Origin of the sequence: Parabacteroides goldsteinii (genome assembly GCF_020091425.1) — a bacterium.
Taxonomy (GTDB): Bacteria; Bacteroidota; Bacteroidia; order Bacteroidales; family Tannerellaceae; genus Parabacteroides; species Parabacteroides goldsteinii.
Genome location: NZ_CP081906.1, coordinates 2,537,543 through 2,652,885, shown reverse-complemented (window position 1 = coordinate 2,652,885; position 115,343 = coordinate 2,537,543). Strand labels below are relative to the sequence as shown.

At 44.3% G+C, this 115,343-nt stretch carries 98 protein-coding genes, 2 tRNA genes and 1 pseudogene (2 of these 101 running past the window's edge); 68 read left to right on the top strand and 33 right to left on the bottom strand.

Annotation, left to right across the window (positions count from 1 at the left end):
- The 25 genes from K6V26_RS12125 to K6V26_RS12000 form a co-directional block, all read left to right on the top strand.
- Positions 1-1,012, top strand: the 3' portion of a protein-coding gene (locus K6V26_RS12125; protein ID WP_010802781.1) for an MFS transporter. The gene continues 134 nt to the left of window position 1, outside the view; the window shows 1,012 of its 1,146 coding nt (coding positions 135-1,146); its start codon lies off the left edge, out of view; it ends in the stop codon at positions 1,010-1,012.
- 6 nt (positions 1,013-1,018) lie between these two features.
- Positions 1,019-3,916, top strand: a complete 2,898-nt coding sequence (locus tag K6V26_RS12120; RefSeq protein WP_224265445.1) for a glycoside hydrolase family 38 N-terminal domain-containing protein — start codon at positions 1,019-1,021, stop codon at positions 3,914-3,916.
- Between the two features lie 473 nt (positions 3,917-4,389).
- Positions 4,390-6,705, top strand: a complete 2,316-nt coding sequence (locus tag K6V26_RS12115; protein ID WP_129698728.1) for a GH92 family glycosyl hydrolase — start codon at positions 4,390-4,392, stop codon at positions 6,703-6,705.
- 20 nt (positions 6,706-6,725) lie between these two features.
- Complete coding sequence (locus tag K6V26_RS12110; RefSeq protein ID WP_224265444.1) at positions 6,726-9,008, top strand: GH92 family glycosyl hydrolase; 2,283 nt, start codon at positions 6,726-6,728, stop codon at positions 9,006-9,008.
- A gap of 190 nt (positions 9,009-9,198) precedes the next feature.
- Entirely contained in the window at positions 9,199-10,785 is a 1,587-nt protein-coding gene (locus K6V26_RS12105; protein WP_224265443.1) for an ATP-binding protein, read from the top strand.
- 362 nt (positions 10,786-11,147) lie between these two features.
- Complete coding sequence (locus tag K6V26_RS12100; protein WP_195586730.1) at positions 11,148-13,082, top strand: UDP-N-acetylglucosamine 4,6-dehydratase family protein; 1,935 nt, start codon at positions 11,148-11,150, stop codon at positions 13,080-13,082.
- An 84-nt stretch (positions 13,083-13,166) separates the two neighbouring features.
- A complete protein-coding gene (locus K6V26_RS12095; RefSeq protein ID WP_048317970.1) occupies positions 13,167-14,600 on the top strand; it encodes a lipopolysaccharide biosynthesis protein in 1,434 nt (477 codons plus the stop codon).
- A gap of 2 nt (positions 14,601-14,602) precedes the next feature.
- Complete coding sequence (locus tag K6V26_RS12090; protein WP_224265442.1) at positions 14,603-16,480, top strand: protein kinase domain-containing protein; 1,878 nt, start codon at positions 14,603-14,605, stop codon at positions 16,478-16,480.
- Between the two features lie 6 nt (positions 16,481-16,486).
- Positions 16,487-17,281, top strand: a complete 795-nt coding sequence (locus K6V26_RS12085; RefSeq protein ID WP_195586728.1) for a glycosyltransferase family 2 protein — start codon at positions 16,487-16,489, stop codon at positions 17,279-17,281.
- Positions 17,282-17,301: 20 nt separating this feature from the next.
- On the top strand, positions 17,302-18,462 hold the full coding sequence (locus tag K6V26_RS12080) for a hypothetical protein (RefSeq protein WP_152683199.1): 1,161 nt from the start codon (positions 17,302-17,304) through the stop codon (positions 18,460-18,462).
- 14 nt (positions 18,463-18,476) lie between these two features.
- The gene (locus K6V26_RS12075) at positions 18,477-19,208 is read left to right on the top strand and encodes a glycosyltransferase (RefSeq protein WP_262905168.1); all 732 of its coding nucleotides are present in this window, start codon (positions 18,477-18,479) and stop codon (positions 19,206-19,208) included.
- A 2-nt stretch (positions 19,209-19,210) separates the two neighbouring features.
- The gene (locus K6V26_RS12070; protein WP_224265440.1) at positions 19,211-20,377 is read left to right on the top strand and encodes an N-acetyl sugar amidotransferase; all 1,167 of its coding nucleotides are present in this window, start codon (positions 19,211-19,213) and stop codon (positions 20,375-20,377) included.
- 29 nt (positions 20,378-20,406) lie between these two features.
- Positions 20,407-21,498, top strand: coding sequence for a polysaccharide biosynthesis protein (locus tag K6V26_RS12065; RefSeq protein ID WP_224265439.1), 1,092 nt, complete (start codon positions 20,407-20,409; stop codon positions 21,496-21,498).
- 25 nt (positions 21,499-21,523) lie between these two features.
- Positions 21,524-22,726, top strand: a complete 1,203-nt coding sequence (locus K6V26_RS12060; RefSeq protein ID WP_048317739.1) for a capsular polysaccharide biosynthesis protein CapF — start codon at positions 21,524-21,526, stop codon at positions 22,724-22,726.
- Positions 22,727-22,734: 8 nt separating this feature from the next.
- A complete protein-coding gene (gene wecB, locus K6V26_RS12055) occupies positions 22,735-23,895 on the top strand; it encodes a non-hydrolyzing UDP-N-acetylglucosamine 2-epimerase (protein ID WP_048317737.1) in 1,161 nt (386 codons plus the stop codon).
- Between the two features lie 2 nt (positions 23,896-23,897).
- Positions 23,898-25,118 (top strand): glycosyltransferase family 4 protein, encoded by a 1,221-nt coding sequence (locus K6V26_RS12050; protein WP_224265438.1) that lies wholly within the window; start codon positions 23,898-23,900, stop codon positions 25,116-25,118.
- An 87-nt stretch (positions 25,119-25,205) separates the two neighbouring features.
- Complete coding sequence (locus K6V26_RS12045; RefSeq protein WP_053078092.1) at positions 25,206-26,114, top strand: LicD family protein; 909 nt, start codon at positions 25,206-25,208, stop codon at positions 26,112-26,114.
- A 21-nt stretch (positions 26,115-26,135) separates the two neighbouring features.
- Positions 26,136-26,882 carry an IspD/TarI family cytidylyltransferase gene (locus tag K6V26_RS12040; protein ID WP_048317734.1) on the top strand — a complete coding sequence of 249 codons (747 nt, stop codon included), beginning with the start codon at positions 26,136-26,138 and terminating at the stop codon, positions 26,880-26,882.
- Positions 26,882-28,714 carry a phosphotransferase gene (locus K6V26_RS12035; RefSeq protein WP_195586727.1) on the top strand — a complete coding sequence of 611 codons (1,833 nt, stop codon included), beginning with the start codon at positions 26,882-26,884 and terminating at the stop codon, positions 28,712-28,714. Before K6V26_RS12040 ends, K6V26_RS12035 begins: the two co-directional genes overlap by 1 nt.
- A 181-nt stretch (positions 28,715-28,895) precedes the next feature.
- Positions 28,896-29,504: a sugar transferase gene (locus K6V26_RS12025; protein WP_048317730.1), complete on the top strand. Its 609-nt coding sequence runs from the start codon at positions 28,896-28,898 to the stop codon at positions 29,502-29,504.
- Positions 29,505-29,535: 31 nt separating this feature from the next.
- On the top strand, positions 29,536-30,828 hold the full coding sequence (locus K6V26_RS12020) for an ATP-binding protein (RefSeq protein ID WP_048317750.1): 1,293 nt from the start codon (positions 29,536-29,538) through the stop codon (positions 30,826-30,828).
- A gap of 13 nt (positions 30,829-30,841) precedes the next feature.
- Positions 30,842-31,615 (top strand): SDR family NAD(P)-dependent oxidoreductase, encoded by a 774-nt coding sequence (locus K6V26_RS12015; RefSeq protein ID WP_048317727.1) that lies wholly within the window; start codon positions 30,842-30,844, stop codon positions 31,613-31,615.
- A 4-nt stretch (positions 31,616-31,619) separates the two neighbouring features.
- Positions 31,620-32,774: a DegT/DnrJ/EryC1/StrS family aminotransferase gene (locus K6V26_RS12010; RefSeq protein WP_224265437.1), complete on the top strand. Its 1,155-nt coding sequence runs from the start codon at positions 31,620-31,622 to the stop codon at positions 32,772-32,774.
- 106 nt (positions 32,775-32,880) lie between these two features.
- A complete protein-coding gene (locus K6V26_RS12005; RefSeq protein WP_048317725.1) occupies positions 32,881-33,138 on the top strand; it encodes a hypothetical protein in 258 nt (85 codons plus the stop codon).
- Positions 33,138-33,452 carry a type II toxin-antitoxin system RelE/ParE family toxin gene (locus tag K6V26_RS12000; protein ID WP_048317723.1) on the top strand — a complete coding sequence of 105 codons (315 nt, stop codon included), beginning with the start codon at positions 33,138-33,140 and terminating at the stop codon, positions 33,450-33,452. Before K6V26_RS12005 ends, K6V26_RS12000 begins: the two co-directional genes overlap by 1 nt.
- Before the next feature lie 58 nt (positions 33,453-33,510).
- Here the strand turns inward: K6V26_RS12000 and K6V26_RS28735 are convergent, their stop codons facing one another.
- From K6V26_RS28735 to K6V26_RS11985, 3 genes are read right to left on the bottom strand one after another with little or no spacing between them, the layout of a single operon-like run.
- The gene (locus tag K6V26_RS28735; protein WP_082150479.1) at positions 33,511-33,807 is read right to left on the bottom strand and encodes a hypothetical protein; all 297 of its coding nucleotides are present in this window, start codon (positions 33,805-33,807) and stop codon (positions 33,511-33,513) included.
- Between the two features lie 51 nt (positions 33,808-33,858).
- On the bottom strand, positions 33,859-34,320 hold the full coding sequence (locus K6V26_RS11990) for a glucosaminidase domain-containing protein (protein ID WP_224265436.1): 462 nt from the start codon (positions 34,318-34,320) through the stop codon (positions 33,859-33,861).
- Between the two features lie 38 nt (positions 34,321-34,358).
- Complete coding sequence (locus K6V26_RS11985) at positions 34,359-34,814, bottom strand: HU family DNA-binding protein (RefSeq protein WP_224265390.1); 456 nt, start codon at positions 34,812-34,814, stop codon at positions 34,359-34,361.
- Between the two features lie 483 nt (positions 34,815-35,297).
- Between K6V26_RS11985 and K6V26_RS11980 the strand changes: the two genes are divergently transcribed.
- From K6V26_RS11980 to K6V26_RS11935, 10 genes are all read left to right on the top strand, one after another.
- Positions 35,298-35,678 carry a hypothetical protein gene (locus tag K6V26_RS11980; protein ID WP_007656110.1) on the top strand — a complete coding sequence of 127 codons (381 nt, stop codon included), beginning with the start codon at positions 35,298-35,300 and terminating at the stop codon, positions 35,676-35,678.
- Between the two features lie 312 nt (positions 35,679-35,990).
- Complete coding sequence (locus tag K6V26_RS11975) at positions 35,991-36,491, top strand: hypothetical protein (RefSeq protein ID WP_224265435.1); 501 nt, start codon at positions 35,991-35,993, stop codon at positions 36,489-36,491.
- Positions 36,488-37,843 carry a replicative DNA helicase gene (locus K6V26_RS11970; protein ID WP_195586357.1) on the top strand — a complete coding sequence of 452 codons (1,356 nt, stop codon included), beginning with the start codon at positions 36,488-36,490 and terminating at the stop codon, positions 37,841-37,843. Before K6V26_RS11975 ends, K6V26_RS11970 begins: the two co-directional genes overlap by 4 nt.
- A 13-nt stretch (positions 37,844-37,856) precedes the next feature.
- Positions 37,857-39,035 (top strand): DNA primase, encoded by a 1,179-nt coding sequence (locus tag K6V26_RS11965; protein WP_048316190.1) that lies wholly within the window; start codon positions 37,857-37,859, stop codon positions 39,033-39,035.
- Positions 39,032-39,295 (top strand): DUF4248 domain-containing protein, encoded by a 264-nt coding sequence (locus K6V26_RS11960; protein WP_195586355.1) that lies wholly within the window; start codon positions 39,032-39,034, stop codon positions 39,293-39,295. Before K6V26_RS11965 ends, K6V26_RS11960 begins: the two co-directional genes overlap by 4 nt.
- A 331-nt stretch (positions 39,296-39,626) precedes the next feature.
- Positions 39,627-41,090 carry a capsule assembly Wzi family protein gene (locus K6V26_RS11955; RefSeq protein WP_224265434.1) on the top strand — a complete coding sequence of 488 codons (1,464 nt, stop codon included), beginning with the start codon at positions 39,627-39,629 and terminating at the stop codon, positions 41,088-41,090.
- Entirely contained in the window at positions 41,087-41,476 is a 390-nt protein-coding gene (locus K6V26_RS11950) for a lipocalin-like domain-containing protein (RefSeq protein ID WP_048316232.1), read from the top strand. The genes K6V26_RS11955 and K6V26_RS11950 overlap by 4 nt, the downstream gene beginning before the upstream one ends.
- 22 nt (positions 41,477-41,498) lie before the next feature.
- Positions 41,499-43,895: an SLBB domain-containing protein gene (locus tag K6V26_RS11945; RefSeq protein WP_224265432.1), complete on the top strand. Its 2,397-nt coding sequence runs from the start codon at positions 41,499-41,501 to the stop codon at positions 43,893-43,895.
- A gap of 42 nt (positions 43,896-43,937) precedes the next feature.
- Entirely contained in the window at positions 43,938-45,047 is a 1,110-nt protein-coding gene (locus K6V26_RS11940; protein WP_082150427.1) for a Wzz/FepE/Etk N-terminal domain-containing protein, read from the top strand.
- 25 nt (positions 45,048-45,072) lie between these two features.
- A complete protein-coding gene (locus K6V26_RS11935) occupies positions 45,073-47,334 on the top strand; it encodes a Helicase associated domain protein (RefSeq protein WP_224265431.1) in 2,262 nt (753 codons plus the stop codon).
- 14 nt (positions 47,335-47,348) lie between these two features.
- Here the strand turns inward: K6V26_RS11935 and K6V26_RS11930 are convergent, their stop codons facing one another.
- Positions 47,349-49,508, bottom strand: a complete 2,160-nt coding sequence (locus K6V26_RS11930; protein ID WP_224265430.1) for a sensor histidine kinase — start codon at positions 49,506-49,508, stop codon at positions 47,349-47,351.
- Between the two features lie 105 nt (positions 49,509-49,613).
- The gene (locus K6V26_RS11925) at positions 49,614-50,936 is read right to left on the bottom strand and encodes a Gfo/Idh/MocA family protein (RefSeq protein WP_048316203.1); all 1,323 of its coding nucleotides are present in this window, start codon (positions 50,934-50,936) and stop codon (positions 49,614-49,616) included.
- A gap of 83 nt (positions 50,937-51,019) precedes the next feature.
- Here K6V26_RS11925 and K6V26_RS11920 point away from each other — a divergent pair, with 83 nt between their 5' ends.
- Both K6V26_RS11920 and K6V26_RS11915 read left to right on the top strand, forming a co-directional pair.
- Positions 51,020-51,514 (top strand): UpxY family transcription antiterminator, encoded by a 495-nt coding sequence (locus K6V26_RS11920; protein WP_007655929.1) that lies wholly within the window; start codon positions 51,020-51,022, stop codon positions 51,512-51,514.
- 38 nt (positions 51,515-51,552) lie between these two features.
- Positions 51,553-52,278, top strand: a complete 726-nt coding sequence (locus tag K6V26_RS11915) for a tyrosine-protein phosphatase (protein WP_082150428.1) — start codon at positions 51,553-51,555, stop codon at positions 52,276-52,278.
- On the opposite strand, the gene K6V26_RS11910 is transcribed toward K6V26_RS11915, so the two are convergent.
- Positions 52,279-53,760: a cobyric acid synthase gene (locus K6V26_RS11910; RefSeq protein WP_224265429.1), complete on the bottom strand. Its 1,482-nt coding sequence runs from the start codon at positions 53,758-53,760 to the stop codon at positions 52,279-52,281.
- 103 nt (positions 53,761-53,863) lie between these two features.
- On the opposite strand from K6V26_RS11910, the gene K6V26_RS11905 reads away from it, so the two are divergent.
- From K6V26_RS11905 to K6V26_RS11795, 23 genes are all read left to right on the top strand, one after another.
- Entirely contained in the window at positions 53,864-54,979 is a 1,116-nt protein-coding gene (locus K6V26_RS11905) for an acyltransferase family protein (protein ID WP_224265428.1), read from the top strand.
- 11 nt (positions 54,980-54,990) lie between these two features.
- Complete coding sequence (locus K6V26_RS11900) at positions 54,991-56,124, top strand: acyltransferase family protein (RefSeq protein WP_122329177.1); 1,134 nt, start codon at positions 54,991-54,993, stop codon at positions 56,122-56,124.
- 27 nt (positions 56,125-56,151) lie between these two features.
- Complete coding sequence (locus tag K6V26_RS11895; protein ID WP_007655951.1) at positions 56,152-57,354, top strand: L-serine ammonia-lyase; 1,203 nt, start codon at positions 56,152-56,154, stop codon at positions 57,352-57,354.
- A gap of 162 nt (positions 57,355-57,516) precedes the next feature.
- On the top strand, positions 57,517-58,155 hold the full coding sequence (locus K6V26_RS11890) for a TetR/AcrR family transcriptional regulator (protein WP_007655952.1): 639 nt from the start codon (positions 57,517-57,519) through the stop codon (positions 58,153-58,155).
- A gap of 11 nt (positions 58,156-58,166) precedes the next feature.
- The gene (locus K6V26_RS11885; RefSeq protein ID WP_048316208.1) at positions 58,167-59,459 is read left to right on the top strand and encodes a TolC family protein; all 1,293 of its coding nucleotides are present in this window, start codon (positions 58,167-58,169) and stop codon (positions 59,457-59,459) included.
- A 24-nt stretch (positions 59,460-59,483) separates the two neighbouring features.
- Positions 59,484-60,386 carry an HlyD family secretion protein gene (locus tag K6V26_RS11880; protein ID WP_048316241.1) on the top strand — a complete coding sequence of 301 codons (903 nt, stop codon included), beginning with the start codon at positions 59,484-59,486 and terminating at the stop codon, positions 60,384-60,386.
- Positions 60,387-60,416: 30 nt separating this feature from the next.
- A complete protein-coding gene (locus K6V26_RS11875) occupies positions 60,417-61,316 on the top strand; it encodes an ABC transporter ATP-binding protein (RefSeq protein ID WP_010802808.1) in 900 nt (299 codons plus the stop codon).
- A gap of 134 nt (positions 61,317-61,450) precedes the next feature.
- On the top strand, positions 61,451-62,185 hold the full coding sequence (locus K6V26_RS11870; RefSeq protein ID WP_010802809.1) for an ABC transporter ATP-binding protein: 735 nt from the start codon (positions 61,451-61,453) through the stop codon (positions 62,183-62,185).
- A 2-nt stretch (positions 62,186-62,187) separates the two neighbouring features.
- Positions 62,188-63,303, top strand: a complete 1,116-nt coding sequence (locus tag K6V26_RS11865) for an ABC transporter permease (protein WP_048316211.1) — start codon at positions 62,188-62,190, stop codon at positions 63,301-63,303.
- Positions 63,304-63,314: 11 nt separating this feature from the next.
- A complete protein-coding gene (locus K6V26_RS11860) occupies positions 63,315-64,409 on the top strand; it encodes an ABC transporter permease (protein ID WP_224265427.1) in 1,095 nt (364 codons plus the stop codon).
- Positions 64,410-64,582: 173 nt separating this feature from the next.
- Positions 64,583-65,392 carry an IclR family transcriptional regulator gene (locus K6V26_RS11855; protein ID WP_007655969.1) on the top strand — a complete coding sequence of 270 codons (810 nt, stop codon included), beginning with the start codon at positions 64,583-64,585 and terminating at the stop codon, positions 65,390-65,392.
- Between the two features lie 8 nt (positions 65,393-65,400).
- Positions 65,401-67,173 carry a YncE family protein gene (locus K6V26_RS11850; RefSeq protein ID WP_007655970.1) on the top strand — a complete coding sequence of 591 codons (1,773 nt, stop codon included), beginning with the start codon at positions 65,401-65,403 and terminating at the stop codon, positions 67,171-67,173.
- Positions 67,174-67,185: 12 nt separating this feature from the next.
- Positions 67,186-68,280, top strand: coding sequence for a chorismate transformation enzyme, FkbO/Hyg5 family (locus K6V26_RS11845; RefSeq protein ID WP_224265426.1), 1,095 nt, complete (start codon positions 67,186-67,188; stop codon positions 68,278-68,280).
- Between the two features lie 68 nt (positions 68,281-68,348).
- On the top strand, positions 68,349-69,086 hold the full coding sequence (locus K6V26_RS11840; protein WP_007655974.1) for a cupin domain-containing protein: 738 nt from the start codon (positions 68,349-68,351) through the stop codon (positions 69,084-69,086).
- Between the two features lie 43 nt (positions 69,087-69,129).
- Positions 69,130-73,140 (top strand): SUMF1/EgtB/PvdO family nonheme iron enzyme, encoded by a 4,011-nt coding sequence (locus K6V26_RS11835; RefSeq protein ID WP_224265425.1) that lies wholly within the window; start codon positions 69,130-69,132, stop codon positions 73,138-73,140.
- A 112-nt stretch (positions 73,141-73,252) separates the two neighbouring features.
- Complete coding sequence (ccsA, locus tag K6V26_RS11830) at positions 73,253-75,703, top strand: cytochrome c biogenesis protein CcsA (protein ID WP_224265424.1); 2,451 nt, start codon at positions 73,253-73,255, stop codon at positions 75,701-75,703.
- A gap of 161 nt (positions 75,704-75,864) precedes the next feature.
- On the top strand, positions 75,865-76,185 hold the full coding sequence (locus K6V26_RS11825; protein WP_007655979.1) for a hypothetical protein: 321 nt from the start codon (positions 75,865-75,867) through the stop codon (positions 76,183-76,185).
- A 36-nt stretch (positions 76,186-76,221) separates the two neighbouring features.
- On the top strand, positions 76,222-77,238 hold the full coding sequence (locus K6V26_RS11820; protein WP_195586337.1) for a dihydroxyacetone kinase subunit DhaK: 1,017 nt from the start codon (positions 76,222-76,224) through the stop codon (positions 77,236-77,238).
- 10 nt (positions 77,239-77,248) lie between these two features.
- Positions 77,249-77,863 (top strand): DAK2 domain-containing protein, encoded by a 615-nt coding sequence (locus K6V26_RS11815; RefSeq protein WP_224265423.1) that lies wholly within the window; start codon positions 77,249-77,251, stop codon positions 77,861-77,863.
- Positions 77,864-77,901: 38 nt separating this feature from the next.
- Positions 77,902-78,774 (top strand): 3-hydroxy-5-phosphonooxypentane-2,4-dione thiolase, encoded by an 873-nt coding sequence (lsrF, locus tag K6V26_RS11810; protein ID WP_007655985.1) that lies wholly within the window; start codon positions 77,902-77,904, stop codon positions 78,772-78,774.
- 84 nt (positions 78,775-78,858) lie between these two features.
- Complete coding sequence (locus K6V26_RS11805; protein ID WP_010802815.1) at positions 78,859-79,746, top strand: beta-propeller domain-containing protein; 888 nt, start codon at positions 78,859-78,861, stop codon at positions 79,744-79,746.
- A 214-nt stretch (positions 79,747-79,960) separates the two neighbouring features.
- Positions 79,961-81,907 carry a sodium:solute symporter family protein gene (locus K6V26_RS11800; RefSeq protein ID WP_224265422.1) on the top strand — a complete coding sequence of 649 codons (1,947 nt, stop codon included), beginning with the start codon at positions 79,961-79,963 and terminating at the stop codon, positions 81,905-81,907.
- 34 nt (positions 81,908-81,941) lie between these two features.
- The gene (locus tag K6V26_RS11795; RefSeq protein WP_224265421.1) at positions 81,942-82,940 is read left to right on the top strand and encodes a glycoside hydrolase family 130 protein; all 999 of its coding nucleotides are present in this window, start codon (positions 81,942-81,944) and stop codon (positions 82,938-82,940) included.
- Between the two features lie 599 nt (positions 82,941-83,539).
- Here K6V26_RS11795 and K6V26_RS11790 read toward each other — a convergent pair.
- Positions 83,540-83,622, bottom strand: a tRNA-Tyr gene (locus tag K6V26_RS11790).
- Positions 83,623-83,666: 44 nt separating this feature from the next.
- Positions 83,667-83,740, bottom strand: a tRNA-Thr gene (locus K6V26_RS11785).
- A gap of 229 nt (positions 83,741-83,969) precedes the next feature.
- On the opposite strand from K6V26_RS11785, the gene K6V26_RS11780 reads away from it, so the two are divergent.
- The gene (locus K6V26_RS11780; protein ID WP_007655993.1) at positions 83,970-85,376 is read left to right on the top strand and encodes a Gfo/Idh/MocA family protein; all 1,407 of its coding nucleotides are present in this window, start codon (positions 83,970-83,972) and stop codon (positions 85,374-85,376) included.
- A gap of 89 nt (positions 85,377-85,465) precedes the next feature.
- Here the strand turns inward: K6V26_RS11780 and trxA are convergent, their stop codons facing one another.
- Together trxA and K6V26_RS11770 are read right to left on the bottom strand one after the other, a co-directional pair.
- Entirely contained in the window at positions 85,466-85,828 is a 363-nt protein-coding gene (gene trxA, locus K6V26_RS11775; protein ID WP_007655995.1) for a thioredoxin, read from the bottom strand.
- Positions 85,829-86,030: 202 nt separating this feature from the next.
- Positions 86,031-86,696: a superoxide dismutase gene (locus K6V26_RS11770; protein ID WP_284705610.1), complete on the bottom strand. Its 666-nt coding sequence runs from the start codon at positions 86,694-86,696 to the stop codon at positions 86,031-86,033.
- Between the two features lie 294 nt (positions 86,697-86,990).
- Here K6V26_RS11770 and K6V26_RS11765 point away from each other — a divergent pair, with 294 nt between their 5' ends.
- The 6 genes from K6V26_RS11765 to K6V26_RS11740 all read left to right on the top strand — a co-directional run bounded on the left by K6V26_RS11765 (position 86,991) and on the right by K6V26_RS11740 (position 92,720).
- Positions 86,991-87,530: a pyruvoyl-dependent arginine decarboxylase gene (locus K6V26_RS11765; protein ID WP_007655998.1), complete on the top strand. Its 540-nt coding sequence runs from the start codon at positions 86,991-86,993 to the stop codon at positions 87,528-87,530.
- 171 nt (positions 87,531-87,701) lie between these two features.
- On the top strand, positions 87,702-88,178 hold the full coding sequence (locus K6V26_RS11760; RefSeq protein WP_046147331.1) for a PaaI family thioesterase: 477 nt from the start codon (positions 87,702-87,704) through the stop codon (positions 88,176-88,178).
- A gap of 38 nt (positions 88,179-88,216) precedes the next feature.
- Positions 88,217-89,053 carry a deoxyribonuclease IV gene (gene nfo / locus K6V26_RS11755; RefSeq protein WP_048317689.1) on the top strand — a complete coding sequence of 279 codons (837 nt, stop codon included), beginning with the start codon at positions 88,217-88,219 and terminating at the stop codon, positions 89,051-89,053.
- 59 nt (positions 89,054-89,112) lie between these two features.
- Positions 89,113-90,522 carry a sodium:proton antiporter NhaD gene (nhaD, locus tag K6V26_RS11750; RefSeq protein ID WP_007656003.1) on the top strand — a complete coding sequence of 470 codons (1,410 nt, stop codon included), beginning with the start codon at positions 89,113-89,115 and terminating at the stop codon, positions 90,520-90,522.
- 10 nt (positions 90,523-90,532) lie between these two features.
- Positions 90,533-92,173: a dipeptidase gene (locus K6V26_RS11745; protein ID WP_007656005.1), complete on the top strand. Its 1,641-nt coding sequence runs from the start codon at positions 90,533-90,535 to the stop codon at positions 92,171-92,173.
- A gap of 40 nt (positions 92,174-92,213) precedes the next feature.
- Positions 92,214-92,720 carry a porin family protein gene (locus K6V26_RS11740; protein WP_224265420.1) on the top strand — a complete coding sequence of 169 codons (507 nt, stop codon included), beginning with the start codon at positions 92,214-92,216 and terminating at the stop codon, positions 92,718-92,720.
- Between the two features lie 189 nt (positions 92,721-92,909).
- Here K6V26_RS11740 and K6V26_RS11735 read toward each other — a convergent pair whose 3' ends face one another.
- Positions 92,910-93,545 carry an HAD family hydrolase gene (locus K6V26_RS11735; RefSeq protein WP_224265419.1) on the bottom strand — a complete coding sequence of 212 codons (636 nt, stop codon included), beginning with the start codon at positions 93,543-93,545 and terminating at the stop codon, positions 92,910-92,912.
- A 195-nt stretch (positions 93,546-93,740) separates the two neighbouring features.
- On the opposite strand from K6V26_RS11735, the gene K6V26_RS11730 reads away from it, so the two are divergent.
- The gene (locus K6V26_RS11730) at positions 93,741-95,117 is read left to right on the top strand and encodes a 3-keto-disaccharide hydrolase (RefSeq protein ID WP_224265418.1); all 1,377 of its coding nucleotides are present in this window, start codon (positions 93,741-93,743) and stop codon (positions 95,115-95,117) included.
- 2 nt (positions 95,118-95,119) lie between these two features.
- Here the strand turns inward: K6V26_RS11730 and K6V26_RS11725 are convergent, their stop codons facing one another.
- The 22 genes and pseudogenes from K6V26_RS11725 to K6V26_RS11620 all read right to left on the bottom strand — a co-directional run.
- The gene (locus K6V26_RS11725) at positions 95,120-96,886 is read right to left on the bottom strand and encodes an ArnT family glycosyltransferase (RefSeq protein WP_224265417.1); all 1,767 of its coding nucleotides are present in this window, start codon (positions 96,884-96,886) and stop codon (positions 95,120-95,122) included.
- Positions 96,887-96,982: 96 nt separating this feature from the next.
- Positions 96,983-98,539 carry a DUF4435 domain-containing protein gene (locus K6V26_RS11720; RefSeq protein ID WP_224265416.1) on the bottom strand — a complete coding sequence of 519 codons (1,557 nt, stop codon included), beginning with the start codon at positions 98,537-98,539 and terminating at the stop codon, positions 96,983-96,985.
- Positions 98,540-98,692: 153 nt separating this feature from the next.
- Positions 98,693-101,404, bottom strand: a complete 2,712-nt coding sequence (locus tag K6V26_RS11715) for an alpha-L-rhamnosidase (RefSeq protein ID WP_224265415.1) — start codon at positions 101,402-101,404, stop codon at positions 98,693-98,695.
- A 245-nt stretch (positions 101,405-101,649) separates the two neighbouring features.
- Positions 101,650-102,741 (bottom strand): zinc-ribbon domain-containing protein, encoded by a 1,092-nt coding sequence (locus tag K6V26_RS11710; protein WP_122329151.1) that lies wholly within the window; start codon positions 102,739-102,741, stop codon positions 101,650-101,652.
- A gap of 18 nt (positions 102,742-102,759) precedes the next feature.
- Positions 102,760-103,713, bottom strand: coding sequence for a T9SS type A sorting domain-containing protein (locus K6V26_RS11705; protein ID WP_122329150.1), 954 nt, complete (start codon positions 103,711-103,713; stop codon positions 102,760-102,762).
- 25 nt (positions 103,714-103,738) lie between these two features.
- Entirely contained in the window at positions 103,739-104,323 is a 585-nt protein-coding gene (locus K6V26_RS11700; protein WP_224265414.1) for a zinc-ribbon domain-containing protein, read from the bottom strand.
- A gap of 45 nt (positions 104,324-104,368) precedes the next feature.
- The gene (locus K6V26_RS11695; RefSeq protein WP_122329187.1) at positions 104,369-104,869 is read right to left on the bottom strand and encodes a zinc-ribbon domain-containing protein; all 501 of its coding nucleotides are present in this window, start codon (positions 104,867-104,869) and stop codon (positions 104,369-104,371) included.
- Positions 104,870-104,905: 36 nt separating this feature from the next.
- Positions 104,906-105,406: a zinc ribbon domain-containing protein gene (locus K6V26_RS11690; RefSeq protein WP_158599477.1), complete on the bottom strand. Its 501-nt coding sequence runs from the start codon at positions 105,404-105,406 to the stop codon at positions 104,906-104,908.
- Positions 105,407-105,425: 19 nt separating this feature from the next.
- Positions 105,426-105,800: a hypothetical protein gene (locus K6V26_RS11685; protein WP_224265413.1), complete on the bottom strand. Its 375-nt coding sequence runs from the start codon at positions 105,798-105,800 to the stop codon at positions 105,426-105,428.
- A 21-nt stretch (positions 105,801-105,821) separates the two neighbouring features.
- Entirely contained in the window at positions 105,822-106,184 is a 363-nt protein-coding gene (locus K6V26_RS11680) for a TapB family protein (RefSeq protein ID WP_224265412.1), read from the bottom strand.
- Positions 106,185-106,218: 34 nt separating this feature from the next.
- Positions 106,219-107,205 (bottom strand): hypothetical protein, encoded by a 987-nt coding sequence (locus tag K6V26_RS11675; protein ID WP_224265411.1) that lies wholly within the window; start codon positions 107,203-107,205, stop codon positions 106,219-106,221.
- A gap of 150 nt (positions 107,206-107,355) precedes the next feature.
- Positions 107,356-107,856 (bottom strand): hypothetical protein, encoded by a 501-nt coding sequence (locus K6V26_RS11670; RefSeq protein ID WP_122329145.1) that lies wholly within the window; start codon positions 107,854-107,856, stop codon positions 107,356-107,358.
- A gap of 6 nt (positions 107,857-107,862) precedes the next feature.
- Positions 107,863-108,114 carry a hypothetical protein gene (locus K6V26_RS11665; protein WP_122329144.1) on the bottom strand — a complete coding sequence of 84 codons (252 nt, stop codon included), beginning with the start codon at positions 108,112-108,114 and terminating at the stop codon, positions 107,863-107,865.
- A gap of 176 nt (positions 108,115-108,290) precedes the next feature.
- Positions 108,291-108,779 carry an HU family DNA-binding protein gene (locus K6V26_RS11660; RefSeq protein ID WP_122329143.1) on the bottom strand — a complete coding sequence of 163 codons (489 nt, stop codon included), beginning with the start codon at positions 108,777-108,779 and terminating at the stop codon, positions 108,291-108,293.
- Positions 108,780-109,028: 249 nt separating this feature from the next.
- Positions 109,029-109,751: a hypothetical protein gene (locus K6V26_RS11655; protein WP_224265410.1), complete on the bottom strand. Its 723-nt coding sequence runs from the start codon at positions 109,749-109,751 to the stop codon at positions 109,029-109,031.
- The gene (locus K6V26_RS11650) at positions 109,733-111,325 is read right to left on the bottom strand and encodes a hypothetical protein (protein ID WP_147426565.1); all 1,593 of its coding nucleotides are present in this window, start codon (positions 111,323-111,325) and stop codon (positions 109,733-109,735) included. Before K6V26_RS11650 ends, K6V26_RS11655 begins: the two co-directional genes overlap by 19 nt.
- 139 nt (positions 111,326-111,464) lie before the next feature.
- Positions 111,465-111,797, bottom strand: a complete 333-nt coding sequence (locus K6V26_RS11645) for a type II toxin-antitoxin system RelE/ParE family toxin (protein WP_122329141.1) — start codon at positions 111,795-111,797, stop codon at positions 111,465-111,467.
- Positions 111,787-112,041, bottom strand: a complete 255-nt coding sequence (locus K6V26_RS11640) for an MscL family protein (protein ID WP_147426564.1) — start codon at positions 112,039-112,041, stop codon at positions 111,787-111,789. The genes K6V26_RS11645 and K6V26_RS11640 overlap by 11 nt, the downstream gene beginning before the upstream one ends.
- A gap of 256 nt (positions 112,042-112,297) precedes the next feature.
- Positions 112,298-112,513, bottom strand: a pseudogene (locus K6V26_RS11635) (hypothetical protein); the annotation flags it as partial.
- A gap of 232 nt (positions 112,514-112,745) precedes the next feature.
- On the bottom strand, positions 112,746-114,083 hold the full coding sequence (locus K6V26_RS11630) for an OmpA family protein (RefSeq protein WP_122329139.1): 1,338 nt from the start codon (positions 114,081-114,083) through the stop codon (positions 112,746-112,748).
- Positions 114,084-114,118: 35 nt separating this feature from the next.
- A complete protein-coding gene (locus tag K6V26_RS11625) occupies positions 114,119-114,568 on the bottom strand; it encodes a helix-turn-helix domain-containing protein (RefSeq protein WP_046147315.1) in 450 nt (149 codons plus the stop codon).
- Between the two features lie 560 nt (positions 114,569-115,128).
- Positions 115,129-115,343, bottom strand: partial view of a porin family protein gene (locus K6V26_RS11620; protein WP_224265409.1) — the end only. 307 nt of this gene lie beyond the right edge of the window; only the last 215 of its 522 coding nucleotides appear in the window; its start codon lies beyond the right edge, outside the window — the gene reads right to left on this strand; it ends in the stop codon at positions 115,129-115,131.

Genomic DNA, 115,343 nt, shown 5'->3' with positions numbered 1-115,343 from the left:
GATTCCGATGATGGTTTTCCTTTGGTTCGCCCTGTTTTCTATTCCGACAGGAGTTATGATGGGAAAGCTCGGACGACGTAACACGGTGGTCATCGCGTTGGCTGTTACAGCTCTGGCGATGTTGCTGCCTCTGTTCTTTTATGACTTTGCCTGCATCCTGTTGGCCTTTGCCTTATTGGGGATCGGTAATACTATTTTACAGGTTTCCCTGAATCCGATGGTGGCTAATGTAGTTAGTCCGGACCGTATTACGAGTGTCCTGACTCTGGGGCAATTTATCAAGTCGATTTCCTCTTTCCTCGGCCCGATCATTGCCGGGGCGGCTGCCTCTTTCTGGGGTGACTGGAAATTGATATTCCTTGTTTACGCAGTAACGACACTGATCTCTACGATCTGGCTGATCTCCACGATCCCGGGAAAGGAAAAGCTGGAAGAGGCCGGGGCTACCTTTGCTACCACCTTATCCCTGTTCAAGGATAAATATATCGTATCCCTGTTCCTGGGGATCCTTTTTATTGTCGGTATAGATGTCGGCTTGAACACTACTATCCCCAAGTTGCTGATGGAACGGACAGGCATGCCTGTTTCCGAAGCCGGACTGGGTACCAGCCTTTATTTTGCCGCCCGTACGATCGGTTCGTTTGCCGGAGCTTTCCTGCTGGCGAAACTTTCCGGTGCCCGCTTCCTGAAATATAGTATGTTTGTTGCGATAGCAGCATTTGTCTTGTTGTTGCTGGTTCCGGATATGTGGAGCATGTTTGTTATGATCGTTATTGTAGGGTTGGCGTGTGCGAATGTCTTTTCGATCATCTTCTCGTACGCCCTTCAGCACAAGCCGGAACGGGCAAATGAAATATCCGCCCTGATGATTATGGGAGTATCCGGTGGTGCCCTGATAACGCCGTTGATGGGAATTGTAGCCGATGGTTTCGGGCAGGTTGCCGGATTGTCCATCCTCCTGCTTTGCATCCTTTATATTTGTATAATCTCTTTTAGAATCGATAAAAAATAGATGCTTATGAAAACGCTTAAAACCTTATTCCTGACAGGGCTGGCATTGTTTGTCCTGTCATCCTTTGCCTGGAGCGCTTCGACCGCTCCGCCGGGGATCGAGACGCATCTCTTTCCCGCTTTGTATAAAACAGCAAAAGGCCCGGTACAGAAAGTACGGGTTACGGTAAAACACGAAGGAGCCTCCGCCAATGCAACGATTACCCTGGGCGATCAGTCCCGGAAAGTGAAATTGAATGACGGGCCGAATCCCTTCTTTTTTGAGATACCGCAGGTACAGTCTACCGTGCAGTTGCCTCTGACAGTAACTGTCGGTAAGGAACAAGAATCTGCCCGGGTGGAAGTAAAACCTGTCCGTCACTGGCAGATGAATATGGTGCAGCATACGCATACCGATATCGGTTACACCCGTTCGCAAACCGAAATCCTGGCAGAACATCTCCGTTACATCGACTATGCGCTCGACTATTGCGACGCCACCGATAATTACCCCGACTTTGCCAAGTTTCGCTGGACCTGCGAAATCGCCTGGGCCGTCAGCGAATACCTGAAATGCCGCCCTGCCGAACAGATCGCCCGCCTGAAAAAGCGGGTAGCCGAAGGACGCATCGAACTGGCTGCCATGTATCTGAACTTCGACGAATTGCCCGACGAACAGACATTGGCCGCCTCCCTCTACCCGTTGAAGGCTTTCCGTGAAGCTGGAATGAAAGCGGAAGTCGCTATGCAGAACGATGTGAACGGTATCGGTTGGTGCTTCACTGAATTTTTTGCCGATGCAGGTGTGAAATATGTAAATATGGGAACACACGGTCATCGTGCCTTGATCTGTTTCGACATACCGACCGTATTCTGGTGGCAGTCTCCTTCCGGGAAAAAGGTGTTGACTTATCGTGCCGAACATTACAACCAGGGAAACTTCTTCGGTATCCACACCGATAACTTCGAGCAGTTCGAAGAACGCGTCCTGAATTATCTGGGTGAAATGGAAGCCAAGAACTATCCGTACGATATCGTTGCCGCCCAGCACTCCGGTTATTTTACCGATAATTCGCCCCCTTCGACAAAGAGTTGCGAGATGCTGATGAAGTGGAATGAGAAATACGAATGGCCCAAACTCCGCACGGCAGTTGCCAGCGAGTTTATCAAAGATGTAGAGACGAACTATGCCGATAAGATACAGACCATCCGTGGCGCATGGCCTGACTGGTGGACAGACGGTTTTGCTTCCGGTGCCCGTGAAGCGGCTATTTCCCGTATCACTCATTCGGACATTATCGCTAACCAGGCTGGTCTGTCTTTTGCCGGTATGCTGGGAGCCAAACTTCCTGCCCAGATCGGTAACCAGATAGACGACATCAACAAGGCCCTGCTGTTTTATGATGAACATACATTCGGTTACAGCGAAAGCGTCCGTAATGCCTATTGCAAGGAAACCTGGGAGCAGCGTTCCCTGAAACAATCGTATGCCTGGGAGGCTTACCGTCATTCCGGTTTGCTGGGAGAAGTGACGATGGGATTGTTGCAGTCTTTCGTGCCGAAAGCCGAATATCCCTCGGTGGCTGTCTTCAATACGTTGAACTGGACATATAGCGGTATAGCCAAAGTGTATATCGATCACCAGATATTACCTCGCGAAAAAGCCTTTGAAATAGTGGATGCTTTCGGGAATATCATTCCTGCGCAACCGGCGGAAAGCCGTTCGGACGGTACTTACTGGTCGCTTTACGTGAAAGACGTACCTGCTTTCGGGTATGCCCAATATTATATAAAGGTAAAAGACGAGCCTCGTCCTGCCGTGCAATTGGCAGATAAATTGGAGAATGCTCATGTCGAGAATCCCTGGTATGCCATCGACTTCAATACTCGCAAGGGAACCATCAGTAAACTGTTCGACAAGGAACTGAACAAGGAGCTGACTACCCCGAATGCCGAGTGGGAACTGGGCGAATTTATCTACGAGATCATCGACAGCCGTCATCCGATGGAACAGTACCGTGCACCGCAATTCCTTCGCCGCCGTCCCGAACGGATCCGTTTCGAGCGTTACGAAAAGGGAGCGATCTGGGATACGTATCGTTTCCGTGGCGAGACCGTTGCCGGTCGTGAACCGAACAACCTGATGGTCGAGTTCCGTGTATTCAATGTGACAAAGAAGATCGATATTGTTTACCGTCTGCGTAAAAAAGCCATTACCGATCCCGAAGCTGTCTATATCTCGTTCCCGTTTGAGGTGAATCAGGGAAAGATATTCCTGGATGTTCCCGGCGGAACGATCGAAGCGGGTGTAGACCAGATTCCCGGTTCATCGAACGACTGGTATACCGTCCAGAACTTTGCTACGGCGCGTAACAGCGAATCGCAGGTCGTGATGGGCAGTCCTGAAATACCGTTGATGCAGTTCGGGGCAATCAACACCGGACGCTATAAAGCCGGTGCCGTTCCCCAATCCACCAATATGTATTCCTGGCCGATGAACAACTATTGGGTAACCAATTTCAATGCCGACCAGATGGGTGAACTGCAATGGAGTTACTTTATCAATTCAAGCAAAGACAACTCGATTGGTTATGCCACCCGTTTTGCCTGGGAGAACCGCATCCCGTTCCTGACCCGCGTATTGCCGGCGGGAGCGAAGGGAAGCAAAGTCGTATCTCCTGCTTCCGTGTTCAATATCTCATCCGACAACCTGTTGCTGGTGAATATGAAACCTGTTGAAGGAGAAAACGCCGTGATGCTTCAGTTGCGCGAGATTGCAGGAAAACCGGCTGAATTTGCCGTTACTTCCGATAAGGTCAACTTTACGAAAGTCACTGTTTGTGATGTAGTGGGAGACCCGGTTGCCGGAAATGCAACAACAGATTTTGTCCCCTGGGAGAATAAGTTTATAAAACTTTCCTGGTAATCTATCTGTAAGATAAAGCGATGCCACTTATGAAACTATCCTTCTGTGATAAAGGATTTTCATAAGTGGCATCGCTTTATTATTATGACCCGGTAAATAAATGGTTGAAATGCCGGAAACAATGTTTCCGGGGACCTGACCCACCGTCGAAATGGAATTTACAATGTTTCCGGGGACTTGACCCACCGACGAAATGGAATTTACAATGTTTCTGAGGACCTGACCCACCGACGAAGTGGAATTTACAATGTTTCCGGGAGGTCGACAGTGGGTTATCTCCCCGGAAACATTGTTTCTCGTAAAGGCACTCACTTCCCGGATTATTATGTAAAGAGCCCCTTTATGTGATTTTGTATGTGAATTAAAGATATTTGTATTCTTTCTCTTCCGGATTGTCTTTATCTTTGTGTGATTAATGAATTTGATGATTTGGCTTCATTTAAACATATAAATTCAACCCAAAATAAGAAAACATGAATAAGAAAAATGTATTGGCTATTGCTTTGGTCGCGATGACGGCCTGGATTGGAAAGCCAGCTATGGCAGCTCCCGGTAACGACGCCTTTGACCCGGTAGAGTATGCAATGCCGTTGATGGGAACTCAATCGAGCTTTGAACTATCGACAGGAAACACTTATCCCGCCATTGCCCGTCCCTGGGGGATGAACTTCTGGACTCCCCAGACAGGAAAGATGGGAGACGGATGGCAGTATGTATATACCGCAAATAAGATAAGAGGATTCAAACAAACCCACCAGCCAAGTCCGTGGATCAACGATTACGGACAGTTTGCCATTATGCCCGTAGTGGGCGCTCCTGAATTTGACCAGGATAAACGTGCCAGCTGGTTCTCCCATAAGAGTGAAGTGGTGAAACCTTATTATTATAAAGCCTATCTGGCCGATCACGATGTGATAACGGAGCTGACTCCGACCGACCGTGCCGCTCTGTTCCGTTTCACCTTCCCGGAAAACGACCATTCTTATATTGTGGTAGATGCGTTGGATAACGGTTCTTATATCAAAGTCATTCCGGAAGAAAACAAAATTATCGGTTACTCTACCAAGAATAGCGGCGGTGTTCCCGAGAACTTCAAGAACTACTTTATTATCGAATTCGATAAACCTTTTACCTACGAAGCGACGTTTGCCGACAACACGCTGAAGGAAGGTTCGAAAGAACAGACTTCCAGTCATGTGGGTGCCGTGATCGGTTTCAAGACGAAGAAAGGCGAGATCGTTCAGGCCAAGGTGGCTTCTTCCTTCATCAGCTTCGACCAGGCTGCCATCAATATGAAAGAATTGGGTAATGATAATTTCGATACCCTGGTTTCTAAAGGCAAACAAGTCTGGAACGATGTCTTGGGTAAGATCGAGGTAGAAGGAGGAACATTGGACCAGTACCGTACATTCTATTCCTGCATGTACCGTTCACTGCTTTTCCCGCGTAAGTTCTACGAAATAGATGCAGCCGGAAACGTAGTTCATTACAGTCCGTATAACGGTGAAGTGCTGCCGGGATATATGTTTACCGATACCGGTTTCTGGGATACGTTCCGTGCCCTGTTCCCGTTCCTGAACCTGATGTATCCGTCTATGAACAAGGAAATGCAGGAAGGTCTGATCAATACCTATAAGGAAAGCGGCTTCTTCCCCGAATGGGCAAGTCCGGGACACCGTGGTTGCATGGTGGGTAACAACTCGGCTTCCATCCTGGTAGATGCTTATATGAAGGGCGTAAAGGTCGATGACCTGGAAACGATGTACAAAGGCCTGATCCACGGAACGGAAAACGTACACCCGACAGTGTCTTCCACCGGCCGTCTGGGACATGAGTATTACAACAAACTGGGATATGTGCCTTACGATGTCAAGATCAATGAAAACGCAGCCCGTACGCTGGAATATGCTTATAACGACTGGTGTATTTATCAGATCGCCAAAGAACTGGGCCGCCCGAAGAAAGAACTCGACCTGTATGCTAAACGTGCCATGAATTATAAAAATCTGTACGACAAGGAAAGTAAACTGATGCGCGGAAAGAATGCCGACGGTACTTTTCAGTCACCGTTCTCTCCGTTGAAGTGGGGGGATGCTTTCACCGAAGGCAATAGTTGGCATTATACCTGGTCTGTCTTCCACGATCCGCAGGGACTGATCGACCTGATGGGTGGCAAAGACTCTTTTGTGATGATGCTTGATTCCGTATTTGCCGTTCCGCCATTGTTCGACGACAGTTACTACGGACAGGTAATCCATGAGATCCGCGAAATGCAGATCATGAACATGGGTAACTATGCACATGGCAACCAGCCGATCCAGCATATGATCTACCTGTATAACTACGCCGGACAACCCTGGAAAGCGCAGTACTGGGTACGTGACGTAATGAATAAGATGTACACTCCGACACCTGACGGTTATTGCGGTGACGAAGACAACGGCCAGACTTCCGCCTGGTATGTATTCTCAGCCCTGGGATTCTATCCGGTGGCTCCGGGTACTACGCAGTATGTGTTGGGCGCCCCGTTGTTCAAGAAGGCAACACTGCATTTCGAGAATGGAAAGAACCTGGTGATCAACGCTCCCGAAAACAGCGACAAGAATATCTATATCGAGTCGATGTCATTCAACGGCGTGAATTATACCAAGAACTATCTCGACCACAACGAACTGCTGAAAGGCGGTGTCCTCGATATTAAGATGGGCGACAAACCCAACCTGAACAGAGGTGTTAACCCGGAAGACTTCCCTTATTCATTCTCAGTGGATGAAAAGAAGAAAAAATAAATACAGAATTGAATACTAAGATGAAATTAAACAAAAAAATCAAGACATCTGTTGCCTTGCTGGCTTCAGCTTTTTTACTGGCCTCCTGCGCTGCCGGAGGAGGTCTCCCGTCGGAGCAGAAAAGCCCGGTAGACTATGTCAATCCCTATATGGGAAACATCAGTCACTTGCTGGTGCCTACCTATCCGACCGTACATTTACCTAACAGTATGCTCCGTGTCTATCCGGAGCGTGCCGACTTTACAGGTGATATGTTGAGCGGACTGCCGGTTATCGTAACCAGCCACCGCGGAAGTTCTGCTTTTAATCTGAGCCCGTATCAGGGAGAAGAATCCGGATTGAAGCCGGTTATCAATTACAGCTATGACCATGAGAAGATCTATCCGTATCGTTACCAGGTATATCTGGACGATAATAATATAGATGTAGACTTTGCCCCTTCGCATCAGAGTGCCGTCTATGGCATCACTTTTGAAGGAGAAGGGCCTGCCTATCTGATCTTCAACAGCCGTAACGGGCAGTTGAAGAGCGATGGAAAGAGCGTCAGCGGTTACCAGTTCGTAGACCGGAAGACGAAAGTCTATCTCTATGCCGAAACAGACAAAGCTCCGCAACAATGTGGCGTATTGGGAGATAACACCGTGAAATACGGTGAAACGTCGGTAGAAGGTAAAGACGCTGCCCTTGTCCTTTCTTACGGGAATGACGTGAAGAAACTCGGTGTGCGTTACGGTATCTCCTTCATCAGCGAAGACCAGGCAAAGAAGAACCTCGAACGTGAGATCGCCGCCTACGATGTGGACGTTGTAGCCAAGATCGCCCGCAACGACTGGAACGATGCCCTCGGCAAAATCCAGACGCAAGGCGGAACCAACGACGACAAGACCGTATTCTATACCTCTTTATACCGTTGCTACGAACGTCCGGTCAACCTGAGCGAAGACGGCCGTTACTACAGTGCCTTCGACGGTCAGATCCATGAAGACGGCGGTCGTCCGTTCTATACCGACGACTGGATCTGGGATACCTACCGTGCAACCCATCCGTTGCGTATCCTGATCGACAATGAACGTGAAAGCGATATCATCAACTCTTTCCTGCTGATGGCGGAACAGATGGGTACGAACTGGATGCCGACCTTCCCGGAAGTGACCGGCGACTCCCGTCGTATGAACTCCAACCATGCCGTTGCCACCGTGATCGATGCCTGGAAGAAAGGTTTACGCGGCTTCGACCTGGAAAAGGCTTATATTGCTTCAAAGAAAGGTATCGAAGAGAAAACACTGATCCCCTGGTCGGCTGCCCCTGCCGGATGGTTGGATGATTTCTATAAGGAACACGGTTATATCCCTGCATTGAAACCCGGTGAAAAGGAAACGGTAGCCAACGTCTCTATCTGGGAAAAACGCCAGCCGGTAGCCGTTACGCTGGGAACAGCCTACGACCAATGGTGTCTCTCACAGATAGCAGCCGAACTGGGTAAGACTGACGAAGCCAAACATTACCTGCGCGAATCCTACAACTACCGCAACCTGTTCAACCCCGCAACCCGTTTCTTCCATCCGAAGGATAAAGACGGCAAGTTCATCGAACCGATGGATTACCGTTATGACGGTGGCCTGGGTGCCCGCGATTATTACGATGAGAACAATGCCTATGTGTATCGTTGGGACGTACAGCATAACATCGGCGACCTGATCTCTATGATCGGTGGTGACAAAGCATTCGTTTTGGATCTCGATTCCATGTTCAACGAACCGCTCGGTATGTCCAAATGGAGTTTTTATTCCTTCCTTCCCGACCATACCGGCAATGTAGGTATGTTCTCGATGGCCAACGAGCCGAGTCTGCATATCCCGTATCTGTATAACTATGCCGGTCAGCCCTGGAAGACTCAGAAACGTATCCGTACGCTGTTGAACCAGTGGTTCCGTAACGACGTGATGGGTGTCCCCGGTGATGAAGACGGTGGTGGCATGTCTGCTTTCGTAGTGTTCAGCCAGATGGGATTCTATCCGGTTACTCCTGGTTCGCCTACCTATAATATAGGTAGCCCGGTATTTACCGATGTGAAGATCGACCTGGGAAACGGCAATGCGTTTGAGATCAAAGCAAACAACGCTTCCGAAGAAAACAAATATGTGCAGTCGGCCCGCTTGAACGGGGAAGTCTTGAACCAGCCTTGGTTCCAGCACAGCGACATCGCCCAAGGCGGCCTGCTTGAACTTGAAATGGGTCCGAGAGCCAATAAAGAGTGGGGGACAAAGACACCTCCGCCTTCAGCAGCTCCGATGCCTCAATAATGATTTTCTTTCCTGATTTGATCTGGAATTCTTAAAATAAAATCAGCCAGGTAGTATATGGGTTTGCTACTTGGCTGATTTTTTTTGGATATTCTGTTGTGGTTGATATTAATTGGTTGGTTGTTTCCGCTTTATACGGATAAATGTTTATCTTTGTTCAACAACTAGATATAAGTTAAAATAGCGTATAATGATGAGTCGTAAATTACCGATAGGAATACAAGATTTTGAAGATATTCGGAATGGGAACTATTTGTATGTCGATAAAACAGCATTGATTTATGAATTGGTGATGAAGGGAAAGCCTTATTTTCTCAGTCGTCCCCGTCGTTTCGGAAAGAGTTTACTGATTTCTACATTGGAGGCCTATTTTCAAGGAAAAAAAGAACTATTTGAAGGTTTGGCCATTGAAAAATTAGAACAGGAGTGGAATACTTATCCGGTGTTGCATCTTGATTTGAATGCCCGTAAATATGAAACGGAAGCAGATCTGGTAGCTATTTTAAATCAATATCTGGAAATGTGGGAAGCTGTTTATGGAGATGAAATGAAATTGCGTGTTCCGGAAGAACGTTTTTTCTATGTCATTCGTCGTGCCTGGGAACAAACCGGGCGTCAGGTAGTTGTTTTGATCGACGAATACGATAAACCTCTTTTGCAGGCGATTAATAATGAATCTTTGATGGAAGCCTATCGGCGTACGATGAAAGCGTTCTATGGCGTTCTCAAAAGTGCTGACCGTTACTTGCGTTTTGTATTCCTGACCGGTGTCACTAAATTTGCACAAGTAAGCGTTTTTAGTGATTTGAACCAACTTAATGATATAAGCCTCGACTATAATTATGCAACTCTTTGCGGTATAACACATCAAGAGTTAACTGCGAACTTGCGTCCCGAATTGGAACAGCTAGGTCAAATGCAGTCACTGACATGGGAAGAAACAGTTGAAATGATGGTGAAGCAATACGACGGCTACCACTTTCATCCGAACCGGGAGGGAGTGTTTAATCCTTTCAGTACGTTAAGTGCATTAGACAAAAGAGAGTTTGGCGATTATTGGTTCCAGACCGGAACTCCCACCTTTTTGGTAGAGTTATTGAAGAAAAGTGAATACGACCTTCGTCTTTTGATCGATGGTGTAGAGACACAAGCATCGGCTTTTACCGAATACCGTGCTGAACGGAACAACCCGATCCCGTTAATCTATCAAAGCGGATATCTGACAATCAAAGAATACGATGCTCGTTTTAAACTCTATAAACTGGAATTTCCAAACGAAGAAGTGCGTTACGGATTCCTAAACTTTATCACTCCTTTCTATTCTTCCATCACTGAAGAAGCAAGAGGCTTCTATATCGGTAAATTTGTCCATGAACTGGAGTCCGGCGATGTCGATGCTTTTATGCGACGTATGCGTGCTTTTTTTGCGGATTTCCCTTATGAATTGAATGACAAGACAGAGCGTCATTACCAGGTTGTCTTTTATCTGATCTTTAAATTGATGGGGCAGTTCTGTGATGCAGAGGTCCGTAGTGCCAAAGGCCGTGCGGATGCAGTTGTCAAAACTGGAGAATATATTTACGTTTTCGAATTTAAGTTGGACGGAAGTATAGAAGATGCTTTACAACAAATAAACGATAAAGGATACCTGTTACCTTATCAAATAGATCATCGTAAACTTATAAAAGTCGGTGTTTCGTTCGATCGGAAAGAACGGAATATCGGAGAATGGGGAATCGTTGAGGAGAACCCTTCTGCAACTTCGATGCCGAAATAAATGCATAATTAAAAACGTTTATCCATATATAAATTAAAAAATAAGATCAAATAATTAATGGGATAAAAGTGAAATGACTAGAAAAAACGATCGTTTTTTCTAGTCATTTATTCGTGTGCAAAAGTATTCTTTATAATCCAATAATCAAAGCCTTTTCTAAATTATTATTCCCCTAAGTATCAATATTATGCCTCTGATTCATACGAAATATCTGTTAATCAGTGATTAACGATTTTAAACAGAAAAAGGGTGACTAGAAAAAACGATCGTTTTTTCTAGTCACCCTTTTCTTTGTACAGGCTTTGAAAAACAAGCAATAATCGTTATTTCCGTTATGGGACTGACGAACATTTTTATGATATATGACTAGTATTAATGTGTTGAAAATCAGCGATTTTATCATTCTCTTCTCGAAGCAAAAATACTTTAATCGGTGGATAATCTTTTTTATAGACCTGTTTTTCTCGGTTTTATCCACTTTTTTAGTTTTTGCGACCCTTGGCAATATTTTGAAAATAAGTCTGCCGGTACATGAGTTTATTTATATAAATCTCTTTTCCATCCTATGCAGTACAATCTGTTTTCTCTCCTGCCAGACCTATAAAGGTGTCATTCGTCATTCTACTTTTACAGAGACGGGGCGTATTGCTATTGCCTCCTTTGTGAAAGCTGCTTTGATGATTGTAGTCCTTTCCTGTTTTATCCACTCGTTATCTTTTCTTCAAGTCTTTTTAGGAGGTCTGCTTGATTTATTCCTGACCTTCTTCATCCTGACAATATTTCGTGCTTTATTAATAATAATGTATAGCATGATAGTTAGAAGTGTGGCTTCCAATAATGAGAGGCTGTTGATTTACAGGGAGGAAGACGCTGTATCTAATTCGCCTGCCACTTCCCTTTGGAAACAATCGGATAATTATCAGATTGAAGGGTATATACGAATAGGAAAAAGAAGTAAGATCCGTATAGGAGGATGTCCGGTCTATTCGGTAAAAGATCAGTTGGAATTTAATGGTTTGGTAAACCGAAAAGGTATCAAGGCTATTTTGTTTACCGACTATCATGCAGTAAAAGCAGAAAGTGAACGCCTGGTTCGTTATTGTGAGCGGAAAAAGGTTCGTATGTTGATGCTTCCTACTGTGGATGAGTTAAAAGGAGGGACAGTCAATTTACGAAATCTACCGGAGGTTCGTATCGAAGATCTGTTAGGACGTGATGAAATAAATATCAACCTGAAAGAAATAGCAGATGAATTAGGGGGTAAAGTTGTTATGGTTACAGGCGCTGCCGGATCTATCGGTAGTGAACTTTGTCGACAACTTTGTACATTTGGTTTGAAGCAACTGATCTTGTTTGATAGTGCCGAGACACCTATGCATACCATCCGTTTGGAGTTGGCAGATCGTTTTCCCGATGTTGTCTTCACTCCGATCATGGGAGATGTCAGGATGCTTGCCCGTGTAGAAAGTGTTTTTAAAACTTTCCATCCCCAATATGTCTTCCATGCAGCAGCCTATAAGCATGTCCCTCTGATGGAAGAAAACCCTTGTGAAGCTGTACATACCAACGTCCAGGGAACCCGTAATATGGCCGACATGTCCGTAAAATATGGTGCCGACAAATTTATTATGATCTCTACCGATAAGGCAGTCAATCCTACCAATGTGATGGGAGCCTCCAAACGCCTGGCCGAGATCTATGTGCAGAGTCTGAGTATAGCGATAAGTAAAGGGTTACATCCGGGAAAAACCCGTTTTATCACTACCCGCTTTGGTAATGTGTTAGGCAGTAACGGTTCTGTCATTCCCCGTTTCCGTGAACAGTTGGCTAAAGGAGGTCCTTTAACAGTCACCCATCCCGATATTATCCGTTATTTCATGACAATCCCTGAAGCCTGCCGCCTTGTTTTGGAAGCTGCTTTTATGGGTAAAGGAAATGAGATTTTCGTATTTGATATGGGTACCCCGGTAAAGATTGCCGACCTGGCACGTCGAATGATAGAATTGGCCGGTCTTATCCCCGAAAAAGATATCGAAATAAAATATACCGGCCTTCGTCCGGGTGAGAAGTTGTATGAAGAGTTGCTGGCAACCAAAGAAAATACTCTCCCCACTAACAATGCTAAAATCTTTCGTGCAAAAGTGAGAAAATATGATTTTATGGATATATCAATACTTATTACACGCTTGGTAGATCTATCTATTCGAGTAGAAAAGTTGGAAGCTGTGAAAGTGATGAAATCAATTGTGCCGGAGTTCGTAAGTAAGAATTCTGAGTATGAAAAATTGGATAAATAATCTAAATAGATAAATTATGCAAGCTTGTTTTATGGAACGACTTCTACGGGAAATGGTTAATACATACTCCTTAATATATTTTTTGTGGGAGGATTAAGGAGTAAAGCCATAAGTGCTGTAAAATGGACTGCTTTGGAAAGAGTAGGAATACAAATTCTTCAATTTGCTATAGGTATTATTGTTGCTCGTTTAATTTCTCCGTCGGAATATGGAATAATGGGGATGTTAACCATTTTTATCTCTTTGGGTTCTGCAATGCTAGATAGTGGATTTGGAACAGCTTTAATACAACTCAAAGAAAAAACAAATATAGATTATTCTACGGCTTTTTATTTTAATGTTGTTGTAGGTTTGTTTGTATATTTACTTTTATATATTTGTGCTCCATTTATTGCCAGTTTTTATAATTTGCCGGCTTTAGTAAATATCACTCGAGTTTACGGGATAACTCTATTTATAAACTCGTTGACTATTGCTCAAACATCTAAATTGACGTCTGAATTATGTTTTAAGCTTCAATTTTATGCTAATTCAATTTCACTGGCGTTGTCTGGAATAGTAGGTATAGTAATGGCATATTATGGCTTAGGCGTATGGGCCTTGGTGGTTCAAAATGTTCTTTGTGCTTTTATTCGGATGATATTATTGTGGTGCGTATCCAAATGGAGGCCCTTATTTCGTTTTTCTATACAATCTTTTAAATCTCTTTTTTCATTTGGTTCAAAAATGCTATTGATTTCATTTATAGATATTATATATGATAATATTTATGCATTGATTATAGGGAAATATTATAAAACATTAGATGTCGGTTATTATGTGAGGAGTCAACAGTTTGTGTTTGTTCCTCAATCTGTTCTTCAACAGGTTGTTTTGAAAGTCAGTCTGCCAGTATTATCTCCTTTACAGGATGATAATATTAAATTGTTAGGTGCTTATGAAAAAATATTTGCTTTTTCGTTGTTCTTTATATATCCATTTCTGATATCGATTATAGTATTGTCTTCCTCAATAATATATGTATTACTAGGTGAAAAATGGATGTCATGTGTGCCTTATTTACAGATATTATCTTTTGGAATGTTGTGGATACCTTTAACACTAATTAATTTGAATCTTATTATTGTAAAAGGACGTTCTGATATTATTTTGAAAACAGGTATTTTGAAAAAAATGATAGGTTTTATAATTGTGTTTATTACAGTGCAATTAGGTATGTATTGGATTTGTTGGGGAACAACTGTATATGCACTTGTCGCTTTTTTAATTAATGCTAATCAAACAGATAAATTATTGGGCTATGGATTAATTAAACAGCTTAAAGTTATCTATCCCATATTTATTAAGTCATTATTAATGGGAGGAATTATGTTTATTACTATATTTTTTATTGTATCTCCATTACTGAAAATTTTAGTGGGTGTTAGTGTCGGTATATTAAGTTATACTCTATTAGCCATAGTAACAAAGGATATTTCTTTTGTAGAAGTATATAATATTATATTAAATAGAAAATGAATATGAAGGGAGAACTTCATTTGTTGATTATTTGGGAAAAAGCAAGATATCTGCAGGATAATATATTAAATGATATTAAACAGAATCTTAAAATATTGGAATGTTTTGAGATAGAGTGGTCACGTGATTATGTTGCAAAGAATTTTACTCGTTTTTATGGTGTGAAATTACCTAATCGTTCTTTCAAAGAGAAAGAATGTGGCTGCGGTAAGTTTCTTCTTATTTTAGTGTGGGACGATACTCCTCATTATGAAATGAGAAAAACAAGTCATGGTGAAGAAAATGTCAATATAAAAATGTTTGATTTAAAAACGAAATATCGTAAATTGACAGGCGGAGGACATAAAATTCATGCTACAAATAATACTCAAGAAACAAATCATGATATAACATTACTATTAGGTATAAATTATAATGATTATTTGAGTATTGCTATTCGTTCTTGGGATAATGAAATTAAGCAGGTAAAAAGAAATCTATCAGGAACAGAAACATGGAAAAATTTGGAAGAGTTATTTTACGTACTCAATAATACAGTAGATTATGTAATATTAAGGGGATTTGAGAATTTATTCACAGATAATGTTTTAGAAAAACATTTAGATATTGACTTGTTGATAGAAGATTATAAAAATGTAGTTTATTTATTGAATGGTTCTCAAATTTGTTTTTTCCCTATTCGTCCTAAAGTAAAGGTGATGATTAATGGGAAAGTCTATATATTTGATTTATGGGAAACAAAGTTACCATATCATACATATTTGTGGCATAAAAGAATGTTACAATATAGAATTATGAAGAGAGGAGTGTATTGTTTAGATATTGAGAATGATTTTTATGCACTAATTTATCATTGTCTGATTCATAAAAGTCATATATCATCTGATTATTTGCCATATTTAGAAAAAGAATTTTATCAATTGAAGTTAGATAATATCTATGATATAGATAATTATACATATCCTATGGATTTGTATTATGACTTATTGATTAAATTCATGAGTAAAAATAAATATGAATTTTCGAGAGTAGAAGAAGATTGGCATTGTTTTTATTCAAAGAAGGTAGTTGGATTAGAATGTGCTTGTAATTATTTGAAGAATAATACTCCAATTCAGGACATTCAACCTTGTTTAATAGGTAATTATACTGATAGTGGGTATGTTTATTTTAAAGGATATTTAGATGGGTTAAAAACTTTTATCAAATATGGAGGAGTGAAGGGATCTTGTGAGAATGAATATTTTTATTCAAAAAAGATATCTACTTATAATTCAAAGTATTTTTTATCTCCACTATTTTATTTGAATGATGGAGAACATTCTTTAGTTGTATTTGAATATTTGGATGGGATTAAGTTATCTGATTATCTAAAATACGCAAGTATAAGAGAAAAATTAGAAATTCAGAAACAAATGGGAGAGATTTATCAGTCTTTATATGAATCGCATATTGTTCACAGAGATATACGACCTGATAACTTTCTGGTGGTTGATGGAGTATTGAAATTGTTAGATTTTCAATTTTCGGTAGATGCTTTGAATTATAAAGAAGTACAGTCTTTGATTGACAATCCGGAGATGGCTGTGGCTCTTGGAACTAAAGAGTTTAAATATAAAAAATATGGATGGAATGATTCTTGTTCTTTGAAAAAAACATGTTTGTCAATAGGGCTCAATATCGATGCTAGAATAGATAAATCAAATGTGAAAATTAATATGCCAATTACTCTTGTTATAAAATATTTTATTTGTAAGATGGAATCTTTTATTATGCGTAGATTATATTATTTTTTTGTTAGAGTATTTGTTTTTTTTGATATTTGGGGTGATATACCCAAGATACAAAAATATTTGTATAATAAACTTTGTAAAATGTAAATCTGTATGGTGGCAATTTTACTTGCAACATATAATGGTGAAAAGTTTCTTATAGAACAACTTAATTCTATAATTAATCAATCATATGAAGATTGGACTTTATATATTCATGATGATGGATCTTCAGATGGAACAATAGCTATTATTAATCAATATTGTGACCAATATGAAAATATAATATATTTACCAGATCTTATTGTTCACAGAGGAGCAGCTCAAAGCTTTATGTGGCTTCTAGAACAAGTGAATGCTGATTATTATATGTTTTGTGATCAAGATGACGTATGGTTACCTTATAAGATAGAAAAAACATATATAGCGATGCAAGAGAAGCCTGTAGATAGTCCTGTGCTAATCTTTTCCGACTTAGTTGTTGTAGATTCCGATTTGAATATTATAAATAAATCATTTTGGTTTTATTCTAAACTTGAAAAGTTAGTTAACAACTCAAATTATTTGAAAGTCTTGAATTACGTTACAGGATGTACTATGATGATAAATGAAAAGGCTAAGCTTGTCTCTTTAAGGAATAAATGTATGTGTATGCATGATTCATGGATTGCAATGTGTGTCTTAGCTAATAAAGGAGTTATTTATCCTATTAATGAAAAAATGACTTTATATAGGCAGCATGAAAAAAATGTCTTAGGTGCTGCTGAATATCATTTTCCAATACTGAATATGCTACATTCAATGAAGGAAAATATAAATAGGTATTCTGTTGTAAATAAAATTATTAATATGAATTTATTTGTTTACTTATATTATCGTATTTGTGTGATTTTGAAACGATTGAGATAATATTGTTTTGATTTGTTTATATGAGATCTTTGTTTTTAATAGTGTTATTACTTTCTCTCTCTGTTGGATTTTCAACAAATGCTGGTTATATGTTTTTCTTTATTCTTCTTTTTTTATCTTCAATTAGAATTGTTAGATTGAAAATGAAATTTTATTTTTCAAATAAAATTGAAGATTATATTGCTTTGTTTTTCTTTTTGGTTTGGTTGTATGGCTTTATTAGAGGAATTATTTTAGATAATAATATTACTTATATTGTTGCTAATTTTGCTGGAATGATTTGTTATTTATTTTATTTTATGTTGTCTTTATTTAGGATATCAAAAAATGAAATTGAATTAATAATTTTGAATGCAAGTTTATTTATATGTTTATATTCTATTTTAGGTTTTATTTCTTTTATTGGAGGGCTCAATATTCCTTTTTATGAAAATAATGCATATGTGACTCCTGATGGACAATTGAGAGTGATGTATTTTACTACAGCTACTATTGTATATCCATTATTAGGTTATTCTTACTATTCTTTTATTTCAAATTTGAAAAAAACAAACTGGATGAGTAGTTATTCTTTTCTCTTTCTATTACTATCTATATTTTCATTATGTATTATTACTGCATCCAAAGGTTTTATTTTAGGTTGTTTGATCATTTTAGGAGGAATAACAATAATTGTACTATTTCGCGCTATTGTTCGGCTTAAAATGAATGCCTCTATTCTTATCTCTTCTTTTATTTTGATATTTTTTTCTGTATTACTATATTTTTTAGATTATTGGCTATTAGTAGAGAACTTATTTTCTTCGGAAGCAAGTGGAAATAGTGTTAGATATGATCAATTATATTATATGTTAGATGATTTAAGTTTTTGGGGTAAAGGATTGGGAGCAACTATTTCTGGAATTGTACGTTCACAAGATGCTCCTTATGGTTTCGAATTGACATATATTAATTTAATTCATAAGTTTGGTGTTTTTTCACTTTTTTTGTTTGGGGGGTGGGCATACATGTTTTTTAGATCCATATGTATACTCTGGAAGAGTAAAAATATTGAATCTGTTATAGTTTTTTCATCTTTAGGATATATGTTTCCTTCTATTGGAAATCCTTTATTAATGCATCCAACTTTGGTTTTGTTGAATTGTCTTACTTTATATTTAATAAAAATTTATCCGAGATGAAAATCAGTGTGTGTATGGCGACATATAATGGAGCTAGATTTGTTTGTGAACAATTGGATTCTATATTGTATCAAATTTCACATAATGATGAAATTGTGATTGTAGATGATTGCTCTAAAGATAACACAGTAGATTTAATTCGAGCTTATAGTGATACACGAATAAGGATTTTTTGTAATTCAGAGAATCTAGGAGTGAATAAGACTTTTGAGAAAGCTATATCGTTAGCTTGTGGAGAGTATATTTTTTTATCAGATCAAGATGATATTTGGTGTCCGGGACGTATGAAAACTATGAAAGATGCTTTAGATATATCTAATGTATTACTAGTTTCTACACTCTTTTCTTGTATAGATGGAGATGGTAATACTTGTAGTACATTATCTCCTATGCTACATTCGTTAGATTCTAATAGGTATATCAGGAATATTTTTGGAATATTCTTGAAAAAACGTTCATATTATGGTTGTGCTATGGCTTTTAGATATGAATTGAAAAATATCATACTTCCTTTTCCTTTTTATATAGAATCTCATGATTTATGGATTGCTTTTGCTGCTAATATTTGTTGTTCTAATTTGCATTTAGAATATTGTTCTTTATTGCATAAAGTGCATGGTGAAAATGCTAGTATTGTTAAAAGAAATATTATAAGAAAAATTAATTCTAGAATTATCTTTTTGATTTCAATTATTCATCTTTATCTAAGAAAGTATATGTGGAAATTTATTACTAGAAATAAATAGCTATGGTAAATAAGACTGAAAAAACGTATCAGATTTGCACTCATTGTGTTATGGACACAAAGTCAGATCCATCCATGATAATTGAGTCTAATGGAAAGTGTGAGCGTTGTAATATGTATGAAAAAACGGTTGCGGCTCATTGGAACCATGGTCGAGGGCATGAGAAAGAACTTGAGGTACTATTGACAAAAATCAAAAAGGCGGGAAAAGGGAAACAATATGATTGCCTTATTGGTCTGTCCGGTGGTTTTGATTCTAGCTATGTTCTACATATGGCCGTTAAGGAATGGGGGCTACGTCCTCTTGTTTTTCACGTGGATTCGGGTTTTGATTTACCGCTTGGTGTTCAAAATATTAATGCTATATGCAATAAGTTAGAGGTTGATTTAAAGATTGCGAAGATTGATCGGGAAGATATGCGTAATTTCCAACTTGCCATGTTCCGTACTGGCTTGACTTGTTTGGATATACCTCAGGATCATGCTTTTGTGCAAATGGTTGAGCAGTATGCTGTAGATAATGGTATTAAGTATATTCTCAATGGTGAAAACATATCAACCGAGGTATATACTAATCCTGCGTATTGGGGAGCTGTATATGGGGGGAGTACGACAGATACTGTATTTCTGAATGATATTTTGGAAAAACATTCACCCTCACCATTGAAAAATTATACGTTTACGAATACCTATCGCAGAAAGATTTGGCTACCCTATATAAAAGGAATTAAGGTGGTAAAACCTTTGAATCTTATACCATATAACTATGAAGTTATCAAGAGGACTCTTTTTGATGAATATGGATATATTGCGTACCCACAAAAGCATTTTGAGAGTTTGATAACAAAATTTTTGGAGGCTTGGTGGTACCCTAAACGTTTTGGCTATGATGTACGTAATCATCAGTTATCCTCCCTTGTTGTGACGGGGCAGATGACTCGTGAACAGGCATTGGAAAGATTATCCAATCCCTCAGTAACGGAAGAGGAAGGCTGTGAGATGTTTAAACAGGTAGCTGAATTCTTACGTATATCGGAGTCAGAGTTACAATCCTATCTCAATATGCCTTTTATGAGAGGTTGTGAATATAAGCATGGGAGTCGCTGGCTGATTAATCTTGGCGTGAAAATAATGTTTGCGTTAGGAAAAGAAAAACGAGTAAGGAAATAGATTTGTATTGTCCTAAGCTAAATACAATCATGTCAATTTTTAAAGACAAAGTCCTGTTGATCACAGGCGGTACCGGCTCTTTCGGGAATGCCGTACTTCGTCGTTTCTTGGATAGCGACATCAAGGAGGTTCGTATCTTCTCTCGTGATGAGAAGAAGCAAGATGATATGCGTCATTTCTTGCAGGCACAACGCCCGGAGGTGGCTCATAAGGTGAAGTTTTTTATTGGGAATGTGCGCCAGCGGGAGGCGGTGGATTTTGTGATGGATGGAGTGGACTATGTGTTCGCTGCTGCAGCCTTGAAACAGGTTCCAAGCTGTGAGTTTTTCCCAATGGAGGCTGTTCGTACAAATGTGGAGGGAACGAACAACGTACTGCTTTCCGCTATCGCTCATGGGGTTAGTAATGTGGTGGTGCTCTCCACGGATAAAGCGGCTTATCCAATAAACGCCATGGGGATCTCCAAGGCGCTTATGGAAAAGGTTGCGATTGCTCAGGGGCGTGCCTTGGGTAAGGATGCCAAGACTACGATTTGCTGTACTCGCTATGGGAATGTGATGGCATCTCGTGGTTCCGTGATCCCTTTGTGGGTGGAACAGATGATGGATGGTAAGCCTATAACCATCACTGATCCGGAGATGACGCGCTTTATGATGACACTGGATGATGCGGTGGATTTGGTGGTTTATGCTTTTACCCATGGAGAAAATGGAGATCTTTTTGTGCAGAAAGCTCCTGCGGCTACACTTTCTACCTTGGCCATGGCTTTGAAGGAGATCTATACTAAGGTAAATCCTAGGTATGGGGAGACCGAGGTGAAAGTGATCGGAACCCGTCATGGCGAAAAACTGTATGAGACGTTGGTGACTCGTGAGGAGATGGCAAAGTCGATTGATATGGGGAATTATTATCGTATCCCTTGTGATAACCGTGACTTGAATTATGATAAGTTCTTTACCGAGGGTAACGAGGAAGTTTCTACTATTGAGGATTATCATAGTCATAATACCGTTCGTCTGGATGTGGAGGGCATGAAAGAGCAGTTGATGCGCTTGCGTTTTATCCAAGAGGATCTGGGGTTAGTGTCTGGCTCCAAAGGTCGTGAAATCCGTAGTGAGTAAGTAATACAAAAGAACAGATATTGTAATGAAAATTCTTGTTACCGGTTCCCAAGGATTCGTGGGGCGGAATCTAGTATCCCAATTGAGGAATATTCAGGAGGGGAAGGCGAGATGTTATGGCGACTTGACAGTGAGTGCTGTCTATGAATATGATATAGATTCTACTTCGGAAGAGTTAGAGGTTTATTGTCGTGATTGTGACTTTGTGTTCAATTTGGCGGGAGTGAACCGTCCGCAAAGCCAAGAGGAGTTTATGCGAGGCAACTTTGGTTTTGCATCTACGCTGCTCGATACCTTGAAGATACATCATAATAACTGCCCAGTGATGATTTCCAGCTCTATCCAGGCTACGTTGGCAGGACGTTTCGGTACTTCCGAATATGGTAAGAGTAAGAAGGCGGGTGAGGAGTTGATGTTCGAATATGGCAAGGAGACTGGTGCTAAGGTATTAGTGTACCGCTTTCCGAACCTTTTCGGTAAATGGTGTCGCCCGAACTATAACAGTGCAGTGGTTACCTTCTGTCATAATATAGCGAACGACTTGCCTATCATGGTGAACGATCCTATGGTAGAATTGGAACTGCTTTATATCGATGACTTGGTGGAGGAGATGATCGCTGCCTTGAGGGGGAAGGAGCATCGTTGCGAGTTTGATGGAGTAGAGACTGTATTGACCGAGGGGGGACGTTATTGCGCTGTCCCGATCACGCATAAGGTGAAACTGGGTGAGATTGTGCGTTTGCTGGAGGAGTTCAAGAGTCAGCCCGCTACGTTGGTCTTACCAGAAATTCCGTATGGCAGTTTTGCTAAGAAGTTATATAGTACTTTCCTAAGTTATTTGCCCAAGGAGAAAGTTTCCTTTCCGTTGAAGATGAACGTGGATGCTCGTGGTAGTTTTACCGAACTGCTCCGTACCAAAAACTGTGGACAGGTGAGCGTCAATATCTCTAAGCCCGGTATCACAAAAGGTCAGCATTGGCACCATACCAAATGGGAGTTCTTTATTGTGGTTTCCGGTCATGGCTTGATACAGGAGCGTAAGATTGGATCGAATGAGGTAATTGAGTTTGAGGTGAGTGGAGAGAAGATCGAGGCGGTACATATGTTACCTGGTTATACGCACAATATCATAAATCTTTCCGATACGGAGGATTTGGTGACTGTGATGTGGGCAAACGAAAGTTTTGATCCAGACCGTCCTGATACTTATTTTGAACCTGTAAAATAAGAAAGATTATGGCTGCATTTAAGAATAACGGAAAACTGAAGTTGTTGATTATTGTGGGAACCCGTCCGGAGATTATCCGGTTAGCGGCGGTAATAAATAAGTGTCGTAACTATTTTGATGTCGTATTGGCTCATACCGGGCAGAATTACGATTACAACTTGAATGGGGTTTTTTTCAAGGACTTGAAATTGGCCGATCCCGAGGTTTATCTGAATGCCGTAGGCGATGACTTGGGTGCTACGATGGGCAATATCATCGATAAGAGCTACAAGCTAATGGTGGAGATCAAGCCGGATGCTGTATTGGTATTAGGGGATACCAACTCTTGCTTGAGCGTGATCGGTGCGAAACGTTTGCATATTCCTATTTTCCATATGGAGGCGGGAAACCGTTGTTTTGATGAGTGTCTGCCGGAGGAAACCAACCGCCGTATCGTGGATATTACCAGTGATGTGAATATCTGCTACAGCGAGCATGCCCGTCGCTATTTGAACGCTAGCGGTGTAGCTCCGCAACGTACCTATGTCAGCGGGTCACCAATGGCAGAGGTGTTACATGAAAATTTGGTCGAGATTGAGGCGAGCGATGTGCATCAGCGTTTGGGCTTGGAGAAGGGTAAGTATATTCTGTTAAGTGCCCATCGAGAGGAGAATATCGATACCGAGAAAAACTTCACCTCCCTTTTTACGGCCATCAATGCCATGGCAGAGAAGTATGATATGCCTATCCTTTACAGTTGCCATCCTCGCAGTAGGAATCGGTTAGAGAAGAATGGTTTTCAGTTGGATAAGCGGGTGATTCGTCAGGATCCTTTGGGATTCCATGATTACAACTGCTTGCAGATGAATGCTTTTTGTGTCGTTTCGGATAGCGGTACACTACCGGAAGAGAGCAGTTTCTTTACGAGCGTAGGTTATAGTTTTCCGGCTGTTTGCATCCGTACTTCTACTGAGCGTCCGGAAGCGTTGGACAAAGGGTGTTTCATTTTGGCGGGTATTAATACCCATGACCTGTTGCAAGCCGTGGATCTAGCCGTTGAGATGAACCTGAATGGCGATAACGGTTTGCCTGTGCCTAATTATACTGATGAGATTGTATCTATTAAGGTGGTGAAGCTTATTCAGAGTTATACGGGTGTGGTAAACAAGATGGTGTGGAGGAAGGAGTGATTATGAACGTTCTGTTTCTGACGATGTCGTCAGGTTTAAAAAATATAGAGACAAGTGGTATTTACACGGACTTGATACGGAAATTCCGAGACGAGGGACATGAGGTATATGTTGTCTATCCTAGGGAGCGGCGATTAAGACTACCAACAGAGGTGAAGCATGAAGGTCGGGTACATTTATTGGGTGTTAAGACACTGAATGTCACTAAAACGAATCTGATTGAAAAAGGATTGGGACAGGTGACGTTGGAGAGACAATTCAAGTTGGGGTTGGAAAAGTATTTTGGAAAGGTCAAGTTTGATATTATTCTCTATTCCACTCCGCCGATTACTTTTACAAAAGTGATCTGGTATGCCAAGAAGCGAAATCCGAAGGCAGTGAGTTATCTTTTGCTGAAGGACATCTTTCCCCAAAATGCGGTGGATTTAGGAATATTGACCAAGGATGGTTTGAAAGGGGTCCTTTACCGGTTATTCCGGAAAAAGGAGAAGGATTTATACCGAATCTCGGATTATATCGGCTGTATGAGTCCGGCGAATGTGAAGTACGTGATAGAACATAATCCAGAGATTGATCCGGCTGTGGTGGAGATAGCCCCCAACTCTTATGATATCCCTTCCGAGATTTCCGTTGAGTATGGGGTTACTGATCATATCCGACAAAAATATGGATTGCCTATAAATAAGCCTATTTTTATTTATGGAGGTAATATGGGAAAACCGCAAGGTATTCCTTTCCTTATAAAGTGTTTGGAAGCTGTGAAAGACAGGATAGACAGCTATTTTGTAATAGTGGGTGATGGTACGGAGTATTCAAAGTTGGAGGCTTTTATGCGGGAGCGGAAACCCAAGGCTGTGTCTCTATTTAGACGTTTACCCAAAGATGATTATGACCAGTTGGTCAAAGTCTGTGATGTAGGGCTAATTTTTTTGGATTACCGTTTTACTATTCCCAATTACCCTAATCGTTTATTGCCTTATTTGATGGAACGTAAACCTATTATTGCCGCTACAGATCCCAATTGCGATATAGGAGTATTGGCAGAGGAGAATGGATATGGAGTCTATTGTCCAAGTGATTCTGTTGAAACATTCGTCAAAGCTATAGATAAGATGCTTGTTTCGGATATGCGACAAATGGGAGAAAATGGTTACCGATTCTTTTTGAATAATTACACAACCGAACATACATATAAAGCGATAATGAAGCATATCGTCAAGTGAGTACTTACGATATAATCAGGTGCCTTAATTAAGGAGTATGCTCTAATTGAGTGCTTATCTATGAATTAAATAATAGGAGGAATATTTATGTTATATGATGAGAATTTTGTTAAACCAGAAATTAGAGATGGTTGGCCTGTCTCTGAAATGATAAAAAAATCGTGGTGGATTCAACTTGACCTTTTACAGGTATTTGATCGGGTGTGCAAAAAGCATAATTTACGCTGGTATCCTATAGGAGGGGTACTGATTGGTGTTATTAGGCATAAAGGTTTTATTCCTTGGGATGATGACATTGACGTTGCAATGCCTAGGGAAGACTATGATAAATTCATGGAAATTTGTCCAAAAGAGCTAGATAATCCTTATTTTTTACAGTCTCCATTGACAGATAAAGATTGTTATCAGACTTGGCTGAGTTTAAGAAATAGTGATACCACAGGTAATAGAATCTCTTGTATGAGTAAACGCCTGAATAATGGTGTAGCAATAGACATTCTTCCATTAGAAGGTTGTGAAGACAGCTTATTTCGATATAAGTTACGTCGATTCCCAATGCGAATAGTCTCAACTATTTGCAATACATATGTAAATGAGTTTAATACTAGTACAACAGCTAATATTCTACGTAAGTTCTTACGTATGTTTAGAATTAATTATCTGGCTGTGTATAGGTGGCTGGAAAGGCAGAATTCTAGGCATACATGGGATAAATATAATAAGGTTACTCTTACGTTACTTGCTGATCCAATAGCAAAAGATATTCGACATGTAATCTGGGAGAAGGAAGATTTTATGAGGACTGTTGATATGCCTTTTGAAAATATGATTACTCTTCCTGTTCCAGTTGGTTATGACAGAATACTGAGAACTGAATACGGTGATTACATGCAGTTTCCTCCAATAGAGAAGCGAAAAGGAAAGCATGATATTATATTTGCGCCGGATGCTCCGTATAAGGAATATTGTGCGGCAAATTATGGGGTGAAATACTGAGAGTAAACAAGAAATAGTAAAATGAACATAGCTGTTATACTTGCAGGTGGTACAGGTACACGGATCGGGACCAATATACCGAAGCAATTCATAGATGTGTTTGGGAAACCAATATTAGCCTATACTCTTGAAGTTTTTCAAAACAATTGTAGTATCGACGCTATTGAGATCGTGTGTCATAAGGATTGGCTTAACGAGGTGAAACGAATTGTGGATGAGTATCATTTGGACAAAACAAAATGGCTCACAACAGGTGGTTCTACATTTCAAGAGTCCACGATGAATGGTATTTTCAATCTTAAAGGTAAACTTTCCAGAGATGATATTGTAGTTATCAGTTTTGGAGTTTCGCCGATGACTACGGATGAAGTAATTGAGGATAGCATTCGTGTGTGTAAAGAGCGTGGTAATGCGATTGCCTCTGAGGATATGGTAATGTGTACCTGTATTAAGGATGTTACGGATAGTGAGGAAAGTTCTGTTGAACCAATTCTACGGGAGACTATTAAGGGATTTGCGAATCCATGGACTTTTAAATTTGGTGAGCTTTGTGACGCATATGAGGTCGCTGCAGAAAAAAATATTCTAAGTGACCTTGAGCCGCATACGACATCCCTATATTTTGCTCTTGGAAAGAGGGTTTTCTTTTCAAAGGGTACGAATAATATTTGTAAGATTACATATCCAGAAGATATCAATACGTTTAAAGGCTGGTTACTTTTGAAAATGTACGAAGAAGGTAAAATTAATTTGGAGGAAAATGAATAATGATTAACTACAAGGAATTTGAGATTGTTCGAACGTTACTTAAGTTAGGAGAAAATATAGGAACGGACGTTGCTGCTTCTGTGTATGATAATGTTCGCTACTATGTATTCAAGTCAAAAGAGGAAGTGAGTAAATTGCTTGTTACCCTTGAGTCTAAAGGTTATTTGACGGATAATAAGGTAACAGAGGATGCTATGAAAGAAATAGCACCTCTAAAAGTTGAAAATGCTGTTATTCTTGCTGCTGGTGGTTTGGATATTACTGCTAAATCTGTTTATTCTATGCCGAAAGGTCTTTTTGTTAAAAATGGAGAGACTTTAATTGAACGGCAGATTCGTCAGCTGAAAGAGGTTGGTATTGACAATATTACGGTTGTAATCGGATATAAGCAGGAGCTTTATTTTTTTCTTGCTGATAAGTGGGGAGTGAATTTGGAAATTACCCCGGATCTTAAGAAAAACAATATATATTCTTTATATATTGCAAAAGATTTTTTAGGCTCTACATACATTTGTAATTGCGATAATTATTTTGAAGAAAATCCTTTCTCTCTGTATGAATATAATTCTTTTCATGCGACAGTTTATAAAGAAGATGCCCATAATGAGTTGGTTGTTAAAAAAAACAGTTCAGGACGTATTACTAATATTTATTCTTGTGGGAAAATAGGAGAGTGCATATATGGACACGCTTATGTGGACAGGGAGTTTTCGTATAGGTTTGTAAGATACCTTAATGAGGAAATAGATGATTTCAGGATTTCTTCCCTTTTCTGGGAGGAATTTGTGAACCGCCATGCGGAAGATTTGGATATGTATGTTCGGGAATATCCATCTGATTTCCTTTTTGAATTTGATTCGATTCAGGAAATTCAGAATATTGATGGATTATTCCTTGATAGTGTAAGTAATAAAATCAATTCTACAATTTGTGAAGTACTTCGTTGTACGAAAGATGAAATTCGTGACATTGTTATTCTACAGAAAGGATTAAGTAACATCCTGTTTACTTTTATGGTTAGAGGTGAGCGATATATTTTCCGTTTTCCGGGAGACAGTACCCAATTTTTTATATACCGCAAGAATGAGTGTGTGGCGCAAAAACTTGCTGCGAAAGCACATTCGGACGATACGTATGTTTATATTGATGAGACAGGAATGAAAATATCCAAATTTCGTGAAAACAGTGTTGACCTGTATGGTGTCTATTATCAGGATGTTGAACTTATGAAACGTATTGCGAAAAAAATACGTGCGTTTCATGAGGAAGGTTATAATCTTCCGAATAGTGAAGAGTATGATTATGATCCGATTTATCAAACAGAGCGACTTTTTAATGAGGCTTCTAAAATGAAAGGAGATCTGTTTAAAGTATTTGAAACTGAATGGTCTATGATGCGAAGACTTCAAAAATATGCAGATATGGATGGGGTAAAGCACACGATGTGCCATAACGATATTAATATTGACAATGTTCTACTTACGGAAAATACACTGGATATCATAGACTGGGAGTTTGCCGGTTATAATGATCCAGGATATGACTTTGGTCGTGTAATTGCAGGATTGGAATATGATGTGAATGAACCTAAAATATTAGATATTCTTGAGGCTTATTTTGGACGTCCAGCTACAGAAAAAGAGCATCTTCACTGGATGGCTTATGCAGCAATTCATAACTGGTATTATGTAGGTTGGGCTTTGTACAAGGAAAGTATCAGTGAAAGCAGCCGTGATTGGATGGTATTCTTCTTTAAACAGACAAAGAAATTGGCTAACTGGTGTCTGCCTAAATATGAAGCGATGTATGGTTCAATAACTAATATGGAATAAATCACTGTAATGGTGTAATGAAATCAGATCTCGTAAGAACAGTTCCGACGTCATGAGGTTGTCCGAGAATTACAGGATGGGCGCAGGTAAATGGGTAATGATATCAGTTGGAAACGAAAGTTTGAGTTGGATGTATGGAACGTGGATTCTGTTTCTTAATCTGCTGTAATAATTATTAAATATGTATGGCCTTTTTTTTAAGAGGATAATTGATTTTATTCTCGTGTTCTGTGTATTGGTCGTGATCTGTCCGATACTGCTTCTGATAACTATATGGTTACATTTCGTAAACAAGGGAGCCGGTGTTTTCTTTTTACAAAACCGTCCGGGTAAAAATGGCAAAATATTCAAAATAATCAAATTCAAAACTATGACGGACGAGCGTGATGCCGAAGGAAACCTTTTACCAGATGAGAAACGTTTGACGAAGATCGGTAAATTTATTCGTTCTACTTCAATTGATGAATTACCTCAACTAATTAATGTACTAAAAGGCGATATGGCGTTAATAGGTCCTCGTCCATTATTAGTCAAATATTTACCATTATATAGTAAGGAACAGGCTCGTCGTCATGAAGTTCGTCCAGGGATTACAGGGTGGGCACAATGTCATGGACGTAATGCTATTAGTTGGACAAAGAAACTCGAATTGGATGTTTGGTATGTGGATCATGTTTCGTTGATGACAGATATCAAGGTGATATTTCTTACTATTAAGAAAGTACTATTTCGTGAAGATATAAATTCTACTACATCGGCAACGATGGAAGGATTTAATGGAAAAAACTAATAAATTTAATTTAATACATACCAGTAGTAATATGGAGAAAGAATTTGAAGGTAAGAAACTTCTTATCTTGGGGGGAAATCCCGAAACTTCCGCTTTAGTTAGAGTCGCTAATGAGATGGGAGTAAAGACTATTGTAACAAGTGCTCGTCACACGGATGATGCTAAGAAATACGCTTGGAAATCATTTGATGTTGATGGAATGGATGTTCCAGGACTTATCGCATTGGCTCGAGAAGAACAAGTGGATGGCGTACTTGTAGGCGTGGCAGATATTCTTGTTCCTTCTTACTGTAAGGTTTGTGAAGCATTAGATTTTCCGTGCTATGCTACTCAGCGTATTGTGGATGTGTTCTCATTCAAGGATGTATTTAAAGCCACTTGTGAAAGTTATGGAATTCATGGAATACCTGAATTTTATTTGGATGCAGAGATGAAACCATCAGATGTGGCAAAAATTAAATATCCGGTGATGGTGAAGCCTGTTGACAATGGAGGTGGTGTAGGTATGACTGTTGTTTATAAAGAGAGTGAACTCAAGGCCGCTGTCGAAAAGGCATTGAATTGTAGTCCTAAGAAGCGCTTTATCGTTGAGCGTTATATGGATGGAGTGGAAGATATGGGCATGTATTATACATTCAAGGATGGATATTGTAGCGCCTCTTGTATTTATGATCGCTATACAACTGATGAACAACCGGGAATGAGCCGTGTTTGTTTAGGGGGAACTTATCCTTCTAAACATATGAATGAATATATGAAGCGTATGCATTTCAATGCGGTCCGTATGTTCAAAGAGATTGGTATCAAAAATGGCATTCTTATGCTTTCAGGTTTTTATGAGGATGGAGAGTTTTATGTATATGATACGGGATTCCGTCTTCAAGGAGAAGCTCCACACCTTCTTTTGAAGTCTATTTATGGTTATGATCAGCGGGAAATGTTGGTTCGTTTTGCCTTGACTGGAGGTGAAGGAGAGAATGTAGATTTATACAAAGAGGATCCATATATGAAAGGGAAGTTTGCTGCTACTGTATGGTTCTTGTTGAAGCAAGGAAAGATTGCGAAAATTGAAGGTTTGGATGAGCTTGAAGCTGATGGACGTGTGGTTGCCAATGCTCAAAGGTTGTATAAAGGAGATGAGATACCCAGGGACTGGATTGGTAATGAGAAACAGGTTTTTACTCGTCTTTATCTTATTTGTGATTCTAAGGAAGATTTAGCTGCCGCTATCAACGAATATCAGCAGAAGATTAAAGTGCTTGATGAACAAGGAAATAATTTGTTGTTGAACGGATTCAATGTTGCTAAGGCATTGGGGCTATAAAAAGAGATTTGTTATGTCAGAACAGAAATTGTTGGGTAAAGTGATTGTCATATCCGGTGGAACAAAAGGTGTGGGCAAAGCTGCCGCTGAGGAATTTGCCAGGCAGGGGGCAAAAGTGGTTATTGGAGGTAGAGATGAAGAGTCTGCCTTAAAGTCTATTCGTTTGATGAAAACTTATGGTACGGAAGGACTTTTTGTCCATACAAATCTTGAAAATGTGGAGGATTGTAAGAATTTGATGGATGAAGCCTATAATAAATTTAACAGAATAGATGGCTTTTTCAATTATGCGGGTGTTACTCCCGTTTCACCTCTGGATATTTGTGATGAGTACACTTTCGACAAGGTAATGGACATCAACTTCAAATCTTGTTTCTTCTGCTGTCAGCAAGCCATTAAATATATGCGTATGAATGGTGGTGGTTCTATTGTATTGACTGGTTCAGCCCATGCTTGGGGTGGCGAAAAGGATAGAGCTGCGTATGCTTGTTCCAAAGGAGTTCTTCGTATTTTGATGGAACATATTTCCCATCAGTATTCAAGAGAACATATCCGATGCAATTATCTGACGCTCGGTTGGACACCGACAGAAGGTGAGGTTGCATTAAGAATATCACAAGGAGAAACTGAAACACATCTTCGTGAACGTGCCGGAGCTTATCTGCCGATGGGTAGGATGTGTGAAAAAACGGATTATTTGGACGGTTTAGTCTATATGATGTCCGATGGCTCGAGTATGATGACAGGTAGTACATTTAGAATAACGGCAGGAGAATATATTGGATAATTATATGTCAAATTATTTAGAACGAAAAATCTTCCTTTCTCTCGCCCACATGTCCGGTCGTGAGCAAGATTTCATAAAAGAAGCATTCGATACTAACTGGGTTGTCCCATTAGGACCGAATGTAAATGCATTTGAAAAAGAATTAGCAGACTATCTTAAAGAAGACCGACACATAGTCGCATTGTCTGCCGGTACAGCCGCCCTTCACCTGGGCCTTATCGAACTAGGTGTGCAAGCTGGCGATGAAGTCATCTGCCAGTCTTTTACTTTTGCCGCTTCTGCCAATCCGATAGCATATCAGTCAGCTACTCCGGTATATATAGATAGTGAACAGGATACTTGGAATATGAGTCCCTTATTTTTGGAAGAAGCGATCAAAGACCGTCTGCGTAAAACCGGAAAATTACCGAAAGCTATTATTCCGGTTCATTTATACGGTATGCCTGCAAAAATGGATGAAATTATGGCTATTGCTTCTCATTACGGAATACCCGTTTTGGAAGATGCAGCCGAAGCCTTGGGTTCAGTGTACAAAGGACAAAAATGTGGTACTTTCGGAGAATTTGCGGCCTTATCATTCAATGGAAATAAGATGATCACGACTTCCGGAGGCGGCGCTTTGGTTTGCCGGACGGAAGAACAGGCCAAACGGACTATGTTTTATGCTACCCAAGCCAGGGAAAATGCTCCGCATTACCAACATGAATGTATCGGTTATAACTACCGCATGAGTAATATTTGTGCCGGAATCGGTAGAGGACAGATGTTTGTGTTGGATGAACATATTGCACGACGCAGGGCAATACACCTGCTGTATACGGAGTTGCTGAAGGATATGCCGGGTATCGAGGTACAACGGAATCCTTCGGAAGATTTCAATTCGAACTTTTGGCTGACTTGTATTCTGATAGATCCCGAAAAGGCTGGATTTACCCGTGAGGATGTCCGGTTACATTTGGCAGATGAAAATATAGAAACACGCCCTTTGTGGAAACCGATGCATCTGCAACCGGTGTTTAAGCAATCTCCTTTTTATGGGGACGGGACATCGGAAAGGTTATTTGAGAGAGGACTTTGCTTGCCTTCCGGGCCTACACTCACCGATGATGATATTTGCAGGGTAGTGGAAACAATGTTAAGTTTGTCATCTCCACGATAGAGTGGAAATAATAGACTTTATATATCGTTTTGTGATTAGATAGATTTTATTTGTTTTCTAGAATTTTAATTCGTTCCTTTGTTTCGTATTTACAAAACACATAATTATGAAAACAACAGAGATTCAATTAGAAAGAACACAGATTGAAGACGGTCTCAGACGTCTAAAATCCGTAGAAAGTTTAAAAAAAGTTCGGCAATATTTACAGACGTTGCTTCATCAGGAAACATTAGAGATGAAAAAATGTCCGGGGAGTTGTTCGGTAGAGGAGTTGAATGTGATTTTAGATAAAGCAGAAGCTGCTTTCGAACGAGGAGAATATGTAACGAATGAAGAAGCAATGACGATTATAAAATCTTGGTAATGTATACTGTACATTGGGAAATTGAAGCCTTAACTATAATGAAGCAGATTTTTGATTGGTATTTTGTTGAAATGGGAAGTAAAGCTGCCAATAAATTTAGAAATGGCATTATAAAGGCTGTAAATACTTTGGAAGTATGCCCTACAATTGGAAAAATAGAACCGTTGTTAGTTCACAGGAGTAAATGTTATCGTTCGTTTGCAGAACATTCTAATCATAAAATAATATATTTTGTTGAAAATGATATTGTTCATATAGTTTATATATGGGATAATAGGCAATCATTGTCAAAAATGAATATATTAGTAAAATAAGTAAAAGGATGTAGCAATAGTTCTAAGTGAACCTTTTGCTACATCTTTTCTTCGTAACTCATGCGGTAAAAAATTTGTACAGACCGCCGATCAATCCCGCAGCCATCAGACTGTAACCGGCGATGTCTATGGGTTCGACACGTTGTTTGGTTCCCCAGTCGCCCTGGTTGAGAGCGAGAGTATCGCTCCGATAGCTGTCAGCGTCACTTCTGTCTGCTCCATCAGCAGAGACAGTTGGGTGATCGCCATCAGGAAGAGGACGAGGATAGGGATGGGGACAAGGGCAGTCACCGGCTGCCGACTTTTGCCTGCGGGGAAAGATGATCCGGGCAAGGCTGGTGAGGAAGTTGAAAATTAATGATCACAGATTAATGGAATTATCGTACCTTTTTGTATAAAGAATAAATCAATTGACTATCATCCTTTCAATCGTCCGGCAGATCGACACCAGCATCCTCTGGTAGGCAGCTCGGTTGTCACCATTCACTTCACTGATGTATTTGCTGTAAGCGATCTCTTTGGCATAAGCCGAAGGATGGGCACTGAGTGAGGCTGCTATCGGATAAGCGGTGTGGATCAGACGGGCGAAGTCCATAAAACTGTCTTCCGCAGATTCGTAGGTACGGAACCATAAGGAAGTATGGCCGCTGTTTTCTGAAAGATCGGTCTTTTCGCCTTTCCAGAAAGCGTTGGGACGTCCGTAGGCGGTGATGCCGAAGAAGTTATGATGCTCCTTTGCCAGTGTACTTTCTCCCCAGCCGGTTTCGATGGCCGATTGGGCAAGGATGACGATCGGATTGATTCCGAAACATTCCCCCGCCTTTTGGGCGGGGAAAAGATACTGTTTAATGTATTCCTGTTTTACCATAGTGAATGATTGTTTAATTAGCACATTGGCAAATTATTTTACTCGATTTCCGGACGGTCACTGCCACCGCCCTGGCCTTCTTCCGGTTTGCTTTCCGTACCGGGGATATTGTATTTTTCGAAACTGGCATTACGGATGGTATCCGTCAACATCGTACCTGGATAGAAAACGATATGTGCCCGGTGGAACAGAGAGGTATTGAAATCCTTTTCCGTAGAAGATCCTTTGCTGCCGGCAACCATCCGGAAGCTGCCGAAATCGCCCAGATGGATCGATTCTCCGTCGGCCAGCGATTCATTCATGACGGACAAGAGTCCGTCGAGTACCAGCAGGATATCACCGCGGCTGGCAGTGCTGTATTTGCTGATACGGCTGCAAATACGGTTCAGGCCGACCTTTTTGGTGATGCTGGTCTGTGCATAGTAAAGTTCGGCCCCTTCGGCCGCATCCTTACTCATGTCTCTTCTTTTGACAAGTCTGAATTTTAATGGCATGGGAAATAATTATTTAATGTGGATAATATGCCAATGTGCCAATGAAAAAACTTTTCCGGCATTTTGGCGGTTAGTTGGTTATCGATAACATTACAAAGGTAATTGCTGCGGAAAAGTGGCTGCCGGATAGAAGCAGATAGCAGTAGTTGGATGAGAATAAAGGTGGTTATTATTTATCGGAAAAAGAGCTGATAACCGCCGTTGAAAGATAGGTGTTTTAACGGCAAAACATATATGGTTTGCGATCGAAACATATATGTTTTGAAGAAAGAATAAAAAGACAATTTCACAACTTAATAACCCTGATTACAACTTAAATTTATAAACAAATGGGACAGCAAGTAAATAAGTTGAAAATAAATCAGATAAAAACAAAATTGATGGAAGTTTTAAAAAAACATTCGGGCAATAACCGGTGAACACCTGTCGCTCGATCCTTTGACGGAATGGCTGGATAAACAACCGGATAAAAACCGGTACGTGATGTTGTTCACCTGGTTCTTAGGAGAACCGGTCATAAAGGCGCTGAAAACATGGAATACTTTGGGAGAGCGTTTCCTGAAAGAGAACCGGATCGGGATCCTGCATGATTGCGGCTTCGATACGGGACGTTTGCCGATGGAACGCATTCGGGTGAAATCTCCGGATTTGTTCCTCGCTTACATCGCGGCCATGGCCCGTTGTGGAATGTTGGATTGTTCGTTGGAAGAACTGGCCGATTACATCGACTTGATTTTTGATACGGGATACGAAGTCGTTACGATTTACAATCATTTAAAGGCGGCTCAGAATACCTTTTGGGAGATCGACCAGGCAGTCGAAAGGAGTAAAAAGAAGGAGAGAAAACAACAACGTAGTAAATAGAATTTGTAACTCACTGTAATCGTGTTATTTAAGTTGTGAAACTGGCATCAAAACAGTTCTCAAAAGTCGGAAAAGAATGGTTTACTTTGCATCAGAACGTTAGGGTATTATTTCATTTGCGAAAAAAATGATGGAAATTACGATTTATAAATTCTAGATAAGAAAGATAGTTCTAACTATATTAAAAGAGAGGCATCCGGGTACGTATAGAGTCTACATACGGTACTGCTTCTGGATTATGACTATCAAGTTTTAGCGCAAATAGTAATCTCATAACGGAGCAAATATTAATTTTCTTTAAATGTGATTATTATGAGCGTAAAACAAACGAAAGAAAACCCGGAGGTATTGTGGATGGGAAAGTCTTTTATGAAGATGCCTCGAAAAGTGTTGGCGCTGTCGGTCAGTGCCAGTAAGAAAGAACGTCACCTAGCCCGTATCTACATGGCATTGGCAACGATGAGTTATTTTAAACCCGGATTTATGAAACTGGGACGTATCCAGTACGTTTGCCATGTAGGGGAGTATTTTTGTACTTATCAGTTCCTGGCTGATCGTACTGATATCAGTGTCGGTTCGGTGGGGTATTATTTGAGAAAGTTGGCTCGGGAACGATTGATCGAATATGGTCCTGTGGCGGGAGGCACAAAAATCAAGATTTGTAATTATGATTATTTTTCGGGACAGATAACAGAAAGTATGGATGACAGCGGTAATGATACTTCTGCCGCTCAGGCAATGGCTGCTGCCGAACGGGCGATGGGAGGTCGCAGTAAACAATTTTCACCCAAAGGAAAGGGAGGCGAAGCATGAAAGAAGATGTTGACGAACAGAAAGATCTGACTTTAGCGGAGGTGGAGAGCACGTTGGTGTGCTGCCTGCTGACCAGTGTGGATGCTCCGGGCCTGGTTTCGACATTGCTGCATAAGGAAATGTTTTCGGATGCGGCGCTGGGATTTGTTTTTCAGGCAGCGATGAACCTGTACGAACAAGGGGTGCAACCGGATATGGTGTCGGTTGATGTTGAGATGCGCCGGCTGGACGAGGAGCGTTGGAAAGAACTGAACGGACTGGCGTTCCTGCTGACTGCCATGCTGAATGTGCGCCATGGCGGAAATGTGCTGCACTATGCTGCGGAGATAAAAAAGCAATATACCTTGCGTTGCCTGGCACAGTTGTCGGCTATGCTGAATATGAAAAGTTGCCAGTTCGGCTCCGAACCGGAATCGTTGATAACGGAGGCGGAAGAGTCGCTGATGAAACTAAGGGAGAAATTGGTGACCAGCGAGCCGATACGTCCGGTCGGTGAGTTGGCTGCCGAAGTGGTGGAATGGCATCGCGAACGATTGCTGGGTACTCATGACCGGAACCGCTTGCTGAGCGGGATGAGCGAGTTTGATTATGTCACCGGAGGATTTCATAAAGGGGAATTGTCCGTACTGGCGGGCCATTCGAGCGACGGGAAAACAGCTGTGGCTTTGCATATTGCCGTACAGGCTGCCCGGGCCGGTAAACATGTCTGTCTCTTCAGTCTCGAGATGTCGAACTTGCAGATGCTGAACCGTATCCTGGCCGGCATCACGGATGTCGATCCGGATCATCTGCGTATTTCCGGTATGACGGCGCACGAATTGGAGGTGCTCGAAAAGGCCGGAAAGCAGTTGGAGCATCTGCCGTTGTATATTGATTACAAGGCTTGTAACACCCTGTCGGATATCCGTTCGAAGGTGATGCTGAAAAGTAAGAAGGGCGAATGTGATTTCGTGATACTCGATTATCTGCATTTGTTGGGCAGTATCCGTCAGAAGAACGATACCCAGGAACAGGTGGTTGGCCGTAACATCACGGCGCTGAAGCAACTGGCGTTGGATGCGGACTGTCCGGTGCTTGTCGTTTCGCAGGTGAACCGTGCCAGCGATCAGCGTCCCGATAAGGCGCATATCCCGGTGATGAGCGACCTGCGTGATTCGGGAACTATCGAACAGGTAGCCGATTGTGTATTTTTTGTCTACCGCCCGGAGCGTTACGGCATCGTCAAAGACGAACGTACCGGTGAAAGTCTGGTGGGAGTAGGTAAACTCTATATTGTAAAAAACAGGAACGGTGCGACCGGCATTGCCCGTTTCCGGTATAATGCTTCGTATACTAAAATAACGGATTATTAATGTCAGGAACGATATGACACACTATAATATCGATCAAATAAAAAGTTCGGTCCGCATAGAGGATGTGGCGGGAGGTTATGTCAACCTGTTGCGCTGTGGCAAGTTATTTAAAGGGCTTTGCCCGTTCCATGACGACCATCATCCATCGTTGATCGTCGATCCGCAGAAACAGACATTCGCTTGTTATGCTTGCGGTGAACATGGGGATGTGATTGCTTTCGTACAGAAGATGGAGCGTTGCAGCTTTGTGGAAGCAGCGGGGAAATTGGGAATTGAAAATGGAAAATTGAAAATTAATGAAAGAAAGGCGAAGCCTGTTCCTGTGAATAGCAATGAGAAGAAATTTTCAATTTTCAATTCTCAATTTTCAATTGAAAAAAACTGTAAGTTTTTTTCCTCCCTTCTTCCTTATGCTTGCGGTGATTCGGAGTTGACACCTGTTTATTTGGATTTTGAGGTGGGCGTTTCGCCGGGTATGGTGCCGAAAGAATGGTATGCTATGCGGGGACGTGTTATTTTTCCGATTCGGGATGAGGAAGGGGGACTGATAGGTTTTGCCGCGCGGAAACAATCGGATGGAAATCCGGATGAACCTAAATATATCAATACTTCGGCAGCAAACGGGTATAAGAAGAGTGATCATCTGTATGGTCTTTACCGGGCTAAGGAGGCGATTGCAGAGAGAGGTCTTGTCTATTTGGTGGAAGGCTACAAAGATGTGATCGCCATGCATGCAGCCGGGTTTGTTAATACGGTGGCTCTCTGTGGGACGGCTTTGTGTGACGGACATATCCGATTGCTGAAGAAATACGCTTCGCAGGCGGTTGTTTTGCTTGATGGCGATGAGGCAGGGCGGAAAGCTACTGCTACGGCTGTGGCTTCGCTGCGTCGTGAAGGTTTCTTGGCGGTCGGAGGCGAATTGCCTGAAGGGGAGGACCCTGATTCGTTGTTCCGCTCCGGAGGGAAAGAGGCATTTGCCAAATTCATTTGTAAGATGCAGAGGAATTTGTTTGCCTCCGAAGAGATGCTTTTGCTCAACCGGATTTGTAGCCAGGTTCGTGCGTTGATGTGGAAGGAGATTGAAGGAAACAGGGAAGAGTTGTTTCGGAATCTGGGTACGATGCTTGCTCATCGGACAGGCCTTTCGCTTCGGGATGGCCGTCCGGGTACCATGGATTGGAGGTGGCTATGAAAGAGGATCAGAAAAATAAGAAGCCGGATAGGGACGAAGAGGAGGAGAAATGGAAGAACCGTAGTTTCGGTTGGCTTGAACTGGGTATCCTGTACAGTCCGATGATAACACCGGCGGCAGCTTCCCGCCGTTTGAAAGCCTGGGTATTGGCAAACAAGGTCCTGGTCTCTCTTCTGAAAGCCGCCGGTTGGAATCGCAAGCAACGTGTCATGACACCGAAACAGGTGGAATGTATAGTAGAAATATTGGGAAGACCTTAATGATAGTAATATGCCAATATGGTAATGTGTCAATATGCCAATGGAGATAGTAATAGATTCACTATTTATCAAAATTGAACTATTCTGTCGTCAACCTCACTTGACTATTACAGGTTTATTTGCCGTCTGCTTTAGCTGACGGACTAGTAAAGAATCTATCTCTTTGGACTTTAGTCCCATTTCTTAAAGCTTTCTATCTGAGAGAAATGTGGCTAAAGCCAAAAAAAAGAACCAGCTTATAAACCGTCAGCTAAAGCAGACGGCAAATGAACCTGTAACAGATGAGTCACTTTGATGGTTGGATAGTTCAATTATTTCTAATCAAAAACAAATGAAATTAATATCAAACTTACTTCTTTGGGGAGGCATTTTAGTGCTTCCCCTTAACTCTTATGCTCAGTTATCGAAAGGGCTGAGTTACCGGGCGGAAACCGGTGTGAGCTTTAGCGGAGGGGAACATACTCCTTTCTGGCTGACGGCAAACAAGCAGGGATTGTCCTCTATCGAAAAGAATAACGGCTATCTACGTGCCGGGGTCTTCCGGGAGTTGGAAAACGATAAACGCTTCTCGTATGCTTTCGGGGCAGATCTGGCTGTGGCATATAATTTTACATCGACTTTCGTGGTGCAACAATTGTATGCGGATTTGAAATACCGTTGCCTGGGATTGAGTATCGGAAGCAAGGAGCGGCATAGCGAGTTCAATAATCCGTTCCTTAGTAGTGGCGGACTGACATTTTCGGGAAATGCGCGTCCGATTCCGCAGGTTCGTATCGGTATTCCAGAATATACGCTTGTTCCGGGTACAAAAGGTTGGTTGGCTTTCAAAGGACATATCGCTTATGGTCTGTTTACGGATGACGGCTGGCAAAAGGATTTTATTAAGCCGGGAGGTAAACATACGGAGCATGTGCTTTATCATTCCAAAGATTTGTATGTGAAGATCGGTAACCGGGAGAAGTTTCCTTTGATCTTTGAAGGAGGTCTTGAGATGGCTGCTCAATTCGGGGGAAATGCGTTTGTCGGAGATAAGAAGACTGATATGCCAAACGGGATAAAGGATTTCTTTAAGGTGTTTATTCCGAGCGGAGGGAGTAGTGATACCCCGCTTGGAGAACAAACGAATATTTATGGAAATCACTTAGGAAGTTGGAATTTTTCTTTGACGTGGTATGCTCCTAAAGATTGGACAATCCGTCCTTATTACGAACATTATTTTGAAGATCATTCGCAGATGTTCGGAGAATATGGCTGGAAAGACTGTCTGTCAGGAGTGGAAATAACGTTTCCCAAGAATAGGGTGATCGGTAGTTTGGTTTACGAATATATCTCAACGAAGGATCAAACGGGCCCTGTTTATTGGGACCATACCCCTGAGATACCTGAACAGGTGAGTGGTACAGATAATTATTATAATCATGGTATCTATACCGGTTGGCAGCATTGGGGAATGGGAATCGGTAATCCGTTGGTTATGTCTCCAATTTATAATGATGATGGAGAAATAGTCTTTAAAAGCAATCGCTCACAGGGACATCATTTCGGGGTTATGGGGAATCCGGTCAACGATTTGCGGTATCGTATTTTATTCTCGTTTACCCGTAACTGGGGAACTTATAGCTTACCTTTTTATGAGATCAAAAAGAATGGAAATGTATTGATGGAATTAACTTATACGCCCCATCAGTTAAAAGGCTGGGATTTTACAGGATCGCTAGGTGTTGACAGAGGCGGGATGTTGGGTAAAAGTGCCGGTGGCATGTTAACAATCAGAAAAACAGGATGGATACGATGAATACAATGAAAAGATACATAATAGTGGTGTTGCTGACCCTGATAGTCAGCTCCTGCGGAAAAATGCCGATCAACGGAGATCTGGATGGCCGCTGGCAGATCATGAAAATAGCATATGCATCAGGAGAGGAAGAGATGCCGGAGCGGGCTTACTACAGTGTTGCTTTACATACGATCAACTTGATGAAGGTTGATGTAACCAGTCAGACCGGCAATATGGAATATACCGGAGATTCATTGTTTGTAGTCATGCCGGTCAGTAAAGTTGAAGATTTATTGCCATTTGGAATGAATGGGACGGAGCAACGTTTCGGAGTCAAAGAATTAACATCGAAACATCTGGTCCTGCAATCGGATTATGCCCGATTGGAGTTTAGGAAGTTTTGAAAACAACAAAACAAATAACAATATGAATAACGTAATCAGAAATGTATTATTGGGGGGATTACTGTGTCTGTCGGTTCCGCTAGCGGCACAGGTACCCCTGGATTTGATTGACAAGGCGAAAGCCGCGGGCATGACGGATGACCAGATCCGTCAGGAGATGAATAAACGGATGGGGCAGTCCGGAGCAGAACAGACTGTACGTACGGCATCGGATGCTGTGGTAACAGACCGCACGGTCACCATTCCGGATGGAAAGGGAATACCACCTCTGGATGCTCAGCGGGAAGCCAATCGTCCGGCGGGAGATTTAAGCGGAACCGTGTTCGGCCGTGAAATATTCTCAAACAAGAACCTGTCCTTTGAACCGGATCTGAATGTACCGACTCCTAAAGGATATGTTTTATCTGCCGGTGATGAATTGCTGATCAATGTCTGGGGAGATTCAGAACTGAATCTGAAACTGAAAGTTTCTCCCGAAGGAACAATTCTTATCCCTAACCTGGGCCCGGTATCTGTCAGCGGACTGACTATTGAAACAGCTGAAAATCGTATCCGTCAGGAACTGGGGCGGATCATGTCTACCTTGTCGGGAGATACAGATGGAGCTAATACATTTGTATCCGTCAGCCTAAGCCAGATACGCAGCATCAAAGTCAATATTGTAGGTGAAGTCGTTGCTCCGGGAACCTATACGCTTCCATCGTTTGCAACTTTGTTTAATGCGTTGTATGCAGCAGGAGGTGTAAATGAAATCGGTTCACTTCGCGGAATAAAAGTATACCGCAATAGTAAGGAAGTGGCTAAATTGGATGTATATGATTATCTGCTGAACGGCAAATACAATACGAATATCCGTCTGGAAGAAAATGATATGGTGATTGTTGCTCCTTACGACCAACTGGCAGTTGTAAGAGGTAAGGTAAAACGTAACCGTATCTTTGAAATGAAAAAGGGCGAAACACTCTCACAGTTATTGAATATGGCAGGAGGCTTTACCGGGGATGCTTATAAGAAAGATGTCCGTATCAAACGAAAAGCCGGTAGCCGTTATCAGATAGCAACTGTTACAGAAGATAAATATCCCTCCTTTGCGATGATGGATGGCGATTCTTTGTTGGTAGACTCTGTGATTCCTTTTTACGAAAACCGTCTGACAGTGACAGGGGCAGTCTGGCGTCCGGGAGAATATGAATTGAACGAGGCGGTACATACAGTCCGCCAGTTAATTAACCAGGCAGCCGGTTTGAAAGGAGATGAGTTTACCGGCCGTACCCAGATCACCCGTTTGAATCCGGATTTTACAACAACAGTAATAGCTGTTGATATCCGTGGAATCCTCAGTGGCACATCTCCGGATATAGAACTCAAACCGGAAGACCAATTGAATATTCCATCCTTGTTTGACCTTCGCGAACCTTATACGATCAAAGTAAGTGGAGCAGTGAATTATATAGACACTGTCCTTCCTTACCGGAACAACCTGACAGTGGAAGATGCCATTATGATGGCGGGCGGATTAAAGGAATCGGCTGCAACGGTGAATGTGGAAGTAGCCCGAAGGATTAAGGATACAAAGACTTACGAGAATACCAACCGTACAGCCGAAGTATTCAATTTCGCATTGAACGATAATTTAGGTTTGATCTCTACGGATGGAAAGAAAAGCGATAGGGTCTTTACATTGGAACCGTTTGATGAAGTGTATGTGCGTTTCTCACCAGGTTATCAGGAACAACAGGTGGTAAAGGTAAATGGTGAAATCACTTTCTCCGGTGATTATGTTCTGGCAGAAAAGAACTCCCGTCTAAGTGATATCATCGCCAAAGCCGGAGGGATAACTCCTGATGCCTATGTAAAAGGAGCAAGTCTGAAACGCCAGTTGACAGAAGATGAAATGCGCCGCCTGGAAACTTTGCTGCAACTAAGTTCCAATAAGCAGAGTCGTGATTCGGTTGCTTTATCTTTGGAGAACATTAAAGATTATTCAGTGGGTATCGACCTGGAAAAGGCCCTGGCAAATCCGGGAAGTGCGCATGATGTGGTGCTGCGTGACGGAGATGCGCTCTATATACCTCAGTTGCAGAGTACGGTTAAGATAAATGGAGCTGTAACTTATCCGAACAGTGTGACTTATACCAATGGTATGTCTGTGGGAGATTGCCTGTCGCAAGCCGGAGGCTATAACGATATTGCCCGGAAATATCCGATCGTAATCTATATGAACGGAAAGGTGGCAACGACAAAGAAAAGCTTTATCTTCTTCAAACGTTATCCGAAGGTAGAGCCCGGATGCGAAATTGTCGTTCCGACCAAGACACAACGCGATCGTAAGACCAGCCTGGCAGAAGTTCTGAGCATAGCCAGTTCAACCACTTCGATGGCAGCCATGATAACCTCTATCATCAACACACTGAAATAATTATCAATTTTAAATCTTTAATTTTCAATTAACAAGGTGGATATGATTCAAATGAACGCTCCTGATATGGATACAAACGAGCAGGAGATAGATTTAATAGAGTTGGCTAAACGGCTATGGGGGGAGCGTAAGTTCTTGTTCAAATGCTGTGGAGTCGCGATAGTTGTAGGATTGGTGGTTGCTTTCAGTATACCGAAAGAATACAGTACAACTGTAAAGCTGGCACCTGAAACGTCTGATCCGTCTAAAAAGATGGGAAACTTGGGAGGATTAGCAGCCATGGCAGGGATTAACTTGAACAGTACTTCAGGGGCGGATGCCATCTCCCCTGACCTGTATCCGGATGTAGTCAGCAGTATTCCTTTTTTACTGGAGTTATTCCCCGTACAAGTAACAAATGAGAAAGGTGATTATTCTGCATCCTTATATGATTATATGGATGATCACCAGAAAAGTGCGTGGTGGAGTTATATAATACAGGCTCCGTTCAAGTTGTTAGGTGTTGTGAAGGATTTGTTCTCAAAAGAAGAACCGGTAAGTAGTGGAGAATTGACTTCTTTTAGACTAACCAATAAACAAGCCGGCGTTATCAATGCGTTACAACAACGCATCTCCGCTTCTGTGGATAAAAAGACATCGGTAATCACTGTCTCCGTTCAGATGCAAGACCCGTTGATCTCGGCGAATATCACTCAAATTGTTTTGGAAAAACTTCAAGGATACATAACTAATTACCGTACCCAGAAGGTAAAACAGGACCTGGAATTCACAGAGAAAGTATTTAGCGAAGCCCGTGAGTCCTACTACAAAGCACAACGTGCTTATGCTGCTTTTGAAGATGCCAACAAGAATATCATCTCAGCCAGCTACCGTACAGAACAGGAACGTTTGAAAAATGAAATGACATTAACCTTTAACGTTTACAATACATTGGCCCAGAAACTGGAACAGGATAAACTCCGGGTACAGGAACAGACACCGGTATATACAATAATACAACCCGCCACGGTTCCCTTAAAAGCAGCTTCTCCCAAGAAGCTGCTGATCCTGATTGGGTTTGTATTCCTTGCCATATTCGGTGGAATCGGTTATCTGTTTATCAAAGACCTTTTCAACCCCAAAGAGAAAACTGAGGTTTTAGAGGTTGAATGATTTCTGAAATTGACATATTTTCTGAATGTCACTCTGCGATCTTTATCATTCTTACCATTATTTTGTCACTGAAGAATCCGGTTGTCTGCTGGTAGGCTTCAGGGAAGATTCCGTTACTTTCATTGTGAAAGAGATATGGAATAAGGAACCTATAGGTTTGCCGGAAGTGGACAGATTATATACTGAAATGCAGCGAATCGGAGAAATGTGCGGCTGCAACCAGTTCCGTATCTTGGCTCATGGTGGTTATCTGCCGGAGGCACTTTCCTTTGAGTTGCATGGACTGACAGTTTCGGATGAAAGCTATCTGAAAAGTCTGGAGACAGGAAAACACATCGAACTGTTTTCACATAATGAAGCGGCTTATCGGGCAATTGAAGAAGGATTCAAAACGAACAGGATCGGAGCCGTTGTACAGGCTACCGGTACAGGGAAATCCTACCTGATTGCCCGCTATATCGTCAGTCATTCGGAAGATGATATAGTGGTTATCGCTCCCAACGTTACGATTATCGCTGAGATCAAAAAAGCTATCGGCAGGACAATGCTGCATGTGACCTACCGGACTTTCCAGGCATTAGTTCTGAATCGCGGAACAGTCGGTGAACTCAAAGCGGATCATATTATTATCGACGAGTTCCATCATTTCGGAGCGGAGGTATGGGGAAAGGCTGTACAGGAAGTAATAGATAACAATCCGGAGGCCCGTGTACTGGGAATGTCGGCAACTCCGATACGTCCTGAAGAGATGCTCGATACGGTAGAGGTCTATTTCAAGGGAAACCTGTTCCATGAACTGTCTTTGTCTATGGCCTGGTATTATAAGATACTGCCTGTTCCGGTTTTGGTGCAGAGTGTGTTCGATCTGAATAACCAACTGGATAAGGTACAGCGTATGTTGAACAGGAGCGACTGTACTTTAGAAAGGCGCAAGCATATTCAGGACAAGATAGACTTTGCCCGTCTCGACTTTCGCGGTTCGTTGAGTGCATCGGAATTGATCCGGCGTTATCTTCCGAAAGAGGTAAAGAAAATGCTTGTCTTCTGTAAGGACAAGGAAGATCTTCAGCATATGGTTCCCGAAGTATCGAACTGGCTCGGGCAGGCAGGCTTTGAAACGGAAACATTTGAGATCCATAACGGACTGAGTAACCGGGAGAATGAGAAGACATTGCGTCGTTTTCGTAAGGAAACGGGAAAGCTACATGTCCTTTTCTCCATAAACATGCTGATCGAAGGATTGCATGTGGAAGGAGTAGATGCAGCCATGTTCCTGCGACGTACGGAATCGTATGTGGTTGCCTTGCAACAGTTGGGCCGTTGCCTGAAAGCCGGTTCGGACCGTCATCCGGTGGTACTTGACTTCGTCAATAACCTTTCGGGCCGTTCTGTTTATGAAGCTATGTCGAGGGAGTTGGCTTATCATCCGGCGATCCGTGCCCCGAAGAGTTTTAAAGGCTTTATGGAATTTGAAGTCACGGGATTCCTGTCTGATATCCGTGCCCGTGTGGATGATATGCTGGCGGAGTTAGATGCATGGCCGGTAATGTATGAACGTTTAATCGAATATAAGGAACGTGAAGGACGTTGGCCGCAGGCAGCCGAAGGAAAGTTGGGAAACTGGTGCAACACCCAACGGATTGCCCGGAAGAAAGGGACGTTGTCGGAAGATTATATCTCGCAGCTGGACCGGATCGGTTTTGAATGGGAGGTACAGGACAGCCGCTGGATGCAGTACTATGAAGAGTTAAAGGTTTTTATGGCTGTTGAACACCGTTGTCCCAAACGCGGCGAAAACAAACTGAATACCTGGTGCAACACCCAACGGCAGGCATGGAAAAAAGGACTTTTGTCTGAAGAAAGGACCCGGTTACTCGATTCGATCGGATTCAGATGGGAACAGGATCTGGATTCGCTCTGGACGGAGAACTGGCAGCAGGTGCTTGCTTACTACAGAAAACATGAGCACTGGCCCAAAAGCCAGGAGGGTAGGTTGGGAGCATGGTGCAATACGCAACGAAGATCCCGTAAACAGGGAGTGCTATCGCTTGTTCGCATCAGACAAATGGATGCCGAAGGTTTTATCTGGACAGTCGATGAAAAATGGCAGGAGAATTATGAGATGCTGAAACGTTTCTATACAGAGAATCAACGTTGGCCAACCGCCCGTGAGAACAAACTGGGCAGTTGGTGTTTCGTGCAACGCAGAAGTATGAAGAAAGGCGAACTTTCTCCTGAACGCAGGGAATTGCTTGAACGGATCGGTTTCCCCTGGAGTTTAAAATGATCTATTTTTAGTTATTACGAACTAATCCCTTTATAATCCAAAGGCAACGTAAACCAGAACGTAGAACCTTTACCCTGAACAGAATCTACTCCGATGGTACCTCCCAGATATTCGATGATCGTTTTACTGATCGTCAATCCCAGGCCGGTGCCCTGGTGGAAGTCGTTGATCTTGATGAAGCGTTCAAAAACACGGGGCCTGTTTTCTTCCGAAATGCCGATTCCGGTGTCTCGCACACAGACTTTCACTTCATTTTCTTTCGTCTCATAAAAGATAGTAATGCTCCCTTCGCTTGTGAATTTGATTGCATTGTTGACGAAATTGGCTATTACCTGCAGGATACGTTGCGGGTCTGTCCTGAGGATTATGGTCGGTGAGTTTTTATCGAAGAGTAATTTTACTCCCGATTTTATCTTCAGCGATCCGGACAGATAGACTTCCATGCACAACTCCTTGATGTTGGTATCTTCAATGTTATACTTCAACATACCCGCTTCTATTTTTGAGAAGTCCAGAATGTCGCCGATCAAGTTAAGCAGCAGATCGTTGTTTGTATGGATAATGTCGAGATAAGTCTGTCGCTCCTCCGGATCGTCCGTTTCGGCTACCAGGTCCGAGAATCCGACGATCGCATTCAACGGAGTACGTATCTCATGGCTCATGTTTGCCAGGAATGCCGACTTTAATTTGTCTGCCTCCTTGACTTTCATTAGCTCCAATTCTTTTTCGCGTTGTTCGGTGATGTTAGAGGTGTAGCTTACTATTTTACTGGGTTTCCCGTCTTCTGAATATTTATAAGCGCGGACATTTGAATTGAGCCAGTAAACCTTGCCGTCGAATACACGGCGGTATACGGATACATATTTGCCGATTTCCCCGTCGACAAGCCGTTTGAATTGTTTGTTGTAAACCCTGTGCCGGTCATCCGGATGCAATGTTTCTATAAAATCACGTACGGAACTGAATCTGTCTTCTTTCAGATAGGTCAGGAATGAACTCTCTTCGATTTGATCATTCAGGCTGAAGTCTGCACTTAGCTTATCTGTTGCCACATCATATTCCCAGATAATGGATTCGCCTGTGTCGACAGCTGCTTTTAGTTTAGCCAGGCTGTATTGTATCTCTTCTGTTTTATGATAACTCTCGGTATCATCGAAGACAATATAAAAGAAGCCGAGTATTACGTCTTGCGGGTCTTTCAACACGACACCTTTCACTCTTAAATGTTTTAATTCGTCGGCGAGTTTACTTGTATAGTAACCTTTTTCAGCAGCTTTATTGAAATTATAATCCAGCAGGAAAGCTACGTCTTCTCCTTTTTTCAGTTTCTCGCTTGCCCACTCCGGAATATTGGGGTTTTCGAATGCATTGAGACCGATTACCTGTTCGCGTGTTACTCCGAAAATTTCAAGATCGGCTTTATTGATGTCCAGCAGATACCCGTTTTCGTCGTATAATTCGACACCCCACGGGAGTCTGTCGAAGATGATCTGAAATTTGGCTTCGCTTTTCAATACCTGTTTCATTGAGTGTTCTACCATACCATGCGCCAGTTCGCGCTCGATAGCAATAGAGATAATATCGGTGAGCATTCGCAGGTTTTCGACATCCAAAGCATCCCAGTCCCTGTGTTTTTTTACACAATCGAGTCCTATGAAACCATTGGCATATCCTCTGTAATAGATAGGGATAACGAGTAGGGAGAGTATTTCCTGAACTTTTAGGATGTTTTGTTCGGCAGCGGCCTCTTCCGGCATATTATCAGTGTCTCTGATAATAATGTCTTTTCCTTCCCTGATTGTTTTTATCCACCAGGCATAATCTGCTTTGGGCAACCCAACTAAAAGATCTTCACGCATGGAAATCGTACCTTGGCTGGTTACTTCATGCGTGAAGTCGAAAGTCGGTTTGTCATTATCGAAATTTCCGATGTATACCCTGTCTACATTAAAAAATCTCAATATGGTCAGTAGAGACTGATCAATAATATCCTTTTGGCTTGGAGTTATTAACAATGATAAAACTTCCGAGAATGTTTTCCTTAATGCGACAGCATTGTTCAGAAAACGACTTTGGTATATTTTTTCATCATTAACAGAGGTACCTTGTGCCTTCAGTATTTCTATTTCACGGATCAGGTCTTCTCTCGAATAATTAGCATAAACGCTGCTCATTTAGATATATCAAGTTTATAAGTTCGTGTATCTGGAACAAAAGTACATATAATAATTGATTATCAAAAGATGTTCAGCGCTTTCCTGCTAATTATATTTTTACCTTTACAATTTGGGTAATTCCCATGGGGCGCGATAGTAAGCTTTTGATAATGCTGTTGCCTCATTATCACCGATAAACATGCTGTTGGCATCGTCCCAACGCACTTCCCGTTGCAGGCGGCAGGAGATGTTTGCCAGGTGCGACATCTTGGCTACACGTGCACCGATAGCGATATCTGCTTTGGGCAATTCGCGGCTTTTGATGCAACTCAGGAAATTTCCGACATGGTTGTACAGGCCTTTGCCTTCTCCTTTTTTGAAGGGGACAGCTTCCATGCGTGCCTCTTTTCCGGCAACGACAGGGATGACTTCCCAACCGGCGCGGGTGAGTACCAGTGTGCCGTTTTCACCGAAGAAGGCCAAACCCTCTTTTTTGTCGAACGGACCGTGGTTGATACCGCAGGCATGATCCCAGATGATATTGAAATCTTTGTAGGCATATGTCGCCATCAATGTATCGGGCGTCTCCATCGCATCATCGGGATAGGCGAACTTGCCACCTCCGGAGAATACGCGGCTGGGCAGGTCGGCTCCCATGCCTTCGAGCGCATAATCTAGCAGGTGTACGCCCCAGTCGGACATCAGTCCACCGGCATAATCCCAGAAGAAACGGAAGTTATAATGGAAGCGGTAGATATTGAACGGACGTTTCGGAGCCGGACCGAGCCACATGTCGTAATCCACTCCGGCGGGGACGGGGCTGTCGGCAACAACAGGCAGGGTCGGTTTGCCGTCCTGGTAAGCCCAGACTTTCACGGTACGGATACGGCCGATATTTCCGGCTTTCAGATAATTGGCGGCCTCGTCCCAATGCGGATCGCTGCGTTGCCATTGGCCTACCTGTACGACCCGGTTATATTTGCGGGCAGCCTTTTCCATCAGGTTGCATTCTTCGATGGTATTGGAAAGCGGTTTTTCGACATACACGTCTTTGCCAGCCTGGCAGGCGAAGATAGTCGGCAGGCAGTGCCAGTGGTCGGGGGTACCGATAATGACAGCGTCGATATCCTTGTTGTCGATGACGTGGCGCCAGTCCTTATACAGGTGAGGAACTTTTTTTCCGGTCTTTTTTTCTACATCGGCGGCCCGTTTGTTCAGCCATTCGTCGTCGATATCGCAGAGGGCGACACATTCCACTTCCGGATATTCCAAAAACTTACTCAGGTTGGAGAAACCCATACTGCGGCATCCGATCAGAGCAACTTTCACTTTGTTGCTTGCTGCCGTTTGTCCGTAAACTGACTGATAAGCACCTCCAAATAGCGGTGACAAACCAAGTCCTGCAGCCGAAATAGCCGATTTTTGCAAAAAACTTCTTCTATTCATGGTATTTAAATTTGTGTTCGCAAACAGTTTTGCAATAATACGAAAAATAGTCCTATATTTGTGCCCGAAACAAAAAAAAGATAATGATACCCCCTTTAAATACCAATTGGAATGTATTATATACTGCCCCGCGGGCAGAAAAACAGGTAAAAGAACGTATTGCTGCTTTAGGAGTTGAATGCTTTTTACCTTTACACCGGACTCCGCGTGTGTGGTCCGACCGTGTGAAAATAGTTGAAGTCCCGTTATTTAGTTCTTATATATTTGTGCGCTGTCCGGATACGGTGTTACGTGACCTGCTTCAGGTATATGGCGTTATCCGTATCGTCTTTTATAACGGTAAACCGGCAATTGTCCGCCAGAAGGAGATAGATGCTATCGAGGATTTCCTGGGCCAGGCAGCCGAGCATGAACTTTGTGCGGGTGAAGAAGTGGAAATTCTTACCGGAGCCATGAAGCATGTATCCGGCAAGGTAAAGAAGATAAAAAAGAACCATTTGCTGCTTTACCTGGAGCAACTGGGAGCAACCGTTTGTGTGAAAATGGATGATGTGGCGCGGGTGAACCGGTTGAAATGACCCTTTTCCCTTAGCAGGTATTGTTATATAAGTATATTATGAGCACATTTCTTTCAAATTTATTTACCCGGAAAAAACTTTTGTGGCCGGGGATGACTGATGTACATACCCATTTGCTGCCCGGGGTGGATGACGGGTTTTCGTCAGAGGAAGACAGTCTTGCCATGTTGGTTTTTCTGGAAGGGCAGGGAGTGGAACGTATTTTCCTGACACCGCATATAATGGCTGATTTGGCTAAGAACCGGAAAGATTACCTTCGGGACCGGTTTGAAAAATTTCGGGAAGACTGTGCACATATACATATAGACCTTCATCTGGCAGCCGAATATATGCTGGATGAATGTTTCTACGAGCGGATGGAAGAAGGGTTGTTGTCGTATGACGGGAAGCATGTATTGGTAGAGGTTTCCTGCTTGCAGGCTCCCGGTGATCTGTTTGAGAAATTGTACGATATCCAATTGAATGGATTTGTACCGGTTTTTGCCCATCCGGAACGTTATGGTTTCTGGAAGATGGAAGATTTGATGAAGCTGAAAGAGCACGGATGCAAATTTCAGCTTAATTTGTTTTCCCTGGCAGGCTTTTACGGAACGCTTCCCCGAAAAACAGCCGGTTCATTACTGAAAAACGGTTGTTATGATTATACCGGAACAGATATACATTCACTGAACTATTGCAGAGCCTATGAATTTTTTTCTCTGAAAAATGATCAGTTTGAGGCTGTAAAACTGTTGGTCCGGGCGAACGGGGAATTGTGGGGATAATTACAGCGTACTGTAAATATACTCCATATCCACATGTTTTCTTACCAGGTCGGCCAGTTTGTCATACTGTTCTTCTTTGAATGCAGCGTAATCGAACGGGGCATTGTCGGTCTCTTTGTTGAAACCCTTAGCTAGATTATCAAGTACTTCGGGATTATCGAGAATGCCATGCATATAGCTTCCCCAACAATGGTCGTTCAGGTAGTAGCCGTCTTTCCTTCCGTCTTCCAGCAGGGCAACCGGACTTTCGGGCGCGTTGCCGAGTAAAGAGGTTTGTCCCATATGTATCTCGTATCCTTTGCAGATCATCGGGGAACCGTTGCGGAAAGTGAAACGGCTTTGTTTGGTGACTTTCTCCTGTTCGATAACGGTGCATTGGGGGAGCAGTCCTAATCCCGGAACGGCAGGCAGGTTTCCTTCTATTCCTTCCGGATCTTCCAGACGGGCACCCATCATCTGGTAACCGCCGCAGATACCGATCACTTTTTTCCCTCTCTTATGGGCGCGGACGATGGTGTCGGCTATGCCGTTGGCGCGGATGCTTTGCAGGTCGGCCAGCGTGTTCTTCGAGCCGGGCAGCAGGATGATGTCCGCTTTCTCAATCTCATCGATGTTGCTGGTATAATAGGGATTGAAGCGCGGGTCCATATCCAGGACGTCGAAGTCGGTAAAGTTCGACATACGTTTCAGCAGGATGATGGCGACATTGATCTTGCCGTCCTGCCAGGTATTAGTCTTCATATCCAGGGCGACGGAATCTTCTTCTTCTATCTTGATGTCACGGAACCAGGGGATAACGCCTACGACGGGGAGGCCGGTCAACTCTTTCAGTATCGTCCGTCCTTCTTCAAACAGCGACGCGTCTCCGCGGAATTTATTGATGATGACACCTTTCATTTGTGCCCGTTCTTCTGGTTTGAGCAGTGCGATAGTACCGTAAACCGAGCCGAATACACCGCCCCGGTCGATATCGGCAACCAGGTAGGTGGAGGCGTTTGCCTGTATCGCCATCCGCATGTTGGTGATATCGCGGTCGCGCAGGTTTAGTTCGGAGATGCTTCCGGCGCCTTCCAGTACGATTGGGTTATAGCGGGATTCCAGGCGGTTGAAGGCTTCGATAGCTTCTTTGAAAAGTGCTTCCTTCTGGTTTTGTATGCCGAAATAGTCTTTGGCGGACATGTTGCCGACCGGTTTACCGTTCAGTACGACCTGCGAACTCTTGTCGTTAGTCGGTTTCAGCAATACCGGGTTCATATCCGTATGCGGAGCGATGCCGCATGCTTCGGCCTGTACTACTTGGGCGCGTCCCATCTCACCACCTTCGGGAGTGGAGAAGGAGTTCAACGACATATTCTGCGCCTTGAAAGGGGCAGGTTGGTATCCGTCTTGCTTAAAGATACGGCAGAAGGCTGCGTTAATCACACTCTTTCCTGCATCGGAGCAAGTGCCAACGAACATGATCGGTTTCAAATGCTGTTTCATAATGGTTGCAAAACTAGTGAAAAAGCAGGATAGTTCTTATATTATTTTCTATATTTGCGCTTACTTATTTCTAAATTTTATACGATTATCTAAATTGAATACCATGGAAAAACAGAAACAAAGCCAGCGGCTGTTGTCGTTGGATGCATTGCGGGGATTTGATATGTTCTTTATTATGGGGGGAGGTTCCCTTTTTGTTGCGTTGGCGACGTTGGTCCCGACGCCTTTTTTTGAGTCGATAGCTGCCCAAATGAATCATGCTAAATGGGGGGCGGGGTTTACGTTTGAAGATATAATTTTTCCTTTGTTTTTGTTTATTGCCGGTATCTCTTTTCCTTTTTCATTGGAAAAGCAGCGGGAGCGGGGAATGTCGGAAGCGGCTATTTATAAAAAGATTATCCGCCGGGGAATTACACTGGTTGTATTAGGATTTGTTTATAACGGGTTGCTGAATCTGAATTTTGATACACAGCGTTATGCCAGCGTACTGGCGCGTATCGGTCTGGGATGGATGTTCGGTGCACTGATTTTTGTCAATACGCGGACGATCACACGGGTATGGATCGTTGCTGCCATCCTGATAGGTTACTGGTTGCTGTTATTTATTCCGGCACCCGACGGGAACGGGGCGGAGTTGTTTACCCGCGAAGGGAATCTGGCTTGCTACATCGACCGTCTGTTATTGCCGGGGCGTTTGCATGGAGGCAATTATGATCCGGAGGGGATTTTATCTACCTTGCCGGCCATCGGAACCGCTTTGCTGGGAATGTTCACCGGTGAGTTTGTCAAACTGCGGAGAGAGGGACTGACGGAGACGAAAAAGGTTGTTTATATGCTGGCTGTTGGCGGTTGCCTGTTGGTGATAGGTCTGTTGTGGGGATTGTTTTTCCCGATTAATAAATATTTGTGGACAAGCTCGTTTGTTTGTACGGTCGGTGGTATCTCGGCGATACTGTTTGCCGTCTTCTATTATATTGTCGATGTGAAGGAGTGCAGAGGGTGGACCCTTTTCTTTACAGTCATAGGTACGAACTCGATCACTATTTATCTGGCACAGGTGTTCATTAATTTTACCTTTACGGCAAATGCCGTTTTTGGAGGTTTCATCGGGTTATTCCCGGAAACAGCCCAGCCATTGCTGGGGGCGATTGCTTATATCGCCGTGTGCTGGGGATTCTTATATTTCTTGTATCGTCAACGTATTTTCTTAAAAGTCTAAAATAATAACAAATGGAAAAAACTACTTACAAGCGGCTGGAGTCGCTTGATGCTTTACGAGGATTCGATCTTTTCTTTCTGGTTGCTTTAGGACCGTTGGCACATTCATTGGCGCGGGCTGCGGATGTGGGATGGCTGAATGATTGCATGTGGGCTTTTGATCATGTACAATGGGAAGGTTTTTCTCCCTGGGATTTGATTATGCCATTGTTCCTTTTTATGTCGGGAGCTTCGATGCCGTTTGCTTTGTCACGTTTTAAAGGTGTTTCCGACAAAAAGACTCTTTTCCGGCGTCTGGGAAAACGCATCCTGTTGTTGTGGATATTCGGTATGATGTGCCAGGGAAATCTGCTGGGATTTGATCCGGATCGTATTTATTTATATTCGAATACGTTGCAGTCGATTGCCGCTGGTTATTTGATTACGGCTGTGTTGTTCCTTTATACCAGTCGGAGGACGCAGATCGGTGTGGCGGTGGCCCTGTTGCTTGTTTACTGGGCGGCGATGCAGTTCATTACGGTCGGCAGTTATGGAGGTGGTAATTACACTCCTGAAGGAAACCTGGCGGAATGGATAGACCGTACGGTGCTGGGACGTTTTCGGGATGGGGCGAAAGTGGTGGACGGTGAAGTCGTTTTTGCACCCTGGTATCATTATACATGGATTTTGAGTACCCTGAACTTTGGCGTGACGGTGTTGACCGGTTTGTTTGCCGGCTATATTGCCAAGGATAAGACCAGTGATATCCATAAACTGAAATGGTATTTCGGAGCAGGAGCCGCTATGGTGGCTGCCGGATGGCTTTGGGGATTGCAGATGCCGGTTATCAAGACGATATGGACCAGTTCTATGGTGCTGGTAAGTAGCGGATATTGCTTCCTATTGATGGGTTTGTTTTATTATCTGATAGATTATAAAGGATATAATAAGAATATAACCTGGCTGAAAGTGTACGGGATGAACTCGATTGTAGCCTATATGCTGGCGAACGTCATCAATTTCAGTTGCCTGGGACAGTCTTTGTTTTATGGGCTGGAGCAATATCTGGGTAATTATTATTCCTTTTTGATAAGCTTGTCGAACGTATTGGTTATTTATGTAATTTTGTGGCTGCTTTATAAACGTAATATATTTCTTAAAGTATAGAAAACACAAAATTAGAGAGAAAGAGAAATGGAATCAATCAAGCAGATATACCGGATCGGACATGGTCCGTCGAGTAGCCACACGATGGGGCCGATGCGTGCTGCCCAGATGTTCGTGGAACGTAACAGAGGTGCCGTGCGGTTTAATGTGACTTTATATGGTAGTTTGGCTGCTACCGGGAAAGGCCACATGACGGATGCTGCCATCCTGGAAGTGTTGCAGCCGGTTGCTAAAACGACTATTACCTGGGAACCCAAGATATTTCTTCCGTTCCATCCGAACGGAATGTTGTTCGAATCGTTCAATGAGAACGACGAAGAACTGGAATCGTGGACTGTGTACAGTATTGGCGGCGGTACGCTTGCCAACGAAAGTTTTAACGAACTTAAAACGGCACAGGTCTATGAGATGAGCACGATTAAAGATATACAAGCCTGGTGCGAAAAGACCGGACATTCCTATTGGGAATATGTGGAGCAATGCGAAGGACCGGAAATCTGGGATTACCTGGCGGAAGTATGGGACGTGATGCAAAAGGCGGTGCAGAGCGGTCTGGAAGCAGAAGGTATCCTGCCGGGCGGTCTGGGCATACGCCGGAAAGCATCCGATTATCTGATTCGTGCCAAAGGGTATGGCAGCAGCATTAAAAGTCGTGGTATGGTTTACGCTTTTGCGTTAGCTGTATCCGAAGAGAATGCCTGCGGTGGTAAGATTGTGACGGCTCCGACCTGCGGCTCCTGCGGAGTGATGCCGGCGGTGTTGTATCATCTGAAAGATACCCGTGAATTCCGCGATTCCCGTATCCTGCGTGCATTGGCAACGGCCGGATTGTTCGGAAATGTGGTACGAACCAATGCGTCGGTTTCCGGAGCGGAGGTCGGCTGCCAGGGAGAAGTAGGGGTTGCCTGTGCGATGGCTGCCGGTGCTGCCAGTCAGTTGTTTGGCGGAACGCCTGCTCAGATTGAGTATGCTGCCGAGATGGGGTTGGAACATCACCTGGGGTTGACTTGCGACCCGGTTTGCGGTTTGGTTCAGATTCCTTGTATCGAACGTAATGCTTTTGCCGCAGCGCGTGCACTGGATGCAAATACGTTCTCGAACTTCTCGGACGGAAAACATCGTGTGAGCTTCGACCAGGTGGTAGAGGTGATGCGGCAGACAGGTAATGACCTGCCGAGCTTGTATAAAGAAACTTCCGAAGGCGGTCTGGCTAAGAAATACGGGGAATAAGATTAAAAAAGAATATTCTTTTCATTGTGTAAAAGATATTAAAATAAGGGTGCAGTAGTTGCATCCTTATTTTTTTACATTACTTTTGACATAGCTGTCAAACAAAAGTGTCAGACATATTCGACAGACAGTAATGACAAATGTGGTAAAACAAGATATACAATGAGTACAGAAGAAGTAATCACAATGGAGAACCGAATCCTGGAAGCGGCCAAACAGGTCTTTGTCAGGAAAGGATATGAAGCGACCAAGATGGGCGACGTGGCTGCCGAAGCAGGCATCGGGCGTACAGCCTTACATTATTATTATCGTACGAAAGAAATGTTGTTCGATGCGATCTTCGACCAGTTGATAGATGCCTTGCTTCCGAATCTGGGGGCGATTATGGAAGAGAATACCTCTTTCCTGGAGAAGCTGCCGAAGATTATCGACCAATATGTAAGGACATTACAGAGGAATCCTTTGTTCCCTGTGTTTGTTATAAATGAACTACAACGTGATCCGGAGCATATCTATCATTCCATATTGAAGAATCCCGCACGGGTTGAACCAATCATCCGAATGCGTAAACAGATGGAGGATGAGATGGAGAGAGGTGTATTGAAGAAACTGCCGGTATATTATGCGGCGACTACCTTGATAAGCCTGTTGGTTTTCCCCATGCTGGTACGTAATCCGTTTACGGCTGTTTTTATGGGAGGCGATGCAGAGAAATATGAAGAATTTCTGCGGGAACGGATTCCCTTCGTTATTGATATAATGATCCGGTTGCTGACACCGGACGATAATACATCGAATTAATAAATACCCCTATGAAACGGATTTGTGTAATTTTATTCTTATGCTTCCCCTTGTTGTCGGGTACTGTAAAAGGGCAGGAGCAGATAACATTGACACAATGTTATGAATGGGCCCGTGCCAATTATCCCCAGATACGGCAGTTCGGGTTGATTGGGCAGACAGAGCAATACAATCTCTCGAATGCCGGAAAAGGCTGGTTACCCCAACTGACGGTGAATGCAAAGGCAACCTATCAGAGTGATGTAACTAAACTACCTTTTGATGCGGACAAACTCTTGTCGATTGTTCCGGGACTGGAGATTCCGACATTAAGCAAAGACCAGTATCAGGTGGTGGCCGAACTGAATCAGAATATCTGGGATGGCGGAACAATTCATTCCACCCGGCAGTTGACGAAAGCACAGGCTTCTGCCGACCGCGAACAGCTGGAAAGCGACCTTTATACATTGAACGACCGGGTAAATCAACTTTATTTCGGCTGTCTGCTTCAGGAGGAGCTAATTCGTCAGAACGCATTGCTCCAGAAAGAGTTGCAGATTAATATCGACCGGATAACGGCGATGATGGATAATGGCGTGGCCAATCAGTCCGACCGCGAAAGTATGGAAGTGGAACTCTTGAATGCCCGTCAGAAAGAAATCGAACTGAAAGCCTCCCGTGTCGCCTTCGGCAGAATGCTGAGCGCACTGATAGGAAAGCCTTATGATAAAGACAGGATATTGGTTGTCCCTTCCATACCAGGCGATCCGTTATCCGGAGACATAAACCGTCCCGAATTGCGGGCGCTGGATGCAAAAAGCTATTTGCTGGAAGTGCAAAACAAACAGATTACAAGTGGTTTAATGCCTCGTCTGGGGGCATTTGTACAGGGCGGATATGGCCGTCCGGGGTTGAATATGCTGGAGGATGACTTTAATCCGTTTTATATAGCGGGAGTACGCCTTTCCTGGAATATGGGCAAACTGTACACCTTGAAGAATGACCGCCGTAAAGTGACTACGGCACGTCAGCAGGTGGAGGTGCAACGTGAGACATTCCTGTTCAATACAGCATTGGAACTGATGCAGCAAAATACGGAAATACAGAAAATCTCCGATCTGATGAAAGCGGATGATGAAATAATCCGCCTGCGTACCAGGATCAAAAATGCTGCGGAGGTGAAACTGGCAAACGGCGTTATCTCCGTCACCGACCTTATCCGCGAAATTAATGCGGAAGACTTGGCGAAGCAAGCGGCTGCCGCCCATCGCATCCAGCATCTGAATGCCGTCTATAATTATATGTATACAACGAATAATGAATAATCACAAAGAATCATGAAGAAGAATATGAAACGATTGAATTCTTATACATTAATAGCAACCGCTTTATTAAGTCTGGCTGCATGTAACAGGGGAGACGGCGACTTCGATGCTACCGGCACGTTTGAAGCGACGGAAATCCTCGTATCTTCCGAAGCAAACGGAAAGATTATGGAATTGAATATAGAGGAAGGCGACCGCCTGGATGCCGGTGCCCTGATAGGATATGTCGACAGCACTCAATTATATTTGAAAAAAATGCAACTCTCGGCCGGTCTGCGCTCTGTCGATATCCGTAAACCGGATATTCGCAAGCAAATAGCCGCCCTGGAGCAACAGATTGCTACCGCCCGTACGGAACAACAACGTATGGAGAATCTGGTAAAGGCAAAAGCCGGCAACCAGAAGCAGGTGGATGACATCGTTAACAATATCAAATACCTCCAAAAGCAATTGGATGCGCAGTATTCTACGCTAAACAAGACGACAGGCGGTGCCGATGCGGAAGCCGAAGGTATCCTGTTCCAGATTATGCAGCTGGACGACCAGTTACAGAAAAGCCGTATCGTAAATCCCCAGGCAGGAACCGTTCTTGTCAAATATGCTGAGCCGGGTGAAGTGACGGCTGCCGGTAAGCCTCTGTATAAAATAGCCGACACCGACTTGCTTTACTTGCGTGCTTATATCACGTCCGACCAACTTTCGACATTGAAACAGGGCCAGACAGTCCGTGTCTTTGCCGATTATGGAGAGAACGACCGGCGCGAATATCCGGGAACGATTACCTGGATATCCGATAAATCGGAGTTCACTCCCAAAGGAATCCAGACAAAGGACGAACGGGCCAATCTGGTCTATGCCATCAAGATTGCTGTTAAGAACGACGGTTATCTCAAGATTGGACAGTATGGGGAAACGGTGTTTGAGTAATTGAAAATTGAGAATTGAAAATTAATGGGGATGAATGGAGTTAAGATGGAGGCGGTTGGTAAGAACTACGGGCAGGTAGAGGCTTTGCAGGATATTTCCCTGGATATACGTCCCGGCGAACTGTTCGGCCTGATTGGTCCCGACGGGGCAGGGAAGACCACCTTGTTCCGTATCCTGACGACTTTATTGCTGGCGGATAAAGGGACGGCTACCGTCTGTGGTCTGGATGTCGTGCGTGATTATAAAAAGATACGTACGATGGTCGGTTACATGCCCGGCCGTTTCTCGTTGTATCAGGACCTGACGGTCGAAGAGAACCTGGATTTCTTTGCTACCGTGTTTAATACTACGGTAGAAGCCAACTATGACCTGGTTCACGACATTTATGTTCAGATAGAACCTTTTAAAAAACGGAAAGCAGGAAAATTGTCCGGAGGTATGAAACAGAAGCTGGCATTGAGCTGTGCTTTGATTCACCGCCCCGAAGTCCTTTTTCTGGATGAACCGACAACGGGTGTCGACCCGGTTTCCCGTGTGGAGTTCTGGGATATGCTGGACCGCTTGAAGAGGCAGGGCATTACGATTATGGTTTCCACTCCTTATATGGATGAGGCTTCCCGTTGCGACCGCATTGCTTTGATGCGTTCCGGCCAGTGCTTGTCCGTCGATACGCCGGCAGGCATCCGTGCTTCTTTCGGCAGGCAGCTGTGGACTGTCCGGTCGGCATCCATGTTCAGGCTGCTGACGGACCTTCGTTCTTTTCCGGGAACCTATTCCTGTTATGCCTTTGGCGATGCCCATCATCTGACATTAAAGGAAGATGGCAGGGAGATGAATGCTTTGATGCAGTTCTTGAAAGATAAAGGATATGCAGATGTCGCTATTGAACCGGTCGAGCCAAGTGTGGAAGATTGCTTTATGGCTTTGTAAAAACGATAGAGTGAAATGTAATACCATATATTGTGATAGAAAATTCTCATATATTATGATATTGGAATTGTATAATATATGAGAATGCAGTATCATAATATATGAGAATTTTATCTGATAAAAGTATATATACAATGAACGTAATAGAAACAGACAGTCTGACTAAGCGCTTCGGAACTTTTACCGCGGTAGATCATATCAGCTTTGAAGTGGGAGAAGGAGAGATCTTTGGTTTCCTGGGAGCCAATGGCGCCGGAAAGACGACGGCGATGCGTATGCTTTGCGGACTGTCGACACCCACCTCCGGCAAGGCCCGTGTGGCAGGTTTTGATGTATATAAGGAGACCGAGCAGATCAAACGCCATATCGGCTATATGAGTCAGAAGTTTTCCCTGTACGGTGACTTGAAGGTCTGGGAAAATATCCGTTTGTATGGCGGTATCTATGGTCTGTCGAAGAAAAAGCTGGCGGAGAAGACGGATGAACTGCTCGATGTACTGGATTTGGAGGGCGAGCGGAACACGTTGGTCGATGCGTTGCCTTTAGGCTGGAAGCAGAAGCTGGCCTTCTCCGTCGCTATCATCCACGAACCCCGTATTGTTTTTCTGGATGAGCCTACGGGTGGTGTCGATCCGGTTACCCGCCGCCAGTTTTGGGAGTTGATCTATAAAGCGGCGGAACGCAATATCACTGTCTTTGTCACCACCCATTATATGGATGAAGCCGAATATTGCAACCGTGTCTCTATTATGGTCGACGGAAAAATCGAAGCGCTGGACAGTCCGGCTGCTTTGAAATCGTCTTTCCATGCCGAAAATATGAATGATGTGTTCCGTGCCCTGGCGCGAAAAGCAACAAGAGGTGAATAGTTATGAAACAGTTTATATCTTTTATCCGCAAAGAATTCTTCCACATCTTCCGCGACAAACGGACCATGTTGATTTTATTGGCTATGCCGATTATCCTGATTATTCTGTTCGGCTATGCGATTACGACGGAAATAAAATGTGTGCCGATTGCTGTGTTTGACCAAAGCCGGGATGAAGTGAGCCGGAAAATCACCGAACATCTGGGGGCAAGCGAGTATTTTGATTTGTATAAAATGGTAGACAGCGAAGCGGAAGCTCAATCCCTCTTTAAACAGGGTAAGATTAAACTGGTCGTTGTTTTTCCGCCTCAATATGCTTCCACGGCGGATGCGGATGTCCAGTTGCTGGCAGATGCAACCGACCCGAACGAAGCGACCCAGCTGACCGCTTATGCAACCACCATCATCGCTTCTGCCAAAGCGGAGATACAAGGAAATCTCCTTCAGCCGGAAGAAAAAGCGCAGCTTATGCAGGCTGGCATTACGCCGGTCACTCACCTTCTCTACAACCCCACCATGAAAGGCGCCTACAACTTTGTGCCGGGGGTAATGGGATTGATATTAATACTGATATGTGCCCTGATGACCTCCGTAGGCATCGTGAAGGAGAAGGAGATGGGTACGATGGAAGTGTTGCTGGTTTCGCCGATGAAGCCGGTCTATATCATTCTGGCAAAAGCGATTCCCTATCTTTTATTGAGTATAGTGAATGTGGCGACAATCCTTGCCCTGTCTTATTTCCTGCTGAAGGTTCCGATTGCGGGGAGCCTGGTTCTGCTGGTGGCAGTTTCCATCCTGTATGCCCTGGTTTCCCTTTGCCTCGGTCTGTTGATATCGACGATAGCCGACACGCAACAGGCTGCCATGCTGATTAGTGCTATGGTGTTGATGCTGCCGGTGATTCTGCTCAGCGGCATGGTATTTCCCATAGAGAACATGCCTGATATATTGCAATGGCTTTCCAATATCGTGCCGGCCAAATGGTATATTATCGCAGTGAAAGATGTGATGATAAAAGGGTTAAGTGCCGGAGCCATCCTGAAGGAGATAGGGATACTGTCGTTTATGGTCATATTCCTGGTGATTCTTAGTGTGAAACGTTTTAAGACTCGTTTGTGAGATAAGAAGTTATGAAAACATTACGATATTTACTTGAAAAAGAGTTTAAGCAGATCAAGCGCGACCGGTTTTTACCGCGCATCATCTTTTTGGTACCGTTGATGCAATTGCTTATCCTGCCTTTTGCCGCCAATTTCGAAATGCGTAATATCAATCTGGGAGTGATTGACCATGATCATTCCGTGGTGTCTGTGCAGCTGGTCGAAAAGATTCTTTCGTCCGGTTATTTCCGGCTGACCGATGTGTCTTCCAGTTATGATCAGGCGATCACCTCGATAGAAAGTAACGAGTCGGACCTGTTGCTTGAAATCCCGGCAAAGTTTGAACAGGAGCTTGGCCGGGAAGGAAAGGCGGATGTCCTGATTGCTGCAAACGCAGTGAACGGAACAAAAGGAGGGATGGGTAGCTCTTACCTCACACAAATTATTCAGGATTTTAATCGGGATAAAGGTTTCACCTCTGCTGCCGTGAGTAGTGGAGTGCGGGCAACGGCTCTTTTTAATCCGCATCTGAATTATAAGAATTATATGGTGCCGGGTATCCTGGTCTTTTTGTTGACGATTATCGGTGGTTTCCTTTCGGCCCTGAATATAGTCAGCGAGAAGGAGAAAGGGACCATCGAACAGATTAATGTGACGCCTGTCCCCAAAACATTGTTCTTGCTGTCGAAGCTGATTCCTTTTTGGGTAATCGGTTTTATCCTGTTGACGATCGGGGCCATTGTGGCATGGATTATTTACGGTTTGCTGCCGGTCGGCAATATGGGGATTATTTATTTGTTTGCGGCAGTTTATCTGATTACTTTTACAGGTTTGGGGTTGGCAATATCTTCTATATCGTCCAACCAGCAACAGGCGATGTTCACGGCTTTCTTCTTCTTGATTATATTTGCTTTGTTGAGCGGACTTTTTACCCCGATCAGCAGTATGCCGCAATGGGCACAGACTATAACATTATTTAATCCGGTACGTTATTTTATAGAAGTGATGCGTATGGTTTATCTGAAAGGCAGTTCGTTTTCCGATTTGAGCGGACATTTCATTGTCGTTTGTCTTTTTGCTGTATTATTTAATGTATTGGCTGTGATAAGTTATAGGAAAAAATAGTAAATCCCAAATACGTAATATAGAGTGCCGGATGGTAGAAACGGACAAACGGAGATAATGGTTTTGGCTAGTTGAATGTTTTACAGCATACTTAACGATATTTTACAAACATCTTACTGCTTTTTAACGTGACTCTTTTATATTTGATTCAAATCTGAAACAATATTTCAAATATGGAAAGCGTTATTCCAAATATGGAAAAAGGAGAAGAAAATTATAAGGTGCCGAATTTGGAGAAAGGAATTGCGGTGCTTGAATATCTTTCGCTTCGTCCACAGGGTGAGACGCTGCAAGATATTAAGAATAAGCTGGATATCTCCCAGACTACTGCTTATCGTATTTTGAATACATTGGTTCGATTGGATTATCTTAACTATAATGAAGACACGAAACGCTACAAATTGTCCCGAAAATTGCTAACTTTGGGCTTCAGATCGTTGAATGAACATAATTTGTTGGAGACAGTATTGCCTTGTTTGCGTGATTTGCGTGATAAAGTAGGGGAGACTGCCTGTTTTGGTGTACTAGGAGATGAGAAAGGAATTTTTATAGAGCAGGCGCAGGGACATCATACGTTCCGCTTTGTTCTATCGCCGGGGAAATCATTTGAATTACATTGTTCTGCACCCGGAAAAGCGATTATGGCTTATCTGCCAAACACGGTCCGCGACCGGTATTTGTCGTATATGACATTTGCGAAGTATAATGCGCGGACGATTACTAACCGGGATGCTTACCTGGAAGAATTGGAAAAAGTCCGTAAGCTGGGTTATGCTATGGATAATGAAGAAGAATTGAATGGTGTGATCTGTGTAGGTGCTCCTATCTTTAACTACACAGGCTATCCATGTGGCGCCATCTGGATATCGGGTCCCAAAGACAGGTTAACAAAAGAAATATTCCATTCAACGGTTGCGAGCATCAAGGAGGTCGCTCAGAATATTTCGGCTGAATTAGGATATAGTAAAAACACAAAAAAATAAATAATACCATGAGGACGAGTAAATACATATTAAGAACTTCATTGATGGCATGCTTTGTCAGTTGTTGCATCTCATTTGCATCGGCTGATAATCCGCCTTTTTTTACGACTGATATAAAACTGAATGATAAAGGGGAAATGCTTCTGACTGAAAAAGGAATGAAGCGGGTGGATGTATTTTCAGCCGACGGCAAACTGCTGCGTTCTTTCCCCATGGATGAAACACCGACCGGTATTTTGGTTGACGGCGATAAGGCCTATGTGACGACCTTTGAGAAGACGGGGAAGTTACAGATCTTATTGTTGGAATCGGGTAGGGTGGAAGCTGCTATCCCTACAGGGTCGGGTGCCTGCCATCCGATGTTCGGACCGGATAAAAAGACAATCTATGTCTGTAACCAGTTCGAAAACACCGTGTCGGAAATTGATCCGGTGAATCATAAAGTACTACGCACGGTTAAGGTACTTCGCGAACCGAAATCCGCCGTATTCAGCAAAGACGGTAAATATATGTATGTAACAAACTTCCTGCCGGCACAACGTGCGGACCTGGATTATGTGGCAGCCTGTGTTTCCGTGATTGAAATGGATGGTTTTACCAAAGTGAAAGATATTCAGCTGGCAAACGGTAGTAATGCTTTGCGTGGCATTTGTATTACGCCTGACGGTAAATATGTATATGTGTCGCATAATTTGGGACGTTTCGCCGTACCGACTTCGCAGTTGCAGCAGGGATGGATGAATACGAGCGCTTTCAGTATCATCGATACGGAAAAGCAGGAGTTTGTCGGTGCCGTTGTTGTTGACGAACCGGAAAGAGGTGCTGCCGGTATCTGGAGTATCGATTGTAATGACGATCATATCTTTATTTCACATTCCGGTACTCACGAGGTGAGTGTGATCGATCATCCGGCTTTGCGTGAAAAGTTTGAAGCCTATCCCAATAAGGCGATGCTGGATTATGACCTGAATTTCCTGTATGGCATCCGCGAACGTGTTCCGTTGCAGGGTAACGGTCCCCGTGCGATGGCTCTGACCAACGAGAAACTGGTTGTTCCTACATATTTTGCCGATGTTCTGAATGTAATGGATATTAATACCCGTGAAGTAACGTCGACAGAATTGAATCCGGGACGTACGGAAAGCAATATAAATAAAGGAGAAAAATATTTCAACGACGCCTCCCACTGTTTCCAGAACTGGCAGAGTTGTAACGGTTGCCACCCGGGGGATGCCCGTACGGATGGTATGAACTGGGATTTGATGAACGATGGCGTAGGAAACTCAAAGAACTGCAAAAGTTTGTTGTTTAGCCATGTGACTCCTCCCAATATGATTTCGGGAATCCGTGCTTCTGCGGAGGTTGCCGTGCGTGCAGGATATAACTTCATCCAGTTCTTCGATATTACCGAAGATGATGCAAAATGCGTGGATGAATATCTGACGTCATTGCGTCCGGTGCCGAGTCCTTTGCTGGTGAACGGCGAATTGTCCGATAAGGCGAAAGAAGGACGTAAAGTCTTTGAAAAACTAAAATGTGGTGAATGTCATAGCGGACCTTATTATACAGACATGAAGATGCATCGTATCGGTGAAGATATCGAGTTTGAAAAAGGGTGGGATACTCCGACTTTAAGAGAAGTCTGGCGTACGGCTCCTTATTTGTTCGATGGTCGTGCAGCTACAATGGAGGAAGTCTTTGAAGTGCACAAGCATGGAATTGATAAGAAGGTATCCAAGAAAGATATTGAGGCTTTGGTTGAATATGTAAACTCACTCTAAAAGGAGGGATCGATGAATTATTGCGAGAAGATACGTTATAACATTTACACTACTGAGAAAGCGGATTTTGAGGAAATGGTGGATAAGCTGCTTGCCCAATTACCGCAGAACGAACAAATATTCAGGCTGGCCTTTTTCGGCATGCCGGATGATAATGAACAATATGTTTCGCGCCGCGTAACGTTGCGTGAAAAGGTTCGTAAATACTATGGGAACCATGAACCGGTGTTGAGTTATGTATCCCAGCCGCCATTGAACGGAGGTTTGATACTGGAGGCTCATACATATACGCCGGATGAAGAAGACCATATTACATATAAACATATCGGGACATTCCCGTATGTGGTATTGGTAAATGGCAGCGGCCGTTTCCTGTTTGCCGGAGGTTTCCATGGCGATGTGATTAATTTCGGTATCGAGCAACAGTCTAAGGAAGTGTTCAAGCTGGTATCGGAGTTGTTGAGGAAGGAAGGATTCCCGATCAACAGCATCATCCGCCAGTGGAACTATATCGAGCAGATCACTAAGTTTGACGGTGAAGACCAGCATTATCAGATATTCAATAATGCCCGTAGCGATTATTATGCCATGACAACCTGGGAAAACGGTTATCCGGCAGCAACGGGTATCGGTGCGAATCTGGGAGGCATACTGGTTGATTTGGATGCTGCCGTATTCTCGAATCCGGATTGTTATGCAACACCGATCGACAATAAATTGCAGGTGGCTGCCCACGCTTATTCCGAAGGAGTACTGGAGCCGGCCCACAGCAAAAAGACGACTCCGAAGTTCGAGCGCGCCAAGAGCATGACATTTGGAGAACGTGAGGTGATCTATATCTCCGGAACTGCGGCTATCCGTGGCGAGGAGAGTTTGATAGGAGTGGGGTTGGAGCGCCAGCTTCATATTACGATGGAGAATATCGCTGAACTGATCGGTGAGGCGAAATTGAAAATGCTCCGGGTCTATCTGAAAGAGAAATCTTTCTTTGAAGAAGCTGAAAGGCTGTTGAATGCGTATGAGTTGAATATCCCCATATCATATATGTGGGCTGATGTTTGTCGGGATGAATTATTAATAGAGATAGAGGGAATAGCAGTGTTGTAACCCCTGCCATATCATGTTGACCGTTTGGCGAAATAAAGCAAATATTACTAACATAAATTAAAACAAAAATGAAAAAAGGATTGAGTATTAAAACAATGGCTGTGGGGCTTTTATTAAGTTCTATGGTTGCATGTACTGGTAACAAAACAAGTGACGCTACTTGTTGCAACGGAGAGGGCGAATGCACTGAACAGAGCAAATGCGATAAAAATTCTAATTGTAAAACTAATAAAGAAATGACTTATTCTAAGAAGTACACAAACGCCGACTTCTACAAGGACGGCAAATTCGATCAGGCAGTAGCTATCGAAGCAATGAAAGACATGTTTAAGTTCTATGATGTTCCTTTTACTGAACTGATGGCTAAAGACATGTGGGTTACAGATTTCGGTCTGGGTGACTTTGAAAACGTTGGTATGGGTGGTATTTTCTGGATCAACGATGCAGAACACGGATACTTCGCTCACGCTATCTATCTGCTTCCGGGACAGATGATCCCTGAACACGCTCACGTAAAAACTAAATTCCCTGCAAAACACGAATCATGGATGGTTGAAAAGGGATGGGTTTATAACTTCTCTGTACTTGGTGACGAAACTCCGAACGCTCCTGCAATTCCTGCAAGTCACGGACCTATCAAGAGCAAAAACTTCGTAGTTCAGAAAGTCGGTGATGTATTGCGTCTGAAAGAACTTGAATCATTCCACTTCATGATGGCAGGACCGGAAGGTGCTATCGTTGACGAATGGGCTTGTTATCATGACAATGACGGTTTGCGTTTCACAAACCCGAAGGCGTCTCTCTAACTCCAATCGTAGTTGTTAACACCTTATATTAATATTGAGATACATGAATAAATATTTTTTATTAGTATCACTCTTTTTATCTACTTCCTTCCTTGTTTCGGCCGCGCCGAAACAAAAGAAGGCGGATACCTGGATTGATGCATCAATTAAAGCAAAAACGGAACTGCAAACCCAGCTTCAGAAAACAGGAATGCCGATTATTTCCTCTTTCAAGAAGCATAAGGAAAAAGCAGAACCTTTTGCTGTTGACTTGAAAGGCGTAGATAAGCTGGTGCTTATCACAGCCGGAGGTCCGGATGGTTCTGATTACGACCAGGCTGTTTGGGGTAATGCCCGTTTGATTAAAGCGGACGGTACTGCTGTTTGGTTGGATGAAGTTCCTTTCGAATATGGTGTTGCCGGTTGGGCAAAGCCAAAAATGAATATTAATGCTTACGACCATGAGATTTTCATTGCAGGCAAAGAATACAAACACGGTGTTTTCTGTCATGCAAACGGAACTTTGGTTTATCCTATTAAAGGTGAATATGTTCGTTTTGAAGCTGAAGTAGGTATCGACGATACTTCTTCCGGCGGTAGCGTGTATTTCCAGGCATTGAACGTTGTTCCGAAGTTTGTCGGCGATGAACTGATCGCTAAATATCCGGAACAGATCGGTATGCTGGGCGCTATGATGGACGGTTTGGACACTTGGTTGATCACCCCGGATGCCTCTATTGAAAAACAAGCAGTAGAAGCAATGGTAGGTAAGTTGAAAGACGGTTCTTATTATAAGAGTGTCGTTCAGCAGATCGCTAACGAAAAAGATGTAAATACACAAATCCGTAAATATCTGGAGTTGTTTGAAAAACTTCAGGATGTTTATGCGCTTCAGGGCGAACTGGAATGGCTGAATATCGATGCTATCAAGTTGGCATTTGCAGATATGAGCAAGCAGAAAGGTTTTGATGCTGTTAAATATCAGCCGATGCTGAATGAATTGGTACAACTTCAGCAGAAAGGTTTCAGTGGCATTTACAAAGGAGACGAACAAGCTATTGCCGATGCTCGCAAGGCATTGGATAATAAGAAGGCTATTTTGTTAGGCAACCCGTTGTTGGATGCAGACAAGATTGTTGCCGTACGTTATAAATTAGGCTCTACTGCTCGTCAGGCAATGGCTCCTTCTTTGGGAACACAAGCTAACAACTGGAGTAACCAGGAATCTGCCCGTCGTAGTGGTTTCGATGCAGAGATCGTTGAATTGTCTAACCTGCGTGGTGACATGCAGATGAAGAGTATCTTCAAACCGATCGTTCCCGATGCCTCTATCGCTGACCTGAGAATGCACTGGGATGCAAACCGCGTTATGTTCACAACCCTGATGGGCGAGAACGACAAACGTTGGAATGTATACGAAGTAAAACTGGATGGAACAGGCTGCAAAAAGCTGATCGAGAATGAAGAACCTGACTTGGAATTCTATGATGGTACTTATCTGCCGGACGGACGTATTATTGCTAACTCCAACATCGGTTACCAGGGTGTTCCTTGCGTAAGCGGTGATGACCCGGTTGGTAATATGGTTCTTTATACTCCGGAACAGAAGAATCTGCGTCGTCTGACATTTGACCAGGATGCCAACTGGAACCCGGTTGTAATGAATAACGGACGTGTGATGTATACCCGTTGGGAATATACTGACCTGACTCACTATTATTCTCGTATCGTGATGCATATGAATCCGGACGGAACAGAAAACAAGGCTTTGTATGGTAGTGGTTCAATGTTCCCGAACAGTACGTTCGACATTCAGCCGTTGCCCGGACATGGTTCTGCTTTCGTTGGTATTATCTCAGGACACCACGGTGTTGCCCGTTCAGGACGTCTGATCATCTTCGACCCGACAAAGGGACGTAAGAATGTACAGGGTATGGTTCAGGAAATTCCTCACCGTAACCGTCCTATCCAGGAGTTGATCAAAGACGAATTGGTAAATGGCGTATGGCCTCAGTTCGTTAAACCGACTCCGCTGAATGACAAATATTTCCTGGTTGCAGCCAAGTTAGACCCGCAGTCTTTGTGGGGACTTTATCTGGTCGACATCTATGATAACGTTACTTGTCTGATGCAGGCTGAAGGTGAAGGTTATATCAGCCCGATCCTGGTGAAGGAAACAAAAACACCTCCGGCAATTCCTGATCGTGTGAAGCTGAATGAAAAAGAAGCTACTATCTTTATTCAGGATATTTATGAAGGTGAAGGTCTGCGCGGTATTCCTCGCGGAACTGTGAAAGAACTTCGTCTGCATGCTTATGAATATGCTTATGTGAAGACTCGTTCAGACCACAACTGGCACGGTATCCAGAGTGGTTGGGATATCAAACGTTTGTTAGGTACTGTACCTGTTGAAGAAGACGGTTCGGCTATCTTCAAAGTTCCGGCTAATACTCCGATCTCTATCCAGCCGATCGACAAGGACGGCGTTGCTGTTCAGTGGATGCGTAGTTGGGTAACCGGCCAGCCGGGTGAAGTGGTATCTTGTATCGGTTGTCACGAAGACCAGAATCAGATTCCTATTCCGAAACGTGTGATGGCTTCTCAGAAAGCGGCTGCTCCGTTGAAGGCTCCTGAAGGTGGTGTTCGTTCATTCACATTCGACCTGGAAATTCAGCCAATCCTGGATCGTGCTTGTATCGCTTGTCATAATGGCGAAGGCAAGGCATTCGACCTGCGTGGCGGTAAGAAAGACAAACTGGGTTATGGCACATCTTATCTGAACATTCATCCGTACGTACACCGTCAGGGTGGTGAAGGTGATATGGTTGTTCTTCAACCGTATGAATATCATCCGAACACCAGCGAATTGGTTCGTATCCTGAAGAAGGGTCACCATAACGTGAAACTGACTGACGCAGAATGGTTGAAACTGTACAACTGGATCGACTATAATGCTCCTGATAAAGGTTACTTCGATGCAAACGTTCTGGGTAAGGAAATCATCCCGTATCAGGGATTCGATCAGATCGAACGTCGTAAAGAATTGACTGACAAATATGCTAATGGCATGGGTGTAGACTGGAAGAAAGAAATCGCTGACTACGCTTCTTATCTGAAAGCTCAGGGCCCGATCACTCCGGTTATGCCTGAAAAGGCAGCTCCTGTAAAGGTGAAGAATGTGAAAGCTAAAGGCTGGCCGTTCGACAAAGCAGCTATCAAAGATATGCTTGCCAAGGAAACGAGCAACCGTAAAGAGATTGAAATCGCTCCGGGCGTGAAGATCAATTTCGTTCGTATCCCTGCCGGTGAATTCGTAATGGGTAGCTATAATGGCGAATCTGATGCTTATCCTACAGCTAAGGTGAAGATCGACAAACCGTTCTGGATGGGTGAAATGGAAATTACCAACCAGCAGTTCAATGCGATTTATCCGGATCATGACAGCCGTTTCGTAGACCAGTTGTGGAAAGACCACGTAGTACAGGGTTATCCGGCTAACGAGCCGAATCAACCGGTAATCCGTGTAAACTACAATGATGCAATGGATTATTGTAAGCAACTGAGCGAAAAGACAGGTCTGAACATTACGCTTCCGACAGAAGCACAATGGGAATGGGCTTGCCGCGCAGGTAGCGACAGTGATTTCTGGTATGGTGATATGAATACTGACTTCGGTAAATATGAAAACCTGGCTGACAAGACTACTTTACTGTTCGCAGTAAGTGGTGTAGACCCGAAACCGATGTCTCCGAATTCTTATTGGTATAAGTATTATACTTATTTGCCGAAAGAAGAAGGAGTAGACGACGGTCAGCTGATCCAGACAGGCGAAAAGGTGTATGAAGCCAACCCGTTCGGTTTGTATAACATGCACGGTAATGTTTCAGAATGGACCCGTTCAGACTATGTGCCTTATCCGTATAATCCGAAGACAAAACTGACTTCAGATCATAAAGTGGTTCGTGGTGGTTCATATATCGAACGTCCGAAATTCTCTACTGCTTATGCACGTAAGGCTTACTATCCGTACCAGCGTGTATTTAACGTAGGTTTCCGTGTAATCATCGAAGACTAATCCCTAAGATATGTCCTAGATATAGATAAAATCTATTAGGTGGCCCCGGTAAGGCCGGGGTCACTTAATTGAAAATTCTTATCTTTGGCGGCATAACTTAATAAAACAACAAATGAAAGCAACTCTCGAAAGAATACTATCTTCCTTTGTAACAACAATTGTCTTGTTACTCCTCTATGGTTTTGGCCTGGCTGTCGCCACTTTTATAGAAAAGTATCATGGAACAGCAGCTGCCAAAGCAATGATTTATTATTCCCCCTTATTCTTTTTGTTGCAGTTTCTTTTAGTCGTTAATTTTATTGTCATTGCTGTTAAGTACCAATATTGCAAGCTGCACAGATGGGGCTTAATGGTAGTTCATACTTCCTTTATCATTATCCTTCTTGGCGCCCTTACATCCTTCCAGTTCGGCGAAGAAGGCATCCTTCATATCCGCGAAGGAGAATCAACCGATCAGATAGCAGTCCGCCAGGGCGATCTGACAACATTCCACACTTTACCCTTCACCGTAGAATTGGTGAAATTTACTTTAACCCGCTATCCGGGTTCGTCCAGTCCGTCTTCTTATGAAAGCGAATTGCTGGTGCATGTAGACGGTAAAACACGCCACGAACATGTATTTATGAATAATGTGTTAGATGTAAAAGGTTACCGTTTCTTCCAGGCTTCTTACGATCCGGACGAACAGGGTACCGTACTTTCCGTCAACCGCGATGTAGCCGGACGGAATATAACGTATACAGGTTACCTGTTGTTGGTAATCGGTCTTATCTTATCCTTAGTAGGGAAGAATTCCCGCTTTATGGCGTTGAGCCGCCGTTTGAAAGAATTTCGCTCTGTTGCACAGTCGGCAACAATGATTATCGCTTTGCTAGCATTATCGGTGTCGGTAAATGCGAAAGAAGAAACTTCGTCCATGCTGGATGCCGTACAGAAATATGCGGTGTCTCCGGAACATGCCGCTAAGTTCGGCGCATTGCCGATCCAGTCGCATAGCGGCCGTATGATGCCTATCAATACCTTTTCTTCGGAAATCCTGCGTAAGCTGCATAAGTCGGACAAGATCGGAAATCTGAATTCCGACCAGTTCCTGCTGAGCCTGCTTTCCATGCCGGATATGTGGATGCGTGTTCCTTTTATCGCTTTATCCAATAAAGAACTGGCTAATTATTACGACCTGACAGACGGCGAATGTGCTTATCTTCAGGCATTCGATAATAAAGGCGATTATAAATTGCAACAGAAACTGGAGGAAGCCTACAACAAGATGCCTGCCGAACGGACCCGTTTCGACAAGGACTTGCTGAAACTGGACGAGCAGATCAATATCTTCCACCAGTTGATCAATTACCAGATGTTGAACCTGTTCCCGAAAGAGGACGATCCTAACCATAAATGGTATGCCCCCGGTGATGACTTGTCCGAATTTGCCGGCAAAGACTCCATGTTTGTTTCCCGGATCATGGGCTGGTATCTGGCCGAAGTGCAGGATGCTTTGCAGGGTGGCGACTGGTCGAAAGCCAATGAGGTGATCGACATGATCAGTACTTATCAGCAGGCAAAGAACAAAACACTGGATATCTCTCCGAAAAAGATAGAGACAGAATTGAAATATAACAAGATGGACGTGTTCCGTCAGTGTAAGAAAGGCTATCTGATCCTGGGAGGATTGATGCTTGTACTCTCTTTCGCCATGCTGTTCAAACAGCAGAAGTGGATGAAGGCTGGTCTCTGGATAGTGGGAATAGGCGTGTTGGCTGTATTCCTTTTACACATGTACGGCATGGGGATGCGTTGGTATATTGCCGGATATGCGCCGTGGAGTAACTCGTATGAAACAATGGTATATGTTGCCTGGGCGACAGTCTTGGCCGGTCTGCTGTTTGTAAGACGCAGTACGGTGACCTTTGCACTGGCCACTTTGTTTGGCGGTATTATCCTGTTCGTCTCCGGACTGAACTGGATGGACCCTGAAATCAATCCGCTCGTTCCGGTATTGAAATCGCCGTGGCTGATGTTCCATGTGGCCGTAATCGTTGCCGCTTATGGCTTCTTCGGTATCAGTTGCCTGATCGGACTGACGAACTTGGTGATGACGAGTATCGCCGGAAAGAAAAATACGGAATTGCTGAAAACCCGTGTGAAAGAACTGACTATCGTCAATGAAATGTCGCTCTGGGTAGGGTTGGCTTTGATGACGATCGGAACATTCCTCGGTGCCGTTTGGGCGAACGAGTCATGGGGACGTTACTGGGGATGGGACCCGAAAGAAACATGGGCATTGATTACGATGGTGGTTTATGCCGTTGTTGTTCACCTTCATCTGGTGAGACGCTGGTATAGCGACTGGTTATTCAATCTGTGCTCGGTCGTTGCTTTCTCATCCGTATTGATGACATTCTTCGGAGTGAATTATTTCCTGAGCGGCATGCACTCGTACGGACAGAACGATAATGTACATGGAATCTTTACTTATTTGTATATAGCCGGTGCAGTTGTGATCGTTCTTGGCGTATTGTCCAGGATTGGCTTTAACAAAACGAAGGAGAAGGAAAATGGGTAGTTTTTGCCTGTTGTGGTCTACCTACTTGGTAAGCATGATCTACCTACTAGGTAGACACGGTTAACCTACTAGGTAGGCAAGGTCGGGTCCGTTACCAGATAAAGTGGATATAAAACGAATGAATTATTAATATAGAAGTTAAACATTAAATTTTAGTGATCATGAGAACATTTAATCATGTAGGTATCATTACCAACGAAAACCAAGAAGGTGCAATGTTCAACGAAGGTTTGAACGTATGGTTAACCGATTACAGCAAGAGCCCTAACAAGATCGAATTCCTGAAGTTTGACGATCCTGCAAAGAGTTGTCTGCCTGAATTGGTTAAATCAAATGGTCATATCGCTTATACAGTTCCTTCACTGGACGAAGCGCTGAAAGATGCAAAGGTGATCTTTGGCCCGGCTGTATGCGACGAACATCTGACTATCGCTTTCATCGAAGAAGAAGGCATCGCAATCGAATTAATGGAAATCAAATAATTTATAAACCTAAACGAAACAAGGAGGAAAAACACCATGGCAGAAATTAAGACTAAATTTATAAATGATCCCGAACAAGTAACTCCGGAATTGCTGGAGGGTTATGTATTGGCTTATCCTGATCAGGTAAAGCTGGCTGCTGAAAACATTGTTGTTCGCGCTAATCCGAAAAGCGAAGACAAAGTAGCTATCGTTACATTAGGCGGTTCTGGTCACGAACCTGCATTGAGCGGTTTCGTAGGCGACGGTATGCTCGACTGCTCCGTAGTAGGCGACGTATTTGCTGCTCCGGGTGCACAGCGTCTGTTCCAGGCTTTGCAGTTGATGAAACGCGAAGCAGGTATCCTGTTGGTTGTATTGAACCACTCAGGCGACGTGATGAGTGCAAACATGGCTTGCCAGCTGGCAGAACGCGTAGGCATCAAAGTTAAACAGCTTTTGACTCACGATGATATCAGTGCCGGTATCGGTGCTCCGACAAACGATCGTCGCGGTTTGGCTGGTTGCGTACCTTTGTATAAGATTCTGGGTGCTGCTGCCGACGAAGGCAAATCATTGGACGAACTGATCGAGATTGGCGAACGTTACAACGAAAAAGTAGCTACTTTGGCTGTTGCTATGCGTTCTTGTACTCATCCGCAAAACAATGCAACAATCACTGACCTGCCTGCCGGTATCATGGAAATCGGTATGGGACAGCACGGTGAAGGTGGTGGCGGCCAGAAACCGCTGGTATCTGCCGATGCTACTGCTGCCGAAATGGTTGACCTGCTGTGTCAGCAACTGCAACCGAAGGCTGGCGACAAGATGATGCTTATCATCAACGGCGTAGGCGCTACTACTCATATGGAATTGAATATCATCTTCCGTAAGGCTTACAAAGAATTGGAAGCACGTGGTCTGGAAGTAGTATTCGGCCGTATCCAGGAAATCCTGACAGTTCAGGAACAAGCCGGTTTCCAGATGATCGTAGGTATTTTGGATGAAGATCATATTGACTACTTAAAGAACAAGAGTGCAAACGCACCGTATTGGACAACTATCGGTAAATAAACAAATAAACATGAAACAACTGACTATTGAGGCTTTCAAAGGTATGCTGAATAACGCCTTAACGCATATCAAAGCCCGCGAAGACGAATTCTCTAAACTGGATGCGGTAATCGGTGACGGCGATCACGGACAGGCTATCGTAACTGCTTTCTCTGTTGTAGTGAAAGCTGGCGAGAAAGGGACGGAATTCAAATCTATGCTGAATGACATGGGATTTGGCGTGATGCTGGAAACGAGCGGATCGACAAGTACCCTGTTAGGAGCATTTTTCCTTGGAATGAGCGACAACGCTACCGGCACTGAACTGGATGCTGCCGGTGTGAAGAAGATGTTTGCCGGAGGCCTTGCAAACGTGCAGAAACAGACACAAGCTAAGAAGGGTGATAAAACCATGATGGACGCCCTGATCCCCGCAATCGAAGCAATCGAAGCATCTACTTCGGACGATATCAAGGAAATCATGACAGCAGGTGCTGAAGCAGCTATCAGAGGTGCTGAAGAAACTGTCAACATGAAAGCAAACTTCGGACGTGCCCGTAACTACGGCGAACGTTCTATCGGTTATGCCGATAGCGGTGCTACTTCCTGGAGCTGTATGTTTGCCTCTTTCGCAGAAGCATTATAATAGAATAACTAACTTTTTTAAATATAGAAAATAGAAAAATGGCAGATTTAGATGATTTGAGAGAAGGCAGTAACTTCGGTTTAGGTGTTAGCTCTCAACAACAGAGTTTCCATGTGAAGGGTGCTGAAAACCTTCCCTGGGGTATGAAAGATCGTTTATCACGTATCTTCAACCCGAAAACAGGCAAAGCCGTAATGTTGGCTTTCGACCACGGCTTCATCATGGGACCGACTTCAGGTTTGGAACGTATCGACCTGAATATTGTACCGCTGATTGAATATGCCGACTGTATCATGTGTACACGCGGTATCCTTCAGTCTTCAATCCCGACAACAACAAACAAACCTATCTGTTTGCGTTCGGATGCTGGTACTTCTATCCTGACTGACCTGAACGACAACGTTCTGATCGACATAGAAGATGCTATCCGCATGAACGTTTCAGCTATGGCTGTGATGTTGGCTATCGGTGACGAAGCACACGAAGCGAAGACGATCGCCAACCTGTACAAGGCTGTAGATAAAGGAACTCGTTATGGTATTCCTGTAATGGGTGTGACTGCTGTCGGCAAACAGATGGCACGCGACGCTCGTTACTTCGGTCTGGCTTCCCGTATCTGTGCTGAAAACGGTGCAAATATCGTGAAGACTTACTATTGCGAAGGTTTCGAAAAAGTAGTTGCTGCTTGTCCGGTTCCTGTTGTGATTGCAGGCGGTAAGAAATTACCTGAACTGGAAGCATTGGAACTGTGTTACAAGGCTATCAACGACGGTGCTGCCGGTGTTGACATGGGACGTAACGTATTCCAGTCTGAAAATCCTGTCGCTATGATCCAGGCTGTTCACGCAGTGGTTCATGACGGTTTGACTCCGCAACAAGGTTTCGAAAAGTTCCAGGATTTGTCTAAGTAATTAATTATTATACTCCGAAGGGGCGGGGCTCTGCTCTGCCCCTTGTTGTATCTAAACATAACATAATACATATATTGAATTGCCATGAAGAAAATATTCACATTATTGTGCTCTGCTCTTTTCTTATTTGCTGCCACTTCCTGCCAGCAAAAGGCTCAGAAATTATTGTTGGCCGGTTCAGGCTGGAATAAAGTCGTTATCATTGACAAGAATACAAAGCAGATAGAATGGGAGCATCCTATACAAAAAGGTTGGGAATGTAATTCAGCCGTTGCTACTCCGGACGGAAATATCCTGTTCGCCTATAAAAAAGGTGCAAAACTGATTACCCGCGATCAGAAAGAGTTATGGAACATTCCGGCTCCGGATACTTGCGAGATGCAGACAGCCCGTGTATTGCCCGACGGTAATTACCTGTTGGCATGGTGCGGCCATCCGGCTAAGATCATGGAAGTGAGCCCGAAAGGCGAGATACTTTCAGAAACTGTATACGAAACAGGTATCGACCACCCGCATGCTCAGTTCCGCCAGGTGAACAAGAACAAGGCAGGCAACTATCTGATGCCTCTTTTCGCTACATCTGAAGTACGTGAAATCTCTCCGGCCGGCGAACTGGTTAAAACAACGAAGCTGGAAGGTACTCCGTACAGCACTGTATTGCTGAACAACGGCAATTACATGGTAGCTTGCGGTGACGGACATTCTCTGATGGAAGTAAATCTGGACAAAGGCGAAATAATCCGCCGGATCGGCGAAAAGGACATCGAAGGTGTTTCTTTATTCTTTGTTGCCCAGCTGTTGCCTACTTCAAACAACGGTCTGTATATCTGTAACTGGCAGGGACACGACCCCAGTGCAAAAGAATCAAACAACCCACAGTTGATGGAGATCGACGGTAACAACAAAGTTATCTGGAGCCTGAATGACAACGATACATTCGGCATGATCTCTTCTGTCTGCCCGATCGACTAAGTAGATTATCTATAACTGGTTGTAACTGATTCCCCTCTTGAGAGGGGATAAGGGGTGTGTTATTGTTCGCCTATATGACTGGCATTAACACACCCCCTGCCCCCTCCCGAGAGGGAAACAGTTACTTTCTTCACTCTCCACAGAAGGATTTATAACTTTCTCCATTTTTTATATATCTTTGCTAAACGTTAAACCTAAAAACAAACTTAATATCATGAAATTGCAACCAATCGACATCTTTATCATCGGACTCTATCTGGTGGCCATGATCGTCATCGGATTAGTGTTAAAGAAAAAGGCGTCGAAAAACATGGACTCCTACTTCCTGGGAGGAAAAACACTACCTTTTTATATGTTAGGCTTGTCTAACGCATCCGGCCAGTTCGATATCTCTGGTACTATGTGGATGGTTACACTAGCCTTTATTTATGGAATCAAAAGTGCCTGGGTGCCCTGGCTCTGGCCTGTATTTAACCAGATCTTCCTGATGGTCTATCTCTCTGTCTGGCTCCGCCGGTCGAATGTGCTGACAGGGGCGGAATGGATACAGACACGGTTCGGAAAGAACAAAGGCGCCAGCCTGTCGCATACGATTGTCGTTATCTACGCCCTGATCGGTGTGCTGGGGTTCCTTAGCTACGGCTTTATCGGCGTGGGTAAATTTATGGAGATATTCTTCCCATGGGATTTTGTTTCCCAGTATGTCCCGTTTGATATACCGGCTGAATACGTGCCGCATGCTTACGGTATATTCTTTACAGCCATCGCCACGATCTATGTGATGCTGGGCGGTATGTTGAGTATCGTATGGACCGATGTGGTTCAGTTTGCCATTATGACGGTTGCCGGTATCACGATTGCCGTTATCGCTATGATGAAGGTAAGCCCTGAAACGATTGCTTCTATCGTACCTGCCGGTTGGGACAGCCTGATGCCTGGGTGGAACCTTGATTTGCATTGGACCGACATTTTCAGCGATGTAAATACAAAGATAATGAACGACCAGTTCGGTTTGTTCGGGATTTTTATTATGATGATGCTTTTCAAAGGAGTGTTCAATAGTATGGCGGGACCTGCCCCCAACTACGATATGCAGAAGATCCTTTCCTGCCGTAACGGTAAGGAAGCAGCCTTAATGAGCGGTTCTGTTCCTGTCATCCTGCTTATCCCGCGTTATCTGATGATTATGGGATTTACGATCCTGGCGCTGGCTTTCTTCAAAGACCTGGATTTGACGACAAAGACCGGAGCGATCGACTTCGAACTGATCCTGCCGAATGCTATTAATCAGTTCGTGCCCGTTGGAGTATGCGGATTTCTGCTTGCCGGATTGCTTGCTGCCTTTATGTCTACTTTTGCCTCTACGGCCAACGCGGCGCCTGCTTATATTGTAAATGATATCTATAAAAAATATATCAACCCGAATGCCAGCAACAAGACGATGATCCGTGCCAGCTATATCGTAACGGTAGCGGTGGTTGTTGTCAGTGTGGTGATCGGTTTCTTCGTGGAGAGCGTAAACTCCGTCCTGCAATGGATCACATCTGCTTTGTATGGCGGATATATTGCAGCCAACCTGCTGAAATGGCATTGGTGGCGTTTTAACGGGAACGGTTATTTCTGGGGAATGATTACCGGTATCCTGGCCGCTATGGTATGCCCGTTCATCTTCGACGGCTATACGATGGTAGACGGACATTTTGTGGAAAGGGTGGGCGAGTATGCCAATAATGCTCCGATGCTGCCGTTGTTCTACTTCCCGGTTTTACTGGTTGTTTCCCTGATCGGTTGTATCGTCGGTACTTATGCGGCTCCTCCGGTAGAAGACGAAACGCTGGAACGTTTCTACATCACCGTACGTCCGTGGGGTTACTGGAAACCTGTTTATAATAAGGTTGTTGCCAAATATCCGCAGGTGAAAGCGAATAAAAACTTCAAACGCGATATGTTCAATGTGGCTGTCGGCATTATCTGGCAGATGTGTCTGACCATTATCCCGATGTATATCGTGATCCGTGAAGGCATGCCGTTGATAACCAGCATCCTGATCCTGGCTATCACTACGTTGGTGCTGAAAAAGAACTGGTACGACAAGATGAGCAAGGATGAAGTCGAGTATAATGCTTTGATGGAAGAACTGAAATTGAATGAAAAGAAGTAATTTTGTATTGTCAAATAAAACAAATCAATAAGAAATGGATAAACTGAAAATTATTGGCGAACCGCTGCCCGATATGCCTTGGGAAGACCGCCCGGCTGATTGTAAAGATGTGATCTGGAGATATTCGAATAATCCGGTGATTCCCCGTGATATTATCCCTACATCAAACAGTGTGTTTAACAGTGCTGTCGTTCCGTTCAAGGGAGGTTATGCCGGCGTGTTCCGTTGCGACGATACCAACCGCCGTATGCGTCTGCATGTCGGTTTCAGTGCGGATGCTATCCACTGGAATATTTCTGAGACAAAGCTGGAGTTCGAATGCGAGGACGAAGAGATAGGCAAATTCGTTTATGCGTATGACCCTCGTGTATGCTTCATCGAAGACCGCTATTATATCACTTGGTGTAACGGCTATCATGGCCCGACGATCGGTGTGGCTTATACATTCGATTTCGAAATATTCCATCAGTTGGAAAATGCTTATCTGCCTTTCAACCGTAACGGTGTGATGTTCCCGCGTAAGATCAACGGTAATTTCGCCATGCTGAACCGTCCGAGTGACAATGGCCATACGCCGTTCGGCGACATTTTCTACAGCGAATCGCCTGATATGTGCTTCTGGGGAAAACATCGTCATGTGATGGCTCCGGCTCCGTTTGAAGTGAGCGCCTGGCAATGTCTGAAGATCGGGGCAGGTCCTATTCCTATCGAGACATCGGAAGGCTGGTTGCTGATCTATCATGGCGTATTGCAGTCATGCAATGGCTATGTATATAGCTTCGGTGCCGCCCTGTTGGATCTGGATCAGCCCTGGAAGGTAAAATATCGCACGGGGCCGTACCTGCTTTCTCCGCAAAAGGATTATGAATGTGTAGGTGACGTGCCTAACGTGACATTCCCGTGTGCCGCCCTGCATGATCCCGAATCTGACCGTATCGCTATCTATTACGGCTGTGCGGATACCGTGACAGGTCTTGCTTTCGGTTATATCAGCGAAATCATCGAGTTTACAAAGAAAAATTCTATTGTATAAATTCGTATATTTCCATTAATAGGAGAATACGTTTTCTAAAAAGGGGGGTGCGTCAAAAGGAAAGAGTGTCAAGAGTCTCATCAGTCTCACCCCCCTTTTTCATTTTCTGCATTTTTGTTCAGATAAAGATTTCTGCACTTATATATCTGAAATATAGCTTATTATATTTATATTCTCTTTTTTCTCTCTTCAATTTATTCCTTTTTTTATTAAAGTTTCGGACGCACTTCTTCTTTTGGAGTATGGTTATTCTGTTATATTGGGTAAGCATAATATGAAAAACGGGTAAGCACCGGAAGAAAAACGGATAGGCACCGGAGGAAGAACGGATAGGCACCGGTGAGTTAACGGATAACTACTCACTAAAAATGTCCGAAATAAAGAGAAAAAACGGTTTTTTATGCTTGAATTTGAATCTTAAAACAGGCTGTATATTGATGTATATCAATATATTATATGTATTTTTGGGGAAAAGCGTATTTTCAGAAATGGGGGTGAGACTGATGAAACTCTTGACACTCCTGTCCTTCATGGGATAGTCAGAAACACGAAATGACATAAAACAAAAACCTCAGAAATTAAATTCCTGAGGTTCTCTGTGGGCAGTGATGGATTCGAACCACCGAAGTCGAAAGACAGCTGAGTTACAGTCAGCCCCATTTGGCCACTCTGGTAACTGCCCAGTGCAAAACTTACGTTTTATAGGAAAATCTCTCTTTTCCTTTGAGCCTCTTGTCGGATTCGAACCAACGACCCCGAGATTACAAATCACGTGCTCTGGCCAACTGAGCTAAAGAGGCATTCAGTATTTCTGTTTTGCGAGTGCAAAGGTAGTGATTATTTCTAATCTCGCAATAGGGGAGGGCGTTTTTTTGTATACTTTTTTTTATCTTTCTTTTCAAATACAATCTATCTCCCTGATTAATAATAAGAAAAGATTAGACATTTTTTTAAGAAAAATAGTAGAAGTGAAAATAAATTCTTATTTTGCCGACTCATATAATATCACTTAATCTAAAATCTATTATCATGAGCATTAACAGAAGACAATTTTTAAGAAGATCATTGGCGGGAAGTGCAGCTATCGTTGTAGGCAAAGAGATGAATGCTGCCAATACGCCGGTCAGCGGGAGTTCTTTTTCACAGACAGAAGACCTGTTTCCCCCGGCAAAAGGAAAATCCGTTTTAGGACTGCGTTGTAAACCTTTGAGTACCGTCCGTATCGGTGTTGTCGGTCTGGGAAGAGGGGCAGGCGCCGTAAAGCGTATGGCACAGATCGAGGGAACGGAGATTGTGGCTATCTGTGATCTGAATCCCGAACGGATTGAGAATAGCCAGAAAACACTTAAAAACAGTAACCGGAAAGAAGCAGTCGCATATACCGGAGAAGAAGACTGGAAGAAAATGTGCGAACGCGATGATATCGACCTGATTTATAATGCCACCCCTTGGGAGTTGCACGTACCTATTGCCCTTTATGCCATGGATCATGGAAAACATGTTGCCATCGAAGTGCCGGCTGCGCTAACGGTAAAGGATTGTTGGGCGTTGGTCGACAAGGCCGAAGAAACGCAGCTTCATTGCATGATGCTTGAAAATTGTTGTTACGACTTCTTTGAATTGGCCACATTGAATATGGCCCGCCAGGGACTGCTGGGAGAAATTATTCATACCGAAGGCGCTTATATCCACGACCTGAGAGGCTCGAAGTTTAAAGGCTATTATAAACATTGGCGCCTGGAATACAGTAAATACCATACCGGAAACCCGTATCCCACACATGGACTCGGCCCGGTTGCCCAGATTCTGGGAATCAACCAGGGAGACCGGATGGATTACCTGTCATCGGTTTCGACCAACCAGTTCGGCCTGGCTCTTTGGGCGAAGGAAAATCTGAAAGATGACGAACGTATCACCCAATCGGAACGGTATGCCCTGGGGGATATGAATACGACCATTATCCATACTGTGAACGGCAAGTCTATCATGATTCAGCATGATACGACATCGCCCCGTCCTTATTCCCGTATCCATCTGGTGCAGGGAACGAAAGGGATGGCTGTTAAATATCCGGAGCAGAAGGTGGCTGTACAGCCCGATACGCATTCTTTCCTGAAAGAAGGGCCTCAAAAGGAAGTGATGGCGGATTATGAACACCCTCTGAGCAAATACATCGGCGAACGGGCAAAGAAAGTCGGTGGTCACGGTGGTATGGACTTTATCATGGACTGGCGTCTTATCTATTGCCTGCGTAACGGTTATCCGCTGGATCAGAGTGTGTACGATGCGGCTGCCTGGTCATGTATCGTCGAATTGAGCGAACGTTCTGTCCTGAACAAGAGCTGCTCTGTGGCTGTTCCTGATTTTACCCGCGGTGCCTGGCGTGATTATAAGCCCTGGCCTGTGATTGACATGAAAGATATTTTACACGGATAAATTGTAGACAAAATAAAACTCCTGAAAGCCGGCTGCTCTTTCGATAGCCTGCACTTTCAGGAGTTCCGTAAGTAATATGATAGCATTGTTTATTTCTTCAAAAGAACTTCTTCGATAGCCTTTTTGAAATCAGCCTTGCTCATGGCACCTCTTGCCATCTGCGGTTGTTCGCCCATCGGACAGAACAGGAGGGAAGGAATGCTCCGGATGCCGAAAGAAGCTGCCAGTTCTTCTTCTTTTTCCGTATCGACCTTATAGATGTCTATTTTTCCTTCATATTCGCCTGCCAGCTCTTCCAGGATAGGGGCAATCATTTTACAAGGACCGCACCAGGTAGCGAAGAAATCGACGATACAAGGTTTGTCACCCTCGTATATCCATTTATCGGGACTTGCTTCATAATTGGCCACTTTACTCAGAAATTCTTGTTTTGTCAACTCTTTTACTTTCATGATTCTAACTCCTTATTGTTTAGTTATTATTTCTCTTTCTATTTTACATAACAAAGTTACGACCTTATATGCTTGTAACTGTTTGCTGTATTTCCTTAATAATTGACATTTTTCCCTTGGGGTGATCGGTAAACAAAAAGCCGTTCGGAGAACATTCCCCCCGGACGGCCTTATCTGGTTTAAATCACACTACTTATTAATATCAATATCTTTCGCCAACGGCATCCCAATCAACGATATTCCATAAGGCATTCAGATGATCGGGACGGCGGTTCTGGTAATCCAGGTAATAAGCATGTTCCCATACATCGAATCCCAGGAGAGGAACCAGTCCGTGTGCAACGGGGTTGCTGCCGTTTGGCTCTTTGGTAATTGAAAGTTTGCCGTCTTTATCTTTTGCCAGCCATACCCATCCGGAACCGAATAGACCGGCGCCTGCTGCGTTGAACTCTTTCTTGAAGTTATCGAACGAACCCCAGGTTGCTTTGATGGCTTCCGCCAGCTTTCCTTTAGGTTCGCCGCCGCCTTTGGGGGAGAACTGGGTGAAATACAAGTTATGGTTGAGTATCTGTCCGGCATTATTAAAGATAGCGCCGTCGGATTCTGCTACGATCTGTTCCAGGGGAGCGTTTTCAAACTTTGTACCCGGAATCAGGTTATTCAGGTTGTTTACGTAAGCCTGTAAATGTTTTCCGTGATGGAACTCAATTGTTGCTTGACTGATAACCGGTTCCAATGCATTTGCCGCATAAGGCAATTTAATTAATTCGAATTTCATAATTTCTTCTTTTTTATCTGTTATTTGACTACTACTATTATTACTATTATTAGTTACCAACAATAATAAACTGAGGCATAATGTAAGCATGACTAATAAGTTTTATGTTGTTTCTACTATTCTAACACGGCGGGTTTCTTATTTGTTCACCCGGAAAGCCGGTATTTCCCATCACTTTTGTCAATCGGGCGATAAGTGAAATTTATGGACGTTGGCGGAAGTCTCCGTGACGGCTGATAATTATACCTTATGCGATATACCTTAAAATAAAATGAATAATAATATGTAAAAAGCTGTTTTTTTATCATTTGTAAAGAAAATAATCCCAAAGAAGTTTCTATTTTTGTGCCCTCATATTATTAATTAAGTAAAACATATTTGTAGATGGTAAAGAAAGTTGGGAATTTAATTCCAAACACCTTTTTTATTACAAAGGGTAGTGGTGATTCAGACCTGGAAAAGCATGCAGGTTCTTATCACATGGCTCTTTATGATGCCGGTATTTCAGACTTTAACATTATGACTTATTCGTCTGTTATTCCAGCAACTGCACATCTTGCAACCATGGACGAGATCGATCTTCCTCCATTTGGTACGGAATTGAAAACCATTATGGCGGTATCGCATGGTTATCAGGATGAGTTTGTATCTGCCGGTGTGGTTTACGCCTGGATGTACAAGGACGAAAACTTCGATGAGAAGGTTGGAGGCCTGGTATGCGAGGTCAGCGGCCGTTATCGTATCGAGGAGTTGGAATCACGTTTGATCCGTGTAATCAACGACTTGCACCAGAAGACTTACGGTAAGTATTATCTGGGTGAACTGAACTTCATTACCGAAGGTATTACCATCGAAAAGAGATACGGAACAGCTCTGGCTGCCCTGTGCTTCGTAGATTTCCTGATGCCTGAGATTGAAGATTAAAAGAAAATAAAATATCTGATTATCAGTATGGAAACAGAGGTAAGGCCACGGCTCTTATCTCTGTTTTTTTGTGGCTTCGGGAAAAACGGCATAAGTTTGTCATATTTGTAACCGGCTTATAGTATAAAATTCTCTTTATTTAAGAAACAATCCGTTTAAAGCTGTTGTTGTATGAAAAAGATTATTAATCCCTGGAAAGGGTTGGATGGCTATATGTGCTTCGGGTGTGCACCCGAAAATCCGCAGGGCCTGCACATGGAGTTTTACGAAGATGGTGAAGATATAGTTGCTTTCTGGGAGCCGGAAAGCCATTACCAGGGATGGTTGGAGACATTGCATGGGGGAATACAGACTACCATGATGGATGAACTGGCAGGTTGGGTGGTATTAAGGAAATTACAGACGTCGGGCGTGACTTCACGGCTGGATGCCCGTTTCCTGAAAAGTATCTCGACCCGGGAACCGCGCTTGATGATACGGGGGCGTATCAAGGAGCAGAAACGGAATGCCATATTCATAGAGACGGAGATATACAATTCGCAGAACGAACTTTGTTCGCGGGCGGACATCGTATATTTTGTCGTCACAAAAGAACAGGCGACGGAGAAGTTTCATTTTGCCGGCTGTAAGACCGAAGATGAAAAATAATGAACAGTAACAAAAAGAATAAAGTAAACGATTAACAAATGAAATACATCGGAGCACATGTAAGTGCGTCGGGTGGGGTTGAGAATGCCCCTCTGAACGCGAATGCTATCGGGGCCAAAGCATTCGCCCTCTTTACCCGAAACCAACGTCAGTGGAAATCATCCCCGTTGACGAAGAAAAGTATCTCCTTATTCAAAGAACGTTGTGAGGAGTTCGGTTACGAGGCGAAACATATCCTGCCTCATGACAGTTACCTGATTAACCTCGGACATCCGGACCCGGACGGGTTGCAGAAGTCGCGCGATGCTTTCCTGGACGAAATGCAGCGTTGCGAACAACTGGGGCTGGACCGGCTGAATTTCCATCCGGGAAGCCATCTGAACGAATTGCCGGTCGACGATTGCCTGGCTCGTATTGCCGAGTCGATTAACCGGACGTTGGACCAGACCGCAGGTGTCTGTGCCGTTATAGAGAATACGGCCGGGCAGGGTACAAACCTGGGATATACATTCGAACAAATAGCAGCCATCATCGATCGGGTAGAAGATAAAACGCGCGTCGGTGTCTGTATCGACACGGCTCATACGCTGGCTGCCGGTTATGATATTAAAACGGAGCAAGGCTTTACCGAAACCTTCCGCCACTTCGATGAAGTGATCGGTTTTTCCTATTTGCGCGGAATGCATATCAACGATTCGAAGAAAGACCTGGCGACCCGTGTAGATAGGCATGACAGTATCGGAAAAGGGGTGATGGGGATGACAACCTTTAAGATGCTGATGGCCGATCCTCGTTTTGACGACATCCCTCTGATCCTTGAAACCCCTGACGAGTCGATCTGGGCGGAAGAGATCGGTTATTTGTATACATTGTGATAAAGTATGATTCAAATAGGTCCCTTCTAAATGAAGGTTGACCCAAAAACAGGACAACTATGTTTATATTAATGCCAATTATTTTTATCGGGGGTATCATTGCTATTGCGCTTGAAGATAAGATTAAGATCAACAAAGCGGCAACAGCTCTTTTTATGGCCATTTCCTTATGGATGATATTGATGTTCGACGCTTACAACATTTTCGTTGAACGTTCCAATCCTCTGTTCGAAGAGTTTCTGATGCAGAACCCCGAAATGACAAATCTGCCGGCAAAAGACCAATTTATTAATTTTATAACCAACCGTTCTATCGTTTACCATCTGGGAAATGTGGCAGAGACCTTGTTTTTTGTGATGTGTTCCATGCTGATTGTCGATATTGTCGATAAACACGGTGGTTTCAGGTCGGTGACGGGATATATCCGCACCTCCAACAAACGGAAACTGTTGTGGTATATCAGTTTTGCCACTTTCTTCTTCTCCGCTTTGCTGGATAACCTGGCGGCAGCGATCGTGATTATGGCGGTACTTCGTAAGTTGGTTCCCGACAGGACCGACCGGTTGAAATATGCCTGTATGGTGATTATCGCAGCCAATGCCGGCGGTTCATGGTCGCCCATCGGTGATGTGACGACAATCCTGCTCTGGGTAGGAAAGAATGTGACGGCGATGCATCAGATTTCGCATGTATTTATTCCTGCACTGGTTAATATGCTGGTTCCGCTCTCCATTGCCCATTTCTGGTTGTTCAAGAAAGATGCCCAGCTGCGTGTCATGAGTGAGGAAGAGGCTGCCGATGAGTTTATTCCGGAAATACCAAATCATTCACGCCGGGTGATCTTTGTGATCGGCGTACTTTCATTGGCTTTGGTTCCGGTCTTTCAGATGCTGACCAATTTGCCTCCGTTCCTGGGGGTATTGCTGGGACTGGTTATTTTATGGATATATACCGATGTCATGTACAGCCGTTTGCATGTGCATGAATCGGAAAAGCTGCGTATTACCCAATTATTACCGAACATCGACCTGGCAACGATCTTTTTCTTCCTGGGAATCCTGATGGCGGTAGGCGCCCTGGAGACATCGGGACAGTTGGGGATCATGTCCGCCTATCTCGACAAGCATGTGCATGAACCTTATTTAATCAGCTTTGTGATCGGAGCTTTATCTTCCTGTGTGGATAACGTGGCGTTGGTGGCAGCGACGATGGGTATGTATCCGATCGTGCAGCAGACGGCCGACCTGGCTCCTTATGCACAGTTTTTTGTTTCCGACGGAGGATTCTGGACATTCCTTGCCTACTGTGCTGTAACAGGCGGTAGCATCCTGATTATCGGTTCGGCGACAGGTGTCACGGTGATGGGATTGGAGAAAATAGATTTCATGTACTATACAAAGCGATTTTCAATATTGGCATTGATTGGCTATATTTGCGGTGCGGCAGTATATATGCTATTATTCGCTTAAACTTATTTATATGAAAAGAAAATGGATTATCGCAGCAGCCTGTGCCGTTTTGCTTTCCGGAATGGAGGCAATGGCTTGTACGGGTTTGCTGGTAGGAAAGAAGGCATCGGTCGACGGATCGGTGATGATCAGTTATGCAGCTGATTCGCATACCCTGTATGGCGAGTTATACCGTTGGCCGGCAGCGACCTGGCCGAAAGGTGCCATGCTGGAAGTCAGGGAATGGGATACAAATAAGCCGCTGGGACAGATTCCGCAGGTGGAACAGACGTATTCGGTTGTCGGCAACATGAACGAACATCAGGTGGCTATCACGGAAAGTACGTGGGGCGGACGCCCGGAGTTGGTGGATACAACAGGTATTATCGACTACGGCAGCCTGATCTACATCGCCCTCCAGCGTTCAAAGTCGGCCCGCGAAGCAATCAAAGTAATGACCGACCTGGTGAAGGACTACGGTTATTACAGCAGCGGCGAGACTTTCTCTATCGCCGACAAGAACGAAGCATGGGTGATGGAACTGATCGGTAAAGGCCCGGGTAACAAAGGGGCTGTTTGGGTGGCCATCCGTGTTCCGGATGATTGCATCTCTGCACATGCCAACCAGTCGCGCATTCAGCAGATTCCTTTCGATGACAAGGAAAACTGTATGTATTCGCCCGATGTTGTTTCTTTGGCCCGCGAAAAAGGGTATTTCAGTGGAAAAGATAAAGACTTCAGTTTCCAGAAGGCCTATTGCCCTTACGACTTCAGCGCATTGAGAGGTTGTGAAGCACGTGTATGGTCTTTCTTCCGTAAATACGATAAGACAATGGATAAGTACACCGACTTTATCAAGGGCGATCCTTCCAAGGAGCCGATGCCGTTGTATGTGAAGCCGGACCGTCTGTTGTCTGTTCAGGACGTTCAGAACGGTATGCGCGACCATTTTGAAGGAACCGATCTGGATATGACGAAAGATGCCGGAGCCGGTTCTTATAAAGTGCCGTATCGCTGGCGTCCGATGACATTTAAGGTGGATGGACAAGAATATACCAACGAACGTGCCATCGCTACGCAGCAGACCGGTTTTGTAATCGTTCCGCAGATGCGTAACTGGTTGCCGGATGCGATCGGTGGAATCCTTTGGTTCGGTGTGGATGATGCCGATATGGCCGTGTTCACTCCGTTGTATTGCTCTATCACGGAATCGCCCGAGTGCTACCGGGTAGGAAACGGGGACATTATGAATTTCTCGTGGACTTCCGCATTCTGGATTCACAACTGGGTGGCCAATCAGGCTTACGGCAAATACAGCTTTATGATCAAAGACATTCGTCCGGTTCAGCAGGAATTGGAGAACAGTTATAAAGAGGTAATCCCGGCTATCGACAAGGCAGCCTCCGAATTGTATGCCAAGAATCCGGCGGAAGCAGTCCGGTTCCTGACCTGGTTCAGCACGACGACTGCCGATCAGGCAACTGCCCGCTGGAAGAAGCTCGGCGAGTATCTTTTAGTAAAATACATGGACGGAAACGTTAAGAAAGAAGAAAACGGCCAGTTCAAGCAAAATGGCTACGGACTGTCCGAATATCCTGATTTCCCTGGCTACGACGAAGACTATTATCGCAGTATTGTTAAGAGCGCAGGGGACAGACTTAAAGTAAAATAATTATATTTGCGCATAATGTTGAACTAAAATTAATGAGAGTATGAAGAAATTAATTGTTATGTGCATGCTGGCAATTATCAGCATGAGTGCATTTGCACAGACTCAGCAAGGACAATCGTCTTTCGGTTTTAATCTTGGTTATGGGTTTAACGATAATGGGAATGCATTGTTAGGATTGGATTATCGTTATAATCTGACGGATGAGGTTCGTTTGGCGCCTTCGTTGACTTACTTTGTGAAAGATAATGGAATAAGTGCCTGTGCGATCGACATGAATGTTCATTACGTGTTCAAATTGAGCGATATGTTCGGTTTCTATCCATTGGCAGGTCTTGATCTTTCATTCTGGAAATGGAGTGGTAAAGGTCATGTTGACGGACATAAAGTCAAAGTGAGTCAAAATGAAACCCGCTTTGGAGCTAATGTCGGTTTAGGTGGTGAAGTTTATGCAACCAACCAGTTGACTGTCGGTTTGGAATTCAAATACAATATCATAAAAGATTTCGATCAGCCGATTCTGGCGCTTCGCATCGGATATAATTTCTGATAAACAAATCGCTTTATAAATAGAAAGACCTCCCGGTAGAAAATTATTTCACCTGGGAGGTCTTTTTTCATTGATACTTCTTTGTTTTGAAAAGATAGGTCTTTTAAATTCAAAACACCTGTCTTTTGATTGCAAAGCATATATGTTTTGAATTCAAAAGATATATGCTTTTATTAGGTGACAATGTTGTTACCACTTCAGATAATCCTCGAAAGTAATCTTTTCGAAGTTCGGAATCACTTCATATACTTTATCCTTCAATGATTCTTCCGGGTTGGTGGTGCTCAGGCCGATAACCCGCATGCCGGCAGCCGTTCCCGCTTGTATGCCGGCAAATGAATCTTCAAAAACGAGGCAGTCGGCAGGGGAGACATGCAGGTCGTCTGCGGCCAGCAAGTAACACATCGGGTCAGGTTTCCCCTTTGTGATGCGGTCTGCGGTCACGATTGTATCGAACATGTTTTCCAGATGATGCAGTTTGAATGCCCGTTCAACTTTTGTATTGTCCGAACTGGTGACCAATCCCATCTGCACACCGTTCTTTTTCAGCAGGTGCAGAAATTCCAGGGAGCCGGGCATGGCGGGCAGAGGCATGGTGCTTTCGTATTCGGTCGATTCTTTGATGATCATCTGACGAAATTCTTCCGTGCGGTCGGAAAAATACTTTTCGATGATGTAGGGGAGTGTTGTGCCTTTGATGACGGCAGCAAAGTTGTCGATACCTGTTCCGTAGCGTTCACCTGCTTCATTCCAGAAAATATCGTAAATGGGTTCTGTGTCGACCAGCACGCCGTCAAAGTCAAAGAGAGCCGTTTTTAATTTCATAAAAATACCTTTATTGATTACATTTTGCACGCAAAGATAAGGCTATTCTTTGAAAAAGGTTCTATCTGTTGTAAAATAGCAACACTTTTGCTGTGCATTTATGAATAATCGTTTATCTTTGTGCCCGTACACATATGTTAGTTGACAGACCAGTAAAACAATTTTCTTATTTATAATACCTAAAAGAAAAACAGAATGAAAGCATCTTTGAAGTTTGCAGCCCTGTCTCTCGCGCTGCTTTGTTCCTGTCAGTCGAATGACGGCTGGCAAAAGTTATTCAATGGTAAAGATCTTACCGGTTTCAAGCAATTGAACGGCGAAGCGCCCTACCGGGTGGAAGACGGCTGTCTGGTCGGAACTTCGGTGACGGGCCAGCCGAACAGCTTTATGGCTACCGAACAGGAGTATGGTGATTTTATCCTGGAATTTGAAGCTCTCTGCGATCCGGCATTGAATTCCGGTGTGCAGTTCCGCAGCGAAAGCCGTCCGGATTACCAGAACGGGCGTGTGCATGGCTACCAATGCGAAATGGACCCTTCCGACAGAGCATGGAGCGGAGGCGTTTACGACGAGGCACGCCGTGGTTGGCTGGTGACGCTTGTCGATAACAAACCGGGACAAGCCGCCTATAAGAAGACAGATTGGAATAAATACCGTATCGAAGCGATCGGCAACAATATCCGCATCTGGCTGAACGGTGTGAACACGGCCAATCTCTATGACGACGAAACTGCCAAAGGTTTCATCGCTTTCCAGGTGCATGGCATCGGAAAGAATACCGATCTGGAAGGAAAAGAAATCAAATGGCGTAATATCCGCATAAAGACTGAGAACCTGGAGGCCGAACGTATGCAGGGAACCCTGGCTCCTGAAGTGAACCGTGTCCCCAACTACCTGACGGATGCTGAAAAAGCGGACGGATGGAACCTCCTGTTCGACGGACAGACAACTACAGGCTGGCGTGGCGCCCATAAAGAGGCTTTCCCGGATCATGGCTGGAAAGTGGAAGACGGACAGTTGATCGTCCTGAAATCCGGTGGCGGCGAGTCTACCAATGGAGGTGATATCGTGACCGATAAAGAATATGTTGCATTCGAGTTAAGCCTGGAATTTAAAATCACTCCGGGAGCAAACAGCGGAATCAAATATTTCGTGACGGAAGCAGAAAAACCTAGCGGCTCCGCCTACGGCCTCGAATACCAGATATTAGATGACAAACTGCATCCGGATGCCAAGCTCTACACAACGACTCCCGGCAGCCGCACCCTGGCAAGCCTTTACGACATGATGCCGGCCGGTAACAAACGTTTCAACGGTGTGGGCAATTGGAACCAGGCTGTCCTGAAAGTATTCCCCAACAACCATGTGGAACATTGGCTGAACGGCTTTAAAACATTGGAATACGATCGTGGTTCGGATGCTTTCCGTGAATTGGTGAAAGGTAGTAAATATGCTGCCCCGTCTTATAACGAGGCAGGACGTTTCGGTGAAGCTCCCCAGGGACATATCCTGTTACAGGATCATGGCGACGAAGTTGCTTTCCGCAGTATCAAAATCAAAGAATTAAAATAATCTTATTTTACACGGAGGAAGCTGCACAGGACAACCGGGCGGCGCACTTCGTGGATGATACGTTCAGAGGAGGTCAATATATTAAAAGTATATTGGCCTTCGTAATTTTTAAGGACAACCTCCAGGTCGCTGGAAGTTGCAAAGAAGAATCCTTCTTCCGGCATCTCCTGTTCGAAGTTGTGGAAACGGTTGCCGAGATAGAAATTAAGCCCGTACAGGTTCCTGTATTTCTTGAGATTGTTCATAACGAACATATTATTCTCATTCAATGGATATTCTTTCATTACCTTTTCCGCAAAAGGACGGGCAGAACCATCCTGGCGGATACCCCGCATGATAACCCCGTCGATCAGCAAATTGATCGTAAAAGTCAGGGCGATTGTCGCATACAGGATCTTGATGTTTATCTTCTTGAACATTTGGTAAAGCACCGTCAGCAATGCCAGCAAAACGACGATAACAATGCAAACCGTCAGTCCGTAACTGAAAGAAAATATGTTGCTGACAGCTTCGACCTGTGCCAGGGTAGAGGTACGGCTTGTGTACTGTGAAGCAATAGCCACGGGGTCGATAACACCGATCATCGTCAATCCGATGGCAATCAGTACCACGGTAGTGACCGATGCCAGGAAGGCAGCGAAGATACGGGTTACCTTTGTCCTGTATTCCGTGATATAGATGGCGTATTGTGCCAGGAATATTGCGATGAACGGATAAGCCGGCATCAGGTATACGCTTCTCTTGCTGGAAGGGATACTATAAAAGAAGATGATGCAAACCAATGCTACCAGGCTGAACAGTTTTTCCTTTTCCATGGAAAGAATATTATTCCAGCTGTCTTTCAGCATCTGTTTGAACGATACCTTTTTTCTCTGCCAGTTCAAACCGAAGAGGGAGAAGAAAAAGAAGATGGTCCAGGGAATAAATCCGGCAGCCAGCGTCATAAAGTTATACCATACGCCATTCTCGTGTCCCAGGTCATAATTGATATCGGGGGTATTGAGATGGAAGAAACGTCCGAAGTTCTCGGCAAGTACGACATCGAGAAATTTATCCCCTCCCTGTTTCCAGGCTGCGATATACCACAGCAGAGGCAGGAACAGAGACGAAACACCGATATAAAGCAGTGCCTTAAAGATTGTCAGCAGGCTGTATTTACGAAGCATCAGCAGATAAGCACCGAACACGAATAAAGGCAAAATAACTCCTACAGGCCCTTTAGTCAGAACCGCACACCCCAGCAATACCGGGATAATGACCGGCAGACCTTTCAACTCCAGTTGGTCTTCCCATCGGAACAACTGATAGAGGCCGATGACAATGAATGCCGTCAGTAGCATATCGACACGGGTAGTCATCGCCGCTCTGTGCATTTCAATGCACGTGAGTAGTAGGAGAGTAGCTATAAATGCCTGCTGGAATTTTATCCTCCGCCCGAAAAACATGAGCGTGCATCCCATCAGGCAGATAAAAGCGATTGTAGACGGCAGGCGAGAGGTAAACTCCGATACATATCCCTGCGGATAAGAGAAAGCAGCCATCAGCCAGTGTGCCATCGGCGGCTTATAGGCAAATTCGTTGGCATAAACCTGGGGTAATATCCAATTGCCTGATTCAAGCATGGATATGGCAACAGATGCTTCACGCGGCTCTCCTTTGGTGGAGAAATCACCCAGGCCGATCCAGGGAAGCACGGAGATTATACAGATTATAATAACCATTGTTACCGGCTTTTGCAGGTAGAGATATTGTAATGTCGGTGTACGCATATTCTTTTTGTAAGAGGACTAAACCAGTTAATGTCGTTATATCAGTTTGCAAAAGAACGATTTTTTGCGGACTTTTTCCTCATTTTTGATAACTTTTTATGTCCCTAAAGATTCTTTGATGGAAGAACGTATGACTTCCGCATCCTCCTTGTTTTCTTTCAGAATGGAAAGAACGAAGTTTAAATAACTCTCCTTGTTGCTGATACCGCAGAAGTTGCATACACGGCTTTGCGGCAGCATCCCTTTTTGATTATACACACGAAGGATATTCTTATAATCTCCCGTTTCGATGTACTGGTTGAATTTATCTTTTATCCCATTGTATATTTCATCGACATGGACGTTGTAACGGATGCTTTCCACATGCTCGGTCAGTTGTTCGACGGTCGTTATCTTGCGGTCGACCGTTGTTTCCAGTTTCTTGCGGACGCGGTGTTTGGCATGCAGGATAACCTGGCTTTCGAGGTCCTTCTCAAAGAGTTTGACTACATTTTCCTTTACCAGGGTAAATACGGTATCGGGATCTTTCATCATACGGCGTGCCACGGTACGTATCACGGGTTCGAGCATCAGCAGGTTTTCCACTTCGGCTACGTCGGGAACGAAGATATGCTGGTCATGCAGATAGTCTATCTCTCCCTGTGTACGGCGGTCGCGGTCTACGATCCCCATGGATTCCAGCGTATGGAAGTCCTGCAACTGCCGGAAAGCCTTTGTCGTTTCGATCACCTTCTGGCAGCCACCCATCGGCTTGACCATATAATCGGGGAAGATCAGCGGATAGAGGCGGTTGTCGATACTGTTGGAGTCGGTCCCTTCGATGAACAGGATCGGCTTGCGGCTCCCGAGGATATCTATATATACTTCTTCGGGAAGGCTGTCGCTGTTTTCTATCAGTTGGTAGTCCCAGACATGGGCGTCGGCATTGTAGTCCCTGATCCATATCCGCTTGCCTTCCGGACGAGAAGTGGCGAAGTCGATATCGTGCGTCAGATAAACGAATGTGCAGTCCGGACGCATGGCTTCGATCTCGTCCCAAAGCAGGTTCTTAATCGAGTTGTGAAGCAGTATTTCCGGCTCTTCGATCACCAGCAGTTCGTTGGGACGGGCACAGAGTACGGCGCCTATCAGGTAGAAGACGATCTTTTCGCCGTCGCTCATTCTGCCGGCCGTATAAGAATCGCCGTCGCGGCTGGTGGAAGCCAGTTCAATAAAGCCGGACTTCCTGACCAAGCGGTTATGCGGGAACATTTTCTCCCAGATGGCCTGTATACGGTCTATTTTGGTAACGGGCGGTTCCAGGTCCGGGTTCAGCTTGCAGGCTTCCTTATAGTTTACCGCCGCCTCAAATTCTTCGCTTTGCAGGTGGAGGATCAGTTTTTCGTATTCTGAGAGGCGGGGCATGAAGATGCGTTCCGCGATCATCGATTGCAGGCGTGCCAGTTCATTGCCTTCGACAGGCACAGGTTCTTCACTGCTGATAAACAGGGAGTGCATGCCGGATATCTTTTTACTGTTGTCGGAGTAACGCTCCAGCAGATCTCTGCCGAACGAACTTTTGCCGGCACCATTTGCCCCGATAACGACAAGTATATTCGTGTCGAGCACGATTGTTTCGGAGGCATTCAACTTGGAAGGGAGAGTGAGTTCCATACAGGTACTGATTTATTTTACTCCCAAAGGTAATTAAATTATTCGTATTCTATAGCTTGGGCGATCTTTTTGACGGAGTAAAAAAATCTGTAAATGGCAAACCAATGATTAAGATCAAGGATGTCATTTACAGACTTTTCTTCATATTTATTTTTAGTTATTAAAGTGATAACTACCCGAACCTATCTCGATTTCCGTATAGGAGGCAGTGTCATTCACCCTCCTGATACCCGATTGGTTGGATTGTTTGATCCGGAACTCTTTCGGTATCCGTACGACGGCTGAGGTGTTGCCGGGGATTGTAATATCCCAGCTGAAAGTACCGTTTTCTTTTTTCCACGCACTTTTGATCTCTCCGTAGACTGATTCGTAGGAGGCGGAAACGGCATTCAGCCCTTCGGGAAATACCGGAGCCATGATCAGCTTCTTATAAGCGACGGATTCCGGAGCGCATTTGATTCCAGCCAGGTTTTCATAGTACCAGATGATCAGGTCGCCCAGTAACATGACATGGTTGGCGGAATTCATGGCAGGGTCGGCGGTATCTCCGTTCCAGAGTTCCCAGATGGTGGTGGCACCTTTCTTTGCCATGTATCCCCAACTCGGGTAGGTGTCGTTCGTAGCAATCTTCCAGGCCATATCTACCCGGCCGTATTCGGTGAGGCCGCGCATCAGATGCTGGATGCCCAGGACACCGGTACTGACATGGCCGCCGAAGTCTCCCTCCGTTTTCTTGACAATGTTGGCAAACACTTTTTCTTCATATCCTTTGGGAACGAGTCCCAAACGTAATGACAGGATGTTGGCTGTAACCGTATTGTTGCCGTATTGAGCTGTTTCCGGATGGAAATATTTCGCGTTGTAGGCTTCTTTCATCTTTGCTGCCAGTTCCTGATAGGCTGCAATATCGTTTTCCTGTCCGCTTAGCCGGGCAAATTCGCTCATCATATTCAGCAGGCTGTAATACATGGTTGTAGACAGGATAGCACCGTCAGTCTTACGGGCCGGGTCCTGCGAATGAATTAACTCCTGTGATTCCGGGGGCATACACCAGTCACCGTAAGTGTCTTTTACGATGATATAATCCTGCATGGCTGTTTGTTGTATGCGTTGCATCCAGCGTTTCATAGACGGGTAATGTCTGATGATGGCACTCTTATCCCCGAACTGGCGGTATAAGAGGTTGGCTACATAGAAATAGGCGGCAGGCCAGGTGACATCGTCGTTGTATATCGTCCAATAACGGGGAGATACGTCGGAGATGCTTCCTTCCTGGCTTTGAGAGTCTTCGATATCCTGCAACCATTTATTATACAGGAGGGCGTTGTTGAAGATGAATGCTTCCCCGTAGGCTCCGGTTACACGATCTCCCAGCCATCCGTGGCGTTCGTCGCGTTGCGGACAGTCGGTCGGCATGCCCCGGTAATTGCCACGAATACCCCAATAGGCATTTTTATAGATCTGGTTCACCAGAGGGTTGGAAGTTTCAAACTTTCCGGTCGTTTTCATTTTGTCATAGATTACTTTTCCGGTAAAGGCGGATAATTCCGGCTTATAATCAAGCCCCGAAATCTCTACAAAACGGAATCCGTGATAGACAAATATCGGTTCCCAGCTGAACTGGCCGTCGCGGGCCGGGGTATATATATCGGTTACATTGGCACTACGCAGGTTTGCAAGGTAAAGCGAACCGTCTTCCTTGAGTAATTCAGCAAATTTCATGGTGACTGGTTGATCTTTCTTTCCTTTCAGGCTGACAGCCAACCTGCCGACCATATTTTGTCCCATGTCGATGATATATTTGCCGTCCGGTCTTTCGGTGATGCTGACCGGCTTGATTTCTTCCTGGATACGGAGGTTCGGATTTGACTGTACGGTTAATTTACCGGCGGGAGTTGTCATGACATCTGCCGTGAGCCATTTAGAGTCGTCGAAACCATTTTTGTTCCAACCGTTCAGTTCCAGGCGGGCGTCATATTCTTCGCCGTCAAATTCGTTGTTGGCGATGATCGGGCCTTTGGAGGTTACTTTCCATGAGGTATCGCTGACTATGACGGTTTGCGAGCCGTCGGCATACTCGATTTCCAGTTGTGCAAGCAGGGAGGGCAGCGTTTCCTGCCGGTCTCTCATTGCGAAATAACGACCGTTACCCAAGGCAACGCCTATCGTATTTTTATCTTTTGACAACAGATCCGTCACGTCATATACATTATAATATACACGGTTAGGATACCAGGATGGTCCGGGCGCGAAAATATCTTCGCTTACAGGTTTTCCATTGATATAGGATTCGGAAAAACCGAGGCCGGAAATGTATAGAACAGCTCTTTGAATCGGTTTATCCGCAACAAACTCTTTGCGGAGATAGCGAGCGGCAAGACGTGTCTTCCCTTCTTTCGTCTCTCCGGGGTTGGAAAGATTGTTTTCGCCGATCCAGGTTGCTTTCCAGTCGGAAGGATTGAGCAAGGTCATCGACCAGGTGTTTATCGGACTCCAGTCCGTTGAGCCTTGATTCGTATTGGCTTTAATACGCCAATAATATTGTTTTCTGGATTGTAACGGATTGCCTCCGTAGGGGATGAGTATGGACTCATCGCTTTTCACTTCACCGCTGTCCCAAAGCAGTTCTTTCCCGTTTTTCAGGTTATCGGGAGATTCGGCAACCTGTATCTGATAGGAGGTCTGCGTGAGATCGGGTGATCCGGAAGAGATTTTCCACATAAAGCGGGGTTGTGATACACCAATGCCTACCGGGTTTTCTTTCATTTCAACCCGAAGATCTTTGATACTGACCGTTTGGCCGGAAGTACATCCTGCCAGTATAATAACCAAAGTAGTCAATAATGAGGATAAAGTAGCTTTCATTTGCATTCGAATTAAGTTAAGTCTGTATAGAACAGGGATAATACATCTTCCTTAGTTTCACAAAGTTAGGATATTGGATATTGAAAGGGTTTTTAATTTTGACTTTTTTCCTTTGTAAAATGATATTGTTAATGGATAATTCTATGTTTTATGCCAAGTTGTCACAGCAAAAACGACTGGAGCCAACAGAGGACTTCCAGTCGTTTTTGCTGTGAATAGCTATAAGTCAGTTAGTTTTTTTATTACTATCCGAACCGTGTCCCGCAATTACCACAGAAGACTTTTTCTGGTTCCAACGCTTTGCCACAGGAAGGGCAGAAGCGGGGAGCGGCAGAAACGGGGGCAGGCGGATCGTAAGAGGGAGCGACTGCCTGTGGTATTTCTGCCGGAGATTGTTCTTCACCATAGCCGGATGCTTGTCCCGCATAAGCCGGTTGCGGTTCGCTTGTGCCTTTGTTGAACAGTTCTTTGAACTTTTTTGACAGGTTGCACAACTTGTCGTAGAGGTCGAAGGTGATCTGGGTGGTCGGAGCTACCTGCATATAGCTGCTCATCATTTTTACCAGTATCCAGCTGTCGATAAAAGCATATTTTACCGTATAAGCGAACAGCAAGGAGATAATGAAAGCCATAAATCCGCTCCATCCAAATAGACGGAACTGCCCGCCGAAGAGGACGAATGCCACCAACGTTACTGCCACGAATGAAAGGATAACCACACCGGTTGTCTTCGCTGCGTCTTTCAACAGTGTCTTCCAGTTCTTGAAATAGATAACCACACCGTCGGCGGCTGATTTATAGGCATTCTGTTCCGGATGGGCGAAGGTATATCCCAGGCAACATTCATCGACGTAGCCGAGGGAGATATCCAGAAACATATTCATGAGGCTTTTTACGCCATCGGCTCCCGGCAGTGCTCCGAGCAGTCCGTCGGTGATACGCCCCAGGGTACGTTGCAGTTGTTTGACGGAACCGGCTACCAGTTTGTCGAGTGCGAAGTATACGTTGGAGGTACCGAAGCGTTCCTTCACCATCGTCTTTCCGGTTTCAAACGGGTTGGCAGGGACTTGCCCTGTTTGAAAGGCTATCGTTATTACGGCTACATGCCCGGCTTTCACCAGATAGCCGATGTAATGGTTGAGGAAGAAATTCACTATCCCGATCAGACTCAGCCAGATAATGAACATGATTGCGCCGACTCCTCCACTATCGAACAGGACGGCGATACCCATCATGATGGCGAACAGAACGACGGCTATCAGGATATTGAGCAATCCCAGCCCCAGCTTGATCCAGCCGAATTGCAGTGTCTTTGAAAAAACTTCTTTTGCTGTCATAACCAATAGGTATTAATGTTAGAACCTGATCTTGAAGGAACCTTTATCCGTTTTCACGATATAAACACCCGGTGAGAGTGTTGAAACATCTATTGTAGATGCAGGGCTTTCCTTTACCAGCTGCCCGACGATGGCATATATTTCGATGCCGTTTTCGGCAGCCGGGACTTCGAGGATGGTTCCGTTCAGTCGCCATTCTGTTTTTTCGACAGTGATGGTTTCGTTGCTGTTGGGGTTGTCCGGTTTATGATCGGAATAGTAGGCGTAATCTTTGCCATCGTATTTCCAATCGGTAGCTATTGGAATATAAGTTTTCCCCCAGTTTTTGGTGATTACCGGGTTGCCTTTATCTACTATTTCGCTTTTCGTTTCAGACATTACCGCCCAGGCCCCCATCATATCGGTTGATAGTTTGGTCATGCTGACATCTCCATCGTAAGTCATTTCTGTTTTGATGTTGAGAGTCATTCCTTCCGCCGTAGTTGTGAGTTCGAGTAGAGTAGGCATACCTGCGGAGTTGACCTTTACGTTGGTTATATTTACAACGCCTTCCTGTTGCCAGCTACCGCCTTCCCGGGTAAAACTGGTAATCATTTTCGGATAAATATGATCATTTTCGTAGGTCATATCTGTCTTATCGGTTTCCGTTCCGTCGGCAGAATAACCGATAGCCGTTGTTGTACGTCCTTTGCTGTCGAGCGTGTTGACGGTTTTACCGGCCGTTTTCCAGCTGCTTGTCGCTTCCTCCCAGGTATAATGGTTGGTCTGGGTGACGAAGTTCTTGTCATTGAATACGTTTTCTTCTTTTGTACTCTTTTTGTCGTTCTCATCATAATGGATGGTGCTGTCCGGCGAAGCGGTAAGGAACGTAGGAAGATCGAATGCACTACGCAGTGTAACCGATGTGTTCTGTGCCATCAGATTGGCTGAGGCGAACAGGGCAGTAGCTGCCATAAGTATAATCTGTTTCATAAGAGTAAATTATTAGAGATGAATACTATTTTAATAAGCGATATTTTCCGATAAGCGGGAGCTCTTTGGCGCGACCGTTCACGGCATTGAGAATTCCGATCACGGCCAGTATGGCAAATACGAAACCGAGAAGTCCGATGATGCTCACCACAAAATAAAGTCGCCATGAGATGGCGAGGATCACGCCGCTTAGAATGCTGTACGCTATACCATATATTATGGATGCGATGCAAAGCAGCAAACCCTGGTTGGAATGATATCGGGCAAAAGGCGAGTCTTTGGCCGCCAATATCGGAATAAGAACCAGCGGGCCGAAATAGGCGAGGATCGACATGCCTTTGTGCTGTTCGATGTCTCTGGGATCGAACTGGGCCGTGCTGTCGGCCGTGTTGTTCAGGTTCGAGAAGGTATCGCCGGCAGCCGGTTGGGGCTGCTGAGCCTGGGGCGGTTGTTGTACCGGTTGAGGCTGTTGATACTGTTGCTGCGGAGCTGCCGCCGGTTGGGGCGGTGCTTCCGGAGTAGGAGCGGCGGCTGCCATCGGTGCGCCGCAGGCCGGACAGAATTTAACTCCGTCGTTTACTTGTTGTCCACATTTTCCACAGAATGCCATAAATGTTTCCTCCTTTAATTTAGTTGTTTTGTTTCTTATTGTTATTTATTCGAGTGATTTGAGTGTATCTGTAATGTCACTGAGGCCGGAACCGAACATGCTTCCGAAAATAAGGAAGATGATGCCCGAAAGAACCGCGCTTATCAGCATGATAATGAGCATGGCACGGGCGAAGTTCGTCTTATTCACTTTCCGGCAACCGCCGCATGCCCATACAAGGAGCAGGATCAGGTTGACGATGGGCAGCATCATCAGCAACATGATGCCGATATAGCCGCCTGTTGTGATCGGTTCGTATTTGCTGCCGGGAGGCAGGGTGTTCGGGTCGGGAGCAGGTGTATAAGGTTGCGCCGCATAGGGTTGGGCTGTGTAAGCCTGTTGAGGCGGTGGTGCGGTCTGCGGTTGCGCATAAACAGGGGAAGCCTGCGGTCGTACCTGTTGTGCAGGGGTCGGAATTGTTGCCGTTATTCCCATCGGTTTTCCGCACGAGGTGCAGAATTTTATATCGTCGGGGACTTGTGTCCCGCAAAATGTACAGAAAGCCATAATCATTTCCTCCTTACTAGTGTGTTTGTATTCGTATTATTCTATCTGCGTGCCGCAGCTGCTGCAAAAGCGGTAACCGGCAGCCACTTCTGCTCCGCAATTGGGACAGAAGCGTTTGGCGGCGGGAGCTTGTGCCGGAGGAGCGAGGCGTGTGCCGCATCCCTGGCAGAAGTTTGTTCCCGGCGAATTGTAGCTTCCGCAATTGGGACAGCTGTGTGCTGCCTCTTCAGCTTCGCGGCGGGCGCGTTCTTCGGCTTCCGCTTTTTCGCGCAGTATCTTTTCGTCGCGTGCAGCCTGCAAACGCTCTTCTGCTGCATAACGGTTGTTGAAGAGTACCTCCAGCTCGGTTTTTATCTCGGGATGGCTTTCGCCGCCGTCGGTATCGTATACCGCCCTGCCGAGGCGGGCGAAGATCTTCTCCTCCTTTTCGGAAAATTCTCTCAGCTCGGCCTGGGCGGTCAGTATTTTTACATCCGGATCGTCCTGAGGGAGGAAGCCGGATACGCCTTTTATTAATCCGTCTATGATGTTTGACATATTGTTGTTGTTTGATTGATTATTCTTTTTTCTCTTCCGGGACAGCTTTTTTAGCATCCTTCGTCAGATCGCCCAGGTCGATGTTTTGTAGTCCTGCGCCGATGGCGAGGATGGACAGTTTCGACACTTTGGTGATGATTTTCAGTTTTGTTACGCCGCCGACTTCGTCTTTTTCCAATGCAGTATTCAATACCTGCAGGGGTTCTTCCAGGTCTTTCCCTATTTGGTCGAGTTCTTCCTTGCTCAGTTTCTCGCCCTTCTTATTTGCTTTTTCCAGCTTTTCAATGGCGGTGTCGATTTTCTTCAAGGACTTGTCAACGGGTGATCCACCTCCGCAAGCCGTCATTATCACGAGGCTTACGATGCACATAAGTGCTACGATTGTCTTTTTCATGATGCGTTTGTTTTTTAGGGTTTAAAAGCCTTCTATTTCTACTATTTCCTGTACGGACATCAGCTTGCCTGCCAGCGAAGTCGGGTCGAACGTCACGACACCGTCTTTGATGTAGATCTTCATGTCCATCTCTTCGTTCAGCAACGGTTTTTTCTTGTTGTCCATCACCATCATTTTGTAGACGACGGTGCAGTTGGAGGGTTCGCCTTCCACGCTAACGACGGTGCTTTGCGTGTAACCGTTGATCTTTCCTTTGCCGTCTTTTTCGGCCAAGGTGATCTTCAGCCCGTTTTTGGTGAAGAAGAAGGGTTCCTGGGCGTTCAGCCCCACAGTTGCCATCAGGGAGATGGCGATTAGCAGTAATGTTTTCAGATGTGTTTTCATACGCTTGATATGTTAGTGATTAATAATATGTTATTTAGTAATTATGTTTCATTATCGTCTCCGTAAAGTCTAGATACGCCCAGTTCAGATAATACTCGTTCATGAAATTATATTCACTGGGAGTGTAGAGCTTAGGGGTGGGTATGTCCAGTTTCATCCCCAGGCTGTCGGCTCGACGGGCTTCGGGCAGCAGGGCGTGGTAGTATTGTTGCATTTCTGTGACATAGCTTCGCCATGCCTCGCAACGTTTCTCGCCGGCGGGTAAGGAGCTGACCTTTTCTTCCACTTCGTATTTACGGCTTGCGACCAGTTCGTCCACCTTTTTCCGACGTGCTTTGTAACGGTCTATTCCTTCGATCAGTTCTTTGTTGTCTTTGAAGAACTTTTCTTCTGCTTCTTTAGCCAGTATTTTATTGCTCTCCTTCATTTCGCCTAACATAAGAGCCATCCCCATCAATCCGCCTTCCTGTGCTTTCGCTATTTTTTTGTTTATTTCATTTAATTGCGCTTGTTGTTGGGCATCTTTTTGCTTTTGTTTTGTATAAGCTTGCATTATTATCTTGTTTTTCTGGTCTTCATTCATCTTGTCTACTTCCGCTTGTGTATGTCCGAATACATCCATCAATTCGCGGTCGCGTCCCACGGCTCTTGACTTCTTATAATAATTACTTCTGTTCTGATTGCGGAGTTCGGTCAGGCGGGCGGCAAACGCAGTCGTGTTGCCGGTAATCAGGTCGGCGGCAGGGGGTAGGTCGGGGCAGTCTGCCATGATGCTGCCAGGAGTAGCGGGTACAGGCTTCGGCAGGGAGCCGGCAGGTGCTTCGATACCTACTGTGGTTTCCTCGGATTGCATTATGCTGTCGGCTGTGGCTTTCGCTTGTCTTTTTTCGTCTACTATCTTTGCCAGGCGCACGATCTTAGCCTTTACCTTTTGCTGCATTTTTTGTTTCATATCGGAGCAGGAAGGCAGGGCGAAGAGGAACGCCGTGCAAATCAGTAGTATCCAATTATTTTGTTTCATCGTTCTTGCTCTTTATTAGATTGATATTTGATATCTGTACCGTTTATTACACCGGTCGGCCTATGCCTGTCGAAAGCGATTTTCCCGTTTACGATCACCCGTTCTATTCCGGCGGGAGTATGTCGTTTTCATGTCGTTATTCCAATTTTGTTATTTTTTCTTGAGCATCTCCTGGGCTTTTTTCATGGCATCCATCATGTCGTTCATTTCTTGATTGGACGACTTCTTGCCCTCTTTTAAGTCCTGGAGATCTTTTGTTCCTTGCTGCGCTTTATCTATTTTTCCTTTCATCATGTTATGCATATCATCCATCATGGCATCCATTGATACGCCACGTTTGTAGCCTTTGGGAATTACAAACAGATGCGCCGGTTGTAGCCCTACGACAATGTTTCTCAATATTCGCATGGTAATATCTGCGCCATAGTGCTGTATATAGTGTCTGAAGCCTTGTGCTTCCCAAGTCTTATCGAACTGGGAACCCTCGTGCATCGTTCCGGCATTCACATCGCGCGACAGGTCTTCTTGAGTGATCTCGTAATGTTTGCACAAGATGCCGGAAATTGTTTCCTGCTTGATGAATTTCTTCTTGATTGAACGTGAAATCTCTTCACTTTCAATTCCGAGTATCTTTCTTGTTTTTCCTCTCATCCCTTCTCAGGTAAATATCGCGTAGGTTTTATTTTCGGGCATAAGGATGCAAAGCGAATCATTGCCGAAAATCAGATTTACAAATATTTCCCCTTTGGGGTTGGGTACTTCTAATCGCATCACTTTGCCGTTGTCCCAGATTTTGTATTCCAACTTGTCGCTGGATTTGATGCGCCATTCTCCGTAAAAGGGCTTTTGCCCCCATGCCGCCACCCCGTTGAGGGCTACGAATACGATCAATAAAATTAACTTCTTCATATGCTTGTCAATTATCAGTTCATAAATTCTACATATATATATCGTATTGACAGGCCGGAATGATTTAAAGGGGAGGGAAGAAAGGGAAACAAAAATCCCGACATTCCCTAAAAATCATTCCAACATATCAAAGAGCGATTTGCCAGTGATTGAATAAACTCAGAGTGTTACTGAGTTTATTCAATCTCCGGACGATCATCGCCGCCGCCGCCACCTGCTGCACCGCTTTTCGCCAGACGGTAATCCGTCAGGGAAGCGTAGCTGATGTCGTTTTCCAGCACGCCGCCATCCTCGAAGGTGAGGCCGCTGAGTACGCGTTCGCGCAGTTCTTTTGCAGGGGTAAATACGATGCGGGCATTCTTAATCATGCTGTTTGCCCGGAAATCGTTGATATCTTCCACACCGTCGCTCTTGAAGGTGAGGCGTAAGCTTCCCAAACCGGGAATTTTCACAGTATGCCCCTGCCGGAGTTGCTGGGGGGCAAACTGAGCGAAGAGTTCGAGTGAGGCTTCCATCTCGATGGGAGCCGTGGTCGTGTTGGCGGTGGCAGCACGTGTCATCGCCTTGCCCGACAGCGGGGATTCGCTTTTAGGGGTTGCATACCATTTGGGAGGGGCATCCTTTTTCAGCGGATTCGTTCTTTTAATTAATTTGTACTTTGCCATTGTTTTTTATTTTTAAATTATTAATAATAAGCTATTTATATTCTCTTATGCATCTGTTTCCGGTCTTGCCTGCGTGAGGCTGTTTGTTTCACCCGTGTGAGGCTCTCGATGTCACCCGTGTGAGTCTGTTGATGTCACCCGTGTGAGGTTGACGATGTCACGCGGGTGAGACTTTTTACCTTTCGGGGGATCGGTTTCCCCGGAAACCAGGGAAATTACTTTCCGAGGCTTCCGAAGTCACCGACGGGTCTACCAGATTCTATCCCCGTGTGTACTTTTATAATAGCTGACTGCGATGTCCGAATACGAATAATAAACGGTTCCGGCGGTCGGCATGAAATCGGTATGGAAGAAGCGGCGGTCGCTCATGGCGCGAATCGTTTCGTAGCTGTCGCGGAACGAGGCGTTATAGGCGGTGGCGCAGAAGCGGACTTGCTCGATTGTCTCTTTGTCGGCGAGTTCCGGGAAACGGTGGTAGAGCAGTTTCAGGAACAGGGCGAGGTAGATGCGCTGCCACTCCGGGGCGTCGAGGCGGCGGATACGGGTACGGCGGGCGTAGACGTTGTCGGCCAGGTCGAAATAGAGTTCGTACTCGTGGCGTAAGGCGGTCTGCATCCAGTCGCGTTCCAACGCTTCGGCAAAGGAGGGTTTCATCTGGAAACGTCCGATGGAGAAATCGGCCCCGCGGGTTCCGCCTTGCAGGTAGAGGACCTTGACGGCCGTTGTCTCTATAAAGTCCTGCAAGGCGGAGTAGCGGATTAGTTCGGGAAAAACGACTGCTTCCGCCAGCTCGGCGCGGAGGCCGAATTCAGAAAAGATAACCATCCAGATCTCCTTTTGCCCGGTTATGTACTTCTCAGCTTCTTTCCATTCTTTTTCAAAGATCGTTTGATAATCCTGTGCGGCGGCCGCCATGCTAAAGGCGAAGGCGATGGCCGGTGCGAGGAGTATCCTTATAATTTGTAGATACATTTCTCTACGTTTTCACCTGACACCTCTACCCATATCAGTCGGTTGCCTTCTTTTTTGAGGGCCGAGGGGTAGAAGGTGGAGCCGTCGTGCAGGGTTAGGGCACCGTCGCGCGAGTAGGTGGCAGTCCATTTGCCGCTCTGCGAAGTCCAGGTGCCATAAGGCGGCTCGTAGTCTTCGCGTTTTTGCTGCTGTTGTTTGATGGCCTGCCGACCTTTGGCGTCCATTTCGCGTTTCTTGCCGTTCTCGTAGATGTACTCGGTGCCGTTCTCTTCGTCGATTGTCCAGATGACACAGCCGCTCAAGAAGCCGTCGACGGAGGTGGCATAACCGCTCTCGGCACGCATCATCCGTTCGTTTTTCGGGAATTTCATGATGTTCTCCTTGCAGACGGGAGTGAATTCCGGTTCGGGAAATTCGCTGTAGGCCTGGTCGAGGAAATTGGCGCAGATGGTCACGATGTTGAGACTGGCGCGTTTTTCGGCACAGGCGGGGATCATTCCGGCTTTCACCAAGTCGGCCTGCAGGGACATGCTCTGCGGGTAGAGTCCCCTGTTCAGTTCGATCTGCTCTGCCAGGTATTTGCGCCAGGTGACGGCGGCTTCGCGGCGGGCGCGTTTGGCCAGCTCGTCGGCTTCGGTGTAGATCTGCTCGATCTCTGCCGGGTCGTCGGTGTTGCAGAGCCGGGCGTAGAGGTTCTTGAGGACGGCGGCATTTTTTCCGAGTATTTTATTGTAGTTAATGAGCGGGTTAGGAGGGCCCTCCATCTGTTTTTGCATCAGTTCGGCGAGGCGTTGGTCCAGTTCGGCATCGCCGCTACCGGATTGTATGCTTGAAAGGGAGGAGGATTTTTCCATCAGTGCGCCCAGGTCTTCCATGGCGTTGCCGTGTTCGGCAAGGATGGCCAGCCGGTCCTGGTCGCTCAGCTCGCCACCTGCGGCTGCTTCGCGTTTTTCAATGTCGACGGCCATGGCTTCGAGGCTGCTCATGTCGCCGATGGTGTTGCTAACGATCTTTTGGGTGATGCGTTCTTTTTCGGCTTCGGAGGTCATGTCGTTTTCGAGGGCCCGCAGTTCGGCTTCGGTGATGCCGAGTTTTTTGGCAGTCGAGGCGTACATATTTTCGCGGAAGGCAATCATTTCTTCGTCCGAGCAGGTGTATTGCTTGTCGAGTTCCCTGACGCGCGTCGTAACGGCTACTATCTTCCGGTAGTAGGTTTCGCGGGCGGCGGCATTGGGGTTCGCCATCTCATCGACTGATGGGAGCGGGGGAAGTTCCTTCAGCAGGGCTTCGATGGAGGAGGCTTTGCTGGGGGTGACTGCTTCGTCCCATGTGGCGGTGGCGGTGCGGAGTTTCTGCAGTTTGTCGGACGGGGTGGGGCGTTGGATCGGTTTGTTGCCATTGCTGTTCCCGTCGTGATTGTCGTCGGCTTGCGCCTGATCTTCCGCAATGTCGGTGCTTTCGCTGATACCGACAGCGTTTTCCACTTTCTGCTTCAGCTTTTTCATAAAGCCCTGGCTGTGTCCCGCGGTGGGGAGGCTGCAGGCTAATGCTAGTAGGAATAAGGTCTTTTTCATGTCGTTCCGTTTTTATGGTGTTACATTATTTTCATATATGCACACAAAAAAAGCGTGTAAACTTTGAGATTGGTTTACACGCTTTTGGTTACGGAAGTGTTTTTATATTCAACTGGTTACAATTTGTAACCAGTTTGGGTTATATCTCTTTTATCAGACGGGCAATTTCTTTTTCGGTTATCGTATCTTGCTCTGCTTTGTCATAAATAGCAAGAAGAGTGATAATTCCTTCTTCCATGCTTATAACAGCTGTATAGGTTATAACCCGGGCACCATGACTTTTTCCCTTACCCTTGTCACTGATTGCCATGCGAACTTTATGGACACCATTACCAAGATCTACTCCTTTAGAAGGATTTTGCATTAACTCATTAACGAGTTCTTGTAAATCGTTTTTCAGCGATTTATACTTTTTTGCCAGTTTCTTTAGTTTCTTATCAAAACTAGGCAAAGTCTCAATACTATAATTCATTGAGCAGTTCTTCTATAGGACGACTTTTCAGTTTACCTTCTCGCACGAGCTTGAGTTCTCTCAACCCATCCCGGATATCATTCAATATCTCTTCTTTTTCTGCGGCAGACATTTCTTCTTTGGCTGCTTTTTCTTTTTTGAGACGTTGAAGGACTTTTTGAAGTTTCTTCATTGCCTCGTTGTCGTCAAGCAGGTAAGCTACGTCTTGCAGAACTGATTGTTGCAATTGTATTGCTTTGTTCATAAGTTTCTCCTTTCTTTTATCAAGGTTTTTATGATGCGAAGATAATGAATTAGTAAACAATCGACAACAGATTGCTTTGTTTTATTCAGCTGAAGTATATAAATCAATAGCCTGTTTTACACTTCAATCTGTGGATCATCTTTATCCTGTCCTAATTGTAGAAAGTCCTTTGCATTGATGGGGGTTACGACCGGACGGCCGGTTTCTTCTTCCAGTTTCATGCGGGCTTCTCCGATATATCCTTGGTGGAGAGTTCGGAAAGCATTTTCAGTTGACTACAATTTGTAGTCAACTCATTTCCTTCCTTTTTTAATCGTTTTTTTAATACACTCCAGTATTTTCTGGGGTTAGGACTGTCCGTCAATACAGCCACCACATCAACAATAGAAAAGTACCATTCTTCGGTTTCACTATCCCATAATGTGCGGACTTTCTTCTCTTCAAAAACTTTGATAGCATTTTGCTGTGTCATAATTTATGGTTTATTGGTTCTTTGCAAAGATATGCAAATACTTCTCAAAACCTTTTGTTTCCGAAGAAATTATTTTAAGCGTGTAAACCAATACGTCAAAGAGCGCTTTTTAGTATGTTGTTATGGCAGAGTCCAAACAAGTTTGGCTCTGCGTTTACTTACTGCTTCACAAATTGGCTCCGCCCATTTGTCGGCGCTGCTCGGCATAGCTCAAACAAGTTTGGCTCTGCTCTCACAGCTTGACAAATTCAACCCGTCGGTTTTTGGCACGGCCTTCGTCGGTTCCGTTATCGGCGATGGGAGAGGATTGTCCTTTGCCGGAAGCGGTGAGGCGGTCGGTGGCGATGCCCAGTTCGATCAGTTTGTCGACGATGGCTTTCGAGCGGGCTTCACTCAGTGTCTGGTTGGAAGCCTCGTTGCCGGTGCTGTCGGTATGGCCTTCGACGGAGAATTTGAGATCGGGGTTTTCTTTCATCAAGGTGACGATACGGTTGATTTCACCCATACTCTCCGGTTTGATGGTCGATTTGCCGACATCGAAGGTGATACCGTAGGTGATGAATTTACCGTCAGACATCATGCGGTCGTACAATGGGACGGCGCCTTTGGCGATACGGATGTTGCGGATGGAAGTGTTATTCGTAAAATATCCACCACCTCTATAAAAACATATATCAAAATGTCCGGGTGCTACCGTATTCGGAATATTGGCATAGCGGATGCCATTTATGTAAACTTTCATTGCCCGTTGATTGAAGGACAGTGAGAAATGGTTCCATGAGTTCGGGATAGTCCGGAAAGATTTATCGCTTCCGTTACGACTATCCTCGCCGGAGGAAGGAGTAAACGTCCAAGATAGTGCTGTCCGATGCTCTGAGGCACTATTATTATACCAGTCGTCAAGAGTAATATGTTGAACACGACTGCTCGATCCGGGTTTGTAAAAACGTACGATATAGCAATTTTGCGGCTCACCATCTCCCTTTTTATAAGGCCCTACCCAAAAGTCAAATTCTAGCGTGAACTTTTCCGGCAGATAATTTTTCATATCATCGAATAGCGGCGCAATGATCGGATCGTCCTGACTTACGCAAAGTATCACTTTATCGCCGTTGATTTGAGCGATCTCAACAGTACCTTTTAATAAATCCCACTGGCTGGGAAATTCTCCTATCTGTTCACGGGTCACGTCATCGTCGAAGATAATCTCATCACCTGGTACGAAGTCACTCTTGGCATACGTCATTTCGAGCGATTGTTGAGGCTGTTGCGATTGTTGCGACTCCTGGGGCATATTTCCATCATTGCCTATGACTTCTACATCCCCTTGCGAATTCGTATTCGCTTTCTTTTCTCCTTTATCATCATTCCCTTTCCCCGTCACCGCATCTTCGGCGCTATCGAAAGTTTTGTCCACTGCTTTGTCTATTTTCTTTTCGACATTACGTTCTGTTGCCCGCTTGGCACTTTCACCTGCTTTTTTAAGGAGCTTCTTTCCCCATTGGGCTTGTACGTCCGTTGTCCCGATCAGGAACAACAAGGCGGATAGAATTAATACTAGCTTTTTCATTTTTCTTTGATTTATAAATTATAGTTTGATGTTATTTATTTGCCGCTGCCAGGCTTGTGAGAAGGTTTCTCGTACAAATTCATGTACTTCTTCGGGCTCATTCTTTCATATTCGTTGAACCGAGAGAAGAAAACGGAACGGGAATGAAATCCGCATTGTGTCCCTACCTCTTCGATCATCGCTTTACTGTTTGTTACAGCCATTTCTCTGAGTATGGCTTTGGCTTCTTCTATCCGCATCCGGTTAATCAAGTCGTAAAAGTTCCGCTTCATATATTTATTGATAGATTTGGATATCATTTTGACAGGAATACCAGTCTCGCGCGATAAATCCCATAACGAGTAGTTCGGATTGAGATATCGTTTTTCTTCTTCCAGGTGGCTGACCACCCGTCGGCAATATTCAGCCATCTGATCGGACGGCAGTTGGAGCCGGAGGTTCTCACCGGAAGGATGATTTTCTTTCTGACTGTCTTTGGTTACCATAACATTGCGATTTGATGGTGCGATAAACTTTGCTTGCTGCAAATGGACGATAAAATCCCCGGGTAACCTAGAAATAAACGTTCGGATAAATCCGAATTCCTTGCATTCAGACTAGTTTCTGACTAAAAGAATGCATTCAGGACGAATAAATGATGCCGGGAATGGATAGAGAGTTTCTGTTTTTTTCATGTGCATTGACAGGTTCTTGCCGTTTAGTCCCGGAGTACGGCTATTTATATTATAAGGAAAGCGTGGGACTCTTGACTTATTTTAAGAGATAGGCTCTGGTAAACCCGTGCAGTAAAATAAGCAACAGCCCACGCCCTTTGACATATACTCGTATGTATATAACAATGACGTGAAGAGTACAGCTTATCATTCTCCTGCGAAAAATTTACCAGATTTTATCTCTGAGAACAAAGCTAAACACTTTCCATGTGTCTAAAATGTCTGTTACCTGACGGCAACGTCACAAATATAACAAGAATTTCGGACTTTGGAAGTATTCGCGTACTCTTTTTCGGACTGTTGCTCTTTTTTGTTTATTAACAGTACTTTGCTCAGAATTTGTATGCTGCTCCGAGCGTGAACACCGGACGGTCGTAGTCGCTGACTAATTGGTATTTAATTTCGAAAGCCAGGGCGAAATTATCTGTCAGCCAATATTGCGCACCGGCTCCCAGGTTGGCTCCGAATTTGGTTTCGGAAGCACTGGCTTTCACGCCGTATTCTTTCAGACTGTCACCCAGATCTGCTTTGGCTCCGAGCAGTGAAA

What these genes read in the sequence shown, in the direction of transcription:
- K6V26_RS12120 (WP_224265445.1), top strand. Translation starts at nt 1,019, where the DNA reads ATGAAAACGCTTAAAACCTTATTCCTGACAGGGCTGGCATTGTTTGTC.
- K6V26_RS12115 (WP_129698728.1), top strand. Translation starts at nt 4,390, where the DNA reads ATGAATAAGAAAAATGTATTGGCTATTGCTTTGGTCGCGATGACGGCC.
- K6V26_RS12110 (WP_224265444.1), top strand. Translation starts at nt 6,726, where the DNA reads ATGAAATTAAACAAAAAAATCAAGACATCTGTTGCCTTGCTGGCTTCA.
- K6V26_RS12105 (WP_224265443.1), top strand. Translation starts at nt 9,199, where the DNA reads ATGATGAGTCGTAAATTACCGATAGGAATACAAGATTTTGAAGATATT.
- K6V26_RS12100 (WP_195586730.1), top strand. Translation starts at nt 11,148, where the DNA reads ATGACTAGTATTAATGTGTTGAAAATCAGCGATTTTATCATTCTCTTC.
- K6V26_RS12090 (WP_224265442.1), top strand. Translation starts at nt 14,603, where the DNA reads ATGAAGGGAGAACTTCATTTGTTGATTATTTGGGAAAAAGCAAGATAT.
- K6V26_RS12085 (WP_195586728.1), top strand. Translation starts at nt 16,487, where the DNA reads ATGGTGGCAATTTTACTTGCAACATATAATGGTGAAAAGTTTCTTATA.
- K6V26_RS12080 (WP_152683199.1), top strand. Translation starts at nt 17,302, where the DNA reads ATGAGATCTTTGTTTTTAATAGTGTTATTACTTTCTCTCTCTGTTGGA.
- K6V26_RS12075 (WP_262905168.1), top strand. Translation starts at nt 18,477, where the DNA reads ATGGCGACATATAATGGAGCTAGATTTGTTTGTGAACAATTGGATTCT.
- K6V26_RS12070 (WP_224265440.1), top strand. Translation starts at nt 19,211, where the DNA reads ATGGTAAATAAGACTGAAAAAACGTATCAGATTTGCACTCATTGTGTT.
- K6V26_RS12065 (WP_224265439.1), top strand. Translation starts at nt 20,407, where the DNA reads ATGTCAATTTTTAAAGACAAAGTCCTGTTGATCACAGGCGGTACCGGC.
- K6V26_RS12060 (WP_048317739.1), top strand. Translation starts at nt 21,524, where the DNA reads ATGAAAATTCTTGTTACCGGTTCCCAAGGATTCGTGGGGCGGAATCTA.
- wecB (WP_048317737.1), top strand. Translation starts at nt 22,735, where the DNA reads ATGGCTGCATTTAAGAATAACGGAAAACTGAAGTTGTTGATTATTGTG.
- K6V26_RS12050 (WP_224265438.1), top strand. Translation starts at nt 23,898, where the DNA reads ATGAACGTTCTGTTTCTGACGATGTCGTCAGGTTTAAAAAATATAGAG.
- K6V26_RS12045 (WP_053078092.1), top strand. Translation starts at nt 25,206, where the DNA reads ATGTTATATGATGAGAATTTTGTTAAACCAGAAATTAGAGATGGTTGG.
- K6V26_RS12040 (WP_048317734.1), top strand. Translation starts at nt 26,136, where the DNA reads ATGAACATAGCTGTTATACTTGCAGGTGGTACAGGTACACGGATCGGG.
- K6V26_RS12035 (WP_195586727.1), top strand. Translation starts at nt 26,882, where the DNA reads ATGATTAACTACAAGGAATTTGAGATTGTTCGAACGTTACTTAAGTTA.
- K6V26_RS12025 (WP_048317730.1), top strand. Translation starts at nt 28,896, where the DNA reads ATGTATGGCCTTTTTTTTAAGAGGATAATTGATTTTATTCTCGTGTTC.
- K6V26_RS12020 (WP_048317750.1), top strand. Translation starts at nt 29,536, where the DNA reads ATGGAGAAAGAATTTGAAGGTAAGAAACTTCTTATCTTGGGGGGAAAT.
- K6V26_RS12015 (WP_048317727.1), top strand. Translation starts at nt 30,842, where the DNA reads ATGTCAGAACAGAAATTGTTGGGTAAAGTGATTGTCATATCCGGTGGA.
- K6V26_RS12010 (WP_224265437.1), top strand. Translation starts at nt 31,620, where the DNA reads ATGTCAAATTATTTAGAACGAAAAATCTTCCTTTCTCTCGCCCACATG.
- K6V26_RS12005 (WP_048317725.1), top strand. Translation starts at nt 32,881, where the DNA reads ATGAAAACAACAGAGATTCAATTAGAAAGAACACAGATTGAAGACGGT.
- K6V26_RS12000 (WP_048317723.1), top strand. Translation starts at nt 33,138, where the DNA reads ATGTATACTGTACATTGGGAAATTGAAGCCTTAACTATAATGAAGCAG.
- K6V26_RS11990 (WP_224265436.1), bottom strand. Translation starts at nt 34,320, where the DNA reads ATGGTAAAACAGGAATACATTAAACAGTATCTTTTCCCCGCCCAAAAG.
- K6V26_RS11985 (WP_224265390.1), bottom strand. Translation starts at nt 34,814, where the DNA reads ATGCCATTAAAATTCAGACTTGTCAAAAGAAGAGACATGAGTAAGGAT.
- K6V26_RS11980 (WP_007656110.1), top strand. Translation starts at nt 35,298, where the DNA reads ATGTTGTTCACCTGGTTCTTAGGAGAACCGGTCATAAAGGCGCTGAAA.
- K6V26_RS11975 (WP_224265435.1), top strand. Translation starts at nt 35,991, where the DNA reads ATGAGCGTAAAACAAACGAAAGAAAACCCGGAGGTATTGTGGATGGGA.
- K6V26_RS11970 (WP_195586357.1), top strand. Translation starts at nt 36,488, where the DNA reads ATGAAAGAAGATGTTGACGAACAGAAAGATCTGACTTTAGCGGAGGTG.
- K6V26_RS11965 (WP_048316190.1), top strand. Translation starts at nt 37,857, where the DNA reads ATGACACACTATAATATCGATCAAATAAAAAGTTCGGTCCGCATAGAG.
- K6V26_RS11960 (WP_195586355.1), top strand. Translation starts at nt 39,032, where the DNA reads ATGAAAGAGGATCAGAAAAATAAGAAGCCGGATAGGGACGAAGAGGAG.
- K6V26_RS11955 (WP_224265434.1), top strand. Translation starts at nt 39,627, where the DNA reads ATGAAATTAATATCAAACTTACTTCTTTGGGGAGGCATTTTAGTGCTT.
- K6V26_RS11950 (WP_048316232.1), top strand. Translation starts at nt 41,087, where the DNA reads ATGAATACAATGAAAAGATACATAATAGTGGTGTTGCTGACCCTGATA.
- K6V26_RS11945 (WP_224265432.1), top strand. Translation starts at nt 41,499, where the DNA reads ATGAATAACGTAATCAGAAATGTATTATTGGGGGGATTACTGTGTCTG.
- K6V26_RS11940 (WP_082150427.1), top strand. Translation starts at nt 43,938, where the DNA reads ATGATTCAAATGAACGCTCCTGATATGGATACAAACGAGCAGGAGATA.
- K6V26_RS11935 (WP_224265431.1), top strand. Translation starts at nt 45,073, where the DNA reads ATGTCACTCTGCGATCTTTATCATTCTTACCATTATTTTGTCACTGAA.
- K6V26_RS11930 (WP_224265430.1), bottom strand. Translation starts at nt 49,508, where the DNA reads ATGAGCAGCGTTTATGCTAATTATTCGAGAGAAGACCTGATCCGTGAA.
- K6V26_RS11925 (WP_048316203.1), bottom strand. Translation starts at nt 50,936, where the DNA reads ATGAATAGAAGAAGTTTTTTGCAAAAATCGGCTATTTCGGCTGCAGGA.
- K6V26_RS11920 (WP_007655929.1), top strand. Translation starts at nt 51,020, where the DNA reads ATGATACCCCCTTTAAATACCAATTGGAATGTATTATATACTGCCCCG.
- K6V26_RS11915 (WP_082150428.1), top strand. Translation starts at nt 51,553, where the DNA reads ATGAGCACATTTCTTTCAAATTTATTTACCCGGAAAAAACTTTTGTGG.
- K6V26_RS11910 (WP_224265429.1), bottom strand. Translation starts at nt 53,760, where the DNA reads ATGAAACAGCATTTGAAACCGATCATGTTCGTTGGCACTTGCTCCGAT.
- K6V26_RS11905 (WP_224265428.1), top strand. Translation starts at nt 53,864, where the DNA reads ATGGAAAAACAGAAACAAAGCCAGCGGCTGTTGTCGTTGGATGCATTG.
- K6V26_RS11900 (WP_122329177.1), top strand. Translation starts at nt 54,991, where the DNA reads ATGGAAAAAACTACTTACAAGCGGCTGGAGTCGCTTGATGCTTTACGA.
- K6V26_RS11895 (WP_007655951.1), top strand. Translation starts at nt 56,152, where the DNA reads ATGGAATCAATCAAGCAGATATACCGGATCGGACATGGTCCGTCGAGT.
- K6V26_RS11890 (WP_007655952.1), top strand. Translation starts at nt 57,517, where the DNA reads ATGAGTACAGAAGAAGTAATCACAATGGAGAACCGAATCCTGGAAGCG.
- K6V26_RS11885 (WP_048316208.1), top strand. Translation starts at nt 58,167, where the DNA reads ATGAAACGGATTTGTGTAATTTTATTCTTATGCTTCCCCTTGTTGTCG.
- K6V26_RS11880 (WP_048316241.1), top strand. Translation starts at nt 59,484, where the DNA reads ATGAAACGATTGAATTCTTATACATTAATAGCAACCGCTTTATTAAGT.
- K6V26_RS11875 (WP_010802808.1), top strand. Translation starts at nt 60,417, where the DNA reads ATGAATGGAGTTAAGATGGAGGCGGTTGGTAAGAACTACGGGCAGGTA.
- K6V26_RS11870 (WP_010802809.1), top strand. Translation starts at nt 61,451, where the DNA reads ATGAACGTAATAGAAACAGACAGTCTGACTAAGCGCTTCGGAACTTTT.
- K6V26_RS11865 (WP_048316211.1), top strand. Translation starts at nt 62,188, where the DNA reads ATGAAACAGTTTATATCTTTTATCCGCAAAGAATTCTTCCACATCTTC.
- K6V26_RS11860 (WP_224265427.1), top strand. Translation starts at nt 63,315, where the DNA reads ATGAAAACATTACGATATTTACTTGAAAAAGAGTTTAAGCAGATCAAG.
- K6V26_RS11855 (WP_007655969.1), top strand. Translation starts at nt 64,583, where the DNA reads ATGGAAAGCGTTATTCCAAATATGGAAAAAGGAGAAGAAAATTATAAG.
- K6V26_RS11850 (WP_007655970.1), top strand. Translation starts at nt 65,401, where the DNA reads ATGAGGACGAGTAAATACATATTAAGAACTTCATTGATGGCATGCTTT.
- K6V26_RS11845 (WP_224265426.1), top strand. Translation starts at nt 67,186, where the DNA reads ATGAATTATTGCGAGAAGATACGTTATAACATTTACACTACTGAGAAA.
- K6V26_RS11840 (WP_007655974.1), top strand. Translation starts at nt 68,349, where the DNA reads ATGAAAAAAGGATTGAGTATTAAAACAATGGCTGTGGGGCTTTTATTA.
- K6V26_RS11835 (WP_224265425.1), top strand. Translation starts at nt 69,130, where the DNA reads ATGAATAAATATTTTTTATTAGTATCACTCTTTTTATCTACTTCCTTC.
- ccsA (WP_224265424.1), top strand. Translation starts at nt 73,253, where the DNA reads ATGAAAGCAACTCTCGAAAGAATACTATCTTCCTTTGTAACAACAATT.
- K6V26_RS11825 (WP_007655979.1), top strand. Translation starts at nt 75,865, where the DNA reads ATGAGAACATTTAATCATGTAGGTATCATTACCAACGAAAACCAAGAA.
- K6V26_RS11820 (WP_195586337.1), top strand. Translation starts at nt 76,222, where the DNA reads ATGGCAGAAATTAAGACTAAATTTATAAATGATCCCGAACAAGTAACT.
- K6V26_RS11815 (WP_224265423.1), top strand. Translation starts at nt 77,249, where the DNA reads ATGAAACAACTGACTATTGAGGCTTTCAAAGGTATGCTGAATAACGCC.
- lsrF (WP_007655985.1), top strand. Translation starts at nt 77,902, where the DNA reads ATGGCAGATTTAGATGATTTGAGAGAAGGCAGTAACTTCGGTTTAGGT.
- K6V26_RS11805 (WP_010802815.1), top strand. Translation starts at nt 78,859, where the DNA reads ATGAAGAAAATATTCACATTATTGTGCTCTGCTCTTTTCTTATTTGCT.
- K6V26_RS11800 (WP_224265422.1), top strand. Translation starts at nt 79,961, where the DNA reads ATGAAATTGCAACCAATCGACATCTTTATCATCGGACTCTATCTGGTG.
- K6V26_RS11795 (WP_224265421.1), top strand. Translation starts at nt 81,942, where the DNA reads ATGGATAAACTGAAAATTATTGGCGAACCGCTGCCCGATATGCCTTGG.
- K6V26_RS11780 (WP_007655993.1), top strand. Translation starts at nt 83,970, where the DNA reads ATGAGCATTAACAGAAGACAATTTTTAAGAAGATCATTGGCGGGAAGT.
- trxA (WP_007655995.1), bottom strand. Translation starts at nt 85,828, where the DNA reads ATGAAAGTAAAAGAGTTGACAAAACAAGAATTTCTGAGTAAAGTGGCC.
- K6V26_RS11770 (WP_284705610.1), bottom strand. Translation starts at nt 86,696, where the DNA reads ATGCTTACATTATGCCTCAGTTTATTATTGTTGGTAACTAATAATAGT.
- K6V26_RS11765 (WP_007655998.1), top strand. Translation starts at nt 86,991, where the DNA reads ATGGTAAAGAAAGTTGGGAATTTAATTCCAAACACCTTTTTTATTACA.
- K6V26_RS11760 (WP_046147331.1), top strand. Translation starts at nt 87,702, where the DNA reads ATGAAAAAGATTATTAATCCCTGGAAAGGGTTGGATGGCTATATGTGC.
- nfo (WP_048317689.1), top strand. Translation starts at nt 88,217, where the DNA reads ATGAAATACATCGGAGCACATGTAAGTGCGTCGGGTGGGGTTGAGAAT.
- nhaD (WP_007656003.1), top strand. Translation starts at nt 89,113, where the DNA reads ATGTTTATATTAATGCCAATTATTTTTATCGGGGGTATCATTGCTATT.
- K6V26_RS11745 (WP_007656005.1), top strand. Translation starts at nt 90,533, where the DNA reads ATGAAAAGAAAATGGATTATCGCAGCAGCCTGTGCCGTTTTGCTTTCC.
- K6V26_RS11740 (WP_224265420.1), top strand. Translation starts at nt 92,214, where the DNA reads ATGAAGAAATTAATTGTTATGTGCATGCTGGCAATTATCAGCATGAGT.
- K6V26_RS11735 (WP_224265419.1), bottom strand. Translation starts at nt 93,545, where the DNA reads ATGAAATTAAAAACGGCTCTCTTTGACTTTGACGGCGTGCTGGTCGAC.
- K6V26_RS11730 (WP_224265418.1), top strand. Translation starts at nt 93,741, where the DNA reads ATGAAAGCATCTTTGAAGTTTGCAGCCCTGTCTCTCGCGCTGCTTTGT.
- K6V26_RS11725 (WP_224265417.1), bottom strand. Translation starts at nt 96,886, where the DNA reads ATGCGTACACCGACATTACAATATCTCTACCTGCAAAAGCCGGTAACA.
- K6V26_RS11720 (WP_224265416.1), bottom strand. Translation starts at nt 98,539, where the DNA reads ATGGAACTCACTCTCCCTTCCAAGTTGAATGCCTCCGAAACAATCGTG.
- K6V26_RS11715 (WP_224265415.1), bottom strand. Translation starts at nt 101,404, where the DNA reads ATGAAAGCTACTTTATCCTCATTATTGACTACTTTGGTTATTATACTG.
- K6V26_RS11710 (WP_122329151.1), bottom strand. Translation starts at nt 102,741, where the DNA reads ATGACAGCAAAAGAAGTTTTTTCAAAGACACTGCAATTCGGCTGGATC.
- K6V26_RS11705 (WP_122329150.1), bottom strand. Translation starts at nt 103,713, where the DNA reads ATGAAACAGATTATACTTATGGCAGCTACTGCCCTGTTCGCCTCAGCC.
- K6V26_RS11700 (WP_224265414.1), bottom strand. Translation starts at nt 104,323, where the DNA reads ATGGCATTCTGTGGAAAATGTGGACAACAAGTAAACGACGGAGTTAAA.
- K6V26_RS11695 (WP_122329187.1), bottom strand. Translation starts at nt 104,869, where the DNA reads ATGGCTTTCTGTACATTTTGCGGGACACAAGTCCCCGACGATATAAAA.
- K6V26_RS11690 (WP_158599477.1), bottom strand. Translation starts at nt 105,406, where the DNA reads ATGTCAAACATCATAGACGGATTAATAAAAGGCGTATCCGGCTTCCTC.
- K6V26_RS11685 (WP_224265413.1), bottom strand. Translation starts at nt 105,800, where the DNA reads ATGAAAAAGACAATCGTAGCACTTATGTGCATCGTAAGCCTCGTGATA.
- K6V26_RS11680 (WP_224265412.1), bottom strand. Translation starts at nt 106,184, where the DNA reads ATGAAAACACATCTGAAAACATTACTGCTAATCGCCATCTCCCTGATG.
- K6V26_RS11675 (WP_224265411.1), bottom strand. Translation starts at nt 107,205, where the DNA reads ATGAAACAAAATAATTGGATACTACTGATTTGCACGGCGTTCCTCTTC.
- K6V26_RS11670 (WP_122329145.1), bottom strand. Translation starts at nt 107,856, where the DNA reads ATGAGAGGAAAAACAAGAAAGATACTCGGAATTGAAAGTGAAGAGATT.
- K6V26_RS11665 (WP_122329144.1), bottom strand. Translation starts at nt 108,114, where the DNA reads ATGAAGAAGTTAATTTTATTGATCGTATTCGTAGCCCTCAACGGGGTG.
- K6V26_RS11660 (WP_122329143.1), bottom strand. Translation starts at nt 108,779, where the DNA reads ATGGCAAAGTACAAATTAATTAAAAGAACGAATCCGCTGAAAAAGGAT.
- K6V26_RS11655 (WP_224265410.1), bottom strand. Translation starts at nt 109,751, where the DNA reads ATGTATCTACAAATTATAAGGATACTCCTCGCACCGGCCATCGCCTTC.
- K6V26_RS11650 (WP_147426565.1), bottom strand. Translation starts at nt 111,325, where the DNA reads ATGAAAAAGACCTTATTCCTACTAGCATTAGCCTGCAGCCTCCCCACC.
- K6V26_RS11645 (WP_122329141.1), bottom strand. Translation starts at nt 111,797, where the DNA reads ATGAATTATAGTATTGAGACTTTGCCTAGTTTTGATAAGAAACTAAAG.
- K6V26_RS11640 (WP_147426564.1), bottom strand. Translation starts at nt 112,041, where the DNA reads ATGAACAAAGCAATACAATTGCAACAATCAGTTCTGCAAGACGTAGCT.
- K6V26_RS11630 (WP_122329139.1), bottom strand. Translation starts at nt 114,083, where the DNA reads ATGAAAAAGCTAGTATTAATTCTATCCGCCTTGTTGTTCCTGATCGGG.
- K6V26_RS11625 (WP_046147315.1), bottom strand. Translation starts at nt 114,568, where the DNA reads ATGGTAACCAAAGACAGTCAGAAAGAAAATCATCCTTCCGGTGAGAAC.